General features: G+C 37.3%; 94 protein-coding genes, 5 tRNA genes and 1 pseudogene. 44 read left to right on the top strand and 56 right to left on the bottom strand.

Going from position 1 to position 106,790, the window contains the following annotated elements; genetic code table 11:
- From H344_RS20750 to H344_RS0117345, 4 genes and pseudogenes are all read right to left on the bottom strand, one after another.
- Positions 1–1,610, bottom strand: a pseudogene (locus H344_RS20750) (hypothetical protein); the annotation flags it as partial.
- Positions 1,611–2,062: 452 nt separating this feature from the next.
- Complete coding sequence (locus H344_RS0117355) at positions 2,063–6,517, bottom strand: Calx-beta domain-containing protein (RefSeq protein WP_240485020.1); 4,455 nt, start codon at positions 6,515–6,517, stop codon at positions 2,063–2,065.
- Positions 6,518–6,561: 44 nt separating this feature from the next.
- A complete protein-coding gene (locus tag H344_RS0117350) occupies positions 6,562–6,915 on the bottom strand; it encodes a hypothetical protein (protein WP_026811423.1) in 354 nt (117 codons plus the stop codon).
- A 390-nt stretch (positions 6,916–7,305) separates the two neighbouring features.
- The gene (locus H344_RS0117345; protein ID WP_034256952.1) at positions 7,306–8,259 is read right to left on the bottom strand and encodes a PorP/SprF family type IX secretion system membrane protein; all 954 of its coding nucleotides are present in this window, start codon (positions 8,257–8,259) and stop codon (positions 7,306–7,308) included.
- A gap of 737 nt (positions 8,260–8,996) precedes the next feature.
- Between H344_RS0117345 and H344_RS0117335 the strand changes: the two genes are divergently transcribed.
- Positions 8,997–10,586, top strand: a complete 1,590-nt coding sequence (locus H344_RS0117335) for a peptide chain release factor 3 (protein WP_026811420.1) — start codon at positions 8,997–8,999, stop codon at positions 10,584–10,586.
- A 64-nt stretch (positions 10,587–10,650) separates the two neighbouring features.
- Here H344_RS0117335 and H344_RS0117330 read toward each other — a convergent pair whose 3' ends face one another.
- The 28 genes from H344_RS0117330 to H344_RS0117195 form a co-directional block, all read right to left on the bottom strand.
- Positions 10,651–10,962, bottom strand: coding sequence for a DUF3467 domain-containing protein (locus tag H344_RS0117330; RefSeq protein ID WP_026811419.1), 312 nt, complete (start codon positions 10,960–10,962; stop codon positions 10,651–10,653).
- Between the two features lie 100 nt (positions 10,963–11,062).
- A complete protein-coding gene (rpoC, locus tag H344_RS0117325; RefSeq protein WP_026811418.1) occupies positions 11,063–15,361 on the bottom strand; it encodes a DNA-directed RNA polymerase subunit beta' in 4,299 nt (1,432 codons plus the stop codon).
- Between the two features lie 62 nt (positions 15,362–15,423).
- The gene (gene rpoB, locus H344_RS0117320) at positions 15,424–19,233 is read right to left on the bottom strand and encodes a DNA-directed RNA polymerase subunit beta (RefSeq protein ID WP_026811417.1); all 3,810 of its coding nucleotides are present in this window, start codon (positions 19,231–19,233) and stop codon (positions 15,424–15,426) included.
- A 133-nt stretch (positions 19,234–19,366) separates the two neighbouring features.
- The gene (gene rplL, locus H344_RS0117315) at positions 19,367–19,744 is read right to left on the bottom strand and encodes a 50S ribosomal protein L7/L12 (protein ID WP_026811416.1); all 378 of its coding nucleotides are present in this window, start codon (positions 19,742–19,744) and stop codon (positions 19,367–19,369) included.
- A 53-nt stretch (positions 19,745–19,797) separates the two neighbouring features.
- Positions 19,798–20,313 carry a 50S ribosomal protein L10 gene (gene rplJ, locus H344_RS0117310; protein ID WP_026811415.1) on the bottom strand — a complete coding sequence of 172 codons (516 nt, stop codon included), beginning with the start codon at positions 20,311–20,313 and terminating at the stop codon, positions 19,798–19,800.
- Between the two features lie 22 nt (positions 20,314–20,335).
- Positions 20,336–21,025, bottom strand: a complete 690-nt coding sequence (gene rplA / locus H344_RS0117305; protein ID WP_026811414.1) for a 50S ribosomal protein L1 — start codon at positions 21,023–21,025, stop codon at positions 20,336–20,338.
- 20 nt (positions 21,026–21,045) lie between these two features.
- Complete coding sequence (gene rplK / locus H344_RS0117300; protein ID WP_026811413.1) at positions 21,046–21,483, bottom strand: 50S ribosomal protein L11; 438 nt, start codon at positions 21,481–21,483, stop codon at positions 21,046–21,048.
- Between the two features lie 105 nt (positions 21,484–21,588).
- Positions 21,589–22,140 (bottom strand): transcription termination/antitermination protein NusG, encoded by a 552-nt coding sequence (gene nusG, locus H344_RS0117295; protein ID WP_026811412.1) that lies wholly within the window; start codon positions 22,138–22,140, stop codon positions 21,589–21,591.
- Between the two features lie 10 nt (positions 22,141–22,150).
- Positions 22,151–22,339, bottom strand: a complete 189-nt coding sequence (gene secE, locus H344_RS0117290) for a preprotein translocase subunit SecE (RefSeq protein WP_026811411.1) — start codon at positions 22,337–22,339, stop codon at positions 22,151–22,153.
- Between the two features lie 169 nt (positions 22,340–22,508).
- Positions 22,509–22,581 (bottom strand) — tRNA-Trp (locus H344_RS0117285).
- 143 nt (positions 22,582–22,724) lie between these two features.
- Entirely contained in the window at positions 22,725–23,912 is a 1,188-nt protein-coding gene (gene tuf / locus H344_RS0117280) for an elongation factor Tu (RefSeq protein WP_026811410.1), read from the bottom strand.
- 54 nt (positions 23,913–23,966) lie between these two features.
- Positions 23,967–24,038: transfer RNA gene (locus H344_RS0117275), tRNA-Thr, on the bottom strand.
- A gap of 184 nt (positions 24,039–24,222) precedes the next feature.
- A tRNA-Gly gene (locus H344_RS0117270) sits at positions 24,223–24,295 on the bottom strand.
- Positions 24,296–24,371: 76 nt separating this feature from the next.
- Positions 24,372–24,453, bottom strand: a tRNA-Tyr gene (locus tag H344_RS0117265).
- A gap of 285 nt (positions 24,454–24,738) precedes the next feature.
- Positions 24,739–24,812, bottom strand: a tRNA-Thr gene (locus H344_RS0117260).
- A 97-nt stretch (positions 24,813–24,909) separates the two neighbouring features.
- On the bottom strand, positions 24,910–25,212 hold the full coding sequence (gene hpf, locus H344_RS0117255; protein ID WP_026811409.1) for a ribosome hibernation-promoting factor, HPF/YfiA family: 303 nt from the start codon (positions 25,210–25,212) through the stop codon (positions 24,910–24,912).
- Between the two features lie 38 nt (positions 25,213–25,250).
- Positions 25,251–26,141: a tyrosine-type recombinase/integrase gene (locus tag H344_RS0117250; RefSeq protein ID WP_026811408.1), complete on the bottom strand. Its 891-nt coding sequence runs from the start codon at positions 26,139–26,141 to the stop codon at positions 25,251–25,253.
- Positions 26,142–26,325: 184 nt separating this feature from the next.
- On the bottom strand, positions 26,326–26,520 hold the full coding sequence (gene rpsU, locus H344_RS0117245; protein WP_026811407.1) for a 30S ribosomal protein S21: 195 nt from the start codon (positions 26,518–26,520) through the stop codon (positions 26,326–26,328).
- Positions 26,521–26,679: 159 nt separating this feature from the next.
- Complete coding sequence (locus tag H344_RS0117240) at positions 26,680–27,024, bottom strand: DMT family transporter (RefSeq protein ID WP_026811406.1); 345 nt, start codon at positions 27,022–27,024, stop codon at positions 26,680–26,682.
- A 126-nt stretch (positions 27,025–27,150) separates the two neighbouring features.
- Entirely contained in the window at positions 27,151–28,290 is a 1,140-nt protein-coding gene (locus H344_RS0117235) for an acyl-CoA dehydrogenase family protein (RefSeq protein ID WP_026811405.1), read from the bottom strand.
- Between the two features lie 43 nt (positions 28,291–28,333).
- Complete coding sequence (locus H344_RS0117230) at positions 28,334–29,254, bottom strand: ComEA family DNA-binding protein (RefSeq protein ID WP_084148845.1); 921 nt, start codon at positions 29,252–29,254, stop codon at positions 28,334–28,336.
- Positions 29,255–29,257: 3 nt separating this feature from the next.
- Positions 29,258–29,413 (bottom strand): hypothetical protein, encoded by a 156-nt coding sequence (locus tag H344_RS21925; RefSeq protein WP_169514990.1) that lies wholly within the window; start codon positions 29,411–29,413, stop codon positions 29,258–29,260.
- Positions 29,410–31,224 (bottom strand): sodium-dependent transporter, encoded by a 1,815-nt coding sequence (locus tag H344_RS0117220; protein WP_026811403.1) that lies wholly within the window; start codon positions 31,222–31,224, stop codon positions 29,410–29,412. The genes H344_RS21925 and H344_RS0117220 overlap by 4 nt, the downstream gene beginning before the upstream one ends.
- 168 nt (positions 31,225–31,392) lie before the next feature.
- Positions 31,393–33,456 (bottom strand): amino acid carrier protein, encoded by a 2,064-nt coding sequence (locus tag H344_RS0117215; protein ID WP_026811402.1) that lies wholly within the window; start codon positions 33,454–33,456, stop codon positions 31,393–31,395.
- 101 nt (positions 33,457–33,557) lie between these two features.
- A complete protein-coding gene (locus H344_RS0117210; RefSeq protein ID WP_026811401.1) occupies positions 33,558–34,565 on the bottom strand; it encodes a potassium channel family protein in 1,008 nt (335 codons plus the stop codon).
- Positions 34,566–34,567: 2 nt separating this feature from the next.
- Entirely contained in the window at positions 34,568–34,795 is a 228-nt protein-coding gene (locus H344_RS0117205; RefSeq protein WP_026811400.1) for a PspC domain-containing protein, read from the bottom strand.
- A gap of 9 nt (positions 34,796–34,804) precedes the next feature.
- Entirely contained in the window at positions 34,805–36,088 is a 1,284-nt protein-coding gene (locus H344_RS0117200; protein WP_026811399.1) for a DUF2851 family protein, read from the bottom strand.
- A gap of 275 nt (positions 36,089–36,363) precedes the next feature.
- The gene (locus H344_RS0117195; RefSeq protein ID WP_026811398.1) at positions 36,364–36,678 is read right to left on the bottom strand and encodes a rhodanese-like domain-containing protein; all 315 of its coding nucleotides are present in this window, start codon (positions 36,676–36,678) and stop codon (positions 36,364–36,366) included.
- A 189-nt stretch (positions 36,679–36,867) separates the two neighbouring features.
- Here H344_RS0117195 and H344_RS0117190 point away from each other — a divergent pair, with 189 nt between their 5' ends.
- The 11 genes from H344_RS0117190 to H344_RS0117140 all read left to right on the top strand — a co-directional run bounded on the left by H344_RS0117190 (position 36,868) and on the right by H344_RS0117140 (position 45,855).
- Positions 36,868–37,314: a MarR family winged helix-turn-helix transcriptional regulator gene (locus H344_RS0117190; protein ID WP_026811397.1), complete on the top strand. Its 447-nt coding sequence runs from the start codon at positions 36,868–36,870 to the stop codon at positions 37,312–37,314.
- A gap of 36 nt (positions 37,315–37,350) precedes the next feature.
- Positions 37,351–37,983: an NAD(P)H-dependent oxidoreductase gene (locus H344_RS0117185; protein WP_026811396.1), complete on the top strand. Its 633-nt coding sequence runs from the start codon at positions 37,351–37,353 to the stop codon at positions 37,981–37,983.
- 34 nt (positions 37,984–38,017) lie between these two features.
- Positions 38,018–38,596: a YceI family protein gene (locus H344_RS0117180; RefSeq protein ID WP_026811395.1), complete on the top strand. Its 579-nt coding sequence runs from the start codon at positions 38,018–38,020 to the stop codon at positions 38,594–38,596.
- A gap of 275 nt (positions 38,597–38,871) precedes the next feature.
- Positions 38,872–40,269: an anthranilate synthase component I family protein gene (locus H344_RS0117175; RefSeq protein ID WP_026811394.1), complete on the top strand. Its 1,398-nt coding sequence runs from the start codon at positions 38,872–38,874 to the stop codon at positions 40,267–40,269.
- A 77-nt stretch (positions 40,270–40,346) separates the two neighbouring features.
- Positions 40,347–40,961 (top strand): anthranilate synthase component II, encoded by a 615-nt coding sequence (locus H344_RS0117170; protein WP_240485019.1) that lies wholly within the window; start codon positions 40,347–40,349, stop codon positions 40,959–40,961.
- Between the two features lie 140 nt (positions 40,962–41,101).
- Entirely contained in the window at positions 41,102–42,097 is a 996-nt protein-coding gene (gene trpD, locus H344_RS0117165; RefSeq protein WP_026811392.1) for an anthranilate phosphoribosyltransferase, read from the top strand.
- A 30-nt stretch (positions 42,098–42,127) separates the two neighbouring features.
- Positions 42,128–42,913 (top strand): indole-3-glycerol phosphate synthase TrpC, encoded by a 786-nt coding sequence (gene trpC, locus H344_RS0117160; protein ID WP_026811391.1) that lies wholly within the window; start codon positions 42,128–42,130, stop codon positions 42,911–42,913.
- The gene (locus H344_RS0117155) at positions 42,910–43,566 is read left to right on the top strand and encodes a phosphoribosylanthranilate isomerase (protein WP_026811390.1); all 657 of its coding nucleotides are present in this window, start codon (positions 42,910–42,912) and stop codon (positions 43,564–43,566) included. Before trpC ends, H344_RS0117155 begins: the two co-directional genes overlap by 4 nt.
- 59 nt (positions 43,567–43,625) lie before the next feature.
- Positions 43,626–44,807 (top strand): tryptophan synthase subunit beta, encoded by a 1,182-nt coding sequence (gene trpB, locus H344_RS0117150; protein ID WP_026811389.1) that lies wholly within the window; start codon positions 43,626–43,628, stop codon positions 44,805–44,807.
- A gap of 50 nt (positions 44,808–44,857) precedes the next feature.
- On the top strand, positions 44,858–45,622 hold the full coding sequence (trpA, locus tag H344_RS0117145; protein ID WP_026811388.1) for a tryptophan synthase subunit alpha: 765 nt from the start codon (positions 44,858–44,860) through the stop codon (positions 45,620–45,622).
- A gap of 5 nt (positions 45,623–45,627) precedes the next feature.
- Positions 45,628–45,855, top strand: coding sequence for a hypothetical protein (locus tag H344_RS0117140; protein ID WP_026811387.1), 228 nt, complete (start codon positions 45,628–45,630; stop codon positions 45,853–45,855).
- Between the two features lie 67 nt (positions 45,856–45,922).
- On the opposite strand, the gene H344_RS0117135 is transcribed toward H344_RS0117140, so the two are convergent.
- Complete coding sequence (locus H344_RS0117135) at positions 45,923–46,624, bottom strand: uracil-DNA glycosylase family protein (RefSeq protein WP_026811386.1); 702 nt, start codon at positions 46,622–46,624, stop codon at positions 45,923–45,925.
- A gap of 48 nt (positions 46,625–46,672) precedes the next feature.
- On the bottom strand, positions 46,673–50,125 hold the full coding sequence (locus H344_RS0117130) for a pyruvate carboxylase (RefSeq protein ID WP_026811385.1): 3,453 nt from the start codon (positions 50,123–50,125) through the stop codon (positions 46,673–46,675).
- 207 nt (positions 50,126–50,332) lie between these two features.
- Here H344_RS0117130 and H344_RS21600 point away from each other — a divergent pair, with 207 nt between their 5' ends.
- Entirely contained in the window at positions 50,333–50,461 is a 129-nt protein-coding gene (locus H344_RS21600; RefSeq protein ID WP_084148844.1) for a 30S ribosomal protein THX, read from the top strand.
- Positions 50,462–50,484: 23 nt separating this feature from the next.
- Here the strand turns inward: H344_RS21600 and H344_RS0117120 are convergent, their stop codons facing one another.
- The 4 genes from H344_RS0117120 to H344_RS0117105 form a co-directional block, all read right to left on the bottom strand.
- Complete coding sequence (locus tag H344_RS0117120) at positions 50,485–50,847, bottom strand: hypothetical protein (RefSeq protein WP_026811384.1); 363 nt, start codon at positions 50,845–50,847, stop codon at positions 50,485–50,487.
- 60 nt (positions 50,848–50,907) lie between these two features.
- On the bottom strand, positions 50,908–51,669 hold the full coding sequence (yaaA, locus tag H344_RS0117115) for a peroxide stress protein YaaA (RefSeq protein WP_026811383.1): 762 nt from the start codon (positions 51,667–51,669) through the stop codon (positions 50,908–50,910).
- Positions 51,670–51,753: 84 nt separating this feature from the next.
- On the bottom strand, positions 51,754–52,785 hold the full coding sequence (locus H344_RS0117110; protein WP_026811382.1) for an RluA family pseudouridine synthase: 1,032 nt from the start codon (positions 52,783–52,785) through the stop codon (positions 51,754–51,756).
- Between the two features lie 2 nt (positions 52,786–52,787).
- A complete protein-coding gene (locus H344_RS0117105) occupies positions 52,788–53,375 on the bottom strand; it encodes a PASTA domain-containing protein (RefSeq protein ID WP_026811381.1) in 588 nt (195 codons plus the stop codon).
- A gap of 187 nt (positions 53,376–53,562) precedes the next feature.
- On the opposite strand from H344_RS0117105, the gene H344_RS0117100 reads away from it, so the two are divergent.
- The 5 genes from H344_RS0117100 (at position 53,563) to H344_RS0117075 (ending at position 59,370) form a co-directional block, all read left to right on the top strand.
- Positions 53,563–54,546: a D-alanine--D-alanine ligase gene (locus H344_RS0117100; protein ID WP_026811380.1), complete on the top strand. Its 984-nt coding sequence runs from the start codon at positions 53,563–53,565 to the stop codon at positions 54,544–54,546.
- Positions 54,547–54,629: 83 nt separating this feature from the next.
- Positions 54,630–55,088 (top strand): pantetheine-phosphate adenylyltransferase, encoded by a 459-nt coding sequence (gene coaD / locus H344_RS0117095; protein WP_026811379.1) that lies wholly within the window; start codon positions 54,630–54,632, stop codon positions 55,086–55,088.
- Between the two features lie 164 nt (positions 55,089–55,252).
- Entirely contained in the window at positions 55,253–57,103 is a 1,851-nt protein-coding gene (locus H344_RS21275; RefSeq protein WP_026811378.1) for a PAS domain-containing sensor histidine kinase, read from the top strand.
- Positions 57,090–57,494 (top strand): response regulator, encoded by a 405-nt coding sequence (locus H344_RS0117085; protein ID WP_026811377.1) that lies wholly within the window; start codon positions 57,090–57,092, stop codon positions 57,492–57,494. Before H344_RS21275 ends, H344_RS0117085 begins: the two co-directional genes overlap by 14 nt.
- A gap of 130 nt (positions 57,495–57,624) precedes the next feature.
- Positions 57,625–59,370 carry a M14 family metallopeptidase gene (locus tag H344_RS0117075; protein WP_026811376.1) on the top strand — a complete coding sequence of 582 codons (1,746 nt, stop codon included), beginning with the start codon at positions 57,625–57,627 and terminating at the stop codon, positions 59,368–59,370.
- Between the two features lie 5 nt (positions 59,371–59,375).
- Here H344_RS0117075 and H344_RS0117070 read toward each other — a convergent pair whose 3' ends face one another.
- A complete protein-coding gene (locus H344_RS0117070; RefSeq protein ID WP_026811375.1) occupies positions 59,376–59,963 on the bottom strand; it encodes an NUDIX hydrolase in 588 nt (195 codons plus the stop codon).
- A gap of 7 nt (positions 59,964–59,970) precedes the next feature.
- On the opposite strand from H344_RS0117070, the gene pyrE reads away from it, so the two are divergent.
- Positions 59,971–60,612, top strand: coding sequence for an orotate phosphoribosyltransferase (gene pyrE, locus H344_RS0117065; protein WP_026811374.1), 642 nt, complete (start codon positions 59,971–59,973; stop codon positions 60,610–60,612).
- A gap of 3 nt (positions 60,613–60,615) precedes the next feature.
- Entirely contained in the window at positions 60,616–61,008 is a 393-nt protein-coding gene (locus H344_RS0117060; RefSeq protein ID WP_026811373.1) for a hypothetical protein, read from the top strand.
- A gap of 150 nt (positions 61,009–61,158) precedes the next feature.
- Here H344_RS0117060 and H344_RS0117055 read toward each other — a convergent pair whose 3' ends face one another.
- Entirely contained in the window at positions 61,159–61,890 is a 732-nt protein-coding gene (locus H344_RS0117055) for a biotin--[acetyl-CoA-carboxylase] ligase (RefSeq protein ID WP_026811372.1), read from the bottom strand.
- Positions 61,891–61,982: 92 nt separating this feature from the next.
- On the opposite strand from H344_RS0117055, the gene rsfS reads away from it, so the two are divergent.
- From rsfS to H344_RS0117025, 6 genes are read left to right on the top strand one after another with little or no spacing between them, the layout of a single operon-like run.
- Positions 61,983–62,360 (top strand): ribosome silencing factor, encoded by a 378-nt coding sequence (rsfS, locus tag H344_RS0117050; RefSeq protein ID WP_026811371.1) that lies wholly within the window; start codon positions 61,983–61,985, stop codon positions 62,358–62,360.
- 9 nt (positions 62,361–62,369) lie between these two features.
- On the top strand, positions 62,370–64,397 hold the full coding sequence (gene ftsH / locus H344_RS0117045; RefSeq protein ID WP_026811370.1) for an ATP-dependent zinc metalloprotease FtsH: 2,028 nt from the start codon (positions 62,370–62,372) through the stop codon (positions 64,395–64,397).
- Positions 64,398–64,456: 59 nt separating this feature from the next.
- Entirely contained in the window at positions 64,457–65,068 is a 612-nt protein-coding gene (locus H344_RS0117040) for an LUD domain-containing protein (RefSeq protein WP_026811369.1), read from the top strand.
- Between the two features lies 1 nt (position 65,069).
- Positions 65,070–65,873 (top strand): phosphatidate cytidylyltransferase, encoded by an 804-nt coding sequence (locus H344_RS0117035; RefSeq protein WP_026811368.1) that lies wholly within the window; start codon positions 65,070–65,072, stop codon positions 65,871–65,873.
- Positions 65,863–66,537, top strand: a complete 675-nt coding sequence (locus H344_RS0117030; protein WP_026811367.1) for a phosphatidylserine decarboxylase family protein — start codon at positions 65,863–65,865, stop codon at positions 66,535–66,537. The genes H344_RS0117035 and H344_RS0117030 overlap by 11 nt, the downstream gene beginning before the upstream one ends.
- Entirely contained in the window at positions 66,527–66,799 is a 273-nt protein-coding gene (locus tag H344_RS0117025) for an acyl-CoA-binding protein (RefSeq protein ID WP_026811366.1), read from the top strand. Before H344_RS0117030 ends, H344_RS0117025 begins: the two co-directional genes overlap by 11 nt.
- Before the next feature lie 102 nt (positions 66,800–66,901).
- Here the strand turns inward: H344_RS0117025 and H344_RS0117020 are convergent, their stop codons facing one another.
- Positions 66,902–68,212, bottom strand: a complete 1,311-nt coding sequence (locus tag H344_RS0117020) for a sterol desaturase family protein (RefSeq protein ID WP_026811365.1) — start codon at positions 68,210–68,212, stop codon at positions 66,902–66,904.
- A gap of 340 nt (positions 68,213–68,552) precedes the next feature.
- Here H344_RS0117020 and H344_RS20740 point away from each other — a divergent pair, with 340 nt between their 5' ends.
- Positions 68,553–70,061 carry a vanadium-dependent haloperoxidase gene (locus tag H344_RS20740; RefSeq protein WP_240485018.1) on the top strand — a complete coding sequence of 503 codons (1,509 nt, stop codon included), beginning with the start codon at positions 68,553–68,555 and terminating at the stop codon, positions 70,059–70,061.
- Between the two features lie 218 nt (positions 70,062–70,279).
- Here H344_RS20740 and H344_RS0117010 read toward each other — a convergent pair whose 3' ends face one another.
- A complete protein-coding gene (locus H344_RS0117010) occupies positions 70,280–70,873 on the bottom strand; it encodes a hypothetical protein (protein WP_026811364.1) in 594 nt (197 codons plus the stop codon).
- A gap of 342 nt (positions 70,874–71,215) precedes the next feature.
- Between H344_RS0117010 and H344_RS0117005 the strand changes: the two genes are divergently transcribed.
- Positions 71,216–71,560 carry a HopJ type III effector protein gene (locus tag H344_RS0117005; protein WP_026811363.1) on the top strand — a complete coding sequence of 115 codons (345 nt, stop codon included), beginning with the start codon at positions 71,216–71,218 and terminating at the stop codon, positions 71,558–71,560.
- 47 nt (positions 71,561–71,607) lie between these two features.
- On the opposite strand, the gene H344_RS0117000 is transcribed toward H344_RS0117005, so the two are convergent.
- From H344_RS0117000 to H344_RS0116990, 3 genes are all read right to left on the bottom strand, one after another.
- Positions 71,608–72,369 carry a CDP-alcohol phosphatidyltransferase family protein gene (locus H344_RS0117000; protein ID WP_026811362.1) on the bottom strand — a complete coding sequence of 254 codons (762 nt, stop codon included), beginning with the start codon at positions 72,367–72,369 and terminating at the stop codon, positions 71,608–71,610.
- A gap of 106 nt (positions 72,370–72,475) precedes the next feature.
- Positions 72,476–73,492, bottom strand: a complete 1,017-nt coding sequence (locus tag H344_RS0116995; RefSeq protein WP_026811361.1) for a Gfo/Idh/MocA family oxidoreductase — start codon at positions 73,490–73,492, stop codon at positions 72,476–72,478.
- Positions 73,493–73,638: 146 nt separating this feature from the next.
- Positions 73,639–76,269, bottom strand: a complete 2,631-nt coding sequence (locus H344_RS0116990; protein ID WP_026811360.1) for a valine--tRNA ligase — start codon at positions 76,267–76,269, stop codon at positions 73,639–73,641.
- 195 nt (positions 76,270–76,464) lie between these two features.
- Between H344_RS0116990 and H344_RS0116985 the strand changes: the two genes are divergently transcribed.
- On the top strand, positions 76,465–76,854 hold the full coding sequence (locus H344_RS0116985; RefSeq protein WP_084148843.1) for a DUF1573 domain-containing protein: 390 nt from the start codon (positions 76,465–76,467) through the stop codon (positions 76,852–76,854).
- Positions 76,855–76,921: 67 nt separating this feature from the next.
- Here the strand turns inward: H344_RS0116985 and H344_RS0116980 are convergent, their stop codons facing one another.
- Entirely contained in the window at positions 76,922–78,256 is a 1,335-nt protein-coding gene (locus tag H344_RS0116980; RefSeq protein WP_026811358.1) for an aspartyl protease family protein, read from the bottom strand.
- A gap of 259 nt (positions 78,257–78,515) precedes the next feature.
- Between H344_RS0116980 and H344_RS0116975 the strand changes: the two genes are divergently transcribed.
- From H344_RS0116975 to H344_RS0116935, 9 genes are all read left to right on the top strand, one after another.
- Positions 78,516–79,706: a pyridoxal phosphate-dependent aminotransferase gene (locus tag H344_RS0116975; RefSeq protein WP_026811357.1), complete on the top strand. Its 1,191-nt coding sequence runs from the start codon at positions 78,516–78,518 to the stop codon at positions 79,704–79,706.
- Positions 79,706–80,722: a UDP-N-acetylmuramate dehydrogenase gene (gene murB / locus H344_RS0116970; protein ID WP_026811356.1), complete on the top strand. Its 1,017-nt coding sequence runs from the start codon at positions 79,706–79,708 to the stop codon at positions 80,720–80,722. Before H344_RS0116975 ends, murB begins: the two co-directional genes overlap by 1 nt.
- 204 nt (positions 80,723–80,926) lie before the next feature.
- Positions 80,927–81,490, top strand: a complete 564-nt coding sequence (locus H344_RS0116965) for an RNA polymerase sigma factor (RefSeq protein ID WP_026811355.1) — start codon at positions 80,927–80,929, stop codon at positions 81,488–81,490.
- Positions 81,491–81,580: 90 nt separating this feature from the next.
- Entirely contained in the window at positions 81,581–82,339 is a 759-nt protein-coding gene (locus H344_RS0116960) for an anti-sigma factor (RefSeq protein WP_026811354.1), read from the top strand.
- A 78-nt stretch (positions 82,340–82,417) separates the two neighbouring features.
- The gene (locus H344_RS0116955; RefSeq protein WP_026811353.1) at positions 82,418–82,621 is read left to right on the top strand and encodes a hypothetical protein; all 204 of its coding nucleotides are present in this window, start codon (positions 82,418–82,420) and stop codon (positions 82,619–82,621) included.
- Between the two features lie 37 nt (positions 82,622–82,658).
- Positions 82,659–83,231 carry an RNA polymerase sigma factor gene (locus H344_RS0116950; RefSeq protein ID WP_026811352.1) on the top strand — a complete coding sequence of 191 codons (573 nt, stop codon included), beginning with the start codon at positions 82,659–82,661 and terminating at the stop codon, positions 83,229–83,231.
- A 72-nt stretch (positions 83,232–83,303) separates the two neighbouring features.
- Positions 83,304–84,179 carry a lipoyl synthase gene (gene lipA / locus H344_RS0116945; protein ID WP_026811351.1) on the top strand — a complete coding sequence of 292 codons (876 nt, stop codon included), beginning with the start codon at positions 83,304–83,306 and terminating at the stop codon, positions 84,177–84,179.
- A 78-nt stretch (positions 84,180–84,257) separates the two neighbouring features.
- On the top strand, positions 84,258–85,268 hold the full coding sequence (gene gap / locus H344_RS0116940) for a type I glyceraldehyde-3-phosphate dehydrogenase (RefSeq protein WP_026811350.1): 1,011 nt from the start codon (positions 84,258–84,260) through the stop codon (positions 85,266–85,268).
- A 38-nt stretch (positions 85,269–85,306) separates the two neighbouring features.
- Positions 85,307–87,505: an ATP-binding protein gene (locus tag H344_RS0116935; protein ID WP_051254384.1), complete on the top strand. Its 2,199-nt coding sequence runs from the start codon at positions 85,307–85,309 to the stop codon at positions 87,503–87,505.
- On the opposite strand, the gene lpxK is transcribed toward H344_RS0116935, so the two are convergent.
- A complete protein-coding gene (gene lpxK / locus H344_RS0116930) occupies positions 87,502–88,494 on the bottom strand; it encodes a tetraacyldisaccharide 4'-kinase (RefSeq protein WP_026811348.1) in 993 nt (330 codons plus the stop codon). The two genes, H344_RS0116935 and lpxK, sit on opposite strands and share 4 nt — an antisense overlap.
- 50 nt (positions 88,495–88,544) lie before the next feature.
- Between lpxK and H344_RS0116925 the strand changes: the two genes are divergently transcribed.
- Together H344_RS0116925 and H344_RS0116920 are read left to right on the top strand one after the other, a co-directional pair.
- Positions 88,545–89,639, top strand: coding sequence for a Nif3-like dinuclear metal center hexameric protein (locus H344_RS0116925; RefSeq protein WP_026811347.1), 1,095 nt, complete (start codon positions 88,545–88,547; stop codon positions 89,637–89,639).
- A gap of 2 nt (positions 89,640–89,641) precedes the next feature.
- Positions 89,642–90,421, top strand: a complete 780-nt coding sequence (locus tag H344_RS0116920) for a zinc ribbon domain-containing protein (protein ID WP_026811346.1) — start codon at positions 89,642–89,644, stop codon at positions 90,419–90,421.
- A gap of 85 nt (positions 90,422–90,506) precedes the next feature.
- Here the strand turns inward: H344_RS0116920 and H344_RS0116915 are convergent, their stop codons facing one another.
- Both H344_RS0116915 and H344_RS0116910 read right to left on the bottom strand, forming a co-directional pair.
- Positions 90,507–91,865 carry an FAD-dependent oxidoreductase gene (locus H344_RS0116915; RefSeq protein WP_026811345.1) on the bottom strand — a complete coding sequence of 453 codons (1,359 nt, stop codon included), beginning with the start codon at positions 91,863–91,865 and terminating at the stop codon, positions 90,507–90,509.
- A 396-nt stretch (positions 91,866–92,261) separates the two neighbouring features.
- A complete protein-coding gene (locus tag H344_RS0116910) occupies positions 92,262–92,810 on the bottom strand; it encodes a ClpP family protease (RefSeq protein ID WP_026811344.1) in 549 nt (182 codons plus the stop codon).
- A gap of 277 nt (positions 92,811–93,087) precedes the next feature.
- On the opposite strand from H344_RS0116910, the gene H344_RS0116905 reads away from it, so the two are divergent.
- Positions 93,088–93,759 (top strand): hypothetical protein, encoded by a 672-nt coding sequence (locus tag H344_RS0116905; protein WP_026811343.1) that lies wholly within the window; start codon positions 93,088–93,090, stop codon positions 93,757–93,759.
- A gap of 10 nt (positions 93,760–93,769) precedes the next feature.
- Here the strand turns inward: H344_RS0116905 and H344_RS0116900 are convergent, their stop codons facing one another.
- The 3 genes from H344_RS0116900 to H344_RS0116890 all read right to left on the bottom strand — a co-directional run bounded on the left by H344_RS0116900 (position 93,770) and on the right by H344_RS0116890 (position 96,877).
- A complete protein-coding gene (locus H344_RS0116900; protein ID WP_026811342.1) occupies positions 93,770–94,918 on the bottom strand; it encodes an MFS transporter in 1,149 nt (382 codons plus the stop codon).
- Between the two features lie 148 nt (positions 94,919–95,066).
- Positions 95,067–96,332: a kynureninase gene (kynU, locus tag H344_RS0116895; RefSeq protein WP_026811341.1), complete on the bottom strand. Its 1,266-nt coding sequence runs from the start codon at positions 96,330–96,332 to the stop codon at positions 95,067–95,069.
- 80 nt (positions 96,333–96,412) lie between these two features.
- On the bottom strand, positions 96,413–96,877 hold the full coding sequence (locus H344_RS0116890) for a GNAT family N-acetyltransferase (protein ID WP_026811340.1): 465 nt from the start codon (positions 96,875–96,877) through the stop codon (positions 96,413–96,415).
- Between the two features lie 40 nt (positions 96,878–96,917).
- Here H344_RS0116890 and H344_RS0116885 point away from each other — a divergent pair, with 40 nt between their 5' ends.
- Positions 96,918–97,559 carry an O-methyltransferase gene (locus H344_RS0116885; protein ID WP_026811339.1) on the top strand — a complete coding sequence of 214 codons (642 nt, stop codon included), beginning with the start codon at positions 96,918–96,920 and terminating at the stop codon, positions 97,557–97,559.
- Between the two features lie 251 nt (positions 97,560–97,810).
- Here the strand turns inward: H344_RS0116885 and H344_RS0116880 are convergent, their stop codons facing one another.
- From H344_RS0116880 to H344_RS0116860, 4 genes are all read right to left on the bottom strand, one after another.
- Positions 97,811–98,374 carry a phosphatase PAP2 family protein gene (locus H344_RS0116880; RefSeq protein ID WP_026811338.1) on the bottom strand — a complete coding sequence of 188 codons (564 nt, stop codon included), beginning with the start codon at positions 98,372–98,374 and terminating at the stop codon, positions 97,811–97,813.
- Between the two features lies 1 nt (position 98,375).
- On the bottom strand, positions 98,376–98,657 hold the full coding sequence (locus H344_RS0116875) for a Sec-independent protein translocase subunit TatA/TatB (protein WP_026811337.1): 282 nt from the start codon (positions 98,655–98,657) through the stop codon (positions 98,376–98,378).
- A gap of 1,351 nt (positions 98,658–100,008) precedes the next feature.
- Positions 100,009–100,863, bottom strand: a complete 855-nt coding sequence (locus tag H344_RS0116870) for a carboxypeptidase-like regulatory domain-containing protein (protein ID WP_240485017.1) — start codon at positions 100,861–100,863, stop codon at positions 100,009–100,011.
- Between the two features lie 154 nt (positions 100,864–101,017).
- The gene (locus tag H344_RS0116860; RefSeq protein ID WP_026811335.1) at positions 101,018–101,773 is read right to left on the bottom strand and encodes a hypothetical protein; all 756 of its coding nucleotides are present in this window, start codon (positions 101,771–101,773) and stop codon (positions 101,018–101,020) included.
- 265 nt (positions 101,774–102,038) lie between these two features.
- Between H344_RS0116860 and pepE the strand changes: the two genes are divergently transcribed.
- Both pepE and H344_RS20735 read left to right on the top strand, forming a co-directional pair.
- The gene (pepE, locus tag H344_RS0116855; protein WP_026811334.1) at positions 102,039–102,734 is read left to right on the top strand and encodes a dipeptidase PepE; all 696 of its coding nucleotides are present in this window, start codon (positions 102,039–102,041) and stop codon (positions 102,732–102,734) included.
- 310 nt (positions 102,735–103,044) lie between these two features.
- A partial coding sequence (locus H344_RS20735) for a beta strand repeat-containing protein (protein WP_157378372.1) occupies positions 103,045–106,790 on the top strand: 3,746 nt, incomplete at its 3' end.

The raw sequence follows: 106,790 nt of genomic DNA, 5'->3' as shown, positions 1-106,790 counted from the left end.
ACCCCATTCTCATCCCTAAAAGTAAAAGTACCATCGGCGTTTTCTACGATAGTGGTTACTGTTTCTAGATTGTCTACAAGAGCAGATAGATTTAATTGGGTAAGTACTCCATCCTCATCCGTATAGTCTAGGTTGATATTGTCTGCGTTAAGGGCAAGGGTGGTTAACGTCTCCATATTGGTGACGTCGATTACCGTGTCTACCCCATTCTCATCCCTAAAAGTAAAAGTACCATCGGCATTTTCTACGATAGTGGTTACTGTTTCTAGATTGTCTACAAGCGCAGATAGGTTTAGTTGGGTAAGTACTCCGTCCTCATCCGTATAGTCTAGGTTGATATTGTCTGCATTCAGGGCAAGGGTAGTTAACGTCTCCATATTGGTGACATCGATTACCGTATCTACCCCATTCTCATCCCTAAAAGTAAAAGTACCATCAGCGTTTTCAACGATAGTGGTTACTGTTTCCAGATTGTCTACAAGTGCAGAAAGGTTCAATTGGGTAAGTACTCCATCCTCATCCGTATAGTCCAGATTGATATTGTCTGCGTTAAGGGCAAGGGTAGTTAACGTCTCCATATTGGTGACATCAATTACCGTGTCTACCCCATTCTCATCCCTAAAAGTAAAAGTACCATCAGCGTTTTCTACGATAGTGGTTACTGTTTCTAAATTATCTACAAGCGCAGATAGGTTTAACTGTGTTAGTACTCCATCCTCATCCGTATAGTCCAGGTTGATATTGTCTGCGTTAAGGGCAAGGGTAGTTAACGTCTCCATATTGGTGACATCAATTACCGTGTCTACCCCATTCTCATCCCTAAAAGTAAAAGTACCATCAGCGTTTTCTACGATAGTGGTTACTGTTTCTAAATTATCTACAAGCGCAGATAGGTTTAACTGTGTTAGTACTCCATCCTCATCCGTATAGTCCAGGTTGATATTGTCTGCGTTAAGGGCAAGGGTAGTTAACGTCTCCATATTGGTGACATCAATTACCGTGTCTACCCCATTCTCATCCCTAAAAGTAAAAGTACCATCAGCGTTTTCTACGATAGTGGTTACTGTTTCTAAATTCTGAACTACAGCCGTCAGATTTATTTGAGTAACATTACCATCTTCATCGGTATAGTCAATATTTGTATTATCTCCATTTAAGGCAAGGGTAGTTAAGGTTTCAAGATTACTGACATCAACTATTGTTGCATTTCCAGCCTCGTCCGTATAGGTGAAAGTCCCATTAGCGTTTTGGATTAAAGTGGTTAGTGTTTCCATAAACCTAAGGCTACTTAAGTCTACACTAACACTTCCTCCATTTTCTAGGGATAGAGAAAGTTGATCTGTTGTGGGGTCAAAACTAAAACTTTGTAGTTGCTGACTATCTGTAGCCGTTAACTCCCAAGAGTCGCCATCCCAATAATAAATGGTCCCGGTATTAGTATTTACATAAATATCTCCAATATCTGCTCCCGAAGGGGTTATACTCCCAGGTGCGGTAACTAATGTCCCGCTTAAAACCTGACAATCGCATTGGTCTTCCAAGCTAACTGTAGTCTGAGCAAAAGCAAAGCTGGATATTAGAAAAATAAAAAGTAGAATCTTTTTGTTCATGACGGTTGGATTACTTTATGGTATTTTTTATCTATAATGTTGACGAAGTGGATTTATCAATTCGAAATAAGAAATTTCTACACTTTACAAATATTAACTATCTAGGTCCGTACATAAAATAAATGTTGTGTAAGTGGATTTTACTATTGTATAGAGCAAAAAAACAGGGGTCTAACCACTTTGAAGGTCCATTTTTCAGGAATGTTACTCGTCGATCTACTCCATATCCGTAGTATTTTATCGACGAAAAGCATTCCAAGTAAAACTGATTTATAACGGTTTACCTCTACATTATACCACAGCCCAATAGCATTTTCTTAGAAAACTGATTAACAAGGAATCATATAGATGTGATACTGCTGGTCAGATTTCAGCGTGCAAGGATTAAAGCTGCACCCTATCTCAATTATAAAGGCATAGAAAATCTTTTGAGAAATAATAAGGAGTATGGTTTAGTTTTTCTTCACTCTATGAGTAATCCGCCTGTTTGTAATAACGTTATAACCTTTAATAATACGCTGAGGTGAAAACTCAGAGGTAGAATTTAAAAAGGTAGCCGTAGAGGTAATAAAATTGCCTTTTACTACTCCTGCAGGAACAGGGATAGTAAATTTAAAGTGATTTGTATGATCAGTATTACCATCCAAATCGGCGTAGAAAGAGGTTTTGTTATTTATATCGGCAGCACTACCTTCTACCAAAGTAGCTAAATAAGTTTGGCCTTCCCCATAATCTATGGACATTCCCAATTTATTATCTCCTTCACTTGCAGCTCCCTCACTTATATCTGTTAAAAAAAACTCTATAATTGCCCCTGGTCTAGACCAACCCTCAATAATCAAATTATTACCACCCATTAATGCAGAAGTGATAATAGGAAAATTAATCAAGTCATTAGGGCCGTTATCCCCATCCCCATTATCGTTTAACGTAACCCCATCACCATTTTTTTTAGATATATCCAAATCTATTCCCAAGGAATGTACTCTCTGACCATTATTAAATATAGAGTTCTGGGAAATTAATATTCCAGACACATTATCGGCCACTACTATTCCTGCTCCTTGGTTACTATGTATAAGATTTCTAAATACTGTGGCATCAGCACCTTTTAAGCGAATCCCAGAATCATCGAATACATCTCCCGTACAGGCTGTATTGTTTATACCATTATTGGTGATGGTATTTTCCGCTATCATAAGTCCGGCAGCATAATCCTCTCCTTCTATTCCTATCCCAGCGGCTTCATTAATTAGATTGTATCGTATGGTTATTCCATTACCATCTTCAATCAAAATATTATCTGAACAAGTATCATCAGCCCCATTTCTATAGAAGTGATTATACTCTAATAAAGTTGTGGTTCCTCCATCCAAATAAACTGCGGCTAGGTTAGAGCCACTTAAGTAATTCCTTGATATAGTTGTTTCTCCGTCTTTTATTTCAACAGCATATTCTAAATTACCAGATTTAACTCCGAGGGCGTTAACACCTAGTAAATTTTCATAAAGAAAAGCCGTTCCTAAATTTATCTCAATAGCCGATACATCATCTGAATATACCGCCAAATTGCGAATAGTAGCGCTATTCCCTTCCATTCTAAAAAGTGTCTTAGAATCTCCCCGAACCTGAATTTCAGGGAGATTATAATCAGGCAATGCCGTCGCAGAAACTCCTACAGATATTCCTCCACCTCCTATTGTTCCCAGATTGGTATCACCAGAATAAGAAGTTTGTGTTCTTCCATCAATAATGGTGTTTGTCCCTGTTATTTTGGAAAGTTGATTTCCATCTGAGATAGAAATATCAAAATAACCATTTGTATAATTAGTATCAGCTGCTCTTCCAAGAGGATCTGCGGGTGACGGTATCATAAAAATAGATATATCCTCACCTGCGGCGGGATCAAATAATGAATTAGCTTCTATATCCAAGCCTGTTTCATTCAGGTTGTTGGAATTTATGATGAATTGTTCCAAAGAGCCTTGGCCAAATTCGTTGGTATTGACAATAGTATTAAAATTAAATCCGAAATCTACACCTACTACTCCATTACTAGCCACGGAAACGGTAGATACGGTCTGCGCATCACTTATTACTCCCAAGGCAACATCTTGCTGAGCATTGGGATTAGCACCACCAATTTCATTTGTGACTTCAATTAATGATAATGCCTCTCCATATTTCCTGAACGTTGGTATAGGGTAACATGTAGAGCAATTGAGTCCACCTCTATTAGAACGCACTGTTGAATTTACGGGTTTAACATAATAATCTCCATCTGCCATCCCTCCAAATGAATAATATCCATTGATGTCCGTAGTTTTTCGTTGCATAAAGGTTCCAGAGGTGTCAAACAACTCCACTATAGCTCCTGAAACTCCTAATGCTCCAGGAGTGTCTTTGTTTCTTCCCTGACCTCCTGGATAATTTACGTCTTCAAACACGGTGCCTGCTATTAAATTTGAAGGTACTTTAAGAACTACCGCTGCAGAAATAACAAAGTCCTGCCCCACGTCCACATTGGCTGTCACTTGTGTATCTGCAGGTGAAATATAACTTGCAATGTCATAAGTATCAAGATCCACGCCGTAAGAATTTGTAGCATTGTGAATCGGGACTACCGTGTTATCATAAATAGTAGAATTATAAGCGTTGTTTCCCGATTGCCCTCCATCTCCGGTAAGCACATAAGTGTTGCCAGCTTGGTTGGTTATAGACAGTTCTTCGGGGTTGGTGGACCCGTTACTTGATCCATCTAGATTGGGGTCTCCTTCCCAAGATAAAAAAGAGGCCTTTGCTCCAGAACCTGCTATGGCATAAAAAGAATCCAAAGTAAACGATGCCCCTGCATTACTTAGGCCATCAAAGCCTTGATATAAATTAATATTTACAGCAGGCAACGAAACATCTTCATAAAAAATAATTAATGTCCATCCACCTAGAACAGTAGCTGTAGAGCAATAACTCCCTGTATTATCTATATCCAGATCACTAAAGTTATAGGTATTTGTAGACGGGTTGGGAATGCTTTTAATAATGTTAGTAACATCACTTACATACCCGTAAAAGTTTCTATTAGTCAATGAAGTTTGATACAAATAATTAGCGGAAACATTTTGTCCTTCAAAAGTAACATTAGGGTCCCGGTTATTATTTGAGTGGGCCCAATAAAGGTATGCCCGTTCTACAGTAGCTGTAGATGGTATTGGCGAAACTAAAGTATTGGACGAAGAGGTAGTAATTTCACAAGCGTTACCGCTATTACTTTGTGTCCTTAACGACCCTCCTGTAGTAGAATAATCATAATACCCATCAAATTCTTGAAAAAGGGTAAGCGGATCATTCGCCAAAATCTGTGTATTAATTGTACCTGTGCCAGTATCCGAGTAGTTAATAGTACCATATCCCGCTGTTGCTCCTGTAAACTTAATAAAAAATTCTTCTGCGTTCTCTGGTACCCCATCATTGGCAATGGGCACCGAAATGGTTTGGACATTTCCAAGGTGACCTGTAAAAGTTAAAGTCCCAGAGGTAGCCGTATAATCACTACTAGCTAAAGCGGAACCGTCTACAGTTTCAAAATCTACGGTAAATGGAACATGCGTATATCCCAATAACCAACTAAAACCATGTGGTGCCCTCGTTTGGGTTACCGTAAAAACGGCATTCCCTATATCCTCGTCAAAAGAAATATCGGTTATGACAATTTTTGGTCCTTCCGGAAAACAATTAACGTCCGCCTGCCATCCTTCACCAGTGTTGGATCCATTGGAGGTAAAACGAAACGTTAAGCAACCAGAGCTGTGCGTTGACTCAATAACATCAGGGATATTGTTGTTGTCGTATTGCCCTATAAGCGTACCTCCAGTTGACGTACCTTCATAAATTGAAAGTCGATCACCACTCTTAACATCAAAACCAACAAAATCAATACTGATATAATTATTGGCGGTGTCGGGACAAATGGTATACACTAAGTTCTCATTATTTCCATAATTCCCTACCCCTCCCGAATCCAGGAAAGTATTGCTACAAGTAGCTTCTGTAATTCCATCTGTCATTATAATGGCATCATCGTCAATAATTGTACCTGTGGCAGTATCCGAAATGTCAATTGTGACGTCGGAGGAGTTTATAAGTTCCATAGTAAAATTCTCGGGATTTTCAAATACCGTATCATCCAAAATGGGTACTGAAATAGTTTCCGTATCTCCTGCCATACCATTGAACAATAAAACTCCAGATTGCGCCGTGTAATCACTACCAGCAATGGCAGTGCCATCAACAGTTTGATAATTCACTGTAAAAGGTCCATTGGCATTGGCTCCTGTGTGGACAACTGTAAATACAGCATTACCGTCGTTTTCATTGACATCAACATCGTTAATGGAAATTAAAGGTGTTACAATTGCTGAAATTTGAAAATTATCAATATATACGGACGAATCTTTATCCCAATCATCACTTCCCCATCTATTATTACCAATAAATCTAATCGTGGTATTTGTGGATGCAAATGATGTTATATCATAACTAAAAGTTCCCGAGGAAGTACCTGAAAATGTCCCAATATTGGTATAATTAACACCATCTGAAGACACCTCAACATTTAACCCTTCATAGCTCCACCAACCATTACTAAGACCCACGGTTTGCCAATCAAATGAGAGTGTTGCTGAGGCTGCATCTGCTAAGTTTGCCGTCCTTCTTATGGTCTCGTCATTACGATTAATCCTCCTAAATCGCAGTTTATTATCTCTGATCCTAATTCTACCTTTATCAGCATCATTATCATCATTAGATTCAATCCAATTCGTTGAAAAATTAGCATTCCCATTATTATTGGAATACGAAGTATTATTAAAATTATCACGGAAAGTTTCTTGACCGAATAGGAACGACATTGAAAAAAATGTCAGCAATAAAACGACATACCTTAAAAATAACATCATGAGTTTATTTCATTTTTAATGTAAATAACGGCTGATGAACCACCAATAATCTTCTGATCAGTTGTAAACTGAATACTAGCGTTCAAAATAGTAGTTCCTTGAGGTATATTTATATTTTGAAACCGAAGCCCTATTAATTGCCCGGTACTCCCATCACTGATCAATTCTAAATCGGAGCTTGTAAGATTTACAAATCCATCGGATAAACGTTCTTCTGCGTCGTCATTATCGCTAGCTATTCTTGATGTAATGGTAGTTTGCGAAGTTCCAATAGCTATAAACAATAGGTTTACAAACAGTGTAAGTGCAAGCTTTAATTTGTGGCTATCCTGTATATAGGAAAATATCATCTACTTGTGTTATTACACGGAAGAGTCATTAAACACAACCTGTCCACATAAATTATGACCACAAGTTTTAATTTATTCCTGATTTCTTAAATTAAATGTTGTGAACTGAGTCATAAGGAATGTAAAAAGCAACATTTTTATAGGTTTACATTTTTGAAATATTAATAGAATAAGGTTGGTATTTCGGGGATTTCTTCCTTCTATTTCTACCTCGGACAACTTCAAAAGCACTAGGCACAACCTAAATAGTTTTAGCAAACTACCTTGGGCAGGCCCGCCTAGGTAGTACGGGCAGGCGGAGCATTTAAATTTCGATTATCGCGTAAAATTGCGCTGATATTGGTTTACTAGGGAGTACTTTATTTAATATGCAGCCTCTATTAATGAATATTAAAAGAAGCGAGGTGATATCTGTCCGCCAGATTTCTTCTTCAGCTCAAACCGTAAAAAAATCTCGAATGAGCCATCATTGAATCGAGTGCCGCCCAACTCCGTAATTTCCCGATCATAGGCGAGACCAATCATTATTTTATCGTTAATCTGAAAGCCTACCAGGGCACTTAAAGCGGCATCCCACCTATAAGCTACGCCAAAACTAAATTGATTCTTATAGAAGAAGTTGGCTGAAAGATCTAACTGTAATGGAGCTCCTCCTACTATTTTACTTAGTACTGCCGGTTTAAATTTCCAATAAGCATTAAGGTCAAATACATATCCAGATATCAGATAAAAGTTCATTCTTCGGGTAGAAAGGAATTGTACCGAATTAGCATCTCTTTGGGAATTATCAAAATGCTGCGTTTCAACTAAGTTTGGAACGGAAAGTCCGACATAGAATTGATCTGTATGGTAATACACTCCCACTCCAAAGTTGGGCGAAAATTTATTGTCTATATTCTCTCCTTGCACGTTCTCAGAAGTATAGTTATTTAGTTCCGTAAAGTCCAAATTCAGCAAATTACCTCCTGCCTTTAAGCCAAAGGATAATTTACTATCCTTGGATAGACCAATTGTATAAGACAGAATAGCATCAAATTGAGTCTCTTGCACTACTCCATTCCCAATATTATCGTTTATTATAGAAAACCCATATCCTAATCCACCTTTTCTTATTGGAGAATGCAGGTTTAAAGTTTGTGTTTCAGGCGCACCTTTAAGCCCTAGCCATTGTGATCGGTATAATGCAGTAATACTCAATTGACCTCTAGATCCGGCATAAGCAGGATTTACACTTATAGTATTGTACATATACTGGGTATATTGGGCATCTTGCTGTCCATAGAGTCCATCTGTTAGGCCGAATAAAAGCAAAACGATAAGGAGTAGACTCTTAATATAGTTCATCTTGTATAAAATTTAATTGTCCTATTAAAAGATGTTCTTCATTTGTAGTATTGCAGGATTTAAACTGAAACCGTGGTAAACAATATTGCCTTAGAGTGATTAAACCACATTAAATTACTATATGCTGGAACTATAAATTAGAATTATCTCGACTAATATTACCGAATTCTACGGAACATTTGAACCTCCTTTTAATTGTAGAAATTTCCCTTACCCCATCAGAATCGGCACTAAATAGGTTTAAGAGAATAAATTTTCTATAAAAAGAAGTGGTTAGTCTGGAAAACCAAACCGATTCTAAAAGAGTAGCATTGGTTAACAACTTTTCCCCACAAATAAAATTGACAAAATCTGCCATAAACTACTGATATGATTAAACACTTCGGCATAGCATAGTAGAAATCAATCATGTAAGCATTGGGGAATACGAAAGATTATATGTCTAAGTTAATTTAAAAATCTAAGCTTCATATTTATTACAGTAACAATTATGGCTGACAATCTAGGAACGACATTAATCATCGATAAAAAACCATATTAAAGTACCAAAAACGCTAACCAACTATTATTTACTTCGTTAAAATATAAAATGGGCTTAAAGTGAGATGTAGCTATATTAAAAAATAAATTTCCATTCCCTACAATTAGCCCTAGTTTATATTGTTTTGCCTTATTTGATTGCTTTTGAAGGATGAAGAAAATTTATTTGACCTATTTTTGCACAAATTAATTGAATAATGAGTTTTAAGAATCAAATTCAACGAAGAAGAACCTTCGGAATTATTGCTCACCCCGATGCAGGTAAGACTACGCTTACCGAGAAGCTACTTTTATTTGGAGGAGCTATACAGGAAGCAGGTGCTGTTAAGAATAATAAGGTAAAGAAAAGTGCTACGAGTGACTTTATGGAGATTGAAAAGCAAAGAGGAATTTCCGTTGCTACATCCGTATTGGCGTTCATTTATAAGGATAAAAAAATTAATATTTTAGATACTCCGGGGCATAAAGATTTTGCTGAAGACACCTTTAGAACCCTCACCGCAGTAGATAGTGTTATTGTGGTGGTAGACGTAGCCAAAGGGGTAGAAGAGCAGACAGAAAAACTAGTGGAGGTTTGTAGAATGCGTAAAATCCCGATGATTGTTTTTATTAATAAAATGGACAGGGAAGGTAAGGACGCTTTCGATCTCTTAGACGAAGTTGAGCAGAAACTAGGTTTAAATGTAACTCCACTAAGTTTCCCTATTGGAATGGGGTACGACTTTAAGGGAATCTATAATATTTACGAAAAGAACATAAATCTTTTTAGTGGAGATAATAAGAAGAATATAGAGGAGACTATTGCCTTTGATGATGTAGAAAATCCTGAATTAGAAAAAATAATTGGGGAGAATGCTGCCAACGAATTAAGAGAAAATTTGGAATTGGTAAACGGAGTTTACCCTGATTTTGATAAAGAACTCTACCTTAAAGCAGAGCAGCAACCCGTTTTTTTCGGATCTGCTTTAAACAATTTTGGAGTAAGAGAGCTGTTAGATTGCTTTATAGATATTGCACCACAGCCACAACCCAAAATGGCAGAAGAGCGATTGGTAAAACCATCGGAAGAAGAATTGTCCGGATTTGTATTTAAAATCCACGCCAACATGGATCCAAAACACCGTGATCGCTTGGCCTTTATTAAAGTAGTGTCAGGTACTTTTGAAAGAAACAAACAATATCTACATGTACGACAGGGAAAAAAATTAAAATTTTCTAGTCCTAACGCCTTTTTTGCAGAAAAAAAAGAAATTGTAGATATCTCTTACCCAGGGGATATTGTAGGATTACATGATACGGGGAATTTTAAAATTGGTGACACCTTAACCGAAGGGGAAATTTTACATTACAAAGGAATACCGAGTTTTTCACCGGAACATTTTAGGTATATAAACAATGCGGATCCATTAAAATCTAAGCAGTTATACAAAGGTATAGATCAGCTAATGGATGAAGGGGTAGCTCAGTTATTTACCCTAGAGATGAATAACAGAAAAGTTATTGGTACTGTAGGAGCCTTACAATTTGAGGTTATTCAATACCGATTAGAGCACGAATACGGTGCCAAATGTTCTTATGAGAACTTCCCGGTACACAAGGCATGTTGGGTAGAAGCAAAAGACAGCAAAAGTGAAGAGTTTAAGGAGTTTAAAAGGGTTAAACAAAAGTTTTTAGCTAAAGACAAACGCAATCAATTAGTTTTCTTGGCGGACTCTCAATTTTCACTTCAAATGACCCAACAAAAATACCCTAACGTAAAATTACATTTCACTTCGGAGTTTGATTAAGCGCCATCTGTGAATCAATAATATAAAAAATGCCCTTTACAAATTGTAAAGGGCATTTTTTATATTAAGCCTCTCCAGTAGGTCCAAAATTAATTGGAATTGGAGGTTGTTCATAATCTTTAATTGTACCATGGGCTTGTTCAAAGCGATTTACATTATCACTTAATGCCTTTAAAAACTTTTTGGCATGCTGTGGTGTAAGTACTATTCTACTTTTCACTTTAGCTTTAGGTGCTCCAGGCATCATACTGACAAAGTCTACCACAAATTCGGAAATCGAATGGTTGATTATAGCTAGATTGGAATAAATACCTTCTGCGGTCTTTTCGTCCAATTCTATATTAATCTGATTTTGTTTTTGGTCTTTCTCGCTCATTATTTCAACGATTTATTACTAGTTCTATAGGTTTAAAGTAACCTATTTTTTTGGACAAAGAAAAAAAAACCTCGATGCTGAACATCGAGGTTTTTAATTTTTAGAATTTCAGTTCTTCTTTTCGAGCCATGATTTCATCGTACTCTTCTTTAGAGCCTACAATGATATTATCATAATCTCTCATTCCCGTTCCAGCCGGTATCTTATGTCCAACTATAACGTTCTCCTTCAATCCTTCTAAGTTATCTATTTTACCGCTTACAGCAGCTTCGTTCAATACTTTAGTAGTTTCCTGGAAAGAAGCGGCAGAGATAAATGACTTAGTCTGTAGCGACGCCCTTGTAATCCCCTGAAGGATTGGTGTGGCAGTAGCTGCAACTGCATCTCTAGCGATAACCAAATTCTGATCATTTCGCCTTAAGCCAGAATTCTCATCTCTCAGTTGACGTTGAGTAATAATTTGACCTGGTTTCAAGTTTTCAGAATCACCAGCATCTTCTACTACTTTCTTTCCGTATATCTCATCGTTCTCTACGATAAAGTCTTCCTTATGAACCAACTGATTTTCTAAGAAAATAGTATCACCTGGATCCTGGATACGAACTTTACGCATCATCTGACGAACTACAACTTCAAAGTGCTTATCATTAATCTTCACCCCTTGTAGACGATATACTTCTTGTACTTCGTTTACCAAGTACTGTTGAACAGCAGACGGACCTTTTATTGCTAAGATGTCTTCTGGAGTAATAGCTCCATCGGATAATGGCATTCCGGCACGTACATAATCGTTTTCCTGAACTAGGATCTGATTAGAAAGCTTTACTAAGTATTTCTTAACCTCTCCTAGTCTAGATTCTATAATGATTTCGCGATTTCCTCGTTTAATCTTTCCGAAGGAAACAACACCATCAATTTCAGAAACTACAGCAGGGTTAGATGGGTTACGTGCTTCAAACAATTCGGTAACTCTTGGAAGACCTCCCGTAATATCCCCAGACTTTGCGGATCTACGTGGTATTTTTACCAAAATCTTACCTTCTTTGATTTTGTCACCATCATCTACCATAATATGCGAACCAACTGGTAAGTTGTAAGAACGCAATACTTCATCCTTATTATTCTTAATCAATAAGGTAGGGATAAGCTTTTTATTTCTAGATTCAGAAATAACTTTTTCCTGGAATCCAGTCTGCTCATCAATTTCTACCTGATAAGTAACCCCTTGCTCAATATTCTCATAGGCGATTTTTCCAGTGAATTCTGAAACGATAACACCGTTATATGGGTCCCACTGACAGATTACCTGACCTTTTTCTACCTTATCTCCGCTCTTAATAAATAATTCGGATCCATAAGGAATATTGTTGGTACTTAAAGTAATTCCTGTTTTAGGGTCGGATACCTTAACTTCTGAAGTTCTAGAAATAACAATATAGGATTCTTTTCCTTCTTCATTAACATTGGTTACCGTTCTAAGCTCCTCAATTTCGGCTATACCAGAGAACTTAGCCTCTAGCTTGTTATCCTCAGAAATGTTACCTGCAATCCCTCCTACGTGGAAAGTTCTCAAGGTTAACTGTGTACCAGGTTCCCCAATAGATTGTGCAGCAACAACTCCAACGGCCTCTCCTCTTTGTACCATCTTATTGGTAGAAAGGTTTCTTCCGTAACATTTACCACAAATCCCTTTTAAAGCTTCACAAGTCAATGCAGAACGCACTTCAACCATGTCTATCGGCGAAGCATTAATACGCTTCACATCCGCTTCCATAATCTCTTGACCGGCCGTTAAAAGTTTCTCTTCGGTTACAGGGTCGTATACATCATGTAGGGAAACCCTTCCTAGGATTCTATCACCCAATGATTCTACTACTTCCTCGTTCTTCTTAAGAGCTTCTACCTGGATACCTCTTAGGGTTCCACAGTCTTCTGTATTAACAATAACATCTTGGGAAACGTCTACCAAACGACGTGTTAAGTAACCTGCATCCGCCGTTTTCAACGCCGTATCCGCAAGACCTTTACGTGCACCGTGAGTAGAAATAAAGTATTCCAAGATGGATAATCCCTCTTTAAAGTTAGATAAAATAGGGTTTTCAATAATTTCTCCACCTCCTGCAGTAGATTTCTTAGGCTTAGCCATCAATCCACGCATACCGGTTAACTGTCTAATCTGCTCTTTAGAACCCCTTGCTCCAGAATCCAACATCATATACACGGAGTTAAATCCTTGCATATCTTCACGAATTCGCTTCATCGCTAATTCGGTCAACACTGTGTTGGTAGAAGTCCACACGTCTATCACCTGGTTATAACGTTCGTTATTGGTAATAAGACCCATGTTATAGTTTGCCATAATGCCTTCAACTTGTTCATTGGCATCAGCAATCATTTCTCCTTTTTCCTCTGGAATAATAATATCTCCTAAGCTAAAGGATAGTCCACCTTTAAAGGCGAAATCATATCCCATAGTTTTAATTTTATCCAAGAATTCTGCCGTTTCAGGAACACTAGTAACTCTTAATATATTACCAATGATATCCCTTAACGATTTTTTATTCAACACTTCGTTGATATATCCTGCTTCTTCTGGTACTACCATATTAAACAAGACTCTACCTACGGTTGTTGGAATAATTTGATTTACCAATTCTCCTTCTTCGTTAAAGTTCTTTGCACGTACTTTAATACCTGCGTTAAGATCTAAACGACCTTCGTTATGGGCAATCACTACTTCTTCATAGGAGTAGAAAGTAAGTCCTTCCCCTTTAACTTTTACCTCGGGGGTAGATTTCTTTTCCTTAGTCATGTAGTACAGACCCAAGACCATATCCTGTGAAGGTACTGTAATTGGAGAACCGTTTGCTGGGTTCAGAATATTATGTGAAGCCAACATTAACAATTGTGCCTCTAAAATTGCTTCTGGGCCTAATGGAAGGTGAACCGCCATCTGGTCACCATCGAAATCCGCGTTAAATGCGGTACAAACCAATGGGTGAAGACGAATTGCCTTACCTTCTATAAGTTTTGGCTGGAACGCTTGTATCCCTAAACGGTGCAAGGTAGGAGCACGGTTAAGAAGTACTGGATGTCCTTTTAAAACATTTTCTAGAATATCCCAAACAACAGGCTCTTTACGGTCTATTATTTTCTTAGCAGATTTAACCGTTTTCACTATACCTCTTTCGATCAATTTACGGATTACGAAAGGTTTATATAGTTCCGCAGCCATATCTTTTGGAAGACCACATTCGAACAGTTTCATTTCAGGTCCAACAACAATTACCGAACGAGCAGAGTAATCCACACGTTTACCTAAAAGGTTTTGACGGAAACGTCCTTGTTTACCTTTTAATGAATCTGAAAGTGATTTTAATGGTCTATTAGATTCGGTTTTTACTGCCGATGCTTTACGAGTATTATCGAACAAGGAATCTACTGCTTCCTGAAGCATACGTTTCTCATTTCTAAGAATCACTTCAGGCGCTTTGATCTCTACCAGTCTTTTTAGACGGTTATTTCTAATAATAACCCTCCTATATAGGTCGTTTAAATCTGAGGTAGCAAATCTACCACCATCTAACGGCACTAAAGGACGTAACTCTGGTGGAATTACGGGAATAACCTTCATGATCATCCATTCTGGATTATTCTCTCTATATTCTTGAGACTCTCTTAGGGCCTCTACCACCTGTAGCCTTTTTAATGCCTCTGTTTTACGCTGCTTAGAAGTTTCTGTATTTGCTTTATGTCTAAGTTCATAAGATAGTTCACTTAGATCTATCCTATTTAAAAGCTCTATAAGACATTCCGCTCCCATTTTAGCGATAAACTTATTTGGGTCGGTATCTTCCAAGTATTGGTTATCCTGTGGGAGAGTTTCTAAAACATTTAGATACTCTTCCTCACTTAAGAAATCCATTTTCTTAATTTCTTCCCCTTCTGGACCTTTGGCAATACCAGGCTGAATTACTACATAACGCTCGTAGTAAATAATCATATCCAATTTCTTGGATGGTAATCCCAAAAGGTATCCAATTTTATTTGGCAAAGAACGGAAATACCAAATATGGGCTACGGGCACAACCAAATTAATGTGCCCTACCCTATCTCTACGTACTTTTTTCTCTGTTACCTCTACGCCACATCGATCACAAACAATCCCACGGTAGCGAATTCTCTTGTACTTACCACAAGCACACTCGTAATCCTTTACAGGACCAAAGATACGCTCACAGAAAAGACCGTCACGCTCAGGTTTGTGCGTTCTATAGTTAATAGTTTCAGGTTTTAAAACCTCACCTCGGGACTCTGCCAAAATAGCTTCTGGAGAGGCCAAACCGATTGAAATTTTATTGAACCTTTTAACGGTATTATTATCTTTTAGTCTAGCCATAACTATATTCTGATACTAATTTAATTCTAATTGTTAGGAATAGTGTTGAAAACCTATTCTTGTTATTCTTCCAATCTAATGTCTAAACCTAAACCTTTAAGTTCGTGCATTAATACATTGAAAGATTCTGGTAACCCAGGTTCTGGCATGGTTTCTCCCTTAACGATAGACTCATATGTCTTGGCTCTTCCAATAACATCATCAGATTTAACCGTTAATATTTCCCTTAGGGTAGCAGAAGCACCATAAGCTTCTAAGGCCCAAACCTCCATCTCTCCAAATCGCTGTCCACCAAATTGTGCTTTACCACCTAATGGTTGCTGCGTAATTAACGAGTAGGGTCCTATAGAACGCGAGTGCATCTTATCATCTACCATATGTCCTAATTTTAACATGTAGATAACCCCAACGGTTGCAGGCTGGTCAAATCGTTGACCTGTACCTCCGTCGTATAGATACGTATGTCCATATCTTGGAATTCCAGCTTCATCGGTATAAGTATTAATCTCATCCAATTCGGCACCATCAAAAATCGCAGTAGCATACTTCTTCCCTAATTTTAATCCGGCCCATCCTAGAACAGTTTCATAAATCTGACCAATGTTCATACGAGATGGTACACCAAGTGGGTTTAGTACGATATCTACTGGGGTACCATCTTCCAAGAATGGCATATCTTCATGACGAACAATTCTAGAAACAATACCTTTGTTTCCGTGACGTCCAGCCATTTTATCCCCAACCTTTAGTTTACGTTTTTTAGCCACATAAACCTTGGCTAATTTCATAATTCCTGAAGGCAATTCATCTCCCACAGAAATAGTAAACTTATCCCTTCTAAGGTTACCCTGAAGGTCGTTCAATTTAATCTTATAGTTATGCAACAAATCGGCCACCAATGTATTGCAATCCTTGTCTGTTGTCCAGCTTCCACCTACTAAATGTGCAAAATCGTCTACAGCGTTCAACATTCTCAAGGTATATTTCTTTCCTTTTGGAAGTACTTCCTCCCCAAGGTCGTTCAATACTCCTTGTGATGTCTTACCATTGACTAATGTAAATAGTTTTTCAACCAATACATCTTTAAGCTGTTGGAATTTCACTTCGTATTCCAGCTCTAATTTTGCCAATTCTTCTTTATCCTCGGAACGCTTACGCTTATCTTTAACAGATCTAGAGAATAATTTTTTATCGATAACCACTCCGTGTAACGAAGGTGAAGCTTTTAAGGAAGCATCCTTAACATCTCCTGCCTTATCACCAAAGATAGCACGTAATAATTTTTCTTCAGGTGTAGGATCAGATTCTCCTTTTGGTGTAATCTTACCAATAAGAATATCACCAGGTTTAACCTCTGCTCCAATACGGATCATACCGTATTCGTCCAAATCCTTAGTAGCTTCCTCAGAAACGTTTGGAATATCATTTGTTAATTCCTCAGCTCCTAATTTAGTATCTCTAACTTCTAGTGCGTATTCATCTACGTGAATAGAAGTAAAGATATCTTCTCTAACCACTTTTTCGGAAATTACGATAGCATCCTCAAAGTTATACCCTTTCCAAGGCATAAAGGCTACAACCAGGTTTCTACCTAGGGCCAATTCACCATTTTCTGTGGCATATCCTTCACAAAGTACTTCACCTTTTCTAACCCTATACCCTTTTCTAACAATTGGTTTTAGGTTAATACTAGTACCTTGGTTGGTCTTTCTAAATTTAACCAACTCATAGGTCTTAGAGTCATCATCAAAGCTAACTAGCTTTTCGTCCTCAGTTCTATCGTACTTTATGGTAATCTTTTTAGAGTCCACGTATTCAACAACTCCATCACCTTCAGCATTTATCAATACTCTAGAGTCGGATGCAACCTGACGTTCTAGTCCGGTACCTACGATAGGCGCCTCCGGTCTAAGCAACGGTACAGCCTGTCTCATCATGTTAGATCCCATCAATGCCCTGTTTGCATCATCATGCTCCAAGAATGGAATTAAAGATGCTGAAATAGAAGCTATCTGGTTAGGTGCAACATCCGTATAGTTAAGCTCCTCTGGATCTACTACTGGGAAATCTCCTTCTTCCCTAGCAATCACTTTCTCTGCGGTGATGTTTCCTTCATCATCCATAGGAATGTTAGCTTGGGCAATTTTCATATCTTCTTCCTCTTCTGCACTCAGGTAGATGAAGTCGTCAATATTAACTTTCCCGTTTTCTACTCTACGGTATGGTGTTTCTAGGAAGCCCATTGGGTTTACCTTAGCATATACAGATAGAGAAGAAATTAACCCAATATTCGGTCCTTCTGGAGTTTCAATTGGACACAGTCTTCCGTAGTGAGTATAGTGAACGTCACGCACCTCAAAACCTGCTCTTTCCCTAGACAATCCACCAGGTCCTAAGGCAGACAACCTTCTCTTGTGCGTAATTTCCGCCAAGGGGTTAGTCTGGTCCATAAACTGAGACAACTGGTTAGTACCAAAGAAAGAGTTAATCACAGAAGACAAAGTCTTCGCGTTAATCAAATCTATAGGCGTAAACACCTCATTATCACGAACGTTCATACGCTCACGAATAGTTCTAGCCATACGAGCTAAACCTACACCAAACTGTTGTGACAATTGCTCTCCAACGGTTCTTACCCTTCTATTAGAAAGGTGATCGATATCATCGATCTCCGCTTTAGAGTTAATCAATTCTATTAAGTACTTTATAATAGTAATGATATCTTCCCTGGTAAGGACTTGCTTGTCCATTTCAATATCCAAACCAAGTTTTTTATTCATTCTATAACGTCCTACCTCACCCAAGTTATAACGTTGGTCTGAGAAGAACAGTTTATCTATAATACCACGAGCGGTCTCCTCATCTGGCGGCTCTGCGTTACGTAGTTGACGATAGATGTGCTCCACAGCCTCTTTTTCGGAGTTTGTTGGATCTTTTTGGAGTGTATTGTGAATAATAGCATAATCGCTCTGGGCATTATTCTCTTTATGGAGAAGGATAGTTTTCACATCAGCATCCAAGATTTCTGCAATATGATCTTTCTCCAATACGGTATCACGATCTAATACAATCTCATTACGCTCAATGGATACTACTTCACCGGTATCCTCGTCCACGAAATCCTCATGCCACGTATTCAATACTCTTGCCGCTAATTTACGGCCCAGCACCTTCTTCAATCCGGCATTGGAAACTTTCACTTCTTCCGACAGGTCGAAGATTTCCAAAATATCCTTATCCCTTTCATATCCAATTGCTCTGAACAAGGTAGTTACTGGTAATTTTTTCTTTCTATCAATATATGCGTACATAACGCCATTGATATCTGTTGCAAATTCTATCCAAGATCCTTTAAATGGAATTACTCTGGCAGAATACAACTTTGTTCCATTTGCATGGAAGGATTGTCCGAAGAAAACCCCTGGAGAACGGTGTAGCTGAGATACAACAACACGTTCGGCACCATTTACCACAAATGTACCACTAGGGGTCATGTAGGGAATAGTACCTAAATACACATCCTGAACAATGGTTTCGAAATCCTCATGTTCTGGATCTGTACAATATAATTTTAATCTTGCTTTTAAAGGAACACTATACGTAAGTCCACGCTCTATACATTCTTGGATAGAATATCTAGGTGGATCAATAAAATAGTCTAAAAACTCTAGTACGAACTGGTTCCTGGTGTCTGTAATGGGAAAGTTTTCCATGAAGGTGTTGTACAACCCTTCATTGCCCCTTTCGTCAGATTTGGTCTCAAGTTGAAAAAAATCTTGAAATGATTTAATCTGAATGTCCAAGAAATCCGGATAATCCGGCGTGTTCTTAGCGGATGCGAAACTTATTCTTTCAGTCTGATTTGTGAACATCGATGGACAAAATTTTGATCGTGAATACTTAATTGGGTTGTGTATCACTCTATACACTGTATGTATAAAAAGGCTTAGGTCTAGCCACAAAAAGCGGAAAGACCTAAACCAGAATAATTATTGGTTGATGCTATTATTTAAGCTCAACTTCAGCTCCTGCTTCTTCCAATTGAGTTTTAATTGCTTCAGCTTCATCTTTAGCAATACCTTCCTTAACAGCTTTAGGAGCGCTATCAACGATATCTTTAGCATCTTTCAATCCTAAACCAGTTAATTCTTTAACCAATTTAACAACTGCTAATTTAGAACCACCTGCTGCTTTCAAAATTACGTCGAATTCTGTTTGCTCTTCAGCAGCGTCACCACCTTCAGCGGCACCACCAGCGGCAACAGCTACTGCAGCAGCTGCAGGCTCAATACCGTACTCTTCTTTTAATATATCAGCTAACTCATTTACTTCCTTTACTGTAAGGTTAACCAATTGTTCTGCGAAATCTTTTAAATCTGCCATTTTTCTATCGTTTAATAAAATTTTAAAATATAATTGTTTTTAGTGCGTACGTATTATTTTTCTGATAATGTCTTAAGGATTCCGGCAAGTTTACCTCCACCAGATTTAAGTCCAGAAATAACATTCTTGGCTGGAGACTGAAGTAATCCAATGATTTCTCCGACCATCTCTTCCTTAGACTTAATACTTTCTAAAGTATCCAATTGATCATCACCAATATATATTGCCTCGGCAATATATGCTCCCTTTAACAAAGGTCTATCAGCTTTCTTTCTAAAGTTCTTGATAAGCTTTGCAGGCGCATTTCCAGTTTCCGAAAGCATAATAGAAGTACTTCCTTTTAACACCTCAGGTAGTTCCCCAAAGTCTTTTTCAGAAGCTTCCATTGCTTTTGCAAGCATGGTATTTTTAACTACGGCTAGCTTTATATTTGCTTTAAAACATGCCTTTCTTAAAGCTGAAGTTCTTTCAGCATTCAATCCAGAAATATCAGTCAAATATATAGTAGAGCTTTCCCCTAACTGCGCAGTTAAATCCTGTATAACATTTTTCTTCTCTTCTCTTGTCATAATAAAAACTTTTGACTAACAGTTAATCTACTTTTGGATCTAATGCAACGCTAGGACTCATAGTACTAGACATATAAACAGACTTCATATATACCCCCTTAGCTGCAGTTGGTTTCAACTTTATTAAAGTATCCAACAACTCCTCGGCATTTTCTGCAATCTTATCTGCTGAGAAAGAAACTTTCCCTATAGCTGCATGCACGATTCCTGTTTTGTCAACTTTAAAATCAATTTTACCAGCTTTTACTTCTGCAACCGCTTTGGCTACATCCATAGTTACTGTTCCGGTCTTTGGGTTAGGCATAAGACCTCTTGGTCCTAAAATCCTTCCTAAAGGACCTAATTTACCCATTACGCTAGGCATAGTGATAATAACATCAACATCGGTCCAACCGCTTTTGATTTTATCTAAATACTCATCTAAACCTACGTAATCTGCACCAGCTTCTTTAGCTTCCGCTTCTTTATCTGGTGTTACCAAAGCCAAAACTTTAATATCCTTACCTGTTCCATGAGGAAGGGTTACCACCCCACGCACCATTTGATTAGCTTTTCTTGGATCTACACCCAAACGAACTGCCAATTCTACAGATGAATCAAATTTTGTATTGGTTATCTCTTTTATTAAAGCAGCTGCTTCTGAAATAGAATAGAGTTTAGTCTTATCTATTTTACTGTGAGCTTCTTTTTGCTTCTTCGTTAATTTTGCCATTCTAAATTGCTTTTAAGATTTTAAAAAGGTCTAGTACCTGAGACTTTTAAACCCATAGATCTTGCTGTACCAGCTACCATGCTCATTGCGGATTCTACCGTAAAAGCATTTAAATCTACCATTTTGTCTTCAGCGATTGCTTTAACCTGATCCCAAGTTACACTTGCTACCTTGTTTCTGTTAGGCTCGCCAGATCCTTTTTTAACCTTAGCCGCTTCCATTAATTGAACTGCCGCCGGCGGTGTCTTTATAACAAAGTCGAATGACTTGTCTTTATAAACCGTGATTGCAACGGGCAGGACTTTTCCTGCTTTATCCTGTGTACGCCCATTAAATTGCTTACAGAATTCCATTATGTTAACCCCGGCAGCACCTAAAGCGGGTCCAACCGGTGGCGACGGATTCGCTGCACCTCCCCTAACTTGTAGTTTAACTACTTTACTTACTTCTTTTGCCATTGTTTCTAATTAAAATTAAAGTCGTGTTATTTTGGAAGCAACACTCCTTTTAACTATGTAACAGTTCTTATTAAATTCTTATTTATTAAAATCCTTTAACGTCAACTACACTTTCTCTACCTGCATATAACTCAACTCTAATGGTGTTTTTCTTCCGAAAATTTTCACCATTACCTCTAGCTTACGCTTCTCTTCATTAATCTTCTCTACAGTACCGTTAAAGCCATTAAAGGGACCATCTATTACTTTTACAGTCTCCCCTAACACGAAAGGTATCGCTACACTGTCAGTCTTAACTGCCAATTCATCTACCTTTCCTAACATTCTATTTACCTCAGATTTTCTTAAAGGAACAGGATCACCACCTTTGGTTTCACCTAAAAACCCAATAACATTAGTAATGGAACGGATAATATGCACCATCTCACCACCAAGGTTAGCTTTTACCATAATATAACCAGGGAAATAAACACGTTCTTTATTTATCTTCTTCCCATTTCTTATCTGAACTACTTTTTCTGTAGGTACAAGAACCTCCTCTAGATAATCCTCAAAACCCAAACGAGCAACTTCAGTCTCTATATAGCCTTTAATCTTATTTTCCTGACCACTTACAGCTCTTACAACATACCATTTCTTATCCAACACTTCTGACATAGAGCTATCCTTAATTGATTATACTATTGAAATAAAGTAGAATTAGTTCACTAAACAAACTATCCACACCCCAAGTCGCTAATGCAAAAATTATAGAGAATACAGCCACGATAACCATAAGATTAGTCGATTCGGCCTTAGGAGGTAGGGTAACGTTATTTTTAAGTTCGTCTATAGATTCCGTTATATATGTAAACATGCAGCGCGTTATTTATTGTCTTAACTAATTTAAAAAGGACATCTTAGATTTCTTACAACAATTCTGAATTGCCCTTTTTAGTTTCCAGCTAGATCTATTAACAGTGAACCTACACAGAACTTCACCTATCACCAGCTTAAGTTAATTGAGCAAGAGCTCCTTTTATTTGCACGGGCAGAGAGGCTCGAACTCCCGACACCTGGTTTTGGAGACCAGTGCTCTACCAACTGAGCTATACCCGTTTCTGTGATGCTTTACTTAATCAAACTCCCTATATATCAACAACAGGAACAGACCTAGCTACACTCACTTATATTTACATTGAAAGGTATCCCGCTTTAGCAAGACACCCTCAATGTAAATTTACCTTAATCTCAAAAGATAATTAATCTATGATTTTAGTAACCTGACCAGCACCTACAGTTCTACCACCTTCACGGATAGCAAAACGTAATCCTACGTTAAGTGCAACTGCAGATAACAAATCAACAGTAATTGTAAGGTTATCACCTGGCATAACCATTTCTACTCCCTCAGGAAGATTAATAGTACCAGTAACGTCTGTTGTTCTTACGTAGAACTGTGGACGGTAGTTATTATGGAATGGAGTGTGACGTCCACCTTCTTCTTTTTTCAAGATATACACCTCAGCTTCAAACTTAGCGTGTGGAGTTACAGAACCTGGCTTACAGATTACCATTCCTCTTTTAATTTGAGACTTTTCAATACCTCTTAAAAGGATACCTACGTTATCTCCAGCTTCTCCTCTATCCAAAATCTTACGGAACATTTCAACCCCTGTGATAGTAGAAGTTAACTTTTCAGCTCCCATTCCAATGATATCAACAGCGTCTCCCGTGTTAGCTACACCAGTCTCGATACGACCAGTTGCAACAGTACCACGTCCAGTAATAGTGAATACATCTTCAATTGGCATCAAGAAATCCTTATCAACATCTCTTTGAGGCAATTCGATCCAGTTATCAACAGCTTCCATCAAACTCAATACTGTATCAACCCACTGCTGCTCACCGTTAAGTGCTCCTAATGCAGATCCAGCAATAACAGGACCATTATCTCCATCATACTCATAGAAAGAAAGCAATTCTCTTACTTCCATCTCTACCAACTCCAATAACTCAGCATCATCAACCATGTCAACTTTATTCAAGAAAACAACGATTCTTGGAATACCAACCTGACGTCCTAAAAGGATGTGCTCACGAGTTTGTGGCATTGGACCATCTGTAGCAGCAACAACCAAAATAGCACCATCCATCTGAGCAGCACCAGTAACCATGTTCTTTACGTAATCGGCGTGACCTGGACAGTCAACGTGAGCGTAGTGACGATTAGCAGTTGCGTACTCTACGTGTGAAGTATTAATGGTAATACCTCTTTCTTTTTCCTCAGGAGCGTTATCAATAGAATCGAAACTTCTCATTTCAGAAAATCCCGCGTTAGCCAATACATTAGTAATAGCTGCAGTCAAAGTAGTTTTACCGTGATCCACGTGTCCAATAGTACCTATATTTAAATGCGGTTTGGAACGATCAAATGTTGCCTTTGCCATGTTTGTTAAATTTAATTCTTAGTTTATATTAGTGTACAAATAATGCCTTAATTGAGCCAATGATGAGATTTGAACTCATGACCTCTTCCTTACCAAGGAAACGCTCTACCCCTGAGCTACACCGGCTTTTAAAAAAATAAAAGAAGCAGTAAAATACACCCCTCTTTCTTTTCGCCATCAACCCAAAAGTCAAATGAACTCGAATGAAACTTCTTACAGCTTCCCTTTGACCAAATAACTCAATTCAAGTCAAATCAATTCCAATCACATAAAGCCCCATATTAAGGAGCCTTTTGCTTTTGAAACTTTGAGCGGGAGACCGGGTTCGAACCGGCGACATTCAGCTTGGAAGGCTGACGCTCTACCAACTGAGCTACTCCCGCATTGCAATTTTTAGGCAAACCTAAAAATTTAATTCATTATTTCAAAAATTATTTTGCATTTAATTACAAAATTTTGTGGGGAGAGCAGGATTCGAACCTGCGAAGACATAGTCAGCAGATTTACAGTCTGCCCTCGTTGGCCGCTTGAGTATCTCCCCAACGTAATTACATTACAATTTTTAAAGAACGTAAGAAAAATAACTTTCTCTAGTTTCACTTAAGTTGCTATCCGGTTTTCTTTCACCTTCCATAGAACATTTAAGATTCTACGCTTAACAACTTACTTTTAAAAAGTGAGCAAAAATAATACTTATTTTTGATTTTCCTAAAGTTGATTTGATTTTTTTTCTGAATTAAACTCGAAGCTTATTTCCTACTTCAAAACCTTATCAACTTCACTTCAAAATGTCAACAAAAACAATTTTCATTATTGCTTTAATTTGAGCCGATGGAGGGACTCGAACCCACGACCTGCTGATTACAAATCAGCTGCTCTAGCCAGCTGAGCTACATCGGCCTTTACTTCTTTTCCTTTCAAAAAAAAGCCCGCTATTTCTAACGGACTGCAAATGTAAAAGCTTTATTTAGTTATTCAAAACATTTTTTAATTTTTTTTACGCATTTAGTCTAATTTTTTCTTTTCGCTTTACCAATTTACGCTCTAAACTACTACAAGCGGCATCTATCGCTTCCTCAAAAGTTCTGCACTGTTTCTTTACCACGAAATTGTCACGAGGAACTAAGACCTTGATTTCCACTATCTTATTTTCTTTAGCACTTGTATTCTCTACCTTTAGGTACACATCTGTACTAACTATCTTATCATAAAACTGCTCTAGTTTCCCTAATCTCGCTTCCATAAAATCAATTAGTTTACCATCAGCCGTAAAATTCACCGATTGCGCGTTTACTTTCATATATTATATAATTTTAAAGTTAAACATTCCTACAAATACTACTTCTTGTTCCTAGGATGCGCCGAGAGATGTACTTTTTTTAATTCCGCAATACTATTATGAGTATAAACCTGGGTTGACGCCAAACTTGAATGACCCAACAACTCTTTTACAGCATTCAGATCGGCTCCCTTGTTTAGCAAGTGGGTCGCAAAGGTATGACGTAAAATATGCGGACTCTTTTTCACCTTAGTCGACACCTCACTAAAATACCCATTAATAACTCTATAAACAAGCGTTTCATATATTTTATTCCCCTTAGAAGTGAGAAAAATAAAACCTCTATCCCTAATTGTGGGTAAGCGATCCCTTTCCTCTATATAGTCTAATACAGTCTCCTTTAACGATTCTAACAACGGAATAATACGCTCTTTATTTCTTTTTCCTAGCACTTTAATTGTACCCGCCCCAAAATCCACATCCTTTACCTGAAGATTTATAAGTTCTGCCCTCCTAATTCCTGTTGCATACAACAACTCGATTATTAACTTATCTCGCTTCCCCTCAAAAGTATTATTAAACACCACTTGCCTTAACACTTCTTCCATCTCCCGCTCAGAGAATGGCACTTCTATTTTCTTTGGTGTTTTTAAAGCCTTGTGTTTCGCTAAAGGATTAGCAGATAACTTTTCTGTTCCTAATAAAAATTTATAATACGCTTTTAAAGAAGCTATCTTCCGGTTAACCGATCTATGAGAAATCCCAGATTCTACAAGTTTAATAACCCAACTTCTTATCAAGGCATAACTCGCCTCATCAATATCTGTTAAATCAAATTGAAGCGCAGCAAATTCCTTAAAATCAAGAATATCCTTCTCATAAGCAAGGACAGTATGAGGCGAGTAGTTTTTCTCTAAGGAGAGATACGTAATAAAAGAGGATATAGACATATTCCAAAGTTACAAAAGTAAATTTCTATAAAGCATACCACTGAGCACAATAACAATCCACTGCAATTAAGCTACTAGACAAGCTAGGTGCTATTCAACCTCTAAAAAACAATAATTTAAAAAAAAAACGTCCCACCAAAAAGGTGGGACGTTTACTTTTTACTCTAGTATATTTTATTGGGATCTAGATTTCCTCTTCATCCCTAAGATGTTGAATATACGCGGCTTTTTGTCTCTGAGCTCTGTTTAACACAGATGGCTTAGTGAACTGCTGACGCTTTCTCAATTGTCGCATTCTACCGGTCTTATCGAACTTTCGCTTGTAACGCTTTAAAGCTCTATCTATATTCTCTCCTTCTTTTATTGGTATTATTAACATGGGCGATAACCTCCTCTCTTTTGTGATTAAGGGTGCAAATATATAGTATTAATTTTCAAATTCTATTAATTATCTGAAAAAATTTAAAATAATTAATTTCACTTGTCCCTAGGCCTCATTCCTACAATTAACAACCTTAACAAATGGCACTCAGCTCCCTTACCCGGCGTTACCACCAAATACTTGCAGACCAATTACTGAAAGAATAAGAGTAGTAAGAAAAAATAGTCGCCAAAAAGTAACAGGCTCCTTAAACATTATTATACCAGCAACTACGGTTCCAACTGCACCAATAGCACCCCAAACAGCGTAAGCTGTCCCTACAGGAATGGCTTTCTCTCCCCCCATTGCTTTAAACAGCAGATACATACTAATACTAACACATATAATAAAGGCAGCCAACCATCCCCACATCTCCTTTCCAGATGTCTGTTGCGCCTTCCCCAAGCTTACTGCAAATCCGGTCTCAAATAGACCGCCAAGTATTAATAGTATCCAATTAATGTTCATAATGATAGTATTAAAGAATTAAGTCTGGTGACCACACATACTTTTAAAACCAAATAGATCACAATACATAAAATTGAATTTAACAATTAAATGCTTTGTGATCTAGACAGGAACGCAAACTTACTTTAGTATGTTTCTTGCAATTACTATTTTTTGAATTTCAGTAGTCCCCTCACCAATAGTACACAGTTTAGAATCTCGATAAAATTTCTCTACCGGGTAATCTTTGGTATAACCATACCCACCGTGAATTTGAACCGCTTCATTAGCAGCTTTCACACAAACTTCAGATGCAAACATCTTAGCCATAGCACCTAACTTAGTGACACTACGATTTTCATTCTTAAGAAATGCAGATTTATGAAGCAATAGTTCTGCAGCCTCTATTTCAGTTGCCATATCTGCCAATTTAAAGGAGATTCCTTGAAATTGACTTATTGGTTTTCCAAATTGCACTCTTTCCTTAGAATATTGTAAGGCTGCTTCATAAGCCCCCTTGGCAATACCTAGAGACAATGCCCCGATAGAAATTCTTCCACCATCCAATATTTTCATGGACTGAATAAAGCCTTCTCCAATTTCTCCTAATCTATTAGCATCTGGGATTCTACAATTATCAAAGACCAATTCTGCAGTTTCACTTGCGCGCATTCCCAGTTTATTTTCCTTTTTTCCACTGCTAAATCCAGGAGTACCTTTTTCTATCACAAAAGCAGTCATTCCACGGCTATCCCCTTTTTCTCCCGTTCTAGCAATAACCACTGCAACATCTCCACTTTTACCATGAGTTATAAAATTCTTGGCGCCGTTAAGCACCCAAGAATCTCCATCTTTTACTGCCGTGGTGTTCATCCCACCAGCATCCGAACCGGTATTGTGCTCCGTTAGCCCCCAAGCTCCAATCCATTCTGCGGTAGCTAATTTGGGAATCCACTTTTCTTTTTGTTCCTTATTTCCAAAGGTGAGAATATGATTAGTACATAAAGAATTATGTGCAGCCACTGAAAGCCCAATGGATGGATCTACTTTTGAAATCTCTTCTATAATGCTAATATATTCATGATAACCCAATCCTGACCCACCAAGCTCTACAGGAACAAGCACTCCCATAAAACCCATCTCCCCAGCTTTTTTAAAAACTTCTACAGGAAAGGTCTGTTCCTCATCCCATTCCATTACAAAGGGCCGTATATATTGTTCTGCGAATTCCTTTGCAGAGGCAGCCACCATTTTCTGAGTTTCCGAATAATCAAAACTCATTTCGTTAGGGGTATCTTTTACCATTCTATTAGCTATTACTATTTTATAATTGCAAATATAACTGAATTATATCTAATTTTTCAGAAGGGAAATCTTCAATATCTAATAGCTGATCGTAGGAAGAAATAACTCCGTTATACTCTCTATACGCTACTATCCTGTTAGCCAGTTTATAATTAATATAAACCAGCCTTACCAATTCGGATGCAGAAGCAGTATTAATATTTATCTTAATAATATTCGGAGCTTTTTTTATCTGAAAACGCTCCCATATCCTAGCTACTACTTCTTTTTCTAACCCATATACATGCTCTAACTGTTTCTCCACAACAAATCCTCCAAGCCGATCTCTAAACTTTATAATACGAGCAGACAACACCTCTCCAACTCCCACTACCTCCCTTAAATCCATTGCCGTTGCTAGGTTAAGATCCTTTACTATAATATTATACGAGGCATTACTTGCCCCTAATACAGCGGTTGGCGTATTTTTTTGAGGTACAGATGATGTTGTTTTGCTTATAGAGACGAATTTTTCTTTTTGCGTCCAAGTTGGGAACTTAAAATGAGGAGACATTGCTCTTAACAAAGAGTCTGATATCATAGTAACTTCCTGAAATTCTAAAGCAGAGTTAACAAAGGCATTTTTAGCCCTAAATTTATGCAGCCTATCTATTTCTTCTGGAGACATTCCCAACACATACCCCTTATAGTCTGTAATAAAATTGGGATTGTAGTCATAGACTACTATAGAATCTTGACGAGCAAAATTTATTTTAAGTTGATCTATTTCTGATTGTAATTCTGCATTCACTTTAAATTGTGGTTCAATCGCGCTATATAAAAAGGTAGTCCCCAAGTAATACAGCAACTGAAGTGCAACAATAATTAGCAGCAAAAAGAAAATCCCATTTCGTTCTTGTTTATTAAAACTGAAATGGGATTTTATATCTCTATTGCTCAAAATTTATTCGTTTTGTCTGTCTACAATATCGTCATTTTCCGAATAGGAATCTGGCTCTTTCTTGGGAGCCGTAGTCAATACCTTGTAAAAAAAGTATGCTGCAAAGAAAATAAAGACTCCCTGTGCAAGTATCATTATTGTTAGTGCTGATGAATTCATATTGTAGCCCTCCCCTCTTTTCTTCTTTTATTATATGCTAAATATACTAATAATGAAATAAATAAGAACAAGGACACTAAAATAGCCCTTCCTATATTTTTATAAAAAACATTATTTATAAAATCGCCCTCAGCTATTGCATCACCGGGCTTTATTTTATCTCCTTCAACAACGGTTGTTTTTTGATCTTCAGAAAAAGAATATTCTTTATAGTCGATAAATTCCTCATAAAAGGCAACGTCGTTCTCTTTATCGAATTTTTTTCGAGTGTTTTCGAAAGAAAATTTAATATAGTGGTCACCAACTTCTTCAACGGTACCGATTGCTGTCCCCGACCTGTCAAAATTCTCCGCATAAAAAACATCGGCAAATGCAGACCTATTAAAAGTATCTTGATGCGTTATCTTATCGTACATACTGGGAAGGCTCGCAAAAAAGACCCACCCCAACAATAATGGGGTCACATATTTAATAACGTACTTATAGATTTCAGGGATTTTAATATCGGCTCCTAAATTAATTTCCTTCCAACCCTTATCTATCCCAAACACCCAGGAGTACAAAATAACCTCAAAAAACGCAAAGAATACCAAACTTACCGTTCCGGCCCAATAATCATAATCATCAAAAACTCCTTCTTGAAAAAAGAAGACTGTTGGCAAACCAAGTATTAGCGCCAATCCGCCAAAGGACCACGCACCTTTTGTACTGCTCCAACCAAACTCGTCTTTCATAAAGCCTAACCACGGGGTTCCCATCGCCAGCGAACTTGTAATTCCGGAAAAGAATAATAACCCAAACCACATTACCCCTGCTATTGCAGCGAGTACAGGCCCCCATTGCTGAAATAAATAAGGCATGGTTTGAAAAGCCATCCCGAAGCCGGCATTGTTCATCACCCAATCTAGCCCTAAGTAACCTGCTGCGATAGGAATTACGATAGCACTACCAATAACTACCTCTACAAATCCGTTCATAAATCCTGCGGTTATAGAATTAAGGGCTATATCGTCTTTACTTTTCACATAAGATGCATAACAATGAATGGTCCCAAGACCTACTGATAAGGTAAAGAATATTTGACCTGCTGCTGCCAACCACACCTTAGGATTGAGTAATGAATCGTACTGAGGAGTCCATAAAAAATTAAGTCCGTCCCATGCATTTGCATCCGGAAAAAGTTCCGACGCCCCGCTAGTACCCAATGTATAACCTCGTATTGCTAAAAGAACACCAAAGAGAATCAATAAAGGCATCCCTATCTTTGCTACTTTCTCTACCCCACGGATCCCTTTTGATAATATAAAGGTGTTAAAGGCTAGACATAACACAAAGAAAATAATGGCTTCATAGGGAATACCAGTGGTACTCTTAGTTACATCCACATAGGAATTAAAGAAACCGGCAACCTCTCCTTGAGTCATACCTGAAAAAGTTCCTTTTAAGGAATGATAGACATAGGACATGGTCCAGGATTCTATATAGGAGTAATAGGCTACAATTGCCAAATTGGTAAAAATACCAAACACCCCAATATATTTTAGGGCTCTTCCTTTTACCATAGAATCTAAAATGTACGGAGTACTATGGTTTCCAAATCTACCGCCATAACGGCCAGAAGACCATTCTATAAATAATAGAGGGATTCCCATTAATAAAAAACAAACTAAATATGGGATAATAAATGCACCTCCACCATTTTCTACAGCCTGTATTGGGAATCTTAAAAAGTTCCCTAGTCCTACTGCATTCCCGGCCATAGCCAAAATAAGCCCCACACGTGACCCCCAAGATTCTACTGATTTCGCCATTTTCTACCTAAGCTTATTGATCGGTATTTTTTTTGATAAGTGGCGCAAGTTCGGGAAAAATTATATTTATACCGAATTAAAAGTAAAATTCCGCTCAATCACTTGCATTTATAGCAAGGCTAAGCGGAATTACTTATAAGATTCTCAGCTTTCTCTGAGTATTACAAACTAAGCTTTTTGCTTTTTATATAATTGGTTAGACTTAAGTTTTGTCCAATACCCTTTTAAGTCGCCTTTTACTTCTCCAGACATAATATACAGTCCTATTATATTAGGAAACGACATAGCCAAAATCATCATATCAGAAAAATCTAATACCGCACCCAAACTAACTGAAGCTCCAATCACCACGAATACTAGGAATAACATTTTATACACAAACTCCACCTTCTTGCTTTTCCCGAAAAGGTATGTCCAAGCTCTCATCCCATAATAAGACCAAGATATCATAGTAGAAAAAGCAAACAAAAATACTGCTAGGGCCAACACATATGGGAACCAAGATATAACACTTCCAAAAGCATCGGAAGTTAACTGCGCACCACCAAGTCCGCCTACCTCATGCATTCCAGTAAAAATTAGTACTAGGGCCGTAAGGGTACATACCACCACCGTATCTATAAACGGTTCTAATAGCGCAACAAAACCTTCCGAAGGAGGATTATTTGTTTTTGCTGTACTATGGGCAATTGCTGCGGAACCTACCCCTGCCTCATTAGAGAAAGCAGCTCGTTGGAAACCTACCACTAACACTCCTATAACACCTCCTTTTAAGGCACTAGGGCTAAACGCACCATCTACAATAGCAGAAAATGCCGGACCTATATTTTCTATATTAATGATAATAACAGCCAAAGCTGCTATAACATAGATTGAAGCCATAATAGGTACAATTTTTCCTGTTACCTTAGCTATACTGCTAATACCTCCAATTATAACTATCCCTACTAATATTGCCGTAATAATTCCAAACCAGAAGCCCATTCCTTGTAAGGCAGGAAACTGACCAGAAAGCTGTTCAAAAGATTGGTTAGCTTGGAACATATTCCCTCCACCAAAGGAAGCACCCACTGCTAAAACAGCAAACAATCCTGCTAAGACCTTTCCAAATCCTTTCATGTTTCGCTTTTCCAAACCATAACGCAAGTAGTTCATAGGGCCACCAAACACGCGTCCATCTGGTAATATATCTCTATACTTCACCCCAAGGGTACATTCTACAAATTTTGAGGACATCCCCAACAAACCACAAACAATCATCCAAAAAGTAGCTCCAGCACCACCTAACGAAATGGCAACTCCTACCCCAGCAATATTACCAAGACCTACCGTCCCAGACACTGCTGTAGCCAAGGCTTGGAAATGGGTTACTTGCCCTGGCGCATCGGGATCATCATATTTCCCTCTAGCCAAATCTAAGGAGTGTCTAAAACCTCTTAGATTAATAAAGCCCATTCTAATGGTAAAAAAGAAAGCTCCGATAACCAACCAAATAACTATAAATGGTATAGCCTTTTCCTTCTTATCCCCATTGGGATGTAAAACCGCCACTGGCTCATCATACTTTACACTTGCTAAAAAATGTGCTCCTTGTTCTATTACGTGCTCTTTATTTTCGGAATTATAAACCACTCCACCTTCTTTAGCAAGATAATTTAGCTTCCCCGCCACAGGAGAGGTAATAGTATCTAACACCCCATCTTCACTAGAAATAACTGCAATCTTATCCCCTTTACTTACCTTCTGACCTTGAAGCATTAACCACTTCTTTAACATAAACTTCCCTTCCATTTCAGAAGACCAATTGGGGATACCTATAAGTTTTTCATCTGCATAAACAACTGGATCGTAAATGCCGATTGCTGCAAAGGGGTCCCAAAATAAAATAGACCCCATAGCACTTACTGCAGGAGTCATAAATCCATTAAACACCTCTGTTATAACCTCTGTTGGAACTGTATATTCTTTAGTTACACTTTGCCCATTGGCATCTGAAATCACTACAGTATAAGGCAGTCCTTCTATTAGGCCAGATGCCTTATTAGATGTCAAAGGCGTTTCTTGGTTACTCCATTTATATTGGTAAGGAGGCGTGCCTCCCTCCACTTCTACTTTAATAACTCCGTCGTTTATACGATTTGAGGGATTTAAAAGAGTTTCCTTAACAATAAGTTCCTGGGAAAAAATAGTAAGGGAGAATAAGGAGATAATAAAAGTTAGAATGTTTCTCATAATTGGTTAAAAAAAGTTCTGTTTTTGTTGGTTTTAGTCAAATTATTGGAGCAATATCATAAAAATAATCATTTCAAAAAAATATATCTATTGAAAATAAATCAATCCAAATGGAACATTTCATTTAGTTTTTTGATCTGTTCTGGCCTTCCCAAAACAATGATTTTACCTCCAGGAAGAAGCTTCAATTCTGCTTCCGGATTAATAATATAAGTACCTGAGGGCTCTATATATCCAATGATAGTACACCCCGTTTTTTTTCTTAGGTCTAGATCTCGGATAGATTTATCTTCTACCTTTCCCATAAAGCTATCTATGGACAACTCTTCCAAATTGGTAGTATGCTCCCCTTCTACAGAAAGCTTGTCCATAAAAGTAATCAAATCAGGCATAACAACAAGAGATGCCATATGATCCCCGCCAATTTTATCTGGCATTACTACTTTATTAGCCCCCGCAAGTTTTAACTTTTTTTGGGTAGTAACTTGGGCCGCCCTACTGATAATAAATAGGTCTTTATTTAATTGCCTTGCTGAAAGTACTACAAACAGGTTTGCCGCGTCATCTGGCATTGCCGAAATAAGGTATTGAGCTTTTTTTATTCCAGCTTGATGTAAAACCTCATCTTCGTTAGCATCTCCTTCCACATATAAAATATCGCCTTCTAGTTTTTCTATTACTGCCTTATCTTTTTCTACTACCACAAAAGGTCTTTTATAAGCCTTTAATCGCTCTGCTGCCTGTTGGCCATTTCTTCCAAAACCGCAAATAATAACGTGATTTGATAAACTTGAAATTTTGTTTAGCACCTTTTTTTTCTTTAAAAGTTGTAGTGAATTGCGACTTAAAATATATTCCGTAATTACCGAAATAGCAAAGGCAAAAATAAAAACGCTAGAAATAATTAATACAACGGTAAATAGTTTGGATGCAACATCTAGCGGCCTAACCTCTGAAAACCCTACCGTAGTAACGGTGATAATCGTCATATAAAATGCATCTACCCAAGTATATCCGGATAAAAACCGATACCCCATCACCCCAAAAACAAGCACCAGCACAAGCAAACTTAGGGCCTGATACATTTTGGAACGAAAGAGTTTATTCATATTTATAGGTCAAAAACGGAGGTTCTTTTAGTATATATCAAATCTTTAATTTTTAACCAAAAAGCCATAAAAAGATAAAGGGCAAAACCAAAACCTAAAGTTACAAAGGTGAGGTAGATAAATGTAGTTCTTACTACCCTAGTTCTTATTCCCAATCGCTCTGCTATGCGACGGCATACCTCAAATCCCCTTTTCTGAAAATAATAAAGTAACTTATAAAAAATATTCATGTTCTAAAATTAGGCTTTTCCCTTCAATAATCCATGCCCCACCACACATTGTAGACATTTATTTTTCTCACAGTACTCATTATATAACTGCAATATAGCCTGACTCTCCATAGCAGATGGGAAAACTACTTTAAGGCCTTTAAATTTGTCTACTACACTATTATGCTCTGACTTCACTCCAGAAATAATTTGTATCACCTCTTCACTTACATCCTTCCCCAGGTGTTTAGAGTACCCTATTTTGATTGGCAAAATTGCATTTATAATTAATAGATCCACAAATTTTTTTGTTAACTTTTTAGGACTAGCTCCAGATTCCTTCCCAAAAGTATAATGGCAATCCCAATATGGACTAGCCTTAATAGCAAAGAGCTCATATATCTCCTCTACAGACTTAGCTGCAAGCACCTTACTAAATATATTTTTTTGAAAATAATACAGATTGGCCAATTGGGACAATCTTAATGTTGGGAAATTAGAAGGTCTTAGCTTAAAGAATTGTGGTTTCTCAACAGGACTGTCTGGCAAGGAAAATTTAGTTTTTAAAAATAGAAATTCCTTTTCCAATTTATTATAGTAATCGTCTCCCTGTATCTCTTCAGACAATATACCCGCAACCCCAAAAAGTGCACTTTCTAACTGAATTATATTGTTTTGAATCTTGCGAATTATGGAGAAATCTAAATTTTTGGCAATCTCTAGAAAGGCATCTCCATTAACCTTTAGTCCAAAACTTTTTGTCAACATAATAAAAAACACTTTTTCCCAATCGTTCTGCGATTCTTTTAGGAGGTGATCTACCAAGTTCCACTTCCTTTCCAATCGTTCAAAATAGAGTCGCTCTAACCAATTTCCCCAAACCAGCGCAGAGATATTTTCAATCTCATTACCGCAATTAAGAAATTTGTTTTTTTGCTGTTGAAATAACTCCTTATAAGCTTCTAGTACCTGAAAAGGAATATAATTTTTAAGAACTAGAGTGGGGATTGCTGTGTTATCTTTTCTATATACATTAACGTCGTCTTCCCAAACCACATGAAGAATAACATTGTTGTAATTAGGATCTTGTTCATGATGGTGGGCATACCAGTCTGATGATTTTATGTGGATTTCCACTGTACCTGCCCATAATTGTTGTCCTATCTCAATTTTAGCATTGAAGAAATCTGGTCCGGCTAGTAAATTATGAATACCTGGCTCATAGACCTGTACTGACTCGTTGTTGGAGGTGAACAATCCTCCCATTCGGAATTTTTGATACTTCCATATGTAATGCAAAAGATCTTCCCTCATAATCCAAAGTAAGAAAATTATCTGAGTTTTTCTATATGGACTTGGATTATCCTATCTATATATGGAGGGAATTTTTCTTTGCATTAGACTTTATCTACTACTTTTAAGTAAGCTTAAAAAATAAAAACTATAGATAATTCTCCAACATTTTGGGAAGGACACTTATATTTCGCTTAAAAATGCATAACCCGTATTACCCCAGAATATAAAAGAAGTTTTTCTATTATATAAATGAGTAATACGGGCTACTTTATATATTAATCTCCTAACTTAGACTAATCCTCTACAATCTCGCCTTGCCAGTTCATTATACCGCCTTCTAGATTGTAGGCATGCTCGAAACCTAATTTATTCATAATGGCACATGCCTGACCACTACGTTGTCCAGACCTACAATAAACATAATAGTTTTTGGACTTATCTAGTTTCTCTAATTCGTCGATAAAGTCCTGCCCCATACGAATATCTAGGTTTGTCATATTAGGGATATACCCTTCTTCCACTTCTTCTTGTGTTCTAACGTCCAATATAAAAGCATTTTGATCGCCTTCTAATTGGGCGCTCCATTCTTCTTGAGATAAATCTGCCATATCATTATAGTTTAAGTTTTCAAAAATAAGACTTTTAGTAAATTCCAAGCACTTATTTAACCTAAGGTTTTCTGAAAAACCACCCCATTAAAAAATCTACAATTTTATTTTTAACAAAATTTTAGGAATGGTTAATATTGAATTTCCACAAACACACCGTACATTTGTATCTACAATTGTTGTATAGACATGGATGTAGAGAGAATTATAAAAACCGATAAGCCGATTCCTATAGAAAGTAGGACCCTAATTCACATTAGCCTTGTACAAAACAAGATTAATGAGATTATGGCACAGGCCATTAAACCCTTCGACATTTCCTTACAGCAGTTTAATGTACTCAGGATACTAAGGGGACAAAAAGGGAAGCCTGCAAATCTATCTACCCTGAACGAACGGATGATTACTAAAATGAGTAATACCACCAGGCTTGTAGATAAATTGATTCTAAAGGATTATGTAAACAGAGAAGTTTGCCCTAGCAATAGACGAAAAATAGAAATCACTATTACCCCTAAGGGCGAGTCGGATTTATTAAAAATTGATAAGAACATTATTGAAGCGGAAAGAAAAATAGTTCAAAACTTTAATCAACAAGAACTAGAAGACTTAAACCGACTCTTAGACAAGTTTTAAAAATAAAAATTAAAATACTATACCTATATATTAAAGATGAGCAACTACATAGATAACTTAAATTGGCGTTATGCCACCAAAAAATTTGATACTACCAAAAAAGTATCACCCGAAAAACTAGAAAGCTTATTGGATGCGATTTCCTTAAGCGCTTCTTCTTACGGGTTACAGCCTTATGAAGTCTTTGTTATTGAAGATAAAGAGGTGCGAGAAAAACTAAAACCTGCCGCATGGGGACAAGCTCAGATCACCGAGTCATCACATGTTATCGTTTTAGCACATCAATCCAATTTTGGGGAGGAATTAGTAGATAATTATTTAGAGAAAGTAAGCACTACTCGCAATATTCCTCTTGAAGATTTAGGAGGTTATGCAGACTTTATGAAATCTAAACTGGTTACATTACCCGAGACTGAAAAAGCTGCTTGGACAGCAAGACAAGCATATCTTGCTCTAGGGAATCTATTATCTGCAGCCGCAGACCTTAAAATAGATAGTTGCCCAATGGAAGGATTTGACGCTCCAGATGTAAATGAAATCCTTGGACTTACCGAAAAGAGTTTAAACGCCGCAGTGTTGGTAGCTATAGGCCATAGATCTGATGAAGACATCACCCAACACAATAAAAAAGTAAGAAAGTCTAAAAAAGAATTAATTACCCACATATAAATTAAATATAAACACAAATACAAATAGTAGAATTATGAGAAAAATTGCATTAACATTAGTATTAGCAGTAGTAACAGGTTTCACAGCAACCGCTTCTAACCCAGTAGAAAACGATAAAAAAGAGGTAAAAGTATCAGAGAGTACCGTTACCTGGAAAGGATATAAAGTTACTGGATCACATTATGGAGTTATTGACCTAAAAGAAGGTTCTTTCACTTTTAACGACGATCAACTAACCGGAGGCGAATTTGTTGTAGACATGACTACTTTAGTTTCTCATGACTTAGAAGGAGAATATAAAGGAAAATTAGAGGGTCACTTAAAATCTGACGATTTCTTTGGTGTAGATAAATATGCAACCTCTAAATTAGTTTTCACAAAAGTTACCCCAAAAGGAAAGAATTCTTATGAAGTAACTGGGAACCTTACTATAAAAGGTAAGACCAATCCAATTACTTTTGATCTTTCTATATACGGAAACAAAGCTACTGCGTCTTTGAAGGTAGACCGTTCTTTATACGATGTTAAATACGGATCTGGTAGTTTCTTTGATAATTTAGGAGACAAAACCATTTATGACGAATTTGATTTAGTTGTAGATCTAGTATTCTAAGAAATTTCCCCCATGTTTAAAACCTCACATTTGTGGGGTTTTTTATTTTTTACGTAACAGTTCGTTTGTAGTTTTAAAATTCATTCCTATATTTGGCTACACAATGAAAAACTCTATATCAAATACTTGGTGGTGGATCAACTTACGAAAAACATCGTGAGCAGAGCACTATTGTAGTATAACTATATTAAAAAGGCTTGTCATCACGACAAGCCTTTTTTCGTTTATCAATTAAATTATAACTCCAATTGTAGGAAAGAAATAAAAGATTTAAAATGAAATACCCTTTAGTATCATACCATAAGAAGATCCTTGCAGACACTATAACACCGGTTAGTGTATATTTAAAAATAAGGGACCGCTTTCCTAATAGCATATTATTGGAAAGTAGTGATTACCATGCAAATGATAATAGTTTCTCTTATATCTGCTGTAATCCAATTGCATCTATTACTCTGGAGAATGAATTATTAGTACAGCAATTCCCTGATGGCACAACAGAAGAGACCCCAGTAAACAAGGATACCGACATCCCTGCACTACTACACCAATTCAGTCAAAGGTTCCAAGTTTCCGACAACGATTTCAAGTTTATAAATAATGGGCTTTTTGGTTATATGGCTTATGATGCGGTTAGATATTTTGAGGATATCACTATTTCTAAAAAAGACAATAGCATTGCCATCCCAGATATCTATTATGCCGTATATAGTAATATAGTAGCCATCAACCATTTTAAAAATGAAGCCTATATTTTTGCACATTGTTATGAATCTGAAAACAATATAGCGGAGATAGAACAAATCCTTAATGCTAAAAACTTTGCCTCTTATAACTTTAGTAAAAGTGGCGTTGCAGTTTCTAATATTCAGGACAATGAATACAAGGAGCAAGTAGCATTGGCAAAGCAACATTGCCATAGGGGAGATGTTTTTCAGTTAGTATTGTCTAAGCGATTTTCTCAAAAATTTAAGGGGGACGAATTTAATGTTTACCGAGCGCTACGTTCCATCAACCCATCGCCCTATTTGTTCTATTTTGATTATGGCGATTTTAAAATATTTGGAAGTTCGCCCGAAGCTCAATTGGTCGTAAAAGATGGCAAGGCCGAGATACATCCTATTGCAGGTACCTTTAAACGAACAGGAAACGACGAACAAGATGCAGAACTGGCTAAGAAATTAAAGGTAGACGATAAGGAGAATAGTGAACATGTAATGTTAGTTGACCTAGCCAGAAACGACCTAAGTAGAAATGGAAGCATGGTAAATGTGGAGAATTATAGAGAGGTTCAATTCTTCTCCCATGTTATCCATCTGGTATCAAAGGTAACAGGACAGAAGAAACCAGAGGTCTCTACCATGAAAGTTGTAGCAGATACCTTTCCTGCAGGTACTCTTAGTGGCGCCCCTAAACACATGGCCATGCAGCTGATAGAAAAATATGAGAAAACCAACCGCGGCTATTATGGAGGTGCCATTGGATTTATGGACTTTAACGGCAATTTTAATCACGCTATAATGATCCGTACCTTTTTAAGTAAAAACCATCAATTACATTATCAGGCAGGAGCGGGATTGGTAGCCGCCTCAGATCCTGAAAATGAACTACAGGAAACTTACAACAAATTAGGTGCGCTTACCAAAGCATTGGAAATAGCAGAATCTATATAACTCCATTGACGGAAATTATCTAGAACTAAAGTAGAAAGACATAAAATCAACAAGAAATAGAACAATACCCGATACGCATGGATAATAATCAACATAAAACAAAGTCCACTTCCTCTATGGAGACACATAAAGGAGCCATCCTTGTCATAGATAATTACGATAGCTTTACCTATAACTTAGTACATTATCTAGAAGATCTAGACTGTGAAGTGGTGGTAAGAAGAAATGACCAAATAACCCTTGATGAAGTGGCAGCTTTTGATAAAATTGTTTTATCCCCTGGTCCAGGCATCCCTGATGAAGCCGGATTACTTAAAGCTATTATTACCCAATATGCCCCAACAAAAAGTATTTTTGGTGTGTGTTTGGGACAGCAAGCTATAGCCGAGGTTTTTGGCGGTAACCTAATCAATTTAGATCAAGTATTCCATGGTGTAGCTACTAAAATAAAAGTTGTAGAAGACGATGTGCTATTTGCAGGCTTACCTAAGGAACTTGAGGTGGGCCGTTATCATTCCTGGGTAGTAGATCCAAAGCTTCCAGAAGTTTTAATAGCAACCTCCTACGACGAGAACGGACAGATAATGTCCTTGCGCCATACTAGCTACGACGTAAGCGCGGTACAATTTCACCCAGAATCTGTACTTACCCCTATGGGCAAGGAGATACTAAAAAATTGGGTTAGAAATTAGTAGTGAGTAGTGAGTAGTGAGTAGTGAGTAGTGAGTAGTGAGTAGTGAGTGATATTAATATAATTTGAGGAAAATACAGGGAATAATATCGGTTTAATCTGAATTTTTTATCCCTAGCACCTAAATAGAAAAAACAAGAAATGAAAGACATACTAAATAGTCTAATCAACCATGATGTACTTCCCAAGGAGGTAGCAAAACAGGTATTAGTCAATATAGCAAAAGGAGATTATAACACCAGTCAGATTGCCGCTTTCCTAACGGTCTATATGATGCGAAGCGTTACTATAGAAGAATTGGAAGGATTTAGGGATGCGCTACTAGAACTGTGTTTGGCAGTAGACCTATCGCAATACAACCCCGTGGACCTGTGTGGTACTGGAGGGGACGGAAAAGATACCTTTAATATCTCTACACTTGCAAGTTTTGTAACCGCAGGAGCTGGTGTTCATGTAACAAAACATGGGAATTACGGTGTTTCTTCTAAATGTGGAAGTAGCAATGTAATGGAGTTTTTAGGCATTAAATTCAGTAATGCCCCTGGTTTCTTAGAGAAATGTTTGGCAGAAAGTGGAATTTGCGTGCTGCATGCCCCCTTATTTCACCCCGCCATGAAAAACGTAGCCCCCATCCGGAAAGAGTTAGCAGTCAAAACTTTCTTCAATATGTTGGGGCCTATGGTTAATCCGGCTTTTCCAAAAAATCAAATGGTAGGGGTATTCAATTTAGAACTTGCCAGAATGTACGGTTACCTATATCAAAAGACAGACAAAAACTTCACCATATTACATGCCTTAGATGGATATGATGAAATTTCCCTGACTTGTAATACCAAGACCATCACCAATACCACTGAGACCATGTTAAAGCCTGCAGATTTTGGGGTTGATATAATCTCCCCTTCCGAAATTGTGGGTGGTGAGAGTATTGAAGAATCGGCAAAAGTGTTTATGGATGTACTTAGTGGCAAGGGAACCTCAGCACAGAATAATGTAGTCTGCGCCAATGCGGGTGTCGCAATTGCCACTGTGAAAGGTATTGACCCAATGGAAGGCTTTGAGCTAGCCAAGGAATCCCTAGTAAGTGGGAAAGGGCTGCAAGTACTTAAAAAATTACAAACCCTAAGTAGTAATTAAAATTATTCCTCCTTCAATTAAAATATAGACATGAATATACTGGACAAAATAGTTATTGATAAGCGTAAAGAGGTGGAACTAAAAAAAACCATTGTTCCTGTTTCTCAGTTAGAAGCTACCGTTTTGTTCGAAAGAACTACCAATTCCTTGGTGCATAACCTTAGGAATAGCAACAGTGGCATTATTGCGGAACACAAGCGAAGATCCCCGTCCAAAGCGGTAATCAATCAGAATAATAGTGTTTTTGAAGTAGCCACAGGATACGAAAATGCAGGAGCTTGCGGGATGTCCGTTTTAACTGATGGTAAATATTTTGGAGGATCTATGGACGATCTTTTGCTCGCCAGGGCCTCTGTACAGCTACCGTTGTTGCGCAAGGAATTTGTTATTGATGAATATCAGATTTTAGAAGCCAAGGCCTATGGCGCCGATGTTATTCTCTTAATAGCCGCTATACTAACCAGAGAAGAGATTAAAACCCTCTCCCAGTTTGCAAAAAGTTTAGGACTAGAGGTCCTTCTAGAGGTGCACAATGAAGAAGAGCTACAGAAATCCATAATGCCCAGCTTAGACCTCCTAGGGGTAAACAATAGGGATTTAAAAACTTTTACGGTGAGCCTAGAAACCAGTAAAACCCTTTCTACGCTTATCCCAAATGATTTTGTCAAGGTTTCCGAAAGCGGAATAAGTTCGGTAGAAGCCATTAAAGAGCTACAGCCCTATGGATTTGAAGGATTTCTAATAGGAGAGAATTTTATGAAGACCGACAACCCTGGTGAAAGTGCTACCCAATTTATAAAACAGATAACCTCATGAAACTAAAAGTATGTGGCATGAAATACCCGGATAATATGCTGGAAGTAGCCAGCCTACAACCGGATTATCTTGGATTTATTTTTTGGAAACCCTCATCCCGATTCTTTAATTCCACTCTTGCCGATATTCCAAATAACATTAAAAAGGTTGGTGTTTTTGTGGATTCACCCTTAGAGGATATCCTAGAGAAAATAAATCAGTACGGTTTACAGACTATTCAACTCCATGGAAAGGAGAGCCCAGAATTCTGTAAGGAACTAAGGCAAGCCTATAAACCTATATCAGAAGCCACAGAAAAGGAATTAGAAATCATTAAAGTTTTTTCCATAAAGGACAATTTTAATTTTAGTGTATTGGAAGCCTATGAGGAGGTGTGCGATTATTTTTTATTCGACACCAAAGGAAAACTTCCAGGGGGTAATGGGTATGCATTTAGTTGGGAAATATTAAAAAAATCCCCCTCCAAAAAACCCTACTTTTTAAGTGGGGGAATAGGACTAGAAGAAATAGAGAAAATAAAAGACTTTCTACAAAGACCGGAATCTAAATACTGCTACGCCATTGATGTTAACAGTAGGTTTGAATCCGCACCGGGATTAAAAGAAGTTGAAAAGTTAAAAGATTTTAAAAAAGAAGTAATGAGTTTTAAGTAGTGAGTATTGAGAATCTAAATACTCAATACTTTGTACTCAATACTATATACTAAGAAACCATGAATTATAACGTAGACGAAAAGGGATATTACGGCGAATTTGGTGGAGCGTTTATTCCGGAGATGCTCTATCCTAATGTAGAGAATCTAAGGCAGCAGTATTTAAAAGTAATGGAAGAGCCGTCCTTTAAGGCGGAGTTTGATCAATTGTTGAAGAGCTACGTAGGTAGGCCTTCTCCCTTATTTTTTGCCAAGCGCCTTTCAGAAAAATACAACACCAAAATATATCTAAAACGCGAAGACCTTAACCATACCGGAGCCCATAAGGTGAATAATACTATTGGACAGATTCTTATGGCAAAGCGTTTGGGAAAAACCAGAATAATTGCGGAGACCGGTGCCGGACAGCATGGAGTAGCCACTGCTACTGTCTGCGCTCTTATGGGAATGGAATGCATTGTTTATATGGGGGAAATCGACATTGCGAGACAAGCCCCTAACGTAGCCAGAATGAAAATGTTAGGTGCCGAGGTAAGACCAGCACTTTCTGGTAGCAGAACCCTAAAAGATGCTACCAACGAGGCAATTAGAGATTGGATTAACAACCCTGTGGACACCCATTATATTATAGGTTCTGCCATTGGCCCTCACCCCTACCCCGATATGGTTACTAGATTTCAGTCTATTATTTCTGAAGAGATAAAATGGCAACTAAAAGAGCTAGAAGGCAAGGAGAATCCAGATTATGTAGTAGCCTGTGTTGGTGGTGGCAGTAATGCCGCCGGAACCTTCTATCATTTCTTACACGAAGAAGAAGTTGGCATTATTGCGGTAGAAGCTGCTGGTAAAGGAGTAGATAGTGGCGAAAGTGCTGCTACATCAGTTTTAGGGAAAGAAGGAATTATCCATGGCTGCAAAACGCTTTTAATGCAGACCCCCGATGGGCAGATAACCGAACCCTACTCTATTTCTGCTGGATTAGATTACCCTGGTGTTGGACCTATGCATGCCCACCTGTATAAAACGGGAAGAGCAGAATTTATCCCAATAACCGATGATGCAGCAATGGAAGCGGGAATGGAACTCTGCAAATTAGAAGGTATTATTCCGGCCATAGAATCTTCACATGCTTTTGCCATTTTAAAAACTAGAGCCTTTAAACCAGATGACGTGGTAGTAATAAACCTATCTGGCCGTGGGGATAAAGATTTAAGCACCTATATAAAATACTTTGAGCTATAAGCTAAAGATATGATTCCCTCATTTGTTGGAATCCTAAAAATACTTTTGGAATGAACAGAATACATCAAAAATTACAATCAGATAAAAAGCTATTCTCTATATATTTTACGGCTGGTTATCCCAATTTAAATGATACCGTTAAAATAATCCAGGATCTGGAAAGTAATGGAGTAGATATGATAGAGATAGGATTGCCTTTTAGCGATCCCCTAGCCGATGGGCCAACCATACAAGCGAGCTCTACCCAAGCCTTAAAAAACGGAATGACTACCGCCATTTTGTTTGACCAATTAAAGGATATAAGATCATCGGTAAACATTCCTTTAGTGATAATGGGATATTTTAATCCTATTTTACAATATGGAGTAGAGGCATTTTGCAAAAAATGTCAGGAAGTAGGCATAGACGGACTCATTTTACCCGATTTGCCACTAGATGTATATCAGGAGCAATATGAGGCTATTTTTAAAAAATACGGCTTAATCAATATTTTTCTAATTACACCACAAACTAGTGATGCTAGAATTGCACAAATAGATGCCGCATCGGAAGGATTTATATATATGGTGAGTTCCGCCAGTGTTACCGGGTCTTCAGATGGCTTTGGTAACGTTCAAGAATCCTATTTTAAGAGAATAGCGAAGATGGAATTAAACACCCCACAGATTATTGGGTTTGGAATTAGTAATTCCGAAACCTTCCAGCAGGCCACAAAATGGGCTAAAGGTGCGATTATAGGTTCGGCCTTTATAAAACATATCACCAAAAACGGCACTGATTCCATTGGAGATTTCGTGAAGCAAATCATTAAATAATAAAGGTGAAAGAACTTCTTAATAGTTGGAAAATTATTGCGCTTTTATGCCTCACATTAGGATTGGCACCTTACTTCCCGGAACCCCATTTGTTGGGGAAACTAAAATGGGTTTGGGGTGGCGCCAAGGGCATGCAGCCAATGGATTGGTTTGATTTGATTTTTCATGGATTTCCTTTCCTCCTTTTACTTAGGCTACTTCTTTTAAAAGCATTGAGAAAAGGAATAGAATAATGGTTAAAGAGTTGATAGCCTCCTCACAATAAAGAGCAGGAGTACAGCCATAAAACATTCAATTAAACTAGAAGAATTTGCTATACTGTAGAACCCTGAAATCAATGGTATTGAATTCAGGGTTCTTTGCTTTTATACGTTTATATTCTTCCAAACTTCCTACTGCTCTATTGGCAGCCCCAGAAGGCGCTGTAAGGGAAACAGTCCTGATAACCCTCCTTGTATCTGAAGCAGCGCTTAAAGATGCATTTGAATCGGGCAGTATAAATTCGTGAATACGGGGAATTTCATTAGATACCAATTTTAACTTCACCCCATATTCTTTTATGTACTTTCTAAATAAATATTCTGGTCCATTTTTACTATTTCCCCCAGTAAACAACAAGGTATCAATCTTAGGATAATTATGTAAATACCCGAACATATTTCTCAATTCAATATTCTGCAATCCGAGATCCGAGGCGTCTATTTTAATTCGTTCAGCACTCTTTACAATATCACAGATACCAATACGGTGATTCAGCAGAAAGTCTTTTCTTTGTTGTACCGCATGTTTAGTGCTCTTAAAAGCAAGCCCTAGGTCAAATATTCGGTCTAATATTGGCCATAATTGTCCATCTCTACTGCCATAGCAGAAATCTACATCCCCTTCCTTTAGATCTCCAATAGTAAATCTTGGTGGAGGAAGAGTTCCTACAATTAACTTTTTAGCCTCAGGAAATAAAAAAGGCTCATAAGGATGGGTATGGAGAAACGTTTTAGGTGTCAAATAAATTATTCAATTTTACAAAGTGAACTATTTGCCTTTCACTGTCGATTATTTTAATACAATTACCAAATCTTCTGAATTTACTAAAGTCCCCCCATTTAATTGAATTTTATCTACTATCCCTTCCTGGGTAGCGGTTACTGTAGTTTCCATTTTCATAGCTTCTATCACAAATAATGGCTGATTCTTTTTCACTTCTTCATTTTTCTTGACCAGCACATTAGAAAGCATGCCTTGCAAGGGAGCTCCTATCTGTTTTACATCATTAGGGTCTGCTTTAACATTTTCTACTATATTGACCTTTACAGACCTGTCTTTAATTATAACATTCCGTAATTGTCCGTTAACTTTAAAGAAAATACTCACATTTCCGGAATCGTCTGCTTCCCCTTTAAGCATAAGAGAGACCAATATATTTTTCCCTCGATCTAACTCTACAATTATCTCCTCTCCCACTTCCATCCCATAAAGGAAATTCTTAGTGGGGATATTCATAACATTACCATATTTTAGGTGGTTGTTATAGGCATCCGTAAAAACTTTTGGATATAATTTATAGGAAAGGAAATCAGTTATCAACAATTCACGCCCCATTCCAGCACTAAATTGGCTTTTAAAATCTTCAAATTCAACCTCAAAATCTATTACTTCCAAATGAGCATTAGGTCTATCTGTATAAGGTTGCTGGTCTTTAAGGATCATTTTTTGTAATTCTTTTGGAAATCCTCCTTCTGGCTGACCTAAGTCGCCCTTAAAAAAACCAATTACGGATTGTGGAAAAGAAATAGTATCTCCCTTCTCTAAGATATCTGCTACTGTAAGGTTATTAGCAATCATATATTGAGCCATATCTCCTACTACTTTAGAACTAGGAGTTACCTTTACAATATCTCCAAAAAGGGTATTTACTTCGCCATACATTTTGGTGACTTCGGGAAACTTATCTTCTAAGCCCAAAGCTATTGCCTGACCCTTAAGGTTAGAATATTGTCCCCCAGGAATTTCGTGTTTATACACTTCTCCAGTCCCTGATTTCAATCCAGATTCAAACGTATAATAGTAATTACGTACGGTTTCCCAATAGTTGGAATATTCTGCTAGTTTATCTGTATTAAACCTATTTTCTCTCTCTTGGAAACGCAACATTTCTACAACAGAGTTAAAATTGGGCTGTGAAGTAAGTCCAGATAATCCTCCCAATGCCACATCTACCACACCTACACCTGCTTCTATCGCTTTTAGATACATGGCAGCTTGGGTAGAAGAGGTATCGTGGGTATGCAGATGAATAGGGATATTGATTTCAGATTTTAAAGCCGATATCAATTCATAGGCCGCATAGGGTTTTAACAGTCCGGCCATGTCCTTCACCCCCAAAATATGGGCTCCAGCGTTTTCAATATCCTTTGCTAGTTGCACATAGTACTTTAAATCGTATTTAGATTTTGAGGGATCTAATATATCCCCGGTATAACAGATGGATCCTTCTGCCAGGCCTCCCGTATTGGTTCTTACATATTCTATGCAAGGGGCGATGGATTTCATCCAATTAAGGGAATCGAAAATCCTAAAAACATCTACCCCAGACTTCCAGGATTCCTCAACAAAACGCTCTATCAGATTATCTGGGTAAGCCGTATATCCCACCCCATTAGAGCCTCTTATCAGCATTTGCAATAATACGTTAGGCATAGCCTTTCTTAACAACTCTAATCGTTCCCACGGATTTTCCTGTAAAAATCGAAGACACACGTCAAAAGTAGCACCACCCCAAACTTCCATACTGAATACTTCTGGGTGATTTTTAGCATACCCCTCAGCAACCTTTAGCATGTCTATGGTCCGCATCCTTGTAGCTAATAGGCTTTGGTGCGCATCCCGCATCGTAGTATCGGTAAAATGAACCTTCTTCTCATTTTTAAGCCATTGGGAAAATTGATCGGGGCCCAATTCCGTCAACAGATCCTTAGTACCCTTAGGATACCCCTCCATTTTAGGGAAGGAAGGAACTTTTGGTTTGGAAAACACATGGCCCTTATCTATTTTCTTAACATCGGGATTACCGTTTACAATAATCTCACCTAAAAATTCTAACAGCTTATTGGCCCTATTCCTAGGTTCTACAAACTGGAATAGCTCTGGGGTATTATTAATGAAATTTACCGTTACTTTACCTTCTCTAAAGGTGGGATGTTTTAGAATATTATCTAGAAACGACATATTGGTCTTTACTCCTCTAACACGGAATTCTGCTAAGGCCCTTCTCATTTTACGACAAGAACCGTCCAACGTCCTACTCAATGCGGATACTTTTACCAACATAGAATCGAAAAATGGGGAAATAGCTACCCCCTGATAAATACTACCAGCATCTAATCTAATTCCTAGTCCAGAGGCACTTCGGTAGGTAGTTACCACACCATAATCTGGTTTAAAATTGTTAGCAGGATCTTCAGTAGTTATCCTACATTGCAAGGCATAACCGGTTACTATAATGGAAGCCTGATCTTGAATTTTAATTTGCTTGTCAGATAATCGGTAGCCGCCTGCAATAAATAATTGTGCCTTTACCAAATCTATATTGGTAATCATTTCCGTGACGGTATGTTCTACCTGTATCCTTGGGTTAACCTCAATAAAATAAATACTACCGTCATCATCTACTAAAAACTCTACAGTACCTATATTATTATAGTCTACAGCTTTACAAATAGCTATGGCATATTGGTATAAATTATCTTTAGTTTCTTGGGGCAACCCTATTGAAGGAGCAAATTCTATAACCTTTTGATACCTCCTTTGCACAGAACAATCCCGCTCGTATAAATGCACCATATTACCATGGGTATCGGCAACGATCTGAATCTCGATATGCTTGGGATTCGCTACAAACTTCTCTAGGAATACCGTATCATCTCCAAAGGCATTTAAAGATTCCCTTTTTGCTTCAGGAAAGCCTTTTCTAAGCTCATCTTCATTATGGATAACACGCATACCTCTACCTCCTCCACCAGACGCGGCTTTTAGCATTAAAGGGTACCCAATCTTTTCCGCTTCCGACAAGGCTACTTCAATAGAATCTAAATCCGGATCACTACTCTGTATAATGGGAATCCCATTGGCAACGGCCACTTCTTTAGCTGTAATCTTATCTCCTAAAGCTTTTAGAACAGAAACTTTTGGGCCGACAAAAATAATTCCGACGTCCTCACATTTTTGAGCAAATTGAGGGTTTTCTGATAAGAATCCATATCCTGGATGTATAGCATCTACTCCATTTTCCTTGGCTATCTTAATTAGGGCGTCCATATCCAAATAAGGTTTTAACGGCTCATTTTCACCTCCTATTTGGTAACTTTCATCTGCTTTATATCGGTGTAAGGAATAACGGTCTTCATAGGTATATACCCCAACTGTTTTTATTCCAATTTCTACACATGCCCTAAAAATCCGAATGGCAATCTCCCCTCTATTTGCAACTAATACCTTTTTTATTTTCAACGCTATAGTTTTTAGAAATGTTGGCTTCAACAAGTCGGTTGTCTCACAAACTTAGCACATTAGGCCTAGCATGACAACAGATAAGGGAGTTATATTCTAAGAAAAATGTGCTAAATCAATAGGAAACGGAAGGATAAGGCCCTACCTTAAAACTTTGATTTAAGGAATTAATCCTTTAAATTTAAAAAAATCGAAAATCGAAAAGAAATGGGAAAAGGAGATAAAAAATCGAAAAGAGGTAAAATAATAAACGGCACCTATGGAACCCGACGAAAACGTAAAATAAAACGGAAACCAAGTGTAGAGGAAAAAATTAACGTGGAGAAAAAAAAGTAAACAGTTAATAAAACCGGTTTGCGTTAATCCACTATAAAATTTAATAGTACCTCACCCTCTTCGGAAATAGTAAGACCATAGGTATAATAACCATCCGAAAGAGGGGATTCACCAAAAAAGTCAATTGGCTGCATAGTGAAATTTTCATCCCCTACAATTATATTAATATAGGCGTACCTATAGGCAGTTTCATATTTTAAATATGGTGAGAAAAACCCAACAGGGACATTGGTATGGACTTTATTAACATTACCCACCTCCACTTTATCAAAATGGACATTGCTTTGGTTCTTTACCCTAATATGTACGCCTACAAGTTCATCATCACGATCTGTACAGCCCATGAGTAATACTAAATACAATAAAGGGAAAGCCCACGTCTTCATCTCACATTTAATTTGTAGATAACTATTTAAAGCCCCTTAATAGGCTTTTAGTAATATTACCTATCTGATAAAAACTGGTTGATTCTCTTTTAGCGTATGCTCTTTACTAAATAGATACCCATCCTCATTAAACGCTCTTACATCCTCTAAGGTTTTTGCATTAGTATCTAATAAATACCGCACCATTGTCCCCCTTGCCTTTTTAGCAAAAAAGCTAATTACCTTTAGATTATCATTTTTCCAATCTTTAAATATCGGGGTAATTACAGGTACTTTTAGCTTCTTTTCATCTACTGCTCCAAAATATTCATTACTTGCCAGGTTTATAAACAACTCATTCTCCTGCAGTTCAGAATTGAGATAATCGGTAAGTTGTTCTTTCCAAAATTCGTAGAGATTCTTTTTCCTCCCCACTTTTAAAGAGGTACCCATTTCTAGCCTATAAGGCTGCATAAGGTCTAATGGCCTAAGAACCCCATAAAGTCCAGACAAGATTCGTAAATGCTCTTGCAATTGAGTCATTTTTTCAGGTGCAATGGTATACGCATCCAGCCCTTGATAAACGTCCCCACTAAAGGCATAGATTGCTTGCCTAGCGTTTTCTGGGGTAAAGGGTGTAGAAAAATCTTGATTGCGCTCCCAATTAAGCTGTGCCAATTTATCTGATATTTTCATTAACTCAGCTAAAGCAGTGGGCTTTTTCTTCTTCAGTACCTTATTTAAAGCTGTTGCTTTTTCTAGAAATAAAGGTTGGGAAAAATCTTGTATGGGTAATTTCGTTTCAAAATCCAACGACTTCGCTGGGGAAATAACAATCTTCATTGCAAAATATTTTATCAATAATCTAAATACACAGCGCTACACTTTATAGCTTAAAAAAATAAGCTATTTAGGTATTAAGCAAAGTTATTCTACTTGCCTATGTTGCGCATAATGCCTCCACTTTTCTATACACTGCGCCATATCCTCCGGAATTTCTGAATTGAACCTCATATACTCTCCGGTGATAGGATGCACAAATCCTAATGTTTTAGCATGCAGTGCCTGCCTAGGCAAAATTTTAAAAGCATTATCTACAAATTGCTTGTATTTGGTAAATGTAGTCCCTTTTAATATTTTCTCTCCGCCATAACGCTCATCATTAAATAAAGTATGGCCAATATGTTTTAAATGCACTCTTATTTGATGCGTTCTTCCTGTTTCTAGATTACAGGAAATTAACGATACATAACCTAATCGTTCTAGCACCTTATAATGGGTCACCGCTTCCTTACCTTGGTCGCCTTCAGGAAACACCATCATCTGCAGCCTATTCTTTGGGTTTCTTGCAATATGTCCTTCTATAGTCCCTTCGTCTTCCACCACATTACCCCATACTAACGCAATATATTCGCGCTCACTAGTTTTATCAAAAAACTGTTTTGCTAGATGGGTCATTGCCTCTTCCGTCTTTGCTACCACCAGCAATCCAGAAGTGTCCTTGTCTATCCTATGAACCAATCCTGGACGGTCGTCGCTATTTTTAGGCCAACTTTCTTTATGATGTAATAAGGCATTAATTAATGTTCCTGAATAATTTCCATGACCAGGGTGCACCACCATTCCTGCAGGCTTATTTACTACCAGAAGAACATCATCCTCATAAACAATATCTAATGGTATATCTTCTGGAGTCAGTAACAATTCGTGTGGCGGATGGGGAAACATAACACGTACATGGTCTCCGGATTTAACCCTATAATTCTGTTTTACCGTGGTACCATTTACCCAAATATTTCCATCTTTTGCTGCGAGTTGAATTTGATTCCTAGTAGCATTCTCAATGAAGTTCATTAAAAACTTGTCTACTCTTAGGGGGTCTTGCCCTTTTGATGCTACAAAACTATGATGCTCAAAAAGCTCATCCTCATTCAATTCAAAATCTTCTTTTTCTTCCATAGTTATTCCGAATCTGCCTTAATTTGATTCCTTTCGGATATATTTCCATTACCACAAACCAATTCTATCTTCGAGGTTTTCGGTAATTTATCTCCAGGCTTTATATATTTCCCATTATGTTTTATATGATATACCATATCCTTTCCCAACTCATCAATATAGGTTACACGCTCTATTTCCAATCCTACCGCCTTAAGCATAGAACTAGCATTTCTTTGGGTAACTTGAATAATATTGGGAATAGTAATTTTTTTATAGCCCGATGGATTTACCGTAATATAAATTTTTCTCCCTTCCTTCACTTTATTACCTGCCGGAGGATTCTGATCTATTATAGAGAATCTAGGATAAGACGGGTTATAATTAGCAGAGTCTAATACGGAGAATCGCAAGCCAGACTTTTCAATTAGGGTTCTAGTCTCCATTACCGATTTTCCAGACAAATCTGGAACTTCAACAAACTCTCCATGATTGGTAGTTTCTTTTAACCATTGCATAGCACCAAAGACCACCAATACAGAAACTACTACCGCAAGTACCAACTGTATTAAAAACGTCTTACTAAATAAAAATTTAAAAAAGTTCAGCATAATTAATTTTCTTGAACAGCAAAGATAGAAAACGGAATGCTTTTTTCTTTGTTTTGAATGCATGATATTTGCCCTTTAAAATTACGGAGTTAAAAACACTAATAAACAACCCATTCCAGATTATAACGGCAAGAACAAAATTAGGTATTACAACGCCTATCAATCGGGAACAATTAATTTTTATAGGATGAAAAAAAATATTGCCATTATTATGGGTGGCTATTCTAGTGAGTTTCGAATTTCCCTAATGAGTGGAAATGTGGTTTTCCAAAACTTAGACAAGGAGAAATTTAACGCCTACAAAATTCACATCCTTGAAGATAAGTGGGTCTTAGTTGATGAAAATGAAGAAGAGCATTTGATCAACAGACACGATTTCACTGTTACTCTAGGTGCTGAAACGCTCACTTTTGATTGTGTTTTTAACGCCATTCATGGAACACCAGGAGAAGATGGCATCATGCAAGCCTACTTTCATCTTATGGGTATTCCACAAACTTCTTGTGATTATTACCAAGCTGCCCTAACTTTTAACAAACGAGATCTCCTTAGTGTTCTTAAGCCCTACGGAATTAAATCGGCTACCTCCTATTACATCAATAAAGGAGATAAAATTATTACCGAGGACATAATAAAAAAAGTAGGCTTACCTTGTTTTGTAAAGGCTAATAAGGCGGGCTCTAGTTTTGGTATCACCAAAGTGTACAAAAAGGAAGAAATGCCTGGGGCAATAGAAACTGCATTTGAAGAAGATGATGAAATTCTAATCGAATCATTCTTGGACGGAATTGAAGTTTCTGTAGGGGTTATCCAATATCAAGGAAAAACAAAAGTGCTGCCTATAACCGAGATTGTATCAGAAAACGACTTTTTTGATTATTCTGCAAAATATAAAGGCGAATCCCAAGAAATTACTCCTGCAAGAATTTCAAAAATTCAGGAAGAGAAAGTAGTACAAGCAGCTTCCCTAGCCTATGACATCCTAAATATGAGAGGGTATTCTAGAAGCGAATTCATCTTTGTAGGTGACGAACCGTATATGTTAGAAATGAATACCACACCCGGATTAACCAACGAGAGTATTTTACCACAACAAGCAGCGGCAGCAGGAATTTCTCTTTCACAACTGTTTGAAAGCGCTATTTGGCAAGCTTTGGAAGAAAAGAAGTAACTTTGCAGAGAAATTGAATTTTAAAGAATTTACTTACTTTAGTTCACATAAGCAATTAATACCGAATATTTTAATCTGCATCAATGAAAAGACGCGCTATTTTTCCTGGATCGTTTGACCCCTTAACTTTGGGACACTACGATATTATTAACCGTGGTATAACCCTATTTGATGAACTGATTATTGCCATTGGAGTTAATACAGATAAAAACTACATGTTTTCCCTAGAAGATCGCAAACGTTTCATTACCGAAGCTTTTAAGGACGTCCCTAAAATTAAAGTACTCACTTATGAAGGGCTAACTGTAGATTTTTGCAGAAAAATGGATGCAGGGTTTATTCTTAGGGGACTTAGGAATCCCGGGGATTTTGAATTTGAAAAAGCTATAGCACATACTAACCGGAAACTTTCAGATATTGAGACTGTTTTCCTACTTACATCTTCAGGAAAGTCTTATATTAGTTCTTCAATTGTAAGGGATGTAATTCGCAATGGGGGAGACTACACAGGATTGGTACCCGATTCTGTTCGAGTAAAATAATGTATTTTTGCATCCTATATTGCAGCCGTACAAAAGGATTACAAACCATACATAAAATTTAAAACGTTCTCAATAATTATCTTACACCACGGAAACAGGGTTATTCACAACAAACAATTCTATTACTGGAAGGAATAAAATAATATTGCAGCAAACTATCACTAATGTTTAGTAATACCCCCATATCGGCCAACCATTTTCTAATTAAACAACTGCCCCAGGCAACTGCGTTTATAGATAAGAATTTTAAGGTTGTTTTTGTGTCTGACAAATGGGTTGAGGAGTTTAACTTGTCTACTAGAGATATTATAAATGAGCACATCCAGGACTTAGTAGGAATTAGCAGCAAGCAATGGGAAAATAACATTTTACGTTGTTTTAAGGGCAAAAGAACAGAAAATTTCCAGGAGAACTACACCTCTATAGACCGTGAAACGAGATGGTTAAAATGGAATATACTACCTTGGTATAATGAAAACGAGAGCGTAATAGGAGCTATTGTCCAAGCAGAGGATATTACCGCACAAATCAGTAAAGAACAGAAACTTGAACAAGTCCAATTTATCCTAAAAGAAACGAATGAAATAGGAAAAATTGGGCATTGGAAATACAATCAGTCTCAGGATATTTTCTCTAGTTGTCCCATGATCAACAACTTATTGGAAATTGAGGAAGACTCCAAATTGACCTTAGATGAGTATATTGAATTTTACAAGATAGGATACAATAGAAATACGCTGTCCATGGCCATTTTTTCGGCTATGGAAAACAAACAGTCATGGAACGAGAAATTAGAAGTCCTTACCGCCAAAGGGAATCAGAGATGGGTAAATGTATCTGGGAAACCTCTTTATTGTAACGGCAAATATATAGGTATAATTGGCATTGTACAGGATATCACTGATTATGTTATAAAAGAACATCAAACCAAAAGCAACGAGCACCTTTTAAAAACCTTAATCAACAATATTCCACTTCATATTTATATAAAGGACACTCAATCTAAAAAACTTTTAGCCAATAGATCAGAATTAGATCACTGCGGAATAAGCAATGAAGCCGATATAATTGGGAAGGACGATTTTGATATTTACGACAAAGAATTAGCACAAAAATACCGAGATGAGGATTTGGAGGTCATGATCTCTCAAACTCCAATGATTAATAAAGAGCTAAGTCAGGAAAACTCGGACGGAACTACCAATTATTTTTTAAGCTCCAAAATACCGCTAAAAGGACCAAATGGAGAAACTACTGGGTTGGTTGGAATTACCATGGACATTTCTGATATTAAACAGAAGGAAAAAGATTTAAGAAACCTTATAAAGGTTTCCTCCGAACAGAATAAAAAATTGCTCAATTTTGCTCATATTATCTCTCATAACCTACGTTCGCATTCTGCAAACTTCTCCATGCTACTAGAGTTTTTAATAGAGGAAAAAGAGGAAGCGGAGCGTCAAAAGATATTTGGAATGTTAACGGACTCTTCCAATAATCTAATGGAAACGCTCCACACTTTAAATGACATTGTCACCATAAATTCAGAATCTACCACAAACAAAAAAGAGGTATATTTAAACAAACAGGTCCATAAAACGCTCAAACATTTAAACCCACTATTAGAGGAAAATAACGCAACTGTTATTACTGCAATCCCACTAGGGACTTCCTTACAGGTTATCCCTTCTTATTTGGATAATATGCTAATTCAAATCATCTCTAATTCTATCAAGTACAAAAAACCTAATGTCCGCCCCGAAATTAAACTCAGCCTTAGCTATGTGCAAAATTACACGGTGCTAAGCATAGAGGACAACGGGATAGGATTAGACATGAAAAAATATGGAGAGAAACTATTTGGGATGTACAAGACATTCCATGAACATAATGATGCCAAAGGCTTGGGGTTATATATAGTAAAAAATCAGATCGAGGCTATGAACGGAAAGATAAATGCTCAGAGTCAGGTTAACGTTGGTACAACAATAAATTTATACTTTAATGAGGAAAATTAATTCCATTTTCATAGTAGACGATGACCCTATAACCGTATTCGGAATTAATAAATTGCTGAAATCTTTGGTTGAGTGCGAGAATATTTCAGATTTTCAAAATGGCCAAAAAGCTATTGACTATGTTCAGAAACTACTTTTAGAAAACAAAGAATTACCAGATATTATATTCCTAGACATTAACATGCCAATTATGGATGGCTGGGGATTTTTGGAAGAATTTATTAAAATCCCAACAACTAAGTCGGTTAAAATTAACATCGTCACCTCCTCTATAGACCAAAGTGATAAGGATAAATCAGAAAGCTTTAAGTCTTTCACCCACCACCCTATTATTTTTATTAGTAAACCTATAAGCAAGGAAGAAATTATAGAAATCACCAATTTGGATTAATTCATCGGTTTTTAATTAACTTTGATTCATTAGAAATTAAAATTTTCCCCTCATCAGAAATTACCCCATCTTTTATAATTTCTAGGGAATTATTTTTTTTAATTACCAACTAGCAATCAAAGTAATAAGAATGAAATACTTATTTGCCCTTATCATGACGCTCGCCATTATTTCTTGTGAGACCCAATCAGAAAGTAAGACCCTAGAGCTTACCACCGTTTTTGAAAAGAGCAAAGGAAAAGAGACCGCAACTTACCAAGAGACTATTGATTTCTATATTGAACTAGCTAGGGAATTCTCCGAAATAAACATTCAGACTATAGGTAGCACAGATAGCGGCTACCCATTACATATAGTCACCTTTAATTCTGACTCCGAATTTAATTTTAATAAAATAACCAAGGAGAAAAACATCATCCTAATCAATAATGGGATACACCCTGGGGAAAGTGATGGCATAGACGCCAGCATGCTACTATACCGAGACCTTGCTCTTAAAAAAATTACCCCTCCAGAAAACACCGTATTGGTGACGATACCCATCTATAATATTGGCGGCGCATTAAGTAGAAATTCCACTTCCAGAACAAATCAGAATGGACCAAATTCTTATGGTTTTAGAGGAAATACAAAGAACTACGACCTTAATAGAGATTTTATTAAGGCGGACACTAAAAACTCCTATACTTTTTCTAAAATATTTCATTTAGTAAAGCCAGATATTTTTGTAGATAATCATGTGAGCAACGGTGCAGATTACCAATACACCCTAACCCATTTATTTACCCAACACAACAAACTAGACGGTGAATTAGGGAAATATTTACATGAAGAAATGATGCCAACTTTAGAGAAATCGCTAGAAGATGCAGGTTGGGATATTACCCCTTATGTTAACGTATTCAACACCGTGCCAGACAATGGTTTTCGTCAGTTTATGGACTCTCCCCGCTACTCTACCGGATACACTACTCTTTGGAATACTTTGGGACTAATGGTAGAAACCCATATGCTTAAACCTTACAAACAAAGGGTAGAAGGCACCTATGCCATATTAGTAAAGCTTATTGAATTATCGGAGCAGGATCACAGGAAGATAAAAAATCTAAGAGAACACTCTTTTGAACGTTATATAGAAAAAATGACTTATCCCTTACAATGGGCAATAGACACTACTAAAAGTAGCCTTTTAACATTTAAAGGGTATAATGCAGACACCATTATCAGTAAAGTAACTGGATTGCCTAGGTTAAAATACGACCAAAACACTCCCTTTACAAAAGAAATTCCATATCAGAATTACTACACTCCTACCAAAGAGGTAGAAATTCCTAAAGCCTATATTATAAAAAAAGGATGGGATGAAATCATTACGCGCCTAGAAAACAACCTCATTAGCTATGAGATATTAAAGGAGAATAAATCATATACTGTAGAATCTTATAAAATTGACAGTTTTGAAACCTACCAAAACTCCTATGAAGGTCATTACCCGCATTACAACACCAAAGTGATACCTACCCTAGAGAAAATTGAATTCACACCTGGAGACATCTTGGTTCCTACCAACCAAAAAGGATTGCGGTATTTATTAGAAACCTTAGAGCCAGAAGCTACAGATTCTTTCTTCAACTGGAACTTTTTTGATGCAATACTACAACGCAAAGAAGGATTCTCACCTTATGTATTTGAAGATATAGCTCTAGAAACCTTAAAGAAAGATACACTATTAAAATCCGCTTTTTTATTAAAAAAGGAAAGAGACAGTATTTTCGCTAGTAATTGGCATGCACAATTAGATTGGATTTATAAGCGCTCCAATCGTTACGATCCTCACTATATGCAGTATCCGGTATATAGAGTACTTAAGGATTAAACTAACTACTCCTCAAACAAGATTCTAATATTAGCATAAGAGTTTTCCAAGGCCTTTTTAATCTTCTCTGGCCCCTTCCACTTTACTTTTTTAATACCTTCACTGGCTTGCCCTTTTAGATCCCCTTTATAATTGGTTCTCATAGCATACCAATGCACTTGTTTTAATTTATAACCCCCATTCCTTTTAAAAATATGATAGGTTGTTTTAAGAAAATTTTCAATCTTAAGTCCCTTTACTCCAGTTTCCTCTTCCACTTCCCTAAGAGCACACTCTTCTATAGTCTCTCCTTTGTCTAATTTTCCTTTTGGAAGATCCCATTTCCCCTCTCTATAAATAAAGAGAACCTTACCTTCTTTATTGGTAACTACCCCTCCTGCAGCGACTACAAGCGGAATTTTTTTAGAAAATTTCTTTAAAATCTCCTCTTTATTGGGATGATAAATAAAAGCTTCATCGAGCTTTTTTGATGCCAATGCGCTGATAGCCTCATTAATAGAGGAAGTATTTAATAAAAAATATTTATTATTGGTGGCGTCAGACAATTTATTTGTTAAAATCAAAGGTGACTCATTAACAAAAACTTTATACATTTGCGTTATGGTTTTAGATAAAGACACAGCAAAAAAAACGGCCGAACTTCTGTTGCAAATTAATGCAATTAAGTTGAAACCTGAAAATCCTTTTACATGGGCTTCAGGTTGGAGATCTCCAATCTATTGTGATAATCGTATAATTTTATCCTATCCGGTAATAAGAAATTATATGAGGGAACAATTAGGGAAGCAATTAGAAACTCTATATGGCAAACCCGATGTTATAGCCGCAGTGGCAACAGGTGCTATTGGAATAGGGATGTTGGTAGCAGAATATTTGGGTCTGCCTTTTATATACGTAAGGCCAGAAGCAAAAGCTCATGGGCGTCAAAATCAGATTGAAGGCCATTTAGAAGCTAACCAGAACGTGGTAGTTATAGAAGACTTAATTAGTACAGGAAAAAGTAGCCTAAACGCAGTAGAAGCCCTACGAAACAGTGGTGCTAATGTAAAGGGAATGCTAGCGGTATTTTCTTATGGTTTTGCAGTAGCCAATGACAACTTTAAAAATAGCAACGTAGAACTACATACCCTAAGCGATTACGACCACTTACTACAACAAGCTACAGAAACAAATTACATTAAGGAAGATCAACATAAAACCCTAATGGAGTGGAGAACAAATCCCGCTACCTGGCAACAATAAATTATGCATTTAGAGACACCAAAGAAAACCGTAAATAAAAGCAGTAAAGAAGTTTTTGATTTTCTTAACGACATCAAGAATTTTGAAACTTTAATGCCCGACAATATCAGCAAGTTTGAAGTTCTTAATGAGGAGCGTTTCTTATTTGCACTAAAGGGAATGCCAGAAATTGTATTGCAGAAAAAAGAGCAGACGCCATACTCACAACTTGTTTTAGGAGCTGCTAGCGATAAAATCCCTTTTACATTAACCGCAGATATCGTAGAAATAAGCGACTCTGAAAGTGAAGTAGTCCTTAGTTTTGAAGGTCAGTTTAACGCCATGATGGCCATGATGGTTAAATCGCCCATCACTAACTTTATAGGCACGCTATCGCAAAACCTATCTAAGATATAACCAAATTACTATTATACCCCTACTCTTCTATTACCGTAGAATGAGTGGGGTTTCTTTCCCTTCTTCCACCCAAACATTCTTATTACCCATTAGAGGTTTACAATATCATTGTAACTCTCAGACAGCTTATTAAATAGCCATAGTCCACCCCTAATACAACAAGCTCACTTCTTTTAGGTTAAATTCCCGAACAACCTCATCTTCCAAAAGAATTAAAAGCTTGCCAAATGGAGACACCCCTTTTATAACCCCCATAAAAAGTTGACCTTCATTATCCTTAAACGTAGAAGGTTTTCCCTTTCTAAAAAGCTTTTCTTCATAACTTGCATACATGGCCTTAAAATCTTCCTCCTCTGCATTTCCTAGAAAAACTTTCAACTGATAAATAATAGATAAAAGCAACTCATCCAAATCAAAATCCCTACCCAATAACAGCTTTAAAGAGGATACCTGTGACAAGTTTAAAAAGTTCTCTTGATTCACATTAAGCCCAATCCCTACAATAGAAGTATGTATAAACTGACCAGAAAGCACGTTTTCTATCAATATACCACAAATCTTGGAGCGACCTGACATTATGTCGTTGGGCCACTTCACTTTTAAATCCGGCACATTTAATTGCTCTAATGCAGCATAAATAGCCAATGAAACACAAATATTTAACCGGAATTGACGCTCTACTTTCACCCCTCTATAATGCTTCAAAACGCTAAACGTCAGGTTCTTACCAGGATCCGAGATCCAACTAGCACCCATTTGCCCCCTTCCTTTTGTTTGGGAATAGGCGGAAACTACCGTAAAATCCTTTAACTTGCATCCTTGCATTAAGTTTTTTAAATATGCATTTGTAGACTCCGTGGCACTAAGTTTGATTAACTCCATTTACAATTGTATGTTTATAGTATAATGTATTGTTAAAAACAATGCGTTAAAAAACAAAATTATAATAACTTTGTAAAAATTAAATTTTTTGAATGCAGAATAGGAAAAGTAGCGCAGATGAGTTAATCGCTTTAATTATAAGTGGAATAGAAGAAGTTAAAGGACACGATATAAAATTATTAGACCTTAGAGATATTGAGAATACTGTTTGCGACTACTTCATAATATGCAATGGTACTTCCAACACCCATGTAAATGCCATAGTAGGCTCTATCCAAAAAACTGTTAGCAAGGCTATAAAAGATAAACCATGGCACGTAGAAGGCGCTGAAAACGGCGAATGGGTGCTAATGGACTACGTCAATGTAGTAGCGCATGTTTTTCAAAAACAGATAAGAGAATATTATGATATTGAAGGTCTTTGGGGTGATGCCAAAGTAACCGTAGTTGAAAGTAGCTTCAATCAGTAAAAAACAATAATGGCAAAAGAAAATAAAACGACTCCTAAAAAACCAAAGTTTAATACTTGGTGGATATACGGATTAATAGCAGTAATGCTAATTGGGTTTCAATTTTTCAGTGGTGGAAATTTTGCAAGCACCAAAAAAGCGAACATTTCAGAACTTCAGGATTATCTGAGGAATGGTGATATCAAGAGAATTCTGATTATCACTAATACCAAACAGGCAAAAGTATTCCTTAATGAGGAGGCGCTAAAGAAAGATGTACATAAAGATGTTGCTGACCAAGCCTTCTCAATGAGTGCTTCTTCTCTACCCCAATACGTAGTAAATTATGGGGATCAACAGAATTTTGAAAATGCCATTAACTCAATAAAAGCGGAAAATGAAAGTTTGGACACCAAACTTGACTATGACCAAGAGTCGAACGTTTTTAGCGATCTACTGTTTACTTTACTCCCATTTGTTCTTATTATAGCTATTTGGATTTATCTGATGCGACGTATGTCTGGTGGTGCCGGAGGCGGTGCAGGCGGACAGATATTTAATATTGGAAAATCTAAAGCAAAGCTTTTTGACGAAAAAACAGATACTAGAACTTCTTTTAAAGATGTTGCTGGTCTAGAAGGTGCTAAAGAAGAAGTAGAAGAGATTGTAGAATTTCTTAGAAATCCAGATAAATACACCTCATTAGGAGGAAAAATTCCTAAAGGCGCCCTCTTAGTAGGTCCTCCAGGAACAGGAAAAACTCTTTTAGCTAAGGCTGTAGCCGGAGAAGCTAAAGTTCCTTTTTTCTCTCTTTCCGGTTCAGATTTCGTAGAAATGTTTGTAGGGGTAGGTGCATCTAGAGTTAGAGACTTATTTAAACAAGCAAAAGACAAATCACCTTCTATTATTTTTATCGATGAGATAGACGCCATTGGTAGAGCTAGAGGGAAAAACAGCTTAACCGGATCTAATGATGAAAGGGAGAATACCCTTAACCAATTGCTAACGGAAATGGATGGTTTTGGTACTAATACTAACGTAATAGTACTTGCCGCTACCAACCGTGCAGATGTTCTAGACAAGGCTCTTATGAGAGCTGGACGTTTTGACAGGCAGATCTATGTAGATCTTCCGGACATTAGGGAGCGAAAAGAAATATTTGAGGTGCATTTGAGACCCATTAAAACGGCCGAGACCTTGGATGTTGATTTTCTTGCAAAGCAAACACCTGGATTCTCTGGTGCCGATATTGCCAACGTTTGTAACGAAGCAGCATTAATAGCCGCTAGAAAAGAGAAAAAGGCGGTTACCAAACAAGACTTTTTAGACGCTGTAGATAGAATAGTAGGCGGTCTAGAGAAAAAGAACAAAATAATTACCCCAAGAGAAAAAGAAACCATTGCCTATCATGAGGCAGGACATGCTACGGTAAGCTGGATGTTAGAACATGCCGCCCCATTAGTAAAGGTTACTATTGTACCTAGGGGACAATCCCTTGGGGCAGCTTGGTATCTGCCGGAAGAGCGATTAATCGTTAGACCAGACCAGATGAAAGATGAGATGTGCGCCGCTTTAGGAGGTAGAGCTGCAGAACAAGTAATCTTTGGAGAAATTTCCACTGGAGCACTTAGTGACTTAGAAAAAATCACCAAGCAAGCAAGAGCAATGGTTACCGTTTATGGACTTAATGACAAAATTGGGAATTTAACGTATTATGATTCCTCCGGGCAAAACGAATACGGATTCACCAAACCATATAGCGAACAAACTGCTCATACTATAGATACAGAAATATCTAAGTTAATTGAGGAGCAGTACCAAAGAGCTATTGAGCTTTTATCTGATAACAAGGATAAACTTAAAGAGCTTGCTGAGCGGTTATTAGAAAAAGAAGTTATCTTTAAGGACGATTTAGAGAAAATATTTGGACAGCGACCTTTTGAAAAAGACCAAGCTCTTGAAGCAGAGGAAGCTAAAAATAAAGAGAAGTTGTCTAAAGTAGAAGAAACTGCGGAAAAAGACGAAGAAGACAAAGCAGAACCGCAGACTGAAAAATAAATTCTAAATTAACCCGTTGTTTTCTTTGAGTTGATAGCTAATGAAGCGTTTATATTTTAATGAGATTGTTTGATAAGCTTTTTGGAGGTGGCAAAAAAAAGGTTCCTAAAGAACAAGTAGAGACCAGAGGACAACATATGCCTGATCTCCAAATCCCTGTAGATGAAAAGTTCACTATTAACTTTAAACGCAACGGGGGTAAGTTTCTGTATTGTGATTCCTTTGATGAAGTCTATGCCAACTTAGATAATATCATTATTGAGAACAAATGGCAGGATCAAACCTTTTTCACAATGGACGATCGCTTGGCAGAAAGATTTTCAGAACGCGACATAAGCTTCACCGATATTCCTAGTAGAAGTCAGATATTCTTTACCACTTGCGAGCATTTAATTGCCCAAAATGGTTCTATCTTGGTGTGCTCAAATCAACTTAAAGAAAGAAAGCTAAATGAACTTCCCTCTAACCTAATTGTTTTTGCAACCACAAGTCAACTAGTAGAATCTATAGGGGAAGGATTAAAAATAATCAACAAGAAGTATAAAAAACAAATTCCGGCTAACATCACTACCATAAAACATTTCTTACCTACAGATGAGAATTCAGATGATTTTCTAACTTACGGAAGTAGTTCTAAAAATCTATACTTGTTACTTCTGGAAGACTTATAGTATGAGAGAGATTTTAAGGAGGTTATTAACAGGGGCTGTATTTGTCATTTTATTATTTTCAGCCATTTTTCTAAGTTCAGATGCATTCAATTTCCTCTTTATGACCTTTGGTCTTATTTGTCTTTATGAGTACAAACGAATGATCAAACTTAGGGGATACCATGTTTTTATAGCCTATTTGGGATTATGGTGGACCTACATTTATTTAGTCCAAGATAAGATTCTCATTAATATTTTGATGTTTGCCTCAATAACAGTTAATTTCGCACTGTTATTTTATTTATTTTCAGGAAAGGAAAAACTATTTAACAACTTACAAAAATTCCTTATTGGTCTATTTTATATAGGGGGTGGATGTATTTTTCTAACTATGATTCCTTATAAAGATAAGAGCTTTGCTAAGATCTTAATTATGGGAGTTTTCATCCTGATTTGGGTAAACGATTCTTTTGCTTATTTAGTAGGCAAAAGTATAGGAAGAACAAAATTGTTCCCATCGGTTTCCCCAAAAAAGACTATAGAAGGAACCTTAGGGGGATACCTATTTGCATTGGGAGCCGCCTATTTTATGTCTAAGTATGAAACAAATATCTCACTTGCACAATGGCTGATATTAGCAACGGTTATTGTATTAGCGGGCAGCTTGGGAGATCTTGTTGAATCAAAATTTAAGAGAGCTGCAGGGGTAAAAGATAGCGGAGCAATTTTACCAGGCCACGGCGGTATGTTAGACCGATTAGATAGTTTGGTTTTTGCCGCACCTTTTGCATATTTAACATTAACAATATTTAAACATGTTTCATAAAGAAGGACAGAAAATTATCGTCACCACATTTATCCTAGTATGTGCGGTGGCTTTGTTGAGCCATTACTTTATAGCAATTCCTTGGTTAAGGCTTAGCCTACAAATTGGAGCATTGCTAGTTCTTATCCTGATTCTTCAATTTTTTAGAAACCCTTCCCGTAAGAGCCCTAAAAATTTTGACGATATATTAGCACCTGTAGATGGCAAGGTGGTAGTAATAGAGGAAGTTGAAGAGACCGAATATTTCAAAGATAAGCGTATACAGGTATCTATTTTTATGTCCCCTGTAAACGTCCATGTAACCCGTTACCCCGCTACTGGTGTAATTAAATTTTCTAAATACCACCCTGGTAAGTATTTGGTAGCCTGGCATCCAAAATCTAGTGAAGAAAATGAAAGAACTACCGTGGTACTAAATACACCAAAATACGGAGATATCCTTTACCGCCAAATAGCTGGTGCCTTGGCTCGTAGAATTGTAAACTACGCAGAGGTTGGAGAAAGCGTTTACCAAGGAGAAGACGCTGGATTTATAAAGTTTGGTTCAAGAGTAGATTTGTTTTTACCTTTGGATAGTGCAATTTGTGTAAAACTGGGCCAAAAGGTTGTTGGGGCTCAAACGTGTATAGCAACCAAAAAGGTTGAAAAGGAAAATGAATACTGATCAGAAATTACTTAAGGATTTCAATGAAGCAGTCAGCTTGGTAAACGCTTATACAGACCCTTTACCTGCAGACCTTCTATTAAGGCTATACGCGTATTTTAAAATTGCTAATCGCAGTTTTAGTCACCCCGGTAGCAGAACCCCCTTAATAAACGCATTTAAGGCCAACGCCCTTATACAGGCAAAAAATGTGAGTACAAAAGAGGCTATGGAAAAATACATTGCCTTGGTAAACAAAGAGATTAAACAAAAGCTGAAATAAACTACTGCTAGTTTAACCTCAACATCGTTTACTACAGTCCAAATCTTTCCTATTGACTTAAAAGACGGCTTAACAGCCTCCTTTAAAGAACAACACACACATTTATCCTATTTCAACTCTACCATCCTTAGAAAGCTCCTTATCGGCTAACTGCTCCATTCTACCCTTCCTCCCTTGCTCTAAATAGGTAAAATACACCCCACCAATTATAGTTAGTAAGAAATAGGCAGAAATCCATATAGAAGCATGGGGTAAATAGTTATTAAGCCCAAAAAAGTCCCCAGAGTACCATACCCACAAAATACCAGCTAATCCTCTACCCACTTCTATCCAAACAGCATACTCCTTTCTATCCATCAGTGTAGTATACCCATAAATTCCCACAAAAATAAACCCACTAAACCAAAGCAGACCATCAAAACCAATCTCCACGTAATTATAAAACATAAACATCATAAGGAACAAGCTAAATGCCATTTGGAAAATAGAATACAACTTTATTCCTAATGTAGCTTGAGGAGCGTATCGCTTAAAATGATATACATCCGTTATAATCTCTATAGGATATGCTTCTTTCACATCTTTTGGCCTCCATCCTGTTGGCATAAACCAGATGCGAATCTTATCCCAATAACTTCTAGTATACCAAGCGTCTTTCATGATTCTCAATAGGTGCTGAAAATTAATTAAAATAGGATTCCATGTAGCTGCTGGCTTTAACACACCATACTGTGGCGGCACCTCTTCTAATTCCTCTTGAAAAGTGCCAAACATCCTATCCCAAATACAGAGCACCTGACCTAAATTCTTATCTATATACTCTGGATTAATTGCATGGTGCACCCTATGCTGAGAAGGAGTCACCAAAACATATTCTAACCACCCCATTTTATTGATATGCCTAGTATGATACCAAAATTGTGCAAATAGGTGTATTGGCGCTAATACTGCAATCACTACATGAGGTACTCCCAAGACCGCAGCAGGAATTAACAATAAGGAAAAATATCCTATTAAATTAGAAATAGGCTGTCTTAGGGCACAGGCCAAATTAAATTCTTCACTACTATGATGAATAACATGCTGATTCCAAAATATATTTACTTTATGACTCAACCTATGATTCCAATAGCCAGCAAAATCAATGACCACAAAAGCGATTAACCATACCAACCAGCTGGTCTTTATTTCGGTGATAGCCAAATGCTCTAATAAAAAAGGATAAGAGACCACTATTAATGCAAGGCCTAAGGTATCTTTAATAATATTGGTAAGTCCAGAACTTATGCTAGAGACCGTATCCATTACCTTATGCATCTGGTTTTTTACAAAATAGCCATACCCTATTTCTATGGTTAGAAGCACTACAAAAAAAGGAATAGCATATAACAATGCAGTTGCATAAGTTTCCATAAGTAAAGAAATAGTCCTATCAAATATAACAAAAATCACCAAAGCATTTGGTATTAACTATACCCAAGCCAATTGACAGAAAACATCAACTTCTATTTTTTACTGAACAGGAATGACTCTAGTTCGCTAAATAATTATTATTACATTTAAAATCAGTTTGCATTAGATTTGAATAAATCATAAATTGGAATCTCTACTACTAATTCAACAATAGAGCACTATTTTGTAAAAATATTCACCAATTGTCCCGCTAACCAATATTTAAATAAACTCTTATAGGATAATTTACCATTACGTTAAAATGTAGTTATTTAAAAGATTCAAAAACCAACCAACCAACATGAATTTCAAAGTTATTTTCTCATCCCTATTTTTCCTTTTCAATATTGGATTAATCGGCTTTTGTTATGGTCAGATGCAGTCTTCCAACACATTGAATAAAAACCAAAGTAATATAACCACTGAACCACTCGGAAAAGACAATGTAGCACACCAATGGGCCTTAATGGCCTTAGAAGGAACTGCTAACGACACCGACCGCTTTAACCCAAGGCCTACTGTAACCTCGAGATATTTGGGGCTAATATTCACTGCCATGTTTGATGCGTGGTCTCGCTTAGATGAAAACGCAGAAACTGTATACTTAAAAAACACTGAAAAACTAACCGCAGATAAGAGAACTTTAAAAAATAAGGAAATAGCTATTAGTTACGCCGCTTATAGGACACTTAACGAATATTATTATTCCGACAGTTCCCTGTTCCAAAGTAAAATGATTCAATTAGGGCTAGACCCAAATAATTACTCTACAGATCCCAACACACCCGAGGGAATTGGAAACCTAGCTGCTAAGATGGTGATACAAGCTCGGAAAAATGATGGCTCTAACCAATATGGAGAGGTAAATGGTTCTAATGGTCAACCTTATTTTGATTATACCAACTACCATCCTGTAAATGACATCGATAAAAATATTGACCTCAACCGTTGGCAACCAAAATATTTCATCAACAATAAAGGTGAAAAATACAACCCTGGATGCCTTACTCCGTATTGGCAAAAAGTATCACCATTATTATTGGAGACTGCCGATCAGTTTAGACCAGGACCGCCCCCTATGGTTGGCTCTAAACAGTTAGAAGAAGAAGTAGCGGAAGTGATTGAGCTACAAGCAAAATTAACTCCCGAAAATAAAGCTCTAGTAGAATTTATGAGGGATGGACCCAAATCCGTTCAACAAGCTGGACATTGGCTGAAATTTGCATTGGACGTATCTTCAAGAGACAATAACAACTTAGATAGAGATATTCAAATGTTCTTTTTGGTAGAATCAGTAGCCATGGACGCATTTATTTCCTGTTGGGATTCTAAAATGTATTATGACTATGCACGCCCGTATGCATTGGTACACAATTATTATCAAGATCAGGTAATTAAAGCATGGGGAGGTCCAGACAAAGGAATGATGGATATAAAAGGACAGAATTGGCGTCCTTATTCCCCAGATGAATTTCTTTGCCCTCCTTTTCCAAGTTATGTTTCTGGCCACAGCACAATAAGCGGTGGATGTGCAGAAGCACTTAAATTATTTACAGGAAGTGATTATTTCGGCATAGAAGTAGAACTAATTCCCGGCGCACTTACTGAACCAAACAGCACGAGTGACCCAGTAATAATTGAGTTCCCCACATTTACTAAAACTGCAGATCTTGCGGGTATATCCAGGGTTATGGGAGGATATCATATTCAGGCAGATAATATTGCCGGCCTGGAATTAGGCAGAAAAATCGCGCATCATCACTACGAGAAATTTCTTCAGCTTATTGGAGGGAATAAAGATAGCAAGTAAAAAAGCACCACCGCTTTAACCAATAAACAAGGACATAATATACTAATGTGAAGTTACTCTTCTTGATTACAAATTTATAGGCATGTAATCCTTAAGAAACTTTCTGCACCAATGCTTAGCCTTGTTTATTTATCGAGCAATAGGCCTAATTTCCTTGCTGTACCTATTTTATACAAACACCTCACCAAATAAAAAGGTGTAGTGTAAGTAATTCTTTTTTAGTTAAACGGTCCAATCATTATATGAGCCCTATGGGTACCTGGATCCATTAACCAAGGCATCCCTGGAGCATGTGGCTTATCTGGCAAGCCGGTAGACTCAACGGTGGCAAATGGCGTGTAAATCACATACCGGAACTTGCCGTTATTTAATTCGCCTGTTTTAGGGTTATAATCCTCCGATTTCCCATAATACACATAAAGCATACTGGGCTCCCCTGGCATCTTTAATTCTCCCGAGGCAACCTCATTTGCTCTAATTTCTCTAATCTCAGGAACTGATTTCCCTTGTGCAGACAGCTCCCTGCCACGTGCAATAAATGGATCTAGTTTAGAATAGTAACAAGATACACTAATACCATCTTTCTCAGGATTATCTGCAACACAAACTAAATTATTAGTCCCCTCTCTTAAGACAATTAATTCGCCATTGGTATCATAACCATAAACTTTAGCACCTTCCTTATCCTCCTCAGATAACGGTAGAACGGCCGTTTTAATTTGAATTTCACTAGGGAGTATTTCCGTTTTAGCATCTTGTGCCATTAAAGGCGCCACCATTAACAACAAACTATACAACAATAATGTTCTCATATTTTTCCTTTTTTTTGTTTGAACTCGTTTTTTAATGATTCATTATCACAATTACCTAATATAACTATTTACAGTGAGTATCCTAGGATAAAGCAACACCTAATAGTGTTTTCAACTGATATTATCAAAAAACAGAAGGCAAGCAAATATTGAATAATGCAATTAACCCAAGCCTAGACGGAACCGGCAGGAAAGCTCCGGATTAACCCTAATCTCTTTTAATAAATATAAATATCTTTTTCCAATGAAAGTAATTACCCTAACCTAAAATAATTGCTCTCTTGAGACCACCTAACCTAAGTATCCCTTACATTTGCCTGTATAACAACAACACATAAGACTATGACGGTTCGTGCTTTTTTAATAGAACTAAGAAATAACCCAGAAGAAATTTCCTTTGGGGATACCATTCAAGTTATTGACACTTATTATAATTTTGAGCCCACAGCTTTTAAAAATGGTGCTATTTCCAATGAACCTGGACAGAATACAGGCTCTTGCAAAGTATTTTCCTTTGCACAACATCACAAATTAACCAAAGAAGAAACCTTGGCTTGCTTTGGGAGTTACTACCGTAATGACGTATTAAAAAATCCCGAGGGAGAAGACCATCAAAATATTCGTAATTTCATAAAGTTTGGATGGGAAGGAATAGTATTCAACAAAGAAGCCCTAAGCATCAAATGATATAAGTATTTTGACGGGGATGTATATTCTACAACTTATTTCCCCTCCTACAATACTTTCCGTATTCCAATAAACAAAAAAACAAATACGGTATAAAATATAAAAAAGGGAATAATAAAATCGGCCCAACCAACAACCAGCATAAGGCCAATAAGTAGCAATTGGAAACCTAAACCATAAATAGAAACTGCTGTCATTAACCAATTAGGGAGCTTTCCATTATCAGAGGCGCTTCCATCCAAGAAGTAAATAATTTGATCAAACCCTCCATATAACAATCGGTAACACCCAAAGAGAAGATCTACATTTCTTTGCTGCTCCCCCTCCATCGCCACTGGCGTATCTTTCTCGAAAACCCTACTAGTAGTATCCCCGTGATGTCTATTTCTTAAAATAACATAGTAATAATTATATAGGGTTCCCTGCAATTGCATACCACAGAAGGCCAATAACGTCCAAATAATGCCAGTATTTGTGATATATCCTATTGCCAGTAGAATAAAAAGATTTAAAATAATATCAGCAATAGAATCGTAATAACGACCAGTATAGGAAGGAGTATTTTTTATTCTTGCCAATTCCCCGTCGGCAGCATCTAAAATCGATTTCAACACTAAAAAGAATACGACGCCCCAGAAATGTCCACTTAAAATACACCCTACGCCTAACAAACCTGAAATAATAAATAAGGTAGTAAGGTGCAGGGGAGATACCGCAGTGTTTTCCAATCCCTTTGCAATTACTCTCCCTACAGGCCTGCCATAGTCCGAAAGATCTAAAAATCTATGGTTATTTGGTAATTTAGACATTTCGGAAATCGGCATAGATAATGGTATTGCACTCTATTAAAAAGGGATTTTCAACGTACAATCTCTAGTACAAAACTAGAGTCCTTTGTATAAAGCACTAAAAAATTTAGGCTTCTAAAATTTCCAATTGCTGAAGAATATCTTCCTCTCCTACGGGATATGAGATTCCGTCCACTATAGTTTTGTAAACATCATCAAAAAGATGCAAGTAATTAGAAGTTATGGAAGCTGTTTCCTCCTGCTCCTTTTCTCCCTTTTCATTGATTGTATAGAGTATTCCATTTTTATTTGTGTCCTCTCTTCCAAAATCTGGATGGTTCGGCGACATTCCCGCTAAAAGTTGTGTCTCCTGAATATCTGTCCGTTGTTTAATATAAGAACCTTTAGAGCCATTTAGCACAAAGGAAGCCTGTGGCTCTACCACCAGCATACTCATGGTAATAAACACCTGAAAACCTTCTGGATACACTAAATGAATATGAGCATAATCGTCTACTTGGGTGTTGGGTCTAAATTGCCCTGTATTCTTTCTCCACTCTATAGGATTTCCAAAGAGTGCTATAGCTGCATCTAAAAGATGCGGTCCTAAGTCGTAGAGCAATCCACTACCTGGCACAGGAGTCTCCTTGGCTACTTTTGGACCAATATGATGCCTATATCTATCATACCTAAAATGCGCCTCTACAAGAGTACCTAACTTACCCGAATCTAAAACTTCTTTTACAGAAAGGAAATCGCTATCATAGCGCCTATTTTGATAAGGGAGAATATGCTTACCTTTTTCACGAGCCAAGGAGAAAAGCTCATTAGCTTCTTCGGTAGTTACACAAAATGGCTTTTCTACAAGCACATGTTTATTTGCATTTAGGGCCTTTTTAGCAAAATCGAAGTGAGTGAAATTTGGAGTATTTACTACAACCAACTCTATTTCTGGGTCCAATAAAAGCGCCTCTACGCTATCGTAACTTTTTATATGAGGATAGATTTCCTTTGCTTTTTTGGTAGTCCTTTCAACCACAGCCATAAGCTCAAAGCCTGAATGCACTTCTAAAAATGGGGAATGAAAGAGTTGCCCAGACATCCCGAAGGATAATACACCTGTTTTAATTATTTTTTTTGTCATGTATTCTTTATAAGATCTCCTTGCTGAGATAACTCAGCAAGGAGATTATTAGTTAAAGTTATTTTACGGCAATATCAATGCGCTAACTTTCTTCTCCAAAATACATTTAAAAAAACAGGCTTTATGCTGTTACTGGCTTAGCAATCTTACTCCAAACTCGCCAAGCTTTTTTTCAATGTTTCTATTTTGGCAATAGCATCTGCTTCTTTCTTACGCTCAATTGAAATTACTTTTTCCGGAGCATTATTTACAAACCTTTCATTAGAAAGTTTCTTTTGCACGGAAGCCAAAAAGCCTTCTGTATATTTTAGCTCTTCCTGCAATTTAAGAATTTCAGCTTTAATATCTATTGCTCCAGCCATCGGAATAAAATATTCATTGGATTTAACCCTAAATGTCAAGGCACCATCTACAGAAGCGTCTACATAAGAAATTTGAGACACATTGGTAAGCTTTGCAATCACCACGTCCCATTCCTTACTTATATTCCCTTCGTTTAATACAGAAAGCTCCAAGGATTCTTTCATAGGAATATTTTTCTCCTTCCTAATAGTTCTAATACCAGAAACAACCTCGGAAGCAAAATCGAACCCTGCAACCAACTCCTCATTTACCGGTAGTATTTCTGGCCAACTTGCAACTACAAGCGCCTCTTCTGGGGTACGATCGGTTATATGCTGCCAAACCTCTTCCGTAAGGAAAGGCATAAATGGGTGCAATAGTTTTAGGTTCTCTTCAAATATTTTAATTACCGCATCAAATGTGGTACGATCTATTGGTTGTTGGTATGCTGGCTTAATAATTTCTAACAACCAAGAACTATAGTCGTCCCAAATTAATTTATATATCGCCATTAGGGCGTCAGAAATACGGTATTTACTAAAGTGATCCTCTATCTCCACCAAAGCTTTATTGAATTTAGCGGTATACCATTCAATTCCTAGCTTCGATGCTTCTGGTTGCGGTAAATCGGCTATCTCCCAACCTTTTAATAATCGGAAACCGTTCCATATCTTATTTGCAAAGTTTTTCCCTTGCTGGCATAGCGCCTCATCAAACATAAGGTCGTTTCCTGCTGCCGAGCTCAACAATAACCCTACGCGCACCCCATCGGCACCATAATCCTCAATTAACTTTAAGGCATCTGGTGAATTCCCAAGGGACTTAGACATTTTACGACGTTGTTTATCACGTACCAATCCAGTAAGATATACATTTTGGAAAGGTCTTTCGTCCCGATATTCATATCCAGAAACAATCATTCTGGCTACCCAGAAGAATAAAATATCCGGACCGGTCACCAAATCATTTGTAGGATAATAGTAGTTTATCTCCTTATTATCTGGCTCCAAAATACCATTAAACACGCTAATTGGCCATATCCATGAAGAAAACCATGTATCTAAAGCATCTTCATCCTGTCTTAACGCCTCTAAGGTTAAATTTGGATTCGCAGATTTTTTCTTTGCCAACTCTAAAGCTTGCTCCTTACTTTCTGCCACAACAAAGTCGTCCTGACCATTACCAAAGTAAAAGGCCGGAATCTGCTGTCCCCACCACAACTGTCTAGAAATATTCCAATCGCGGATATTTTCCATCCAATGACGATAGGTATTCTCAAACTTCTTAGGAAATAATTTTATGTCTTCATCTTCCAATACCGCTTTTATAGCAGGCTTGGCCAATTCTTCCATACGTAAGAACCACTGATCGGATAACCTTGGCTCTATCACCGCTTTAGTCCTTTCTGAAGTTCCTACTTTATTTAAATGATTCTCTGTTTTAACTAAAAAGCCCTTCTCCTCTAATTCCTTGGTGATGGCTTTACGCACCACAAAACGATCTTGACCTTCATAATGCAGACCGTAACTATTTAAAGTGGCATCTTCGTTAAAGATATCTATCGTCTCAAGATTATGCTTATCCCCTAATTCCTTATCATTTACATCATGCGCAGGTGTAACTTTAAGACATCCTGTACCAAATTCTACATCTACATATTCGTCTTCAATAATAGGAATTACCCTATTACAAATAGGTACTATTGCCTTTTTTCCTTTTAAATGTACATAACGCTCATCATTAGGATTAATACAAATTGCAGTATCTCCTAGGATGGTTTCGGGTCTAGTAGTAGCAATTGTTAAGGTATCTTCTGAACCTTCTATCTTGTAGGACAGATAATACAATAAGCCTTGTCTTTCCTCATATATCACTTCCTCATCAGACAAGGTTGTTTTTGCTTCAGGATCCCAATTCACCATTCGGTATCCCCTGTAGATAAGCCCTTTATTAAATAAATCTACGAATACTTTAATTACAGAGGCTGACATGTTGTCATCCATAGTGAATTTAGTGCGGTCCCAATCACAAGAACAGCCTAATTTTTTCAACTGCTCTAAAATAACGCCCCCGTATTCGTGGGTCCAGTCCCAAGCATGACCAAGAAACTCTTCTCTGCTAAGATCCTTTTTATCTATTCCTTGCTCTTTAAGCTTTGCCACCACCTTAGCTTCGGTAGCAATAGAGGCGTGGTCCGTACCCGGTACCCAACAAGCATTTTTACCCTTTAAACGGGCTCTGCGTATCAAAACATCTTGGATTGTATTGTTAAGCATATGCCCCATATGTAATACCCCTGTAACATTTGGTGGCGGAATAACTATGGTGTAAGGCTCTCTTTCATCTGGTTCGGAGTGAAAATAATTATGCTTAATCCAATAGTCGTACCACTGACCTTCTATGGTCTGCGGGTCGTATTTTGAAGGTATTCCCATTGTTTGGAACAGTTTTTGTTACCCTATATAGGGCGATTACTAAAATGATTACTCTTTTAAAGTTACTTGAGGTAGTCCTATGGTTTTTTGCCTAGTTAGAAATACGAAACAAAAATAAGTAACGTTATTACATAACAAAAGAATTTCTGAGGTTCATTAAAAACATTTATTTTTGAAATTCACCCAAAACTAAAAATGATGAAAAAATTAGTACTAGTTTTATTTATTGGTCTATTAGGATTTGGCCTAACCGCTCAAGAAAAAAAAGCGAAGATTAAATTTAAGACAGACATCGTCGATTACGGGGAAATTGCTAAAGGCAGTGATGGCTTACGTGTCTTTGAGTTCACCAATACTGGTGATGCACCCCTTATAATCAGCAAAGTAAGTTCTACTTGTGGATGTACTATCCCTAAAAAGCCAGAAGCTCCTATTTTACCTGGAAAAACAGGTGAGATACAAGTGAAGTATGACACTAATAGGGTTGGTCCAATTAGAAAAGCCATTACGGTTATCTCTAATGCGGATACACCAACGGTAGTTTTAAAACTAAAAGGGGAGATTAAGGCCGCACCAGGTAAGTAGTAAAAAAACTCCCAATATAATTTAAAACTTGTTTGATGGATAATATTATCCATCAAACAAGTTTTTTTTATTTAAACATCTTTTTAAGCACATAGGAGACAATCACATCAGTTCCTAATCGTCCCACATGAACCTTTACTTTCTTCCCTTCCTTTTCATTGAGCATTTTTAAGATTTGTTGCAGTTCATAATTGTGAATTTTCTTTCCGTTAACAGCCAAAATAATATCTCCTTCACGTAGCCCAGCTTCCTGCCCAGGACTTCCCACACGTATCCCTGAAACAATAATCTCTGGAACCACACTTAAACGGGTCTTATCTTCAAAAAGAATTTGAACATTACCAAAAGAATCACCCTTCTCCAAAGCCACCCCTTTAGCATCTGTTATACGCTCAGAAATAAAACGCATCCCGTTATGTTGTAGGTCTATACCACTTAAATTATAATTAAAGGGATCGTCAAATAGGCTATTCTTACGAAGACTAATAGTTTTAGCACCGTAATTAAAAACCATAGTAAACCTTTTTAATACTTCCCCTCCTAAGCTACCATTTCTGTCTCCTAGATTAAAAATACCACTAAAATATTCCATATCCGGAAAGGCGGTCTTAGCCTCATTTAACTGAAAGTCGCCCAATAAGAGGCCTTTTATCTTTGTTCTTTTCCCATAAACGCTACCACTTAATCCTTGACCTAAAAAATCCTCATAATGGCTAAGTGGAATAGCTAAACCTTTTTCTTCATCCTGAAACAACCAAAGGGCATCAGAACTTCCGGAGTCAATTAACAGCTTAACTGGAATATTCTGACGGTCATCCATAACCACATTTGCCTCTAGATAGGCTTTATTACTTTCGATATGTAGCGGTAAAGTTTGTGTTTTCTTATTATTCTTAGGCTTATAGTGCTTAGGATCGTACAATTTAATTACTTTGGAAGTGTAATTAATAGATACCACAAAATCGCGAAATAAATCATACCCTATAATTCCGTGCACCACCATCCCCAATCTTGGGGAGAAATTGAGCGCCCTATCCATTACCACATAAAGTAGCTGCTGATTGTTTCTTGTATTGCCAATTTTAAAGGTGTTATTAGAAGACTTTAATGCTTCAATAGGTTCTCCATTCCCAAGTCCCCTAATTATTACCTCTGAAACATCGTTAATTTGAATAGAATCTTGATCCGAAATATTAAAAAGAATGGGAGTACTCACTCCAGAATCTAATATAAAGGTAAGCTTAGCTCCATTTACATCTACTGGAATAAGAATTAGGTTGTTTACTAGTTTAAATTTAACCTTTTCATATTTTTTGCCATGAGACAAGGTGTATTGTTGGGCGTATAAAAAAACTGGCAGACAAAAGAGCAATAACCAAGAACGTTTAAAGAAAGAGATCATGTCTATTTGTTTTATACCATTCTCTTAAATTTACGATTTTATAAGCAGTTATCCACGTTATTTAACAGTTTTAGAGGATAGAATTCTTCCTCTAACCCCCCAAGTTAAAGGGTACATCCTTTTGAATAACAGATCGCACTGAGCTATAAATAAGAAAATTCTTATAATAGCTGCGACAAGAGAAATTTAGATTAAAATTTATCTAATTCTATTGTTTTCTCCACCCCTATTTCTCATTTTTGTACAAAACATCATATTTATGCCATCAATTTCGAAGAAAGGCTTATCCATGCCCGAATCCCCAATTAGAAAATTAGTTCCTTATGCCGAGGCGGCAAAAGAAAGGGGAATTGAGGTCATCCACCTCAATATTGGACAGCCAGACATCAAAACCCCTCAAGTAGCTTTAGATGCGGTAAAAAACAATGATATAGAAATACTATCATATTCCCGTACGGAAGGTTCCGAGGAGTATAGACAAAAGATAGCAAAGTATTATGCTAAGAATGATATTGACGTTACTGCGTCTCAAATTATAGTAACTACAGGTGGATCCGAAGCATTAGCATTTGCCATGAATTCTATTGCAGATGCGGGGGATGAGATTATTATCCCTGAACCGTTTTATGCTAATTACAATGGATTTGCTACCGCTTCTGGACTTAATGTAGTTCCGGTAACTTCTACCATAGAAAACAACTTCGCCCTTCCTCCTATTGAGGAGTTCGAAAAATTAATCACTCCGCGTACCCGTGCTATCCTTATTTGTAACCCAGGAAATCCCACAGGATACTTGTACAGTAAGGAAGAAATAAAAAAATTAGCGGCCATTGTAAAAAAACACGACCTTTTCTTAGTAGCTGATGAAGTTTACCGGGAATTCACTTATGAAGGTCGCGAACATTATTCTATTATTCAGGAAAAAGGATTAGAGAAGAATGCTATAGTAGTTGATTCGGTTTCCAAAAGATATAGCATGTGTGGCGCTAGAATAGGGTGCTTAGTTTCCAAAAATGATGAAGTGATAAAAACGGCCCTAAAATTTGCTCAAGCACGTCTTTCTCCTCCTACCTATGCACAAATTGCTAGTGAAGCAGCATTGGAAACCCCACAGCGTTATTTTGATGACATAAAGAAAGAATACGTCTCCCGAAGAGACCTACTCATTGAAGAACTAAATAAAATTGAGGGAGTAAAAGTGGGTAAACCGCAAGGCGCTTTTTATTGCATTGCAAAGTTACCAATTAAAAACGCAGATAAGTTTGCTCAATGGCTTTTAGACAGCTTTAATTTAAATGGCAAAACGGTAATGGTTGCTCCTGCAGCAGGCTTTTATGCCACTGAAGGATTAGGCCTTAACCAAGTTAGAATTGCCTATGTTCTAGAGAAAGAACAAATAAAAAATGCGGTACATATTCTAGGTGAAGCTTTAAAAGTGTATAAGGATTAATGAAGATCCAAGAAAATATTTCTTTAAAAGAATATAACACTTTCGGGATTGAGGCGAAAGCCAAATATTTTTGTGAGATTACATCGGTTAACGAATTAAAAGAAGCGTTAACCTTAGATGGATATCCCGATTTTTTTATTCTAGGCGGAGGCAGCAATATGCTAATTACCCAAGACTTAGATTATTTAGTACTATACCTAAATATAAAGGGAATAGAAACGTTATGGGAAGATGATGATCACATTTGTATAAATGTAAATGCGGGTGAAAACTGGCACAGATTGGTTTTATGGACCCTAGAACGAAACTATGGCGGACTAGAAAACCTCTCCCTTATCCCTGGAAATTCTGGAACCGCCCCAATACAAAATATTGGAGCTTATGGCGTGGAGCTAAAAGACATTTTCGTAAGCTGCCAAGCAATGGAAATAGCCACTCAAGAACTACAGCAGTTTAGTAAGGACGACTGTAAGTTTGGATATAGGGAGTCTTATTTTAAAAATGAGGGTAAGGGCAAGTATATTATCACTAGCATTCAGCTTAAGCTCACTAAAAGAAATCATCAGAGAAAAATAGACTACGGCGCCATTTCCTCTGAATTAAAAGCTAGAGGGATAGAAGATCCTAGTATTCAAGACATCTCCAATGCCGTGGTTGCCATAAGACAAAGCAAACTTCCAGACCCTAAAGAACTTGGAAATAGTGGCAGTTTCTTTAAAAACCCTATATTAAGTAAAAAGGATTTCCATAATTTTATCAGCTCCAACCCAGAAGCTCCTTTTTATAAAGTATCCGAAACAGAATTTAAAGTTCCTGCAGGCTGGTTAATAGAGCAAAGTGGTTTTAAAGGTAAAAGATATGGCGATGCTGGGATTCATAAGAATCAGGCCCTAGTATTAGTGAATTACGGTAATGCAACAGGGAATGATATAATGGATATGGCTCAGCATATAATGACAACAGTTTATAACAACTTTAAAATCATTATCACTCCAGAAGTTAATATAATAAAATAGCCCCTGCATAATAAAAACAGGGGCCATACCAAACCAAACTAACCAAAATTAAATGCACAGTTACCAGCTGCACATTTATCTTTTATAAATTTTATAAACGCCTATTATAGTAATCAATTAAATATTTTAGCGTTTCTTTATATACGGAGGAAAGATCATATTGGATGATTTCAACTTCATTTTTACATTTAATCTTTACAGAATATGAGTATCTTACTAGAAAATCATATTGTAGAGCTCCTTCTGGAACGGGATGACAAAGCAATGTCATTACTGTATGAACATTACGGAGACACTTTACTTGGTGTCGCCTTTAAAGTAGTTAGAAATGAAGAATTAGCTGAAGACGTACTACAAGAAAGTTTCTTAAAAATATGGAGGAATTCCGATAGTTACGACCCCAGTAAAGCTAAACTATTTACCTGGCTATTTAGAATTGTCCGCAATACAGCAATTGACAAATTAAGAAGTGTAAATACCAAATCTGATAAGGAGATCCAAATAGACGTTTCGGACGTATATAAACTAGGAACCGAAGGAGTAAATCCGGAATTAATGGACGTTCAGGACAATTTGGATAAGCTAGAAGATAAATACCAAATAGTTTTAGACGCTTTATTTTTTCAGGGAATGACCCAGCAGGAAGCTAGTGACGAATTAAATATACCTCTTGGCACCATTAAGTCTAGATTAAAAATTGGCTTAAGGGAACTAAGGAAACTATATGGATCATTTCTACTTCTTGCTAGCATGTTACATTTTTTATAAACCAAAGCAACTTAATAAGATTAGACCATATTATATGTCTACTGATTACATTAGTCTATTCAATTGAGAAGCGCTGTTAAGCATAAAGCGATGAAAGAGAAAATAAAAAACTTTTTAGACACAGACTTACTAGAACAATATCTTTTGGGAACCACCTCTAAAGAGGAAACACTACAGGTAGAACGTTATATTGCGATGTATCCCGAGGTGAGAAAAACGTATATAGAACTTCAAGAAAACTTGGAGATGTATGCAAAACAACATGCTATTAAAACGCCAGACGGATTAAAAGACAAGGTTTTAAATCAGGTTAAATCAGAGAAAAAGAGCCGTAGAAAGTTTTATATGTATGCCGTTGCCGCTAGTTTTACCGCACTAATCTTCGCAGGTGCCTCCTTTACTTTCTGGAATCAGAACCAGAGTTTGCAAGAGGAAAATATTTTGGTAAATAACAAAATAGAATCCTTGGAAGAAAATATGCGCATCCAATTAGAGGATGTTCGCAATCAGTTTATAGTTCTCAATAATCCAAAGACAAAAAAGGTCGCCGTAAAAGGCAACAACAAAGCCAAGGAATTAAAAGCGGTAGCCTATATTAACCCTGTAAAAAAGCTCTCTTATATCAATGTAAGCAAGCTACCAAATTTACCAGAGGACCAATGTTATCAAATGTGGGCCGAAGTAAATGGGGAAATGATCAACCTAGGCATTATAAAAGAAGCTAGTGATAGTCAAAAATTAATGGCCCTTCCTTATGGTGAAAATGCAATGGGCTACATTACTATAGAAAACAAGGGTGGCAATAGCTCCCCTACCGTAGAGAACATTGTAGCTAATATTCGCTACTAAAACAATACCTAAACTAATCCCAAACTTTCTTGGGTAGCTTATTAATTTCATATCTTTGTAGAAATTTAACGCAAGGATATGAAATTAGTACTTTTAACCATTGGCTTACTGGCACTTGCCTTCGCCGGAATTGCACTAAAAATATGGTCTAAAAAAGACGGTAAATTTGCAGGGACCTGCGCAAGTCAAAGTCCATTTTTAAATAAAGAAGGGGAAGCATGTGGCTTTTGCGGAAAGCTACCAGCAGAACAGGAATGCAAAAAAGACAGTATTGCCTCTTAAGGCATACTTTTCTTAACCCCATTTTTCACCCCTTATTTTGGAAAAGACAGACGAATCCCTAACAAATCTTATTGAAAAGGCCAAATTAGGCAACCAGATAGCATTTAGTTCTTTATTAAATCATTTTTGGAACGATGTATATGGTTTTCAACTAATTAGGACCCAGAACGAAAATGACGCTGAGGATATTACCATTCAGACCTTTTCCCAGGCATTCGACAAGATCCACACTTTTGACAGCTCTTATAAATTTAAGACTTGGCTAATAGCCATTTCCAAAAATTTACATGTAGACCTTATTCGAAAGAGAAAGAGAAACGTCCTTCAAGGTAGCGAAAGCGGCAATACTGATGCCATAAAAAAAGTTTTGGACGACGCTCCTTCTATTGAAGACAGCCTAATTACAGAACAAAATTTAGCAGCTTTATTAGGGTACATAAAGAAATTAAAACCTCACTATCAAGAGGTCATTAATCTCAGATACTTTCAGGAACTTGCCTATGCCGAAATAGCAGAGAGATTGGGAGAACCCATCAACAATGTAAAAGTGAAACTTTTAAGGGCAAAAAAACTTCTAGCAGAAATCATAAAAAGCCAGAAGTCAGATTAAGTCAATTAACTAAAAAGCCGACTGTCTGCCCCTTCATTTTTGTATATTTACAACAAAGTATATTAGGATATAATGAGCACAGAAACTATAGATAGCGTAATCCCTCCAAAAGGCAAACCCAAATGGCTTAGGGTTAAACTACCCACAGGTAAGAAATATACCCAATTAAGAGGATTGGTAGACAAATACAGCTTAAATACCATTTGTACCTCCGGTAGCTGCCCCAATATGGGAGAATGCTGGGGAGAAGGCACTGCTACTTTTATGATATTAGGTAATATCTGTACCCGTTCTTGCGGGTTCTGCGGTGTAAAAACGGGGAGACCAGAAGATGTAGATTGGGAGGAACCAGAAAAAGTGGCTAGATCCATTAAAATTATGGGGATTAAACACGCTGTAATAACTTCTGTAGACCGGGACGACCTAAAAGATATGGGATCTATTATCTGGGCCGAGACGGTAAAAGCAATCAGAAGGATGAACCCTACTACTACCTTAGAAACACTTATTCCTGATTTTCAAGGTATTGAAACTCACCTAGATCGTATTTTAGCAGTAAATCCTGAAGTGATCTCCCACAACATGGAAACCGTTAAAAGGTTAACTAGAGAGGTCCGTATCCAAGCAAAATATGAGCGTAGCCTAGGCGTACTCTCTTATCTAAAGAAAAATGGTGCGCACCGTACCAAATCTGGAATTATGTTAGGATTGGGAGAGAAAGAAGACGAGGTAATTACCACTATGAAAGACCTTAGGGCCGCAGATGTAGATGTAGTTACCATAGGGCAATACCTACAACCTTCTAAAAGACATTTACCCGTAAAGGAATATATCTTACCAGACCAATTTAAAAAATATGAGGAAATAGGTTTGGAATTAGGGTTTAGACATGTAGAAAGTGGAGCTTTAGTTCGATCCTCGTATAAAGCACACAAACACATTCTTTAGAGCGCTAACCCCTTCTTACTTTTACATATAACGAGACGCTATCCGAATTAAAACGGATATAATGGCTTACCAATTTTTATGACACAGACAACAATAGGCATAAACGGTTTCGGAAGAATTGGTCGAACACTTTTTAGACTACTTAGTCAGCAACCTCACCTAAAAGTGGTTGCAATAAACGATTTAGCCGATGCGACTACCTTGGCCCACCTATTAAAATATGACAGTATTCATGGGGTATCTCCTTTAGAGATATCCCATACCAAGAACGGTATTTTAGTAGAAGGCAAAGAAGTAGCCCTTTTAAACCACAAATCTCCAGAGAACATTCCGTGGTCCCAATATGGGGTTGATATTGTTGTAGAAGCTACTGGCAAGTTTAAAGACGCCACTAGTTTAAACCATCATTTAAAGAACGGAGCAAAGAAGGTGGTTTTATCCGTTCCCCCTACAGACGAAGATATAAAAATGGTTGTTTTCGGAATTAATCACGAAACCTTAACGCCAGAAGATCATATTATATCCAATGCATCTTGTACTACCAATAACGCAGCACCAATGATAAAGGTAATACAAGATTTATGTGGAATAGAACAAGCTTATATTACCACTATTCACTCTTATACCTCAGACCAAAGTCTTCACGACCAACCTCATAAAGATTTAAGAAGAGCAAGAGCGGCCGCCCAATCTATTGTACCTACTACAACGGGAGCTGCCAAAGCGCTTACTAGTATATTCCCAGAACTTTCAGAGGTGATAGGCGGATGTGGTATCCGAGTACCGGTTCCCAATGGATCACTTACAGATATTACTTTTAATGTAAGAAAAGATACCAGTATTGAAGAAATTAACAATGCATTTCGGGAAGTATCACAGAAACAATTCAAAAATATCCTATATTACACCGAAGATCCTATAGTTTCAATTGACATAAACAATAGTTCTTACTCATGTACGTTTGATTCTTTAATGACTTCTGTCATTGGAAGAATGGTTAAAATTATAGGGTGGTATGACAATGAGGTGGGGTATAGCTCCAGAATAGTGGATCTAATAAATTATTTAACAGATAAGAAATACGTTTGAGAGTCCTTTTATCACATAAAAAAATAACGAAAATTAGTATGAGTTGCTTCTTAGCAATGTTACTGATGTTCTGTTATAGCTACTCTCAAGAAACCGCCCCTCCGGAAACCAGTGTTGATCTGCTTTTTAAAAAGGCTAGGGATTCTCGCAACAAAAACAAAATAGACCTTGCATTAGAATACCTTAATGCAGCAATGGATATAGCCGCCAAGGAAAAGAACAACAAAACCCTGATAGACTGCTATCAAAAGTTCTCCATTATATACCTTAAAATGGAAAGGTTTGATACGGCAGAATTCTATTGGGATCGGGCCAAATCACTATTAAAAAGCACCTCTTACCCCTATGGGAGTGGTATGCAAAAATATATAGAGGCCATTTTAGCTTTCCATAATCAGAAGAACTTCCTGGCCATTTCCATGCTAAACGAGGCCAAAAAGCTAAACAACGATCGGAATTTATTAAACAATATATTATTTTTTGAGGGGGAAGTATTTTTAGAAATCGAAAGGTTTGCCAGTGCAGAGAAAAACTTTAACTCCCTTATTGTTAATACAGATATCTTTGAACAAGCTTACCTAGCCACCAATGCTCACCTAAAATTAGGGGAACTGCATATAATCACCTTAGATTATGAAGACGCTATTTACGATGGAGAAATGGCATTAAAGCTAGCACAGGCCAACGGTTTTATCAAAGAAGAATTAAAGGCTAATGAATTACTCACCAAATCTAATGCATCACTTGGTTTTTTTGAACCCGCATTAACCTATACCAACAATATTCTAAAATTAAAAGATTCTGTTTTCAATATAGAAAAATTACTTGTTGAGAGTCAGACTTCCGATAGAATCCAGACCGATTTTATGAAGGAAGAAATAGAGCGGCAGGACACAAAAATTACAGAGTTAAGTGAATCTAAAAGTAGGTCTGAGATTACCGCCATCCTAACCTCAGCATTTTTAACGATTATCTCTATCCTTGCTGTTGCCCTGTATAGAAACAACCAGATTAAGCTTAAAACCAACGCTCTTTTACAAGGAAAGAACAAAGAATTACAAGCCGCCAGAGACGCCGCAGTATTAGCCATGGAAGCAAAGACCAACTTTCTTTCTACCGTTAGTCATGAACTTAGAACTCCACTCTATGCGGTTACTGGATTAACCCATTTATTATTGGAAGAAAATCCGAGTGAGAACCAAAAAGAACATTTAAATTCTTTAAAATTCTCTGGGGAATACCTGTTAAATTTCATAAATGACATTCTCCAGATAAATAAGATAGATGCAGAAAAACTAGAAATTCATCAAATAAGTTTCAATCTTAAAAAAATCCTCTCAGAGGTTATAAACTCCTTACAACAAAGCGCTAAGGACAACAATACAAAGATCATCTTAAAATATGATGAGTCTATTCCACAACACCTTCTAGGTGACCCAATAAAACTATCTCAAGTATTTATTAACCTTATCGGGAATGCCATTAAATTCACCAAGAATGGTGAAGTAACCGTTATCGCTAAGATGACAGAAATGGTAAAAGAAACGATCAATATTTATTTTGAGGTAAAAGACACGGGGATCGGCATGGATCTAAAACAACAGCAAAACATTTTTGATAGCTTTGAACAGGGGTCCATTCAAATTAACAGAGAATATGGCGGAACTGGTCTAGGCCTTACTATTGTAAAAAGCTTATTAGGTCTATTTGGTAGTAAAATTGAATTAAAAAGTGAATTAGGTAAGGGAAGCTCTTTCTATTTTGATTTAGCCTTAAAAAGCAAGGATGATATTGTTGACGATATTTTATTTGAAATTACCGAGGAAGAGTATGACCTAAAGGGGCTTCACCTATTAATTGTAGAGGACAACAAAATTAATCAGGTGATTACCAAGAAGATGCTAGATAAAAAAGAAATTACTTGTGATATAGCGAACAACGGTCTAGAAGCTGTAGCCATGGTAAGAAAAACCGAATACGACGGAATTTTAATGGATATTCACATGCCCGGAATCAGTGGCGAGGAGGCTACCATAGAAATTAGAAAATTTAACCGATTTGTCCCTATTATTGCGCTAACCGCAATTTCTTTAGATGACAGTATGGAAAGTTTTTATGCAGCAGGTTGTAATGATGTGGTAACCAAACCTTTTAAACCAGAAATATTTTATCGCAAGATAGGACTACACATGACCGAAAAAAATCACCCTAAGGCCAGAACATCAAATACTATCTAGTTTAATTTTAAGCTATCTACTAACTCGGTCTTCCCATTCCCTAGAAATACGTGTTTAATTCCTATATAATATAGCTCCTCGATTTTTCCAGACAGTCTTACAAAGTCTTTCTCGGTAGTTAGAATAAGGGCTTTTGTCTTAAACATATCAATCTCCTTATCGCTAAAAAAGTGATGGTCCGAATACGCTAAATGCTCCAGCTCTAATCCTTTATCTTTTAAATATGCTACTAAGGGAGACGGGTCTGCAATTCCGGTTACTAAGGTCACCTTTCTACCCTGCAATGCAGCCAAAGACATCGCTGTTGCCCTGCCTTTAAGCTCAGTATCGTATTCCAAATAACTAAATACCACCTTTTGTTTTTCCTTAGGGTTTAGCTTTTTGCGAATGGCATGCTGTTCCTTATCAGATATATTTTTAGGGCATTTAGTAACTACAATTACATTGGCACGCTTAGCCTCTCTTTTACTATCTCGCAAATTCCCAGTAGGCAAATACCAGCCGTCCACATATAGCTTACCATAAGCGGTAAGCAGCACATAGAAATCACATTTTACTTTTCTATGCTGAAAAGCATCATCCAATAAGATGATATCCGGAGCCACCGAAGATTCTAGGGTAGCAATCCCTTGCTGCCGATTTGCATCTACGGCTACCGTAATTTCTGGAAATTTCTTAGTTATCTGATAAGGCTCATCACCAAGCTCTTCTACCTGCACTTGGGGGTTAGACAGTACAAAGCCTTTAGACTTTCTCCCATAGCCTCTACTAAGGACGGCTAGCTTCTTAGTATCCTTTAAATTCCGAATAAAAAATTCGATCATCGGTGTTTTCCCCGTTCCACCCACACTTAAATTACCTACACAAATCGTTTTGGTATCAAAAGATTTGCCTTTAAAAAGGTTTTGATCATATAAGAAGTTACGCAGATATACAACACAAGCGTAAATCAATGATATAGGGAAAGCTAATATTCGTAATAGTTGCATTGGAACGAAATTATAATATTTTTACCTTTGGAAGACTATAAAATTATAAAATGATTATAAAAGAAGTTATAGGCCAGTTAGAGGAACTAGCCCCTTTAGGCCAAGCAGAAGATTTTGACAATGTTGGTCTTTTAGTGGGAGATGCAAATACTCCAGTAACAGGAATCCTGGTTACTTTAGATACCTTAGAGAATGTGGTAGAGGAAGCCATCAGCAAAAAATGCAATCTTATTGTAAGCTTTCATCCTATTATTTTTAGTGGCCTTAAAAAAATAACTGGCGCCAATTATGTAGAGCGCGTAGTTTTAAAGGCTATTAAACACAACATTGCTATCTATAGCATGCACACTGCCTTAGACAACAGCAAACAAGGGGTAAACGCCAAAATATGTGAAGTATTGGGACTTCAGGATCCCCGCATCCTTATTCCGAAAAAAGGAACGCTTAAAAAACTAAGCATTTATGTTCCACACGCCAATGCCGAGCAGCTTAGACAAGCGCTCTATCAGGCTGGAGCCGGACATATTGGAAATTACAGCAATTGCAGCTTTTCTTTGGAAGGGACTGGTAGCTTTAAACCCAACGAAGGCTCTAACCCCCATTTAGGAAAAGTTGGAGAAACCCATTACGAGCAAGAAACTCAGATTAATATAACCTATACCAAAGAGAAAGAATCTAAAATATTAGCGGCTCTTTTTAATAATCATCCCTATGAGGAAGTAGCTTATGAAATACAAACCCTAGATAATTCTAACCAATATTTAGGCATGGGAATGTACGGAAATTTGGAAAAACCAATGTCCGAGGAGGACTTTTTCCAATTTGTAAAGGAAAAAATGAATGTTTCCTGCATACGTCACTCCCAATTTTTAGGGAAAAAAGTTCAGAAGATAGCTGTACTTGGAGGAAGTGGTTCTTTTGCAATATCAGCTGCAAAGGCTGTAAATGCTGATGTTTTCATTACTGCCGATTTAAAATACCATCAATTTTATGAAGCGGAAAACAAAATTATCCTTGCCGATATTGGCCACTATGAAACAGAGCAGTTTACAAAAAATCTCTTAGTTGACTATCTTACGAAAAAAATCCCTAATTTTGCAGTCTCTTTATCGGAGAGTTTAACAAATCCCATCAAGTATTTTTAAATATGGCAAAAAAGAAAGAAGCAACAGTAGAAGATAAATTAAGAGCATTATACGATTTGCAATTAATAGATTCTAGAGTTGATGAGATAAGAAATGTAAGAGGTGAATTACCTCTAGAAGTAGAAGATTTAGAAGATGAGGTTCTTGGTCTTAAAACAAGAATGGATAAGCTTAAGACCGATGTTGAGACCATCAACTACGAAATTACTGCCAAAAAGAACCTTATCGATGAGGCTAAGGTTTTAATGAAAAAGTATACCGAGCAGCAAAAGAATGTTCGTAACAGCAGGGAATTTAACTCACTTACCAAAGAGGTAGAGTACCAAGAGCTGGAAATACAATTGGCTGAAAAGAACATTAAAGAATTTAAGGCCCAAATAGAGCAGAAGAAAGAAGTTATCGCTACCACTAAAGAACGTTTAGCGGATAAAGAAGCGCATTTAAAGCACAAGAAGAGTGAATTAAATGACATCTTAGCGGAAACTGAAAAAGAAGAGAAAGCGCTTTTGGCCAAATCAGAAGAATACCAGAATCAAATAGAGGAAAGGTTAGTTAATGCCTATAGAAGGATCAGAAACAGCGTTAAGAACGGCTTAGCGGTTGTTCCTATCGAAAGAGGTGCTTCAGGTGGATCTTTCTTTACTATCCCTCCACAGGTACAGGTAGAGATTGCTTCTCGTAAGAAAATTATCAGCGATGAACACAGTGGAAGAATTTTAGTAGACCCTGTTTTAGCTGAAGAACAACAAGAGAAAATGAATAAACTTTTCGCTAAGTTGTAATAGCAAGTATAAGCTTATAAAAAAGGCCATCTTTAACGAGATGGCCTTTTATTTTATATTTTGCTAACGCAATACAACCTCATCTTTATAATTGTTTTGACTTAGAGATAAGGTCTAACATTTTATTTTCTACTTCCCCGCTATCCCAAATTTCTTCTATATTAGGCATTTTCATTACCTCTGCCATTATCTCTTCTTGGGCATCACCAAGAGCCAAAGCCTCAATATAAGGTCGGTCCGAAAAAGTGACCCTAGAATATACTGGCAACCATTGCTCAGGATACTTTAAAGAAAAATGTTTTTCAATTTTCTTTTGTAATATAAAATTAGCATCGGCTGTTTTACTACTCATTTCCATAAAGTTACGGTAGCTAAGTTCTGCAATAGCATCTGCATTAGGCTTACGTTCTGTTTGGTAGGTTTTAAAAATAGTCTCCCAGTCGTCTCCGTGCTTAGCGATAATCTTATTAAGCTCATATATATCCTCAAATCCAGCATTCATTCCCTGCCCATAAAAAGGCACTACTGCATGAGCAGAATCCCCTACTAACGCAACCTTATTCCAATAGGTCCAGGGAAAGCACTTCATTGTTACCATAGCACTAGTGGGATTTTTAAAGAAGTCTGAGCTTATATCTTCTATTACCTGATAAATATTAGGGAAATACTCGGTGAAAAACTCTTTAACCTCTTCTTTTGTAGTAAGGTTCTCAAAAGAAACTTCACCTTCAAAAGGTAAAAATAGGGTACATGTAAAGCTCCCATCTAAGTTAGGCATGGCAATAAACATAAACTTTCCTCTTGGCCAAATATGAAAAGAGTTTTTATCTAATTTATGGCTACCGTCTTCATTAGCAGGAATCGTTAATTCCTTATACCCCACATCTATAAAATCCTGAGAATAATCAAACCTACTTCTTCGTTGCATTTTATGTCGGACCCTAGAGAAGGCTCCATCGCAACCAAAAACCATATCAAACTTATATTCGTCCCACTCCCCTTTATCACTCTCTCCAGTATATATTTTTGCTTCGGCCAAATCTATATCCCATACCTTTTCTTCAAAACGAAAATCTGCTCCCTCTTCTTCCGCTAAATCTATCATCCTCCTATTTAACACCCCTCTAGAGATAGACCAAATAGCTTCTTTCTCTTTCCCGTACTTTTGGTAATATTCCGGCTCTCCTACCAAGTGAATAGCACGCTTATCCATAGGAATTCCCAATTCTTTTATAGTGTCTTCTACCCCAACTTCACGTAAGGCATTCCACCCCCGATCACTCATCGCCAAATTAATGGAGCGTCCGGAGAACTCCACTTTTCTAATATCTGGACGTCTATCATAGACGGTTATTTGATGTCCTAATTTCCTGAGATATATTGCCAAGAGAGAACCTACTAGACCTGAACCGACAATAGCAATATTTTTCGGAGTTTGTATCATATACTTTTAAATAAAGGGAATAGAATGGTTGAAAAAATAAAAATAATAAAATAATGTCAATAAGAGCGGGTTAGCCATTGCCATTCCCCTTGTTAATTCTATAGCTGAGCATATAGAATAGTGACGCATGTGGCATTGGAAGGAAAAAACCCATTACGAATAGAGACAAGCACAGTAGCTTTACCTCCAACTTGCAATAAGTATTCTAGTTTAAATTAAATCACCAAACTACGGCAATATAACCCTTCGATTCACCAATTCACTAACCAAACATCTAAAACCACAATTTATGACGTATATATCTTACATACCGCTTCGGCGTCTATATATAGAAAAGTCCTTCACATGAATTCTGCGAAGGACTTTTCCCTTTTTACATCAATAATTAATGCTCAGCTATTCTAAAATACCGTCTACAATTCCGTAGGCAATAGACTCTTCGGCATTCATCCAAAAGTCTCTATCAAAATCTTTCATTACTTTTTCTGCATCCTGACCGCAATTTTCTGCTAGTATTCTGGCGCTCAACTCTCTAGTCTTGACAATCTCTTTCGCCTGAATTTCGATATTAGAAGCCTGTCCTCTTGCTCCCCCGCTTGGCTGATGGATCATTACCTGCGCATGAGGCTGAATAAAACGTCTTCCTTTCTTACCAACAGATAAGAGAATAGATCCCATAGAAGCTGCCAATCCAGAACATATAGTAGAAACCGGACTTTTTAACCCTTTTATAGTGTCGTAAATAGCAAATCCAGAAGTAACATATCCTCCAGGACTATTAATATACAACTGTATCTCTTTATTGTTTTGCATATCTAAGTATAACAATCGATCAATTACATGCTTGGCGGAATCATCATCTACCATCCCCCACAAAAACACCTTTCTCTCTTCAAGCAATTTCTCGTCGATCGCTTCTTGTATCTTACCTTTTTTTGATCCCATTTTTAAATTTCTTGTTAAGTCTCAAAAATAATCATTTTATTATAAAAAACCGTGGCTAAATCCTTCCTCCCATTCAAATTTTGTATAAAACCCAGTATTTTATTTTTAATAGAATATTGAAGCAAAGAGTAACAAAGAACAAATTACCCATTTCTCCATTTACAACGGTCTGCAAAAAGCTGAAAATGTGTTCTAAAAGATTTATCAAATCATAAAACTTAAAAAGTCTATTTTCTACATTCTGTACAAAAGCGCTTATCTTTGATAAAAAGAGACGATGAAAAAATATATCATATTCACTATGGCCTTAATTGGCTTTCTAGGGTGCAAAGAAGTAAAAAAAGAAGAGATAAAAGAGCAGGCCGTAGCGTTAACTATTTTAGAAAAAGTAGCCCATGCCCACGGATTTGAAAATTTTAAAAATATAAAGGAAATAGCCTTCACCTTTAATGTAGATAGGGATACTACTCATTTTCAGCGTAGCTGGAATTGGAATACGGTAACCAATAATGTAGAGACCGAGGAAATAACTTATAATCGCAGACAAGTAGACAGCCTTATCGCTAAGACCGATGCCGGATTTATCAATGACAAATACTGGTTATTGGCACCTTTCAACTTGGTATGGGATAAGGACAATTTTACCTATGAGCACCAAAACAATGTACAGGCTCCCATCAGTAAGACACCTATGCAACAACTGACCATAGTGTACGGTAACGAAGGAGGGTATACTCCTGGAGATGCCTATGACTTCTATTTTGGGTCCGATTATATAATTAAAGAATGGGTATTTAGACGCGGAAATCAATCAGAAGCATCTACTGTCACTACTTGGGAAGACTATGTGGACACGAACGGACTAAAAATTGCGAAAATGCATAAGAATGAAGACGGTTCTTTTAAATTATATTTCACAGACCTAAAAGTCACCCCAAAGAGTAACTAATAATTATGCTTTATCGTCTACGGCGATAGAGCGCATAAGTAGCGGCCAATACCAAAACAGAACAGATTAACAAAACGGAAAAAGTATGGGTAAGTGAATATTTCTCTGCCACAAAACCCAATGCCACAGGCCCCATCAAAAATCCGGAATAACCAGTGCCAGCAATAAAAGAAACTCCTTTGGCAGAATCTATACCTTTTACTGTTCCCCCAATTCTAAAGAGTTCTGGTATAATAACTGAGAATCCTAAGCCTACAAAAGCAAAACCAGTAATAGCCAAATAAACATGGGTTGTTAATACTAAAAGATACCCCACTATAGAAATTGCAGCTCCTATAGCAACAATTTTAATGGGACCTATCTTTGCACTTATACCGTCCCCTAAAAATCTACCTAGGGTCATCATCACAGAAAATGCTAAGAATCCAGAACCTATCAGTGCTTCGGGTGCCATAGTAATTTCTTGCAAGAACAAACCACTCCAATCAACCACTGCCCCTTCGCCTCCCATTACCATAAAAGACACCAACCCTAAAAGCAGCAAGGGTCTAAAGAGCTTAAAACTAAAAGCTTCCCTTTCTATAGGAGCGGCAACAATATGTTTATAGTGTTTATGGAAGATAATGTTTACTACTAACACCAATAGAACCGCATAAAGCATGTGCAATGCGGGATTATTAATCCCCAAAATAAGGAAGCTCCCCAAGCCAGCCAGAACACCTCCTAGACTAAAGAAACCGTGTGAGGCCGACATAAATTTCTCCCCATCTTCCTTTTCTATTTCAGTTACCAAAGTATTCATGGCGATGTCTGTTAACCCATTACTAGCCCCAAATAAAAATAGGGCCGCCATTAAAGAATAGTAATTGGGCGCCAGCAAAGGCAATAATGCCGAAACACAACTAAACAACACCCCATACCAGGTAGCCTTTCCCACACCTAACCCATCTATAATTCGATAGGCTACAGGAAAGATTACAAAAACCCCAAGTGCAAGAAAAAAAATAGCTACCCCTAGATCTGCCTTGTCAATCCCTAGCTTGTCTTTTACAGTAGGGATATATATTGCCCAAGTACCAAACAGAATATTAATACTAGCAAATACCCAAGAAGGCCCAAAATACCTAGGATTAGAGAGGATTAAACGCAATGATTTCATTAAAATATTATTTGTGGATTACGCATTTTTAAAAATGATATATAAAGGGCCCTAGGTTAAATTTTTACTCTCAAAAATCTGACTACTTAATACTTAATACTAACTACTCAATTCTCAATACTCACTACTCACTACTTAGTACTTAATACTACCCCCCAACTCCCGATTTCAATATCTGACCAAAGCGAAACATATCCTCAAAGGAGCAGTAAAAAGGTGCGGGGGCCAAACGGATAACATTGGGCTCCCTCCAATCTACAATAACTCCATTATCCATTAAATACTGAAACAATGCTTTTCCTTGGCCGTGTAATAATACGGAAAGCTGACACCCTCTTTCTTCTGGAGTAATAATCTCAAAATTTGCATTGGTCTCCTCCCCAATTTCCTTCAGGATAAACTCTAAATAGGATACTATGGTATCTCTTTTCTTTATCAGTGCCTCTAGGCCTACTTCTTCAAACATTTCCAATGAGGCCAAATAAGGCGCCAAAGCCAGTACAGGCGGATTGCTTATTTGCCATGCATCTGCGTTTGCCATGGGCTGGAATTCTGGCTCCATTAAAAAGCGGGTTTCTTTTTTTGTTCCCCACCAACCTTCCATTCTAGGAATATCATCTCTATCTAAATACTGTTCATGGATAAATACGCCAGAGGCATTTCCTGGGCCACTATTCATATACTTATAACTACACCAAGCCGCAAAATCTACCCCCCAATCATGTAGTTGTAGTGCAATGTTTCCCGCACCATGAGCAAGATCCCATCCTACCATAGCACCTTGTTCTTTAGCTACTTTGGTAATCTGCTGCATATTAAAAACCTGTCCGTTATAATAATTCACACCCCCAATAAGAACCAAGGCCAATTCTTCTCCTACTTCCTTAATTTTATCTAGGATATCTTCCGTACGCCAAAAATGCTCCCCTTCTCTCTTTTTTAAAGTAACGATGGCTTCTTTTGGGTCTAACCCATGGAGTTTAATCTGACTATTAAACATGTATTGATCGGAAGGAAACGCTTTCTCCTCACATATAATCTTAAATCGTTTTTGGGTAGGCCTATAAAAAGATACCATTAACAGGTGAAGGTTCACCGTAAGCGTATTCATTACCGTAATCTCTTGGGGTTTTGCTCCTACTACTTTCGCTAATGGCGCTGCCAGGCGTTCGTGATAATCCCACCAAGATTTCTCTGCATGAAAATGACCTTCCACTGCCAATTCTTTCCAATCGGTCATTATTTCATCCACATATTGCTGCGTTCTCTTGGGTTGTAACCCCAAAGAGTTTCCCGTAAAATAGATAACTTCCTTGCCATTCACCTTAGGGAAATAAAACTCATTACGGTATTTTTGTAAGGGATCCGCGGCATCCAACTGTTGGGCAAACTTCAGTGAATTCTGAAATATCATATCCTTTTTATTTTAATTCAAAAATACAATTTACTAAGGCATTTCTTTTATACTTCTATGAAGTAATCGTTACTATTTCTTTAATCTAATCCTACCCTCATTTCAATAATATGATTTTTAAAACCCGACTTCTCATATGCTCTTATTGCTGGACTATTATCGCTGTATACGGTTAGTCGAGCCTCATTTATTCCCTTAGTCTTAGCCCACGCTAACAAAGCATCAACAATAACTTTGTTTACACCTTTTCCCCGATACGCTTCGGCGGTATACATAAACCCTAGATAGGCATATTTCTCATGATTCAGAAACGGCTTAGCATCTCTGATAACACCAAAACCAGTCCCCACTATTTCCCCATTATCTTCGGCAACCAACACCCTTGCATTATCTGCCATCATAAGCTCCCTTAGATCGTAATAACTAATTGGATCCTTGTCTAAGGTTTCATCAAAAGGCCTCTCTGCTTTAATAATTTCTTGCTCTATATTTTTTAAAACATTTAAGTCGCCTAGGGTGGCCTTTCTTATCATATATTGTTCCATGATTCTTATCTTTGAAGCTTAAATATACAAAGTTAAGCCCATGCATTTTTTATCGGCCCAATTAGAACAATACATTACCGATCATTCACAGCCGGAACCGGAATTATTAAAAAAACTTACTCGGGAAACTCACCTAAAAGTGATTCAGCCTAGAATGATCACAGGGCACTTTCAAGGACGTGTGCTTAGCATGATATCCAAAATTAAATCGCCCCAAAACATCCTTGAAATCGGCACTTACACCGGATATTCTGCTATTTGTTTAGCGGAGGGACTTACCAGAGGTGGACACTTACACACCATAGATATTAATGAGGAATTAAGCGCTATGCAGCGACGTTATTTCCAAGAAAGTGGATATGGCGATCAAATTACGCAACATACTGGTGATGCATTAGATATTGTCCCCACTTTAGATATCACCTTTGACCTAGTATTTATTGATGCAGAAAAAGTAAGTTACGACCGCTATTTTGAAGCCTGTATAAAAAAATGTAGACCGGGAAGTTTAATCCTATCAGACAATGTACTCTGGTCCGGAAAAGTAATAGAGCCTTTAAAGCCAAAAGACAAAGCCACGCGAACCCTAGTAGATTACAATAAGAAATTAATGGAAGATCCAAGAGTAGAAACTGTACTCTTACCCGTTAGAGACGGACTTACCTTGAGTAGGGTTGTTTAATTAAGTAGTATTGAGTAGTTAGTATTAAGTATTGAGTCCCTCACTCGGGGCGGGCCCGATATCACGAACATCATTTAATTAGCCACAAATCCGATGACTGAGCGGAGTCGAAGTCAAAAACAAATTTCGATGTTTTAAATAAAATCAACGGAAAATGCGATAATATGAAAATGTAGCAATGTTAATTTTAAATAGTCAACTCTAATCAGGGAAGCACAATTGTTTATTGATAACTGTTTATTGATAACTGTTTATTGTTTATTGATAATTGCTAACCTTCTCTGGTAGACTTGATAAAAAAGGATAGCAAAAAATATCCCTACAGAAGCACCCACGATAAGATCTAAAGGATAGTGTACTCCCACATAAATTCTACTTAATGCAAAAATAAGGGGCCAAATAAAGAATAGCCAACTCCATTTAAATCGGTGTCTTAAAAAAAGAAAAACAGCAGTAGTTATACTAAACGAACTAGAGGCATGTCCGGAAAAGAAACTATAACTAGTGGGACTTTTTAAAATTCGGATAAGTGTATTTATTTCCTCGGTATTATTGGGACGTAAACGCGCTACAATCTCTTTTGTAATTCCAGTAAGCATGGCTACAACCGCCAAGGTAAAAATTACTGTACCTATTACCCAAAGTGCTTCCTTTCTAGAATAAGATTTAAAAACTAGGTAAACGAATAGTAGAAATAAGGGAATCCAAGTAGAAAAATTGGTCGCTATGGACCAAAAAATATCATAGTCTTCTAGGCCCAGGCTATTTAAATAAATAAACGTATCCCGGTCCCAATGCAACAACTTCTCCAGCATACTACTTTCTTCTGATAACACCGGTTACTTCATCAACATTCTCTTTAACCTTGTTGATTTCTCCCTTTATATCATCAGTAAAACTCGTATCTATACCTTGCTTCTCAGCACTTTTCTGGATCTCTTGTTTAATATCTTCTGTGGCATCTTTTAATTGCCTCATCCCCTTCCCCAATCCTTTGGCTATTCCAGGAATCTTATCCGCACCAAAAACCATTACCACAATAAACATGATAAAGAAAATTTCGGCGCCACTAATAAATAGAAATATCGTGCTAAACATAGAACAAATATAATGAGAAGTTTTTCAGCTACATAAAAAATATGGTTAACTTTTTTATAGTCCCATTGTTAGGCAAATGTAGCAATTAAATAATGTAACAATTGGTTAATGTAGCAATTTCCTAATTTGTTGATTTGCTGATGCTAGTCTAATGTAACAATGTGATAATGTGAAAATGTAGCAATGGGTTAATTTGTTGATTTGCTGATGTGTTAATTTGAAGATGCGGGTCTAATGTACCAATGAATCAATGTAGCAATGTTTATTTGTTGATTTGCTGATGTGCTAATTTGAAAATGCGGGTCTAATGTAACAATGTGATAATGTAGCAATGAATCAATGTAACAATGCTTATTTGGAAATTTGATGATGTGTTAATTTGAAATTACTGATTTAATGTAACAATGTGATAATGTGGAAATGCAATGTTTATTTGTTGATTTGCTGATGTGCTAATTTGAAGATGCTGGTCTAATGTAACAATGTGGAAATGTAGCAATGAATTAATGTAGCAATGCTAATTTGGAAATTTGATGATGTGTTGATTTGAAGATGCTGGTCTAATGAAGTAGTATTGAGTCCCTCACTCGGGGCGGGCCCGATATCACGAACATCAATTAATTAGCCACAAATCCGGTGACTGAGCGGAGTCGAAGTCATAATATAAATTTCGATGCTTTAAATAAAATCAACGGAAAATGTGATAATGCAACAATGTGATAATGTGGAAATGTAGCAATGGGTTAATTTGATGATATGTTGATTTGAAAATTGTTTATAGCTAATTGTGGTACTAATGGCCTCTATGAGGCACAAATTAAATTGGGCGCGAGCATTTGGCGTGTGTTCTGATTCTTCTTCGACAAGGGTAAATTGATTATCCTATTGAGCAGATCTACCAAAAAAACCACAAAAGACACCGAAAAAAGAAATCGACGAAGCAGTCGGACTAATGAATTCTTACTATGAAGACAAAAAGAAAAATATAGATACTAAAAGCTATAAGGACATCAAAGACTCCGTTTAAAGAAAGAAAGGAACAGAACACAGGGACGCAATTAAAAGGGACTCGGTGGAAAAGTCACGATTTCTATCGAAATATAATAAAGTACGTATTACAACAAAACTTCTCTAAGTAATACGGGTCTAAACTTGAATTTAAAGTTTTGTTTATAATTATAAGACTGCCAAATTGGAAATTATACGATAGCGAAAGCTAGTTGATTATACCTAGCCATAAAGGTGGCTAAAGCCAGATTTCCCCTCTACTAGAAATCCCCGTGATAAATCACGGGGCTATTCAATTTATCTCAATACTCAACTCTAACTTCTTAGTACTCAGTACCAAATCCTAATTCTCCCTACGATACAACACGCTCCTACCCTTTAAATAATCCCAAATTTTAAGTTTATCATGGGTATCTACAATTGGAGCAAAAGCTGCATCTATCTCACAGAAATACAAAAAATCATCTAGCTTGTCTTCAGGAATTTTTAGTACCTGTACAAAAATAGAATCGGGATAAAACCGTTTTACCCGTTCTGTACGGGCATAATCCTTATCTCTAGCCACCCTTTTTTTCAGCATTTTAGTGCGACCAGAGATGGCGTTTATAAGGGGATTAAAAGGTATACTGGTAAAGGTGCCAAGGGTAATGGGGCCCATTGAAGCCTCTCTTAGCAACCTTTCACTTTGGGATAAGGGCTTAACATGAGCATTAGGCAACCCAAGGCTACTAGCCGTTACAGGAGGCGGTATATTTAAGCGTTTCATATCCCTAGTGAGATCCCCAGTAAGGTTATACGGCGTTACTACTACCTCATCTAAGGCAATATTGGCTTCTTCTAAGGCCACGGAAATAAACTTACTCTCTAAAATATCAGCAGTAACTACCATGGTCTTTTTTCGGTACTGAACGGCAGAAAACACAAGGGTATCATTTAAATGAACCCCAATAGTAAAAAAACCTTCAACGTCTGTAATTGCCGCTTTTCTCGTTGTGGTATTCAGCACGTGGGTAGCTGCTACGTCCCCATCGGAACTGTACACCTTACCCTCCATCTTTTTTTCACCAAAAGTCTGACTAAAAACGGCTGTATTAACTAGCAGCAAGCAGACCAAACTCAAATTTCTACTTATTATAGATCCTTTAAGGGGTATTCCCATGGGCATTAAACACAAGCTCAATTGTCCAGTTTTATGCATTAGGTGAGTTTAGTATCCTTCTACATTTGCCTGTCCGACCTATGCAGCCAGACGTACCCGTATTGTTCAGGGAGGCTTAATTTGTTATTGGTTTGTTTCCTTCTATGCCTCATCGGCTTATGCGGAGGCAATTAACAAGGAGCAACACAAATAATTACTCCTCTTCAATATTTTTTAAATAATCTTTACTCTGGGTAACCAAGAAATCTATTAGCTGAAATTCATTTCGTTTTTGCAATAGTTCTCTACCAGGAAGTTGAGCATCACAATACAATAGAAAGTCGTCTATCTTATCTTGTGGCAGCTTTAGATCTACCACAAAGAATCTATCATCATACACTTGTCTTAGTACCTCACTAACTTTTAGCGGCTCGCGTTCTACGGTATCGCTGTCGCCCTTGGTAGCCATTAAGAGGGCTTTAAAAATATTTACAAAATTTAGACCGTCTTTCATTCCCCGCTCCGTTTGGGAAAGGGCTATATTCTCTACTTCTGTTGAACGATCTATCTCATATTCATATTCATTGACGAGTAGTTCCCTGTTTTTTACCTGAAGGAATTTCTCCTGATTTTCTGGTGTTACCACCACCTCGTCTAACTCCGTTACCTTTTCGGTAACTTCCACCACCAAACGGTTATTGGCAAGAATTGCCGGGGTAATCTCAACCACTTTCAACTGATAGTTAACAGCAGTGAATACTACTTGATCCCCTACCTTTACCCTAATACCATACTCCCCCTTATCATTGGTAATAGTGGCAGTTTCTGTATTAACATTAATTACGTTCTGATTAGGAACAGCGACATTTCTGTAAACTACTTGCCCTCTTAGATACTGACGCTCATCGTCTTGGGAGTAGCCAAAAGAAACCGTAAATAGAGTAAGCAAGAATAGGAGTGTAATTCGCATATTAAAAAGAGATATTTGGTGAATTATATTTACAAGCTAGGAGTGCTAATAAAACGATTAAGCACTCTTTCACAATTTTAATTAAGATATAAAGAAATACTAAGTTTACCGCATACAAAGACATTTCTTCTCTAAACTTTTGTTAAGATTTTAGTCTATGCAGGGGCAATTACAAAGATACCCCTCTAATTTGAAATTGCTATCAGCAGATTTTTTATTTGTTTCGTAGAATCGGTGTATTTTTAGGCACAATTTTAGAAGCCTTATGAAAAATCTATTACTTGCAAGTACTTCCACGCTATTCGGACAATCTTATTTGGAATACCTCCTTCCAGAATTATCCCAATTTTTTTCTAAAATAAATACCATCACTTTTATCCCCTATGCTAGGCCAGGGGGAATTACTCATGATGCCTATACTGAACTAGCCGCTACTGCTTTTTCTAAAATCGATAAAAAGGTAATAGGACTCCACACTTATGAAGACCCCAAGGAAGGTATAAATAAGGCCGAGGCCCTTTTCACCGGAGGAGGGAATACCTTTCTTCTGGTACAGCAATTGCATAATTTGGAAATAATGCAGCCCTTAAGAGATAAGATTAATTCAGGCACCCCTTATTTGGGCACTAGTGCTGGCAGTAATATCGCTGGCCCTAGCATGAAAACTACCAATGATATGCCTATAGTACACCCTCCTAGTTTTAATACCTTGGGAGTGGTAAACTTTAATCTAAATCCACACTACCTAGATCCAGACCCTAATAGCACTCATAAAGGAGAGACTAGGGAAACTAGAATACGGGAGTTCCATCAGCTAAATAATACTCCTGTTATTGGCCTCCGTGAAGGGAACTATATTCTTGTTGATGGAAACCAGAGAACACTAAAGGGAACAGGCACTGCACGCATCTTTGAAGCAGGAAAATCCCCCTATGAAAGTAAGGATATTCCTCACTTTTAAAATCCCTTTCCACTTCATCAAGTAGTAACGCATTTTATCCGATTAATCTAACATTATATGGATATAATTTTATTTTTGTTACTCCCTGAATTCTAGAACAAACCTTTATCATTTATTGGATCTAAGCTACCGGTATTCGCTGTTTTTCAACTAGGGGTATTGTGGCTTTCTGTATTATCCATCACATCGTTCAATTTGGTGTGTAAGATGGTAGCTAATGGTAACCTAACTATGCCATGGGATTATAATGTCTGGTATGGCCTTGGGCTACTACAGCATTAGAGAAAGGAGAAAACACAATCTAGAGAACATGAAAAATTTACTACTATTAGTTTGCTTACTACTAGGGGTAGTAGTCCAAGCGCAGGTAAAAATCGGGGACAATCCACAGAATATTGATCCTAGTGCTGTCTTAGAACTAGAAAGCACTTCCAAAGTATTGGTAATCACTAGAGTCACCACCGCACAAATGAATGCCATTACCCCACCTTCTGGCGCTTTGGTGTACAATACCGATGTAGGATGCCTGCATTATTATAAAGATGCCGAATGGGTAAATGTATGTGAAAGCGTGGCAGAATCGCTCCCTATTACTGCGGGAGACTCTACTATTGTTATCACGCCCAACAATAATACTCAGGAGATAAGAGTGGGAGAAATTAGGGGGGATCAGATTGTAGATGCCACTATTTTTGGCCAAGATTTAGCCAACGGGTCCATAACTCAATCTAAGCTAGGACTTAATTCCGTTGGAGCCGCACAATTACGGGAAAACTCTGTAGGCAATACCGAGCTGGCAGAATTCTCTGTGGGTAGTGTCAATATTATAGACCAAACCATACTACCCAAGCACATGCAACCTGGGGGGTTTAATCAATTGCTTTTTACCAATAATGATGGACAGGTATTGTGGGTAAGCAGAGATCAAATAGGAGCTACTATTGCAGACCAGCTTACCATTAAAGGAAAAGGTATTGCTGCAGATCCGTTAAAGGTTGCAGATACAGTACTACAAAGAATAACCAAAAACGCCCAGGGTCTAAATACCAAGGAGAACCTTAGCAATAAATCTGATAATATTATTTTAGGAACTTCCTCTGTTAAGTACCCTACAGAACGGGCGGTAAAACTTTATGTAGATAATAAGCTAAATGAAATTGGTGGCAACGTAGAAGACAATCAGGAATTATCTTTAAACGATCAACATATTTTAGCGATTGAACGTGGAAATACGGTTGATTTAAGTAAATACAAGAATCAGAAATTAAGTAGATCGGGAGATAAGATTTCCTTAACCGATGGCGGTCCAACTATAGACTTATCTGATCTTCGCGCAGGCGGAGGCGGAGGCGGTGGTGGGGGTCCAGACAGAGCAGTTACACAAGTAGAATTAGTAGACAGCAACTTAAACTTTACGGGAGAGGCTGGAGCCTTTTCGGGCGAAATAGATTTATCAGTAATGCCTGGTTATGGTGTTATTTCTGAGGTGACACTAAACGGATCTAACTTAGAATTCACGGGCATAGGTAAAGCCTTTAACGGCAGCATTCCTCTCCCTAGCGGGGGTGCTAATGGAGCAGTAGCAGATGAGGAAACCTTATCTGGATTAGGAACCGATTCTGACCCTCTAAAGATTAAACCTGCTAATGGCACCTTACAATATTTAATAACTGATGAAAACCAAACAGTGCAATGGGCACCCATACCAGCAGATACTGGTGGTAGCGGCACTGTAAAAGTTGATGGAGTTACTATTACTGGAACAGGTGCAGACGGCAACGAACTAAAAATCACTCCGGATTCACCTGGAAAATACCTCACAACACATCCGATTACTGGAAATGTTTATTGGGCCGATCTCCCCCCAGGATCAGGGGGTGGTGGCGGAGGTATTACCGATATATATGTTGATGGTAAAACTATTCGAGGAACAGGAGAAATAGAGGAATCTAAGAGACTAAGAGTAGCAGAGAGTGGGATTACAACCTTACAAATTAAAGATGGTACTATTTTAAGTGAAGATATTGCACCAGGTGGGGCGAACAAGGTCCTAAGAACCAGTGCAGACGGTACAGCTGTGATTTGGGATGACCTTCCTACCGGAGGGGGTGGCGGAGGCGGAACGGAAAACCAGACGATTTCCGCATTTGCATTTAATGACACTACTAATGAGCTAACCCTAAGCCTTTCGGGAGGAAGCACGGGTATAGCAGACCTTTCCTCGTTATCTGCTGAAGGTGCCGACAATCAACAATTAACCTTGGAGCCTGGTAATATATTATCCCTTGAACGTGGAGGAACCGTTGATCTATCTAGCTTAACTGGAGGCGGTGGCACCCCTGACCTAGCAAGTGTTTTAGCTACTGGAACTGATGCTGGCGCTAGTCTGATTAAAAACTTACTTGATCCTTCAGAAGCCCAGGACGCTGCTACAAAAAACTACGTCGATTTAAGTATTGCAAACAGTGGAAGTACTGATAATCAGAATTTAACAGGTGCTACCCTTGGTTTGGATAATGTTTTAAAAATTGATATCGAAGATGGCAACTCAGCAACCGTTGACCTAACTCCATTAACTATTGGAGGTGGAGCAGATGGCGTCATTACTTCAGTAGAATTAAATAATACTAGTTTAGATTTTACAGGTACAGACACAGCTTTCAATGGTTCTATTGATTTATCTGCTCTATCTGGCGGCGGTTCTAATCAAAATTTGGCAGAAGTCTTAACTACAGGAACAAGTGCAGGCAACAATCCTATTAAGGACTTACCAAATCCTACAGATGCACAAGATGCTGCTACGAAGGATTATGTTGATAATAGCACAAATCAACTAACCAATTTAGCTTTTGATTCCGCAAACGGTATTTTAACCTTAACTAACCCAGCGACTGAAGGTAACGAAATTGACCTAAGTGGTTTGGGAGGTGGTGCCGACAATCAACAATTAACCTTAGAGCCTGGTAATATATTAACCCTTGAACGTGGAGGAACAGTTGATTTATCTGCTCTATCTGGCGGCGGTTCTAATCAAAATTTGGCAGAAGTCTTAACTACAGGAACAAGTGCAGGCAACAATCCTATTAAGGACTTACCAAATCCTACAGATGCACAAGATGCTGCTACGAAGGATTATGTTGATAATAGCACAAATCAACTAACCAATTTAGCTTTTGATTCCGCAAATGGTATTTTAACCTTGACTAATCCAGCGACTGAAGGTAACGAAATTGACCTAAGTGGTTTGGGAGGTGGTGCCGACAATCAACAATTAACTTTAGAGCCTGGTAATATATTAACCCTTGAACGTGGCGGAACAGTTGATTTATCTTCTCTATCTGGAGGGGGCGGTTCTGATGGTGCTATTACTTCAGTAGAATTAAACAATACTAGTTTAGATTTTACAGGCACTAACTCAGCTTTCAGCGGTTCTATTGATTTATCTGCGCTTTCTGGTGCAGGTGTTGATCAAGATTTGGCAAGTGTTTTAGCTAGTGGAACAGATGCTAACGCTAATCCTATACAAAATTTAGCAGATCCTACTGTAGCACAAGACGCTGCTACAAAAAACTATGTTGACAATCAACTATCTGATTTATCTTTTGATTCAGATAACGGTATTTTAACCTTAACCAATCCAGCAACAGCGGATAATGAGATTGATTTGAGTGGCCTGGGAGCTGGTACAGACAACCAGCAATTAACACTAGAATCAGGCAACATATTAACCCTTGAACGTGGAGGAACAGTTGATTTATCTGCTCTATCTGGTGGGGGCGATTCTGATGGTGCTATTACCTTAGTAGAACTAAACAATACTAGTTTAGATTTTACAGGCACTAACTCAGCTTTCAATGGTTCTATTGATTTGTCAACGCTTCCAGGAGTTAGCGGTACAGATGACCAAAAAGCTATAGAGGTACCTGTTGATGCAACACCGTTAAATTATACACCTGATGCTGCAAATGTTGAAGCTCACCTCATAGGAATAGATGCAGCTCTTGCCTCAGGCACCGGAAATCCGACCGATGAACTCAACACTAACTTTGTGGTCAA

Source organism: Arenibacter latericius DSM 15913, from assembly GCF_000424985.1.
Classification (GTDB): Bacteria; Bacteroidota; Bacteroidia; order Flavobacteriales; family Flavobacteriaceae; genus Arenibacter; species Arenibacter latericius.
The sequence above is the reverse complement of the archived record's forward strand: the minus strand, read 5'-3'. Positions and strand labels throughout refer to the sequence as shown.

Excerpts from the sequence above, each read along its gene's own strand:
- H344_RS0117180 (WP_026811395.1), top strand. The coding sequence starts at position 38,018 with ATGAGAAAAATTGCATTAACATTAGTATTAGCAGTAGTAACAGGTTTC.
- rplJ (WP_026811415.1), bottom strand. The coding sequence starts at position 20,313 with ATGACAAGAGAAGAGAAGAAAAATGTTATACAGGATTTAACTGCGCAG.
- H344_RS21600 (WP_084148844.1), top strand. The coding sequence starts at position 50,333 with ATGGGAAAAGGAGATAAAAAATCGAAAAGAGGTAAAATAATAAACGGC.
- rsfS (WP_026811371.1), top strand. The coding sequence starts at position 61,983 with ATGCAGAATAGGAAAAGTAGCGCAGATGAGTTAATCGCTTTAATTATA.
- H344_RS0117195 (WP_026811398.1), bottom strand. The coding sequence starts at position 36,678 with ATGGCAGATTTATCTCAAGAAGAATGGAGCGCCCAATTAGAAGGCGAT.
- H344_RS21275 (WP_026811378.1), top strand. The coding sequence starts at position 55,253 with ATGTTTAGTAATACCCCCATATCGGCCAACCATTTTCTAATTAAACAA.
- H344_RS0116890 (WP_026811340.1), bottom strand. The coding sequence starts at position 96,877 with ATGGAACAATATATGATAAGAAAGGCCACCCTAGGCGACTTAAATGTT.
- lpxK (WP_026811348.1), bottom strand. The coding sequence starts at position 88,494 with ATGCAACTATTACGAATATTAGCTTTCCCTATATCATTGATTTACGCT.
- H344_RS0117345 (WP_034256952.1), bottom strand. The coding sequence starts at position 8,259 with ATGAACTATATTAAGAGTCTACTCCTTATCGTTTTGCTTTTATTCGGC.
- H344_RS0117070 (WP_026811375.1), bottom strand. The coding sequence starts at position 59,963 with ATGTATAAAGTTTTTGTTAATGAGTCACCTTTGATTTTAACAAATAAA.
- H344_RS0116925 (WP_026811347.1), top strand. The coding sequence starts at position 88,545 with ATGATTATAAAAGAAGTTATAGGCCAGTTAGAGGAACTAGCCCCTTTA.
- H344_RS0116935 (WP_051254384.1), top strand. The coding sequence starts at position 85,307 with ATGAGTTGCTTCTTAGCAATGTTACTGATGTTCTGTTATAGCTACTCT.
- rpoC (WP_026811418.1), bottom strand. The coding sequence starts at position 15,361 with ATGGCTAGACTAAAAGATAATAATACCGTTAAAAGGTTCAATAAAATT.
- H344_RS0117120 (WP_026811384.1), bottom strand. The coding sequence starts at position 50,847 with ATGAAGACGTGGGCTTTCCCTTTATTGTATTTAGTATTACTCATGGGC.
- H344_RS0116870 (WP_240485017.1), bottom strand. The coding sequence starts at position 100,863 with ATGCATAAAACTGGACAATTGAGCTTGTGTTTAATGCCCATGGGAATA.
- H344_RS0116885 (WP_026811339.1), top strand. The coding sequence starts at position 96,918 with ATGCATTTTTTATCGGCCCAATTAGAACAATACATTACCGATCATTCA.
- H344_RS0117105 (WP_026811381.1), bottom strand. The coding sequence starts at position 53,375 with ATGCTGAACTTTTTTAAATTTTTATTTAGTAAGACGTTTTTAATACAG.
- H344_RS0117075 (WP_026811376.1), top strand. The coding sequence starts at position 57,625 with ATGAAATACTTATTTGCCCTTATCATGACGCTCGCCATTATTTCTTGT.
- H344_RS0117040 (WP_026811369.1), top strand. The coding sequence starts at position 64,457 with ATGAGATTGTTTGATAAGCTTTTTGGAGGTGGCAAAAAAAAGGTTCCT.
- H344_RS0117330 (WP_026811419.1), bottom strand. The coding sequence starts at position 10,962 with ATGAGCGAGAAAGACCAAAAACAAAATCAGATTAATATAGAATTGGAC.
- H344_RS0116915 (WP_026811345.1), bottom strand. The coding sequence starts at position 91,865 with ATGATACAAACTCCGAAAAATATTGCTATTGTCGGTTCAGGTCTAGTA.
- rpsU (WP_026811407.1), bottom strand. The coding sequence starts at position 26,520 with ATGTTAATAATACCAATAAAAGAAGGAGAGAATATAGATAGAGCTTTA.
- rpoB (WP_026811417.1), bottom strand. The coding sequence starts at position 19,233 with ATGTTCACAAATCAGACTGAAAGAATAAGTTTCGCATCCGCTAAGAAC.
- trpD (WP_026811392.1), top strand. The coding sequence starts at position 41,102 with ATGAAAGACATACTAAATAGTCTAATCAACCATGATGTACTTCCCAAG.
- H344_RS0117030 (WP_026811367.1), top strand. The coding sequence starts at position 65,863 with ATGTTTCATAAAGAAGGACAGAAAATTATCGTCACCACATTTATCCTA.
- H344_RS0117235 (WP_026811405.1), bottom strand. The coding sequence starts at position 28,290 with ATGAGTTTTGATTATTCGGAAACTCAGAAAATGGTGGCTGCCTCTGCA.
- H344_RS0117210 (WP_026811401.1), bottom strand. The coding sequence starts at position 34,565 with ATGAATAAACTCTTTCGTTCCAAAATGTATCAGGCCCTAAGTTTGCTT.
- H344_RS0117200 (WP_026811399.1), bottom strand. The coding sequence starts at position 36,088 with ATGAGGGAAGATCTTTTGCATTACATATGGAAGTATCAAAAATTCCGA.
- H344_RS0117335 (WP_026811420.1), top strand. The coding sequence starts at position 8,997 with ATGAGTTTTAAGAATCAAATTCAACGAAGAAGAACCTTCGGAATTATT.
- trpA (WP_026811388.1), top strand. The coding sequence starts at position 44,858 with ATGAACAGAATACATCAAAAATTACAATCAGATAAAAAGCTATTCTCT.
- H344_RS21925 (WP_169514990.1), bottom strand. The coding sequence starts at position 29,413 with ATGAATTCATCAGCACTAACAATAATGATACTTGCACAGGGAGTCTTT.
- H344_RS0116875 (WP_026811337.1), bottom strand. The coding sequence starts at position 98,657 with ATGTTTAGCACGATATTTCTATTTATTAGTGGCGCCGAAATTTTCTTT.
- H344_RS0117020 (WP_026811365.1), bottom strand. The coding sequence starts at position 68,212 with ATGGAAACTTATGCAACTGCATTGTTATATGCTATTCCTTTTTTTGTA.
- rplL (WP_026811416.1), bottom strand. The coding sequence starts at position 19,744 with ATGGCAGATTTAAAAGATTTCGCAGAACAATTGGTTAACCTTACAGTA.
- trpC (WP_026811391.1), top strand. The coding sequence starts at position 42,128 with ATGAATATACTGGACAAAATAGTTATTGATAAGCGTAAAGAGGTGGAA.
- H344_RS0116995 (WP_026811361.1), bottom strand. The coding sequence starts at position 73,492 with ATGACAAAAAAAATAATTAAAACAGGTGTATTATCCTTCGGGATGTCT.
- H344_RS0117010 (WP_026811364.1), bottom strand. The coding sequence starts at position 70,873 with ATGAGAACATTATTGTTGTATAGTTTGTTGTTAATGGTGGCGCCTTTA.
- pyrE (WP_026811374.1), top strand. The coding sequence starts at position 59,971 with ATGGTTTTAGATAAAGACACAGCAAAAAAAACGGCCGAACTTCTGTTG.
- H344_RS0117155 (WP_026811390.1), top strand. The coding sequence starts at position 42,910 with ATGAAACTAAAAGTATGTGGCATGAAATACCCGGATAATATGCTGGAA.
- lipA (WP_026811351.1), top strand. The coding sequence starts at position 83,304 with ATGAGCACAGAAACTATAGATAGCGTAATCCCTCCAAAAGGCAAACCC.
- H344_RS0117100 (WP_026811380.1), top strand. The coding sequence starts at position 53,563 with ATGAAAAAAAATATTGCCATTATTATGGGTGGCTATTCTAGTGAGTTT.
- H344_RS0117035 (WP_026811368.1), top strand. The coding sequence starts at position 65,070 with ATGAGAGAGATTTTAAGGAGGTTATTAACAGGGGCTGTATTTGTCATT.
- H344_RS0117350 (WP_026811423.1), bottom strand. The coding sequence starts at position 6,915 with ATGATATTTTCCTATATACAGGATAGCCACAAATTAAAGCTTGCACTT.
- H344_RS0116960 (WP_026811354.1), top strand. The coding sequence starts at position 81,581 with ATGAAAGAGAAAATAAAAAACTTTTTAGACACAGACTTACTAGAACAA.
- kynU (WP_026811341.1), bottom strand. The coding sequence starts at position 96,332 with ATGATATTTCAGAATTCACTGAAGTTTGCCCAACAGTTGGATGCCGCG.
- H344_RS0117355 (WP_240485020.1), bottom strand. The coding sequence starts at position 6,517 with ATGTCGTTCCTATTCGGTCAAGAAACTTTCCGTGATAATTTTAATAAT.
- H344_RS0117025 (WP_026811366.1), top strand. The coding sequence starts at position 66,527 with ATGAATACTGATCAGAAATTACTTAAGGATTTCAATGAAGCAGTCAGC.
- H344_RS0116990 (WP_026811360.1), bottom strand. The coding sequence starts at position 76,269 with ATGGGAATACCTTCAAAATACGACCCGCAGACCATAGAAGGTCAGTGG.
- H344_RS0116955 (WP_026811353.1), top strand. The coding sequence starts at position 82,418 with ATGAAATTAGTACTTTTAACCATTGGCTTACTGGCACTTGCCTTCGCC.
- H344_RS0117170 (WP_240485019.1), top strand. The coding sequence starts at position 40,347 with ATGGATAATAATCAACATAAAACAAAGTCCACTTCCTCTATGGAGACA.
- H344_RS0117000 (WP_026811362.1), bottom strand. The coding sequence starts at position 72,369 with ATGTCTAAATTACCAAATAACCATAGATTTTTAGATCTTTCGGACTAT.
- H344_RS0117085 (WP_026811377.1), top strand. The coding sequence starts at position 57,090 with ATGAGGAAAATTAATTCCATTTTCATAGTAGACGATGACCCTATAACC.
- nusG (WP_026811412.1), bottom strand. The coding sequence starts at position 22,140 with ATGTCAGAAGTGTTGGATAAGAAATGGTATGTTGTAAGAGCTGTAAGT.
- secE (WP_026811411.1), bottom strand. The coding sequence starts at position 22,339 with ATGTTTACATATATAACGGAATCTATAGACGAACTTAAAAATAACGTT.
- rplK (WP_026811413.1), bottom strand. The coding sequence starts at position 21,483 with ATGGCAAAAGAAGTAAGTAAAGTAGTTAAACTACAAGTTAGGGGAGGT.
- tuf (WP_026811410.1), bottom strand. The coding sequence starts at position 23,912 with ATGGCAAAGGCAACATTTGATCGTTCCAAACCGCATTTAAATATAGGT.
- hpf (WP_026811409.1), bottom strand. The coding sequence starts at position 25,212 with ATGAAAGTAAACGCGCAATCGGTGAATTTTACGGCTGATGGTAAACTA.
- H344_RS0117220 (WP_026811403.1), bottom strand. The coding sequence starts at position 31,224 with ATGGCGAAATCAGTAGAATCTTGGGGGTCACGTGTGGGGCTTATTTTG.
- H344_RS0117215 (WP_026811402.1), bottom strand. The coding sequence starts at position 33,456 with ATGAGAAACATTCTAACTTTTATTATCTCCTTATTCTCCCTTACTATT.
- pepE (WP_026811334.1), top strand. The coding sequence starts at position 102,039 with ATGAAAAATCTATTACTTGCAAGTACTTCCACGCTATTCGGACAATCT.
- H344_RS0116965 (WP_026811355.1), top strand. The coding sequence starts at position 80,927 with ATGAGTATCTTACTAGAAAATCATATTGTAGAGCTCCTTCTGGAACGG.
- H344_RS0117205 (WP_026811400.1), bottom strand. The coding sequence starts at position 34,795 with ATGAATATTTTTTATAAGTTACTTTATTATTTTCAGAAAAGGGGATTT.
- ftsH (WP_026811370.1), top strand. The coding sequence starts at position 62,370 with ATGGCAAAAGAAAATAAAACGACTCCTAAAAAACCAAAGTTTAATACT.
- H344_RS0116975 (WP_026811357.1), top strand. The coding sequence starts at position 78,516 with ATGCCATCAATTTCGAAGAAAGGCTTATCCATGCCCGAATCCCCAATT.
- H344_RS0117185 (WP_026811396.1), top strand. The coding sequence starts at position 37,351 with ATGAGCAACTACATAGATAACTTAAATTGGCGTTATGCCACCAAAAAA.
- H344_RS0117060 (WP_026811373.1), top strand. The coding sequence starts at position 60,616 with ATGCATTTAGAGACACCAAAGAAAACCGTAAATAAAAGCAGTAAAGAA.
- murB (WP_026811356.1), top strand. The coding sequence starts at position 79,706 with ATGAAGATCCAAGAAAATATTTCTTTAAAAGAATATAACACTTTCGGG.
- rplA (WP_026811414.1), bottom strand. The coding sequence starts at position 21,025 with ATGGCAAAATTAACGAAGAAGCAAAAAGAAGCTCACAGTAAAATAGAT.
- H344_RS0116905 (WP_026811343.1), top strand. The coding sequence starts at position 93,088 with ATGAAAAAATATATCATATTCACTATGGCCTTAATTGGCTTTCTAGGG.
- H344_RS0117250 (WP_026811408.1), bottom strand. The coding sequence starts at position 26,141 with ATGTCTATATCCTCTTTTATTACGTATCTCTCCTTAGAGAAAAACTAC.
- H344_RS0116910 (WP_026811344.1), bottom strand. The coding sequence starts at position 92,810 with ATGGGATCAAAAAAAGGTAAGATACAAGAAGCGATCGACGAGAAATTG.
- H344_RS0117175 (WP_026811394.1), top strand. The coding sequence starts at position 38,872 with ATGAAATACCCTTTAGTATCATACCATAAGAAGATCCTTGCAGACACT.
- trpB (WP_026811389.1), top strand. The coding sequence starts at position 43,626 with ATGAATTATAACGTAGACGAAAAGGGATATTACGGCGAATTTGGTGGA.
- H344_RS0117190 (WP_026811397.1), top strand. The coding sequence starts at position 36,868 with ATGGATGTAGAGAGAATTATAAAAACCGATAAGCCGATTCCTATAGAA.
- yaaA (WP_026811383.1), bottom strand. The coding sequence starts at position 51,669 with ATGAAGATTGTTATTTCCCCAGCGAAGTCGTTGGATTTTGAAACGAAA.
- H344_RS0116880 (WP_026811338.1), bottom strand. The coding sequence starts at position 98,374 with ATGCTGGAGAAGTTGTTGCATTGGGACCGGGATACGTTTATTTATTTA.
- H344_RS0117110 (WP_026811382.1), bottom strand. The coding sequence starts at position 52,785 with ATGGAAGAAAAAGAAGATTTTGAATTGAATGAGGATGAGCTTTTTGAG.
- coaD (WP_026811379.1), top strand. The coding sequence starts at position 54,630 with ATGAAAAGACGCGCTATTTTTCCTGGATCGTTTGACCCCTTAACTTTG.
- gap (WP_026811350.1), top strand. The coding sequence starts at position 84,258 with ATGACACAGACAACAATAGGCATAAACGGTTTCGGAAGAATTGGTCGA.
- H344_RS0117055 (WP_026811372.1), bottom strand. The coding sequence starts at position 61,890 with ATGGAGTTAATCAAACTTAGTGCCACGGAGTCTACAAATGCATATTTA.
- H344_RS0116920 (WP_026811346.1), top strand. The coding sequence starts at position 89,642 with ATGGCAAAAAAGAAAGAAGCAACAGTAGAAGATAAATTAAGAGCATTA.
- H344_RS0116980 (WP_026811358.1), bottom strand. The coding sequence starts at position 78,256 with ATGATCTCTTTCTTTAAACGTTCTTGGTTATTGCTCTTTTGTCTGCCA.
- H344_RS0117005 (WP_026811363.1), top strand. The coding sequence starts at position 71,216 with ATGACGGTTCGTGCTTTTTTAATAGAACTAAGAAATAACCCAGAAGAA.
- H344_RS0116900 (WP_026811342.1), bottom strand. The coding sequence starts at position 94,918 with ATGAAATCATTGCGTTTAATCCTCTCTAATCCTAGGTATTTTGGGCCT.
- H344_RS0116985 (WP_084148843.1), top strand. The coding sequence starts at position 76,465 with ATGATGAAAAAATTAGTACTAGTTTTATTTATTGGTCTATTAGGATTT.
- H344_RS0116860 (WP_026811335.1), bottom strand. The coding sequence starts at position 101,773 with ATGCGAATTACACTCCTATTCTTGCTTACTCTATTTACGGTTTCTTTT.
- H344_RS20740 (WP_240485018.1), top strand. The coding sequence starts at position 68,553 with ATGAATTTCAAAGTTATTTTCTCATCCCTATTTTTCCTTTTCAATATT.